Source organism: Haloferax gibbonsii ATCC 33959, assembly GCF_000336775.1.
In the GTDB taxonomy this organism is placed as follows: domain Archaea; phylum Halobacteriota; class Halobacteria; order Halobacteriales; family Haloferacaceae; genus Haloferax; species Haloferax gibbonsii.
Genome location: NZ_AOLJ01000011.1, coordinates 716,461 through 824,602, shown reverse-complemented (window position 1 = coordinate 824,602; position 108,142 = coordinate 716,461). Strand labels below are relative to the sequence as shown.

General features: G+C 67.5%; 120 protein-coding genes, 2 tRNA genes and 1 pseudogene (2 of these 123 running past the window's edge). 51 read left to right on the top strand and 72 right to left on the bottom strand.

Annotated features, from left to right (window positions below; genetic code table 11):
* The 22 genes and pseudogenes from C454_RS07125 to C454_RS07020 form a co-directional block, all read right to left on the bottom strand.
* Positions 1–825 carry the start of an ATP-dependent DNA helicase gene (locus C454_RS07125; protein WP_004974003.1) on the bottom strand. The gene continues 1,380 nt to the left of window position 1, outside the view, so the window shows 825 of its 2,205 coding nt (coding positions 1–825); its start codon is at positions 823–825; its stop codon lies off the left edge, out of view.
* Between the two features lie 110 nt (positions 826–935).
* Positions 936–1,835 (bottom strand): ornithine carbamoyltransferase, encoded by a 900-nt coding sequence (gene argF / locus C454_RS07120; RefSeq protein WP_004974002.1) that lies wholly within the window; start codon positions 1,833–1,835, stop codon positions 936–938.
* 69 nt (positions 1,836–1,904) lie between these two features.
* Positions 1,905–3,092 (bottom strand): [LysW]-lysine hydrolase, encoded by a 1,188-nt coding sequence (locus tag C454_RS07115; protein WP_004974001.1) that lies wholly within the window; start codon positions 3,090–3,092, stop codon positions 1,905–1,907.
* Complete coding sequence (locus C454_RS07110) at positions 3,089–4,225, bottom strand: aspartate aminotransferase family protein (protein ID WP_004974000.1); 1,137 nt, start codon at positions 4,223–4,225, stop codon at positions 3,089–3,091. Before C454_RS07110 ends, C454_RS07115 begins: the two co-directional genes overlap by 4 nt.
* Positions 4,225–5,208 (bottom strand): acetylglutamate/acetylaminoadipate kinase, encoded by a 984-nt coding sequence (locus tag C454_RS07105; RefSeq protein WP_004973999.1) that lies wholly within the window; start codon positions 5,206–5,208, stop codon positions 4,225–4,227. The genes C454_RS07110 and C454_RS07105 overlap by 1 nt, the downstream gene beginning before the upstream one ends.
* 54 nt (positions 5,209–5,262) lie before the next feature.
* Positions 5,263–6,306, bottom strand: coding sequence for an N-acetyl-gamma-glutamyl-phosphate reductase (argC, locus tag C454_RS07100; protein ID WP_004973998.1), 1,044 nt, complete (start codon positions 6,304–6,306; stop codon positions 5,263–5,265).
* Positions 6,303–7,178, bottom strand: coding sequence for a lysine biosynthesis protein LysX (gene lysX / locus C454_RS07095; RefSeq protein WP_004973995.1), 876 nt, complete (start codon positions 7,176–7,178; stop codon positions 6,303–6,305). Before lysX ends, argC begins: the two co-directional genes overlap by 4 nt.
* Before the next feature lies 1 nt (position 7,179).
* On the bottom strand, positions 7,180–7,359 hold the full coding sequence (gene lysW / locus C454_RS07090) for a lysine biosynthesis protein LysW (RefSeq protein WP_004045057.1): 180 nt from the start codon (positions 7,357–7,359) through the stop codon (positions 7,180–7,182).
* 317 nt (positions 7,360–7,676) lie between these two features.
* Positions 7,677–9,143 (bottom strand): argininosuccinate lyase, encoded by a 1,467-nt coding sequence (gene argH / locus C454_RS07085; RefSeq protein WP_004973994.1) that lies wholly within the window; start codon positions 9,141–9,143, stop codon positions 7,677–7,679.
* Position 9,144: 1 nt separating this feature from the next.
* A complete protein-coding gene (locus C454_RS07080) occupies positions 9,145–10,362 on the bottom strand; it encodes an argininosuccinate synthase (RefSeq protein WP_004973993.1) in 1,218 nt (405 codons plus the stop codon).
* Between the two features lie 484 nt (positions 10,363–10,846).
* A complete protein-coding gene (locus tag C454_RS07075) occupies positions 10,847–12,061 on the bottom strand; it encodes a cation:proton antiporter (RefSeq protein ID WP_004973992.1) in 1,215 nt (404 codons plus the stop codon).
* The gene (locus tag C454_RS07070) at positions 12,061–12,546 is read right to left on the bottom strand and encodes a cation:proton antiporter regulatory subunit (RefSeq protein ID WP_004973991.1); all 486 of its coding nucleotides are present in this window, start codon (positions 12,544–12,546) and stop codon (positions 12,061–12,063) included. Before C454_RS07070 ends, C454_RS07075 begins: the two co-directional genes overlap by 1 nt.
* Before the next feature lie 73 nt (positions 12,547–12,619).
* On the bottom strand, positions 12,620–13,222 hold the full coding sequence (locus tag C454_RS07065; RefSeq protein WP_004973990.1) for a diacylglycerol/polyprenol kinase family protein: 603 nt from the start codon (positions 13,220–13,222) through the stop codon (positions 12,620–12,622).
* Between the two features lie 6 nt (positions 13,223–13,228).
* Entirely contained in the window at positions 13,229–15,013 is a 1,785-nt protein-coding gene (glyS, locus tag C454_RS07060) for a glycine--tRNA ligase (protein WP_004973989.1), read from the bottom strand.
* The gene (locus C454_RS07055; protein ID WP_004973988.1) at positions 15,006–15,860 is read right to left on the bottom strand and encodes a CBS domain-containing protein; all 855 of its coding nucleotides are present in this window, start codon (positions 15,858–15,860) and stop codon (positions 15,006–15,008) included. The genes glyS and C454_RS07055 overlap by 8 nt, the downstream gene beginning before the upstream one ends.
* A gap of 123 nt (positions 15,861–15,983) precedes the next feature.
* On the bottom strand, positions 15,984–16,574 hold the full coding sequence (locus C454_RS07050; protein WP_004973987.1) for a DUF7529 family protein: 591 nt from the start codon (positions 16,572–16,574) through the stop codon (positions 15,984–15,986).
* A 59-nt stretch (positions 16,575–16,633) separates the two neighbouring features.
* Complete coding sequence (locus C454_RS07045; RefSeq protein WP_004973986.1) at positions 16,634–17,071, bottom strand: DUF7555 family protein; 438 nt, start codon at positions 17,069–17,071, stop codon at positions 16,634–16,636.
* 2 nt (positions 17,072–17,073) lie between these two features.
* Complete coding sequence (locus C454_RS07040) at positions 17,074–18,408, bottom strand: ABC transporter ATP-binding protein (protein ID WP_004973985.1); 1,335 nt, start codon at positions 18,406–18,408, stop codon at positions 17,074–17,076.
* Positions 18,405–19,484 carry an ABC transporter ATP-binding protein gene (locus C454_RS07035; RefSeq protein WP_004973984.1) on the bottom strand — a complete coding sequence of 360 codons (1,080 nt, stop codon included), beginning with the start codon at positions 19,482–19,484 and terminating at the stop codon, positions 18,405–18,407. The genes C454_RS07040 and C454_RS07035 overlap by 4 nt, the downstream gene beginning before the upstream one ends.
* Positions 19,481–20,920: an ABC transporter permease gene (locus C454_RS07030; RefSeq protein ID WP_049905027.1), complete on the bottom strand. Its 1,440-nt coding sequence runs from the start codon at positions 20,918–20,920 to the stop codon at positions 19,481–19,483. The genes C454_RS07035 and C454_RS07030 overlap by 4 nt, the downstream gene beginning before the upstream one ends.
* 9 nt (positions 20,921–20,929) lie before the next feature.
* Positions 20,930–21,976, bottom strand: a pseudogene (locus tag C454_RS07025) (ABC transporter permease); the annotation flags it as partial.
* A 212-nt stretch (positions 21,977–22,188) separates the two neighbouring features.
* Positions 22,189–24,027 carry an ABC transporter substrate-binding protein gene (locus C454_RS07020; RefSeq protein WP_004973982.1) on the bottom strand — a complete coding sequence of 613 codons (1,839 nt, stop codon included), beginning with the start codon at positions 24,025–24,027 and terminating at the stop codon, positions 22,189–22,191.
* A 236-nt stretch (positions 24,028–24,263) separates the two neighbouring features.
* Between C454_RS07020 and C454_RS20710 the strand changes: the two genes are divergently transcribed.
* The 3 genes from C454_RS20710 to C454_RS07010 all read left to right on the top strand — a co-directional run bounded on the left by C454_RS20710 (position 24,264) and on the right by C454_RS07010 (position 30,034).
* Positions 24,264–24,431, top strand: coding sequence for a DUF7556 family protein (locus C454_RS20710; protein ID WP_004973981.1), 168 nt, complete (start codon positions 24,264–24,266; stop codon positions 24,429–24,431).
* A gap of 84 nt (positions 24,432–24,515) precedes the next feature.
* Complete coding sequence (locus C454_RS07015; RefSeq protein WP_004973980.1) at positions 24,516–24,935, top strand: PPC domain-containing DNA-binding protein; 420 nt, start codon at positions 24,516–24,518, stop codon at positions 24,933–24,935.
* A 2-nt stretch (positions 24,936–24,937) separates the two neighbouring features.
* Positions 24,938–30,034 (top strand): DNA polymerase II large subunit, encoded by a 5,097-nt coding sequence (locus C454_RS07010; protein ID WP_004973979.1) that lies wholly within the window; start codon positions 24,938–24,940, stop codon positions 30,032–30,034.
* 222 nt (positions 30,035–30,256) lie between these two features.
* Here C454_RS07010 and C454_RS07005 read toward each other — a convergent pair whose 3' ends face one another.
* Positions 30,257–31,318 carry an outer membrane protein assembly factor BamB family protein gene (locus tag C454_RS07005; RefSeq protein WP_004973978.1) on the bottom strand — a complete coding sequence of 354 codons (1,062 nt, stop codon included), beginning with the start codon at positions 31,316–31,318 and terminating at the stop codon, positions 30,257–30,259.
* Between the two features lie 169 nt (positions 31,319–31,487).
* Between C454_RS07005 and C454_RS07000 the strand changes: the two genes are divergently transcribed.
* Complete coding sequence (locus C454_RS07000) at positions 31,488–31,775, top strand: DUF7130 family rubredoxin-like protein (protein ID WP_004973977.1); 288 nt, start codon at positions 31,488–31,490, stop codon at positions 31,773–31,775.
* Between the two features lie 72 nt (positions 31,776–31,847).
* On the top strand, positions 31,848–32,744 hold the full coding sequence (locus tag C454_RS06995) for a ketopantoate reductase family protein (RefSeq protein ID WP_004973976.1): 897 nt from the start codon (positions 31,848–31,850) through the stop codon (positions 32,742–32,744).
* A gap of 21 nt (positions 32,745–32,765) precedes the next feature.
* Here C454_RS06995 and C454_RS06990 read toward each other — a convergent pair whose 3' ends face one another.
* The 4 genes from C454_RS06990 to C454_RS06975 all read right to left on the bottom strand — a co-directional run bounded on the left by C454_RS06990 (position 32,766) and on the right by C454_RS06975 (position 35,503).
* A complete protein-coding gene (locus C454_RS06990; protein WP_004973975.1) occupies positions 32,766–34,307 on the bottom strand; it encodes a sulfatase in 1,542 nt (513 codons plus the stop codon).
* 78 nt (positions 34,308–34,385) lie between these two features.
* Complete coding sequence (locus C454_RS06985) at positions 34,386–34,763, bottom strand: NifU family protein (RefSeq protein WP_004973974.1); 378 nt, start codon at positions 34,761–34,763, stop codon at positions 34,386–34,388.
* Between the two features lie 44 nt (positions 34,764–34,807).
* Complete coding sequence (locus C454_RS06980; protein WP_004973973.1) at positions 34,808–35,125, bottom strand: DUF5783 family protein; 318 nt, start codon at positions 35,123–35,125, stop codon at positions 34,808–34,810.
* Positions 35,126–35,281: 156 nt separating this feature from the next.
* Positions 35,282–35,503, bottom strand: a complete 222-nt coding sequence (locus C454_RS06975; RefSeq protein WP_004973972.1) for a DUF7557 family protein — start codon at positions 35,501–35,503, stop codon at positions 35,282–35,284.
* Positions 35,504–35,917: 414 nt separating this feature from the next.
* On the opposite strand from C454_RS06975, the gene C454_RS06970 reads away from it, so the two are divergent.
* On the top strand, positions 35,918–36,676 hold the full coding sequence (locus C454_RS06970) for a potassium channel family protein (RefSeq protein WP_004973971.1): 759 nt from the start codon (positions 35,918–35,920) through the stop codon (positions 36,674–36,676).
* Positions 36,677–36,736: 60 nt separating this feature from the next.
* Positions 36,737–37,567: a polyphosphate kinase 2 gene (ppk2, locus tag C454_RS06965; protein WP_004973970.1), complete on the top strand. Its 831-nt coding sequence runs from the start codon at positions 36,737–36,739 to the stop codon at positions 37,565–37,567.
* A gap of 31 nt (positions 37,568–37,598) precedes the next feature.
* Here ppk2 and C454_RS06960 read toward each other — a convergent pair whose 3' ends face one another.
* From C454_RS06960 to hemC, 5 genes are all read right to left on the bottom strand, one after another.
* The gene (locus tag C454_RS06960; protein ID WP_004973969.1) at positions 37,599–39,047 is read right to left on the bottom strand and encodes a single-stranded-DNA-specific exonuclease RecJ; all 1,449 of its coding nucleotides are present in this window, start codon (positions 39,045–39,047) and stop codon (positions 37,599–37,601) included.
* Between the two features lie 162 nt (positions 39,048–39,209).
* The gene (locus tag C454_RS06955) at positions 39,210–40,403 is read right to left on the bottom strand and encodes an MFS transporter (protein WP_004973968.1); all 1,194 of its coding nucleotides are present in this window, start codon (positions 40,401–40,403) and stop codon (positions 39,210–39,212) included.
* 1 nt (position 40,404) lies between these two features.
* The gene (locus C454_RS06950) at positions 40,405–41,148 is read right to left on the bottom strand and encodes a uroporphyrinogen-III synthase (protein ID WP_004973967.1); all 744 of its coding nucleotides are present in this window, start codon (positions 41,146–41,148) and stop codon (positions 40,405–40,407) included.
* Positions 41,145–42,041, bottom strand: coding sequence for a uroporphyrinogen-III C-methyltransferase (cobA, locus tag C454_RS06945; RefSeq protein WP_004973966.1), 897 nt, complete (start codon positions 42,039–42,041; stop codon positions 41,145–41,147). The genes C454_RS06950 and cobA overlap by 4 nt, the downstream gene beginning before the upstream one ends.
* A 1-nt stretch (position 42,042) precedes the next feature.
* Complete coding sequence (gene hemC, locus C454_RS06940) at positions 42,043–43,116, bottom strand: hydroxymethylbilane synthase (RefSeq protein WP_004973965.1); 1,074 nt, start codon at positions 43,114–43,116, stop codon at positions 42,043–42,045.
* Positions 43,117–43,240: 124 nt separating this feature from the next.
* On the opposite strand from hemC, the gene C454_RS06935 reads away from it, so the two are divergent.
* The gene (locus tag C454_RS06935; protein WP_004973964.1) at positions 43,241–43,630 is read left to right on the top strand and encodes a hypothetical protein; all 390 of its coding nucleotides are present in this window, start codon (positions 43,241–43,243) and stop codon (positions 43,628–43,630) included.
* Positions 43,631–43,742: 112 nt separating this feature from the next.
* Positions 43,743–43,922 (top strand): hypothetical protein, encoded by a 180-nt coding sequence (locus C454_RS06930; RefSeq protein WP_231608290.1) that lies wholly within the window; start codon positions 43,743–43,745, stop codon positions 43,920–43,922.
* Positions 43,923–43,954: 32 nt separating this feature from the next.
* On the opposite strand, the gene hemL is transcribed toward C454_RS06930, so the two are convergent.
* From hemL to hemB, 7 genes are all read right to left on the bottom strand, one after another.
* Positions 43,955–45,292 carry a glutamate-1-semialdehyde 2,1-aminomutase gene (gene hemL / locus C454_RS06925; protein WP_004973962.1) on the bottom strand — a complete coding sequence of 446 codons (1,338 nt, stop codon included), beginning with the start codon at positions 45,290–45,292 and terminating at the stop codon, positions 43,955–43,957.
* 126 nt (positions 45,293–45,418) lie between these two features.
* Positions 45,419–46,126 carry a CPBP family glutamic-type intramembrane protease gene (locus C454_RS06920; protein ID WP_004973961.1) on the bottom strand — a complete coding sequence of 236 codons (708 nt, stop codon included), beginning with the start codon at positions 46,124–46,126 and terminating at the stop codon, positions 45,419–45,421.
* Positions 46,127–46,306: 180 nt separating this feature from the next.
* Positions 46,307–46,678, bottom strand: a complete 372-nt coding sequence (locus tag C454_RS06915) for a P-II family nitrogen regulator (RefSeq protein ID WP_004973960.1) — start codon at positions 46,676–46,678, stop codon at positions 46,307–46,309.
* A 3-nt stretch (positions 46,679–46,681) separates the two neighbouring features.
* On the bottom strand, positions 46,682–48,055 hold the full coding sequence (locus tag C454_RS06910) for an ammonium transporter (protein WP_004973959.1): 1,374 nt from the start codon (positions 48,053–48,055) through the stop codon (positions 46,682–46,684).
* A gap of 380 nt (positions 48,056–48,435) precedes the next feature.
* Positions 48,436–48,795: a P-II family nitrogen regulator gene (locus C454_RS06905; RefSeq protein WP_004973958.1), complete on the bottom strand. Its 360-nt coding sequence runs from the start codon at positions 48,793–48,795 to the stop codon at positions 48,436–48,438.
* Entirely contained in the window at positions 48,792–50,210 is a 1,419-nt protein-coding gene (locus tag C454_RS06900) for an ammonium transporter (protein WP_004973957.1), read from the bottom strand. Before C454_RS06900 ends, C454_RS06905 begins: the two co-directional genes overlap by 4 nt.
* 343 nt (positions 50,211–50,553) lie before the next feature.
* On the bottom strand, positions 50,554–51,537 hold the full coding sequence (hemB, locus tag C454_RS06895) for a porphobilinogen synthase (protein WP_004973956.1): 984 nt from the start codon (positions 51,535–51,537) through the stop codon (positions 50,554–50,556).
* A 105-nt stretch (positions 51,538–51,642) separates the two neighbouring features.
* Between hemB and C454_RS06890 the strand changes: the two genes are divergently transcribed.
* Positions 51,643–52,155 (top strand): DedA family protein, encoded by a 513-nt coding sequence (locus C454_RS06890; protein WP_004973955.1) that lies wholly within the window; start codon positions 51,643–51,645, stop codon positions 52,153–52,155.
* A gap of 77 nt (positions 52,156–52,232) precedes the next feature.
* On the opposite strand, the gene C454_RS20705 is transcribed toward C454_RS06890, so the two are convergent.
* Together C454_RS20705 and C454_RS06885 are read right to left on the bottom strand one after the other, a co-directional pair.
* Complete coding sequence (locus tag C454_RS20705) at positions 52,233–52,397, bottom strand: DUF6757 family protein (protein ID WP_004045157.1); 165 nt, start codon at positions 52,395–52,397, stop codon at positions 52,233–52,235.
* Between the two features lie 75 nt (positions 52,398–52,472).
* Positions 52,473–53,267, bottom strand: a complete 795-nt coding sequence (locus C454_RS06885) for a PHP domain-containing protein (RefSeq protein ID WP_004973954.1) — start codon at positions 53,265–53,267, stop codon at positions 52,473–52,475.
* Between the two features lie 132 nt (positions 53,268–53,399).
* On the opposite strand from C454_RS06885, the gene C454_RS06880 reads away from it, so the two are divergent.
* Positions 53,400–53,684: a DUF5789 family protein gene (locus C454_RS06880; RefSeq protein ID WP_004973953.1), complete on the top strand. Its 285-nt coding sequence runs from the start codon at positions 53,400–53,402 to the stop codon at positions 53,682–53,684.
* 137 nt (positions 53,685–53,821) lie between these two features.
* On the opposite strand, the gene C454_RS06875 is transcribed toward C454_RS06880, so the two are convergent.
* Entirely contained in the window at positions 53,822–54,829 is a 1,008-nt protein-coding gene (locus C454_RS06875; RefSeq protein WP_004973952.1) for a DUF5784 family protein, read from the bottom strand.
* A gap of 156 nt (positions 54,830–54,985) precedes the next feature.
* Between C454_RS06875 and C454_RS20700 the strand changes: the two genes are divergently transcribed.
* On the top strand, positions 54,986–55,162 hold the full coding sequence (locus C454_RS20700; protein WP_004968847.1) for a DUF5786 family protein: 177 nt from the start codon (positions 54,986–54,988) through the stop codon (positions 55,160–55,162).
* Between the two features lie 28 nt (positions 55,163–55,190).
* Here the strand turns inward: C454_RS20700 and C454_RS06870 are convergent, their stop codons facing one another.
* From C454_RS06870 to C454_RS06860, 3 genes are all read right to left on the bottom strand, one after another.
* A complete protein-coding gene (locus C454_RS06870) occupies positions 55,191–55,886 on the bottom strand; it encodes a DUF7530 family protein (RefSeq protein ID WP_004973951.1) in 696 nt (231 codons plus the stop codon).
* A gap of 76 nt (positions 55,887–55,962) precedes the next feature.
* Complete coding sequence (locus C454_RS06865; RefSeq protein WP_004973950.1) at positions 55,963–56,895, bottom strand: NAD(P)H-binding protein; 933 nt, start codon at positions 56,893–56,895, stop codon at positions 55,963–55,965.
* An 88-nt stretch (positions 56,896–56,983) separates the two neighbouring features.
* Complete coding sequence (locus C454_RS06860) at positions 56,984–57,868, bottom strand: YkgJ family cysteine cluster protein (RefSeq protein WP_004973949.1); 885 nt, start codon at positions 57,866–57,868, stop codon at positions 56,984–56,986.
* Positions 57,869–57,985: 117 nt separating this feature from the next.
* Here C454_RS06860 and C454_RS06855 point away from each other — a divergent pair, with 117 nt between their 5' ends.
* The 3 genes from C454_RS06855 to C454_RS06845 all read left to right on the top strand — a co-directional run bounded on the left by C454_RS06855 (position 57,986) and on the right by C454_RS06845 (position 60,780).
* The gene (locus C454_RS06855; RefSeq protein ID WP_004045177.1) at positions 57,986–58,189 is read left to right on the top strand and encodes a DUF7561 family protein; all 204 of its coding nucleotides are present in this window, start codon (positions 57,986–57,988) and stop codon (positions 58,187–58,189) included.
* An 81-nt stretch (positions 58,190–58,270) separates the two neighbouring features.
* Positions 58,271–60,181 (top strand): helicase C-terminal domain-containing protein, encoded by a 1,911-nt coding sequence (locus C454_RS06850; protein WP_004973948.1) that lies wholly within the window; start codon positions 58,271–58,273, stop codon positions 60,179–60,181.
* Positions 60,182–60,585: 404 nt separating this feature from the next.
* A complete protein-coding gene (locus C454_RS06845) occupies positions 60,586–60,780 on the top strand; it encodes a DUF7317 family protein (RefSeq protein WP_008091125.1) in 195 nt (64 codons plus the stop codon).
* A 132-nt stretch (positions 60,781–60,912) separates the two neighbouring features.
* Here the strand turns inward: C454_RS06845 and C454_RS06840 are convergent, their stop codons facing one another.
* Positions 60,913–62,043 (bottom strand): 60S ribosomal export protein NMD3, encoded by a 1,131-nt coding sequence (locus tag C454_RS06840; RefSeq protein WP_004973946.1) that lies wholly within the window; start codon positions 62,041–62,043, stop codon positions 60,913–60,915.
* Positions 62,044–62,142: 99 nt separating this feature from the next.
* Positions 62,143–62,781, bottom strand: coding sequence for a phosphoribosyltransferase (locus C454_RS06835; protein ID WP_004973945.1), 639 nt, complete (start codon positions 62,779–62,781; stop codon positions 62,143–62,145).
* A gap of 124 nt (positions 62,782–62,905) precedes the next feature.
* Here C454_RS06835 and htpX point away from each other — a divergent pair, with 124 nt between their 5' ends.
* From htpX to C454_RS06810, 5 genes are all read left to right on the top strand, one after another.
* Positions 62,906–63,787, top strand: coding sequence for a zinc metalloprotease HtpX (gene htpX, locus C454_RS06830; protein WP_004973944.1), 882 nt, complete (start codon positions 62,906–62,908; stop codon positions 63,785–63,787).
* Between the two features lie 6 nt (positions 63,788–63,793).
* Positions 63,794–64,399 carry a PspA-associated protein PspAB gene (gene pspAB / locus C454_RS06825; RefSeq protein WP_004973943.1) on the top strand — a complete coding sequence of 202 codons (606 nt, stop codon included), beginning with the start codon at positions 63,794–63,796 and terminating at the stop codon, positions 64,397–64,399.
* 246 nt (positions 64,400–64,645) lie between these two features.
* Positions 64,646–65,677, top strand: coding sequence for a DNA repair and recombination protein RadA (radA, locus tag C454_RS06820; protein ID WP_004973942.1), 1,032 nt, complete (start codon positions 64,646–64,648; stop codon positions 65,675–65,677).
* A 201-nt stretch (positions 65,678–65,878) separates the two neighbouring features.
* Positions 65,879–67,024, top strand: coding sequence for an NAD(P)/FAD-dependent oxidoreductase (locus C454_RS06815; protein WP_004973941.1), 1,146 nt, complete (start codon positions 65,879–65,881; stop codon positions 67,022–67,024).
* Between the two features lie 10 nt (positions 67,025–67,034).
* Positions 67,035–67,448 carry a DUF1641 domain-containing protein gene (locus tag C454_RS06810; RefSeq protein ID WP_004973940.1) on the top strand — a complete coding sequence of 138 codons (414 nt, stop codon included), beginning with the start codon at positions 67,035–67,037 and terminating at the stop codon, positions 67,446–67,448.
* Positions 67,449–67,502: 54 nt separating this feature from the next.
* Here the strand turns inward: C454_RS06810 and sufU are convergent, their stop codons facing one another.
* The 3 genes from sufU to sufS form a co-directional block, all read right to left on the bottom strand.
* Positions 67,503–67,931, bottom strand: a complete 429-nt coding sequence (gene sufU, locus C454_RS06805; protein ID WP_004973939.1) for a Fe-S cluster assembly sulfur transfer protein SufU — start codon at positions 67,929–67,931, stop codon at positions 67,503–67,505.
* Positions 67,932–68,003: 72 nt separating this feature from the next.
* The gene (locus C454_RS06800) at positions 68,004–68,591 is read right to left on the bottom strand and encodes a mechanosensitive ion channel domain-containing protein (protein ID WP_004973938.1); all 588 of its coding nucleotides are present in this window, start codon (positions 68,589–68,591) and stop codon (positions 68,004–68,006) included.
* Positions 68,592–68,867: 276 nt separating this feature from the next.
* On the bottom strand, positions 68,868–70,142 hold the full coding sequence (gene sufS / locus C454_RS06795) for a bifunctional cysteine desulfurase/selenocysteine lyase SufS (RefSeq protein ID WP_004973937.1): 1,275 nt from the start codon (positions 70,140–70,142) through the stop codon (positions 68,868–68,870).
* A gap of 185 nt (positions 70,143–70,327) precedes the next feature.
* Here sufS and C454_RS06790 point away from each other — a divergent pair, with 185 nt between their 5' ends.
* Complete coding sequence (locus C454_RS06790) at positions 70,328–71,377, top strand: PAS domain-containing sensor histidine kinase (RefSeq protein ID WP_004973936.1); 1,050 nt, start codon at positions 70,328–70,330, stop codon at positions 71,375–71,377.
* A 44-nt stretch (positions 71,378–71,421) separates the two neighbouring features.
* On the opposite strand, the gene C454_RS06785 is transcribed toward C454_RS06790, so the two are convergent.
* Together C454_RS06785 and C454_RS06780 are read right to left on the bottom strand one after the other, a co-directional pair.
* Complete coding sequence (locus tag C454_RS06785) at positions 71,422–71,724, bottom strand: DUF424 domain-containing protein (RefSeq protein ID WP_004968868.1); 303 nt, start codon at positions 71,722–71,724, stop codon at positions 71,422–71,424.
* A gap of 1 nt (position 71,725) precedes the next feature.
* Positions 71,726–72,466, bottom strand: coding sequence for a tetratricopeptide repeat protein (locus tag C454_RS06780; RefSeq protein ID WP_004973935.1), 741 nt, complete (start codon positions 72,464–72,466; stop codon positions 71,726–71,728).
* A gap of 91 nt (positions 72,467–72,557) precedes the next feature.
* Here C454_RS06780 and C454_RS06775 point away from each other — a divergent pair, with 91 nt between their 5' ends.
* Both C454_RS06775 and thpR read left to right on the top strand, forming a co-directional pair.
* Positions 72,558–73,175: a histidine phosphatase family protein gene (locus C454_RS06775; protein ID WP_004973934.1), complete on the top strand. Its 618-nt coding sequence runs from the start codon at positions 72,558–72,560 to the stop codon at positions 73,173–73,175.
* 26 nt (positions 73,176–73,201) lie between these two features.
* The gene (thpR, locus tag C454_RS06770; RefSeq protein WP_004973933.1) at positions 73,202–73,756 is read left to right on the top strand and encodes an RNA 2',3'-cyclic phosphodiesterase; all 555 of its coding nucleotides are present in this window, start codon (positions 73,202–73,204) and stop codon (positions 73,754–73,756) included.
* A 6-nt stretch (positions 73,757–73,762) separates the two neighbouring features.
* On the opposite strand, the gene C454_RS06765 is transcribed toward thpR, so the two are convergent.
* Complete coding sequence (locus C454_RS06765; RefSeq protein ID WP_004973932.1) at positions 73,763–74,704, bottom strand: DMT family transporter; 942 nt, start codon at positions 74,702–74,704, stop codon at positions 73,763–73,765.
* 172 nt (positions 74,705–74,876) lie between these two features.
* Here C454_RS06765 and C454_RS06760 point away from each other — a divergent pair, with 172 nt between their 5' ends.
* From C454_RS06760 to ftsY, 6 genes are all read left to right on the top strand, one after another.
* A complete protein-coding gene (locus C454_RS06760; protein WP_004045214.1) occupies positions 74,877–75,029 on the top strand; it encodes a 50S ribosomal protein L39e in 153 nt (50 codons plus the stop codon).
* A gap of 3 nt (positions 75,030–75,032) precedes the next feature.
* Positions 75,033–75,311, top strand: a complete 279-nt coding sequence (locus tag C454_RS06755; RefSeq protein ID WP_004973931.1) for a 50S ribosomal protein L31e — start codon at positions 75,033–75,035, stop codon at positions 75,309–75,311.
* Positions 75,312–75,314: 3 nt separating this feature from the next.
* A complete protein-coding gene (locus C454_RS06750) occupies positions 75,315–75,980 on the top strand; it encodes a translation initiation factor IF-6 (protein ID WP_004973930.1) in 666 nt (221 codons plus the stop codon).
* Between the two features lie 81 nt (positions 75,981–76,061).
* Entirely contained in the window at positions 76,062–76,238 is a 177-nt protein-coding gene (rpl18a, locus tag C454_RS06745; protein WP_004973929.1) for a 50S ribosomal protein L18Ae, read from the top strand.
* Positions 76,238–76,708: a prefoldin subunit alpha gene (gene pfdA, locus C454_RS06740; protein WP_008091152.1), complete on the top strand. Its 471-nt coding sequence runs from the start codon at positions 76,238–76,240 to the stop codon at positions 76,706–76,708. Before rpl18a ends, pfdA begins: the two co-directional genes overlap by 1 nt.
* Positions 76,709–76,734: 26 nt before the next feature.
* Entirely contained in the window at positions 76,735–78,090 is a 1,356-nt protein-coding gene (ftsY, locus tag C454_RS06735) for a signal recognition particle-docking protein FtsY (protein WP_004973926.1), read from the top strand.
* A gap of 21 nt (positions 78,091–78,111) precedes the next feature.
* Here the strand turns inward: ftsY and C454_RS06730 are convergent, their stop codons facing one another.
* Positions 78,112–78,729, bottom strand: coding sequence for a LysE family translocator (locus tag C454_RS06730; RefSeq protein WP_004973925.1), 618 nt, complete (start codon positions 78,727–78,729; stop codon positions 78,112–78,114).
* A gap of 33 nt (positions 78,730–78,762) precedes the next feature.
* Positions 78,763–79,779 carry a D-2-hydroxyacid dehydrogenase gene (locus C454_RS06725; protein ID WP_004973924.1) on the bottom strand — a complete coding sequence of 339 codons (1,017 nt, stop codon included), beginning with the start codon at positions 79,777–79,779 and terminating at the stop codon, positions 78,763–78,765.
* A 99-nt stretch (positions 79,780–79,878) separates the two neighbouring features.
* Here C454_RS06725 and C454_RS06720 point away from each other — a divergent pair, with 99 nt between their 5' ends.
* The 4 genes from C454_RS06720 (at position 79,879) to C454_RS06705 (ending at position 83,650) form a co-directional block, all read left to right on the top strand.
* Entirely contained in the window at positions 79,879–81,270 is a 1,392-nt protein-coding gene (locus tag C454_RS06720) for a signal recognition particle protein Srp54 (protein ID WP_004973923.1), read from the top strand.
* A 124-nt stretch (positions 81,271–81,394) separates the two neighbouring features.
* Complete coding sequence (locus C454_RS06715; RefSeq protein WP_004973922.1) at positions 81,395–81,976, top strand: magnesium transporter; 582 nt, start codon at positions 81,395–81,397, stop codon at positions 81,974–81,976.
* The gene (locus C454_RS06710) at positions 81,977–82,537 is read left to right on the top strand and encodes a magnesium transporter (RefSeq protein ID WP_004973921.1); all 561 of its coding nucleotides are present in this window, start codon (positions 81,977–81,979) and stop codon (positions 82,535–82,537) included. It abuts the gene before it with no gap.
* Positions 82,538–82,603: 66 nt separating this feature from the next.
* The gene (locus tag C454_RS06705) at positions 82,604–83,650 is read left to right on the top strand and encodes a hypothetical protein (RefSeq protein WP_004973920.1); all 1,047 of its coding nucleotides are present in this window, start codon (positions 82,604–82,606) and stop codon (positions 83,648–83,650) included.
* Between the two features lie 26 nt (positions 83,651–83,676).
* Here the strand turns inward: C454_RS06705 and C454_RS06700 are convergent, their stop codons facing one another.
* Together C454_RS06700 and C454_RS06695 are read right to left on the bottom strand one after the other, a co-directional pair.
* Positions 83,677–84,093: an RNA-binding domain-containing protein gene (locus tag C454_RS06700; RefSeq protein ID WP_004973919.1), complete on the bottom strand. Its 417-nt coding sequence runs from the start codon at positions 84,091–84,093 to the stop codon at positions 83,677–83,679.
* A gap of 2 nt (positions 84,094–84,095) precedes the next feature.
* Complete coding sequence (locus C454_RS06695) at positions 84,096–84,665, bottom strand: AAA family ATPase (protein ID WP_004973918.1); 570 nt, start codon at positions 84,663–84,665, stop codon at positions 84,096–84,098.
* Positions 84,666–84,802: 137 nt separating this feature from the next.
* Between C454_RS06695 and C454_RS06690 the strand changes: the two genes are divergently transcribed.
* The 5 genes from C454_RS06690 to C454_RS06670 all read left to right on the top strand — a co-directional run bounded on the left by C454_RS06690 (position 84,803) and on the right by C454_RS06670 (position 86,339).
* Positions 84,803–85,180, top strand: a complete 378-nt coding sequence (locus C454_RS06690) for a YccF domain-containing protein (RefSeq protein WP_004973917.1) — start codon at positions 84,803–84,805, stop codon at positions 85,178–85,180.
* Positions 85,181–85,237: 57 nt separating this feature from the next.
* A tRNA-Arg gene (locus C454_RS06685) sits at positions 85,238–85,310 on the top strand.
* A 17-nt stretch (positions 85,311–85,327) separates the two neighbouring features.
* Positions 85,328–85,401: transfer RNA gene (locus C454_RS06680), tRNA-Arg, on the top strand.
* Positions 85,402–85,808: 407 nt separating this feature from the next.
* Positions 85,809–86,084, top strand: coding sequence for a hypothetical protein (locus C454_RS06675; RefSeq protein WP_004973916.1), 276 nt, complete (start codon positions 85,809–85,811; stop codon positions 86,082–86,084).
* A gap of 51 nt (positions 86,085–86,135) precedes the next feature.
* A complete protein-coding gene (locus C454_RS06670) occupies positions 86,136–86,339 on the top strand; it encodes a hypothetical protein (protein ID WP_004973915.1) in 204 nt (67 codons plus the stop codon).
* 192 nt (positions 86,340–86,531) lie between these two features.
* Here C454_RS06670 and C454_RS06665 read toward each other — a convergent pair whose 3' ends face one another.
* From C454_RS06665 to eif1A, 5 genes are all read right to left on the bottom strand, one after another.
* Positions 86,532–86,945 (bottom strand): ABC transporter ATP-binding protein/permease, encoded by a 414-nt coding sequence (locus C454_RS06665; protein ID WP_004973914.1) that lies wholly within the window; start codon positions 86,943–86,945, stop codon positions 86,532–86,534.
* Positions 86,946–87,251: 306 nt separating this feature from the next.
* Complete coding sequence (gene thsA / locus C454_RS06660) at positions 87,252–88,904, bottom strand: thermosome subunit alpha (protein ID WP_004973912.1); 1,653 nt, start codon at positions 88,902–88,904, stop codon at positions 87,252–87,254.
* Between the two features lie 248 nt (positions 88,905–89,152).
* Entirely contained in the window at positions 89,153–89,695 is a 543-nt protein-coding gene (locus tag C454_RS06655) for a KH domain-containing protein (protein WP_004973911.1), read from the bottom strand.
* Positions 89,696–89,788: 93 nt separating this feature from the next.
* The gene (gene rio1, locus C454_RS06650; RefSeq protein ID WP_004973909.1) at positions 89,789–90,649 is read right to left on the bottom strand and encodes a serine/threonine-protein kinase Rio1; all 861 of its coding nucleotides are present in this window, start codon (positions 90,647–90,649) and stop codon (positions 89,789–89,791) included.
* A gap of 89 nt (positions 90,650–90,738) precedes the next feature.
* Positions 90,739–91,029: a translation initiation factor eIF-1A gene (gene eif1A, locus C454_RS06645; RefSeq protein WP_004045248.1), complete on the bottom strand. Its 291-nt coding sequence runs from the start codon at positions 91,027–91,029 to the stop codon at positions 90,739–90,741.
* Between the two features lie 105 nt (positions 91,030–91,134).
* Here eif1A and C454_RS06640 point away from each other — a divergent pair, with 105 nt between their 5' ends.
* On the top strand, positions 91,135–91,314 hold the full coding sequence (locus tag C454_RS06640) for a DUF7470 family protein (RefSeq protein ID WP_004973908.1): 180 nt from the start codon (positions 91,135–91,137) through the stop codon (positions 91,312–91,314).
* 22 nt (positions 91,315–91,336) lie between these two features.
* Here C454_RS06640 and C454_RS06635 read toward each other — a convergent pair whose 3' ends face one another.
* Positions 91,337–92,164, bottom strand: a complete 828-nt coding sequence (locus C454_RS06635; protein WP_004973907.1) for an alpha/beta hydrolase — start codon at positions 92,162–92,164, stop codon at positions 91,337–91,339.
* A gap of 87 nt (positions 92,165–92,251) precedes the next feature.
* Entirely contained in the window at positions 92,252–93,238 is a 987-nt protein-coding gene (locus C454_RS06630; protein WP_004973906.1) for a tyrosine--tRNA ligase, read from the bottom strand.
* 162 nt (positions 93,239–93,400) lie between these two features.
* On the opposite strand from C454_RS06630, the gene C454_RS06625 reads away from it, so the two are divergent.
* Together C454_RS06625 and C454_RS06620 are read left to right on the top strand one after the other, a co-directional pair.
* Positions 93,401–93,712 carry a hypothetical protein gene (locus C454_RS06625; RefSeq protein WP_004973905.1) on the top strand — a complete coding sequence of 104 codons (312 nt, stop codon included), beginning with the start codon at positions 93,401–93,403 and terminating at the stop codon, positions 93,710–93,712.
* Positions 93,713–93,793: 81 nt separating this feature from the next.
* Positions 93,794–93,982, top strand: coding sequence for a hypothetical protein (locus C454_RS06620; RefSeq protein ID WP_004973904.1), 189 nt, complete (start codon positions 93,794–93,796; stop codon positions 93,980–93,982).
* 54 nt (positions 93,983–94,036) lie between these two features.
* On the opposite strand, the gene C454_RS06615 is transcribed toward C454_RS06620, so the two are convergent.
* On the bottom strand, positions 94,037–96,037 hold the full coding sequence (locus tag C454_RS06615; protein ID WP_004973903.1) for a DUF460 domain-containing protein: 2,001 nt from the start codon (positions 96,035–96,037) through the stop codon (positions 94,037–94,039).
* Between the two features lie 193 nt (positions 96,038–96,230).
* Here C454_RS06615 and C454_RS06610 point away from each other — a divergent pair, with 193 nt between their 5' ends.
* Both C454_RS06610 and C454_RS06605 read left to right on the top strand, forming a co-directional pair.
* On the top strand, positions 96,231–97,220 hold the full coding sequence (locus C454_RS06610) for a prohibitin family protein (RefSeq protein WP_004973902.1): 990 nt from the start codon (positions 96,231–96,233) through the stop codon (positions 97,218–97,220).
* Positions 97,221–97,228: 8 nt separating this feature from the next.
* Entirely contained in the window at positions 97,229–97,573 is a 345-nt protein-coding gene (locus C454_RS06605; RefSeq protein WP_004973901.1) for a hypothetical protein, read from the top strand.
* A 41-nt stretch (positions 97,574–97,614) separates the two neighbouring features.
* On the opposite strand, the gene C454_RS06600 is transcribed toward C454_RS06605, so the two are convergent.
* Both C454_RS06600 and rnz read right to left on the bottom strand, forming a co-directional pair.
* Complete coding sequence (locus tag C454_RS06600; protein WP_004973900.1) at positions 97,615–98,493, bottom strand: PhzF family phenazine biosynthesis protein; 879 nt, start codon at positions 98,491–98,493, stop codon at positions 97,615–97,617.
* 48 nt (positions 98,494–98,541) lie between these two features.
* Complete coding sequence (rnz, locus tag C454_RS06595) at positions 98,542–99,489, bottom strand: ribonuclease Z (RefSeq protein WP_193363454.1); 948 nt, start codon at positions 99,487–99,489, stop codon at positions 98,542–98,544.
* A gap of 141 nt (positions 99,490–99,630) precedes the next feature.
* Here rnz and C454_RS06590 point away from each other — a divergent pair, with 141 nt between their 5' ends.
* From C454_RS06590 to C454_RS06580, 3 genes are all read left to right on the top strand, one after another.
* Positions 99,631–100,656, top strand: a complete 1,026-nt coding sequence (locus C454_RS06590) for an AAA family ATPase (protein WP_004973898.1) — start codon at positions 99,631–99,633, stop codon at positions 100,654–100,656.
* A complete protein-coding gene (locus tag C454_RS06585) occupies positions 100,656–101,258 on the top strand; it encodes a protein sorting system archaetidylserine decarboxylase (RefSeq protein WP_004973897.1) in 603 nt (200 codons plus the stop codon). Before C454_RS06590 ends, C454_RS06585 begins: the two co-directional genes overlap by 1 nt.
* A 66-nt stretch (positions 101,259–101,324) precedes the next feature.
* On the top strand, positions 101,325–101,777 hold the full coding sequence (locus C454_RS06580; protein ID WP_004973895.1) for a hypothetical protein: 453 nt from the start codon (positions 101,325–101,327) through the stop codon (positions 101,775–101,777).
* A gap of 18 nt (positions 101,778–101,795) precedes the next feature.
* Here C454_RS06580 and C454_RS06575 read toward each other — a convergent pair whose 3' ends face one another.
* Together C454_RS06575 and C454_RS06570 are read right to left on the bottom strand one after the other, a co-directional pair.
* Positions 101,796–102,002, bottom strand: a complete 207-nt coding sequence (locus C454_RS06575) for a hypothetical protein (RefSeq protein ID WP_004973894.1) — start codon at positions 102,000–102,002, stop codon at positions 101,796–101,798.
* A gap of 96 nt (positions 102,003–102,098) precedes the next feature.
* The gene (locus C454_RS06570; RefSeq protein WP_004973893.1) at positions 102,099–103,055 is read right to left on the bottom strand and encodes a methyltransferase domain-containing protein; all 957 of its coding nucleotides are present in this window, start codon (positions 103,053–103,055) and stop codon (positions 102,099–102,101) included.
* A gap of 158 nt (positions 103,056–103,213) precedes the next feature.
* Between C454_RS06570 and C454_RS06565 the strand changes: the two genes are divergently transcribed.
* The 4 genes from C454_RS06565 to C454_RS06550 all read left to right on the top strand — a co-directional run bounded on the left by C454_RS06565 (position 103,214) and on the right by C454_RS06550 (position 105,614).
* Positions 103,214–103,525, top strand: a complete 312-nt coding sequence (locus tag C454_RS06565) for a DUF5658 family protein (protein ID WP_004973892.1) — start codon at positions 103,214–103,216, stop codon at positions 103,523–103,525.
* Between the two features lie 58 nt (positions 103,526–103,583).
* Positions 103,584–104,153 (top strand): TATA-box-binding protein, encoded by a 570-nt coding sequence (locus C454_RS06560; protein WP_004973891.1) that lies wholly within the window; start codon positions 103,584–103,586, stop codon positions 104,151–104,153.
* Positions 104,154–104,234: 81 nt separating this feature from the next.
* Positions 104,235–104,612 (top strand): DUF7473 family protein, encoded by a 378-nt coding sequence (locus tag C454_RS06555; protein ID WP_004973890.1) that lies wholly within the window; start codon positions 104,235–104,237, stop codon positions 104,610–104,612.
* 33 nt (positions 104,613–104,645) lie between these two features.
* Positions 104,646–105,614: a CPBP family intramembrane glutamic endopeptidase gene (locus C454_RS06550; protein WP_049904994.1), complete on the top strand. Its 969-nt coding sequence runs from the start codon at positions 104,646–104,648 to the stop codon at positions 105,612–105,614.
* A 29-nt stretch (positions 105,615–105,643) separates the two neighbouring features.
* Here C454_RS06550 and hisG read toward each other — a convergent pair whose 3' ends face one another.
* The 3 genes from hisG to C454_RS06535 all read right to left on the bottom strand — a co-directional run bounded on the left by hisG (position 105,644) and on the right by C454_RS06535 (position 107,523).
* Positions 105,644–106,489: an ATP phosphoribosyltransferase gene (gene hisG / locus C454_RS06545; protein WP_004045274.1), complete on the bottom strand. Its 846-nt coding sequence runs from the start codon at positions 106,487–106,489 to the stop codon at positions 105,644–105,646.
* 180 nt (positions 106,490–106,669) lie between these two features.
* Complete coding sequence (locus tag C454_RS06540) at positions 106,670–107,182, bottom strand: winged helix-turn-helix transcriptional regulator (RefSeq protein WP_004045277.1); 513 nt, start codon at positions 107,180–107,182, stop codon at positions 106,670–106,672.
* Complete coding sequence (locus C454_RS06535) at positions 107,179–107,523, bottom strand: DUF7471 family protein (protein ID WP_004973888.1); 345 nt, start codon at positions 107,521–107,523, stop codon at positions 107,179–107,181. Before C454_RS06535 ends, C454_RS06540 begins: the two co-directional genes overlap by 4 nt.
* A gap of 163 nt (positions 107,524–107,686) precedes the next feature.
* Between C454_RS06535 and C454_RS06530 the strand changes: the two genes are divergently transcribed.
* Positions 107,687–108,142, top strand: partial view of an amidohydrolase gene (locus C454_RS06530; RefSeq protein ID WP_004973887.1) — the beginning only. It continues 837 nt past the right edge of the window; 456 of the gene's 1,293 nt are visible here — the first part of the coding sequence; the start codon lies at positions 107,687–107,689; its stop codon lies beyond the right edge, outside the window.

Here is a 108,142-nt window from a genome sequence, read left to right as displayed (position 1 = left end):
GTGCGCCTCGTCGAACACCGTAATCACGTCGTCGGGGTCGCGGTCCAACCACCGGAAGAACTGCTCGCGTATCATCGGGTCGAGCAGGTGGTGGTAGTTGCAGACGACGAGGTCGATGCCCTCCATGCCCTCCTTGAGTAGCTCGTAGCCGCAGAGGTTCTGCTTCCCGGCGTACTCGAAAATCTCGTCGGGCGTCCGCACGTCGTCGAACAGCCACTGGAAGAACTCGTCGGTGTTCCGCGCGAGGTTGTTGTAGTAGTGCTCGCAGTAGTTGCCCTCCTTCAACTCCTCCAGCTCGTCGTCGATGCTGTCGAGTTCGTCCGTGACGGCGCTCCGCGCGTCGGCCGCGCCGGACTCGCCCTCGCGCATCCCGTCGAGGAGCGACTGCGCCTGCTCGGAGAGTTCTGCCCTGTCGGACTCCTTTTCGACGATGCTCCGGGTCGTATCGCGGAGGGTCTGACACTCCTGAAAGCCCACGTCGATGTGGCACATCGAGGACTTCCCGCGGAACACCACCGCCCGGATGGCCTCCTCTCTGGTGATGGCGCGGGCGTCCTCGACGAACTGGCGCATCTGCTGGTGGACGTTCGTCGTGATGACGACCGTCTTGTCGTGCTCGCGGGCGTACGAGAGCGCGGGCACGAGCGCGGAGATGGTCTTCCCGGTCCCGGTCGCCCCTTCGAGGAGGACGTTCCGCTCGTCGTCGAGGGCGTCGGCGATGCCGGACATCGCCGCCTCCTGATTGGGGTACGGCTCGTCGTACGGGAAGAACCGCCACGCTCCGTCCGCGTCGCCGTCGTCGGGTGCGCCGTTGGCGTGGGCCACGGGAGAATCTCGGCCGCCATCCGATTAAAAGGCTCGGAGCCCCCGACACCGCTGTTCCCGCGCTCGACGGCGTCTTCTGAGAAGAGACCCGACCGCCGCGGAGCCGATTGCTATTCTTCGAGCAGTTCGACGATGAGTCCCTTCTGGGCGTGCAGGCGGTTCTCCGCCTGGTCCCAGACGAGCGAGCGCTCGCCTTCGAGCACGTCGCCGGTAATCTCCTCGCCGCGGTGGGCCGGCAGGCAGTGCATGACCTTCGCGTCGGTGCCCGAAAGCAGGTCCTCGTTGAGTTGGAATCCCTCGAACGCCTGCAGTTTCTCGTGGCGCTGGTCCTCCTGGCCCATCGAAATCCACACGTCGGTGTAGACCACGTCCGCGTCGGCGACGGCCTCCTCTGGGTCGGTCGTAATCGTCGGCGTCGAGCCGAGTTCGGCGGCCTTTTCGAGCACGTCGTCGTCGACGCCGTAGTCCGGTGGCGTCGCCACGGTGAGGTCGATGCCGGCCATCGCGCAGCCGAGGACGAACGACTGGCCGACGTTGTTGCCGTCGCCGACCCACGCCGCGGACACCTCGTCGAAGTCGCCGACGTGCTCGCGGATGGTGAGCAGGTCGGCGAGCGTCTGGCAGGGGTGGGCGTCGTCGGTCAGGCCGTTGATGACCGGCGCGTCGGAGTGCTCGGCGATTTCGAGCAGGTCCTCGTGGTCGAACAGGCGGACCATGATGGCGTCGCCGTAGCGACCCAGCACGCGCGCGGTGTCCGAAAGCGGCTCTCCGTGGCCGAGCTGGATGTCCTCGGGGCCGAGGAACAGCGCGTGGCCGCCCAGTTCGGTCATCCCCGTCTCGAAGGAGACACGCGTCCGGGTACTCGGCTTCTCGAAGAGCATCGCCAGCGTCGCTCGGGTGAGCTGCGTCTCGTCGTCGCCGGACTTGATGTCGGCGGCGCGGGTGAGGACGCGGTCTAACTCCGATGCGCTGATGTCGTCGATGTCGGTGAAGTGGGTGGTTTCGAGCATTGTGTCGTGTGTCGTGTCTCCGTGTCGGTTCGTCGTCTCGGCCAGTCGGCCGTCGCCGCTCGGTTCGCCTCAGTCGTCAGCGAGGCGCTCGCACACGTCGACGAGCACGTCGATGGCGCTGTCGAACTCGGCGAGGTCGAGGTGTTCGTTCGGGGCGTGGTCGAGGTCGGAGTCGCCGGGGCCGTAGGTCGCCATGGGGCAGTCCCACGTGCCGGCGAAGATGTTCATGTCGCTGGTCCCGGTCTTCCGGAGGAGCCGGGGCTTCACGCCGCCGACGTTGCGGATGGCCACGCGGAACGCCCGCGCCACGTCGGTCCGCGGGCTCATCATGACCGGCGGGATGGGCTTGTTCCAGTGGACGCCGCCGCGGGTGAGTTCGCCCTCCGCGACCTCGCGCACGTCGTCGATGGAGAGCCGCGGCGGGACGCGGAACTGCACGTCCACCGTCGCCTCGACCGCGAGACCGTCGTCGGTCGGGCCGCCGTCGAACGTCACGGGCTTGGTCGTCACCGTGTCGAAGACGCCGTCGCGCTCCTCGTCGAAGAAGTCGGCCACGCGGGACCACCACGCGACCGCGGACTGGATGGCGTTCTCCTCGGGGCGCGAGGAGTGGCCGAGTTCGCTCGTCGCGATGTACGTTCCCGAGAGGAACCCGCGGTAGCCGAGCGTGACGCCGTCCCAGCCCGAGGGCTCGCCGTTGACGACCGCGTCGGGCTCCTCGCGGTCCTCCACGAGGTGCCACGCGCCGCGCGAGGAGGTCTCCTCGCCGACGACGCCGACGAACGAGACGCCCGTCTCGACGGCCGCCGCGGCCATCGAACAGAGCGGCCCCGTCGCGTCGACGCTGCCGCGACCCCAGAGGACGCCGTCTTCTATCTTCACCGGCACGTCGCCGGGGACGGTGTCGATGTGGGAGGTGAGGAGCACCGCGTCGTCGGCCGGCGCGCGGACGTTGCCGACCTCGTCTATCCAGACCTCGCGGTCGTGCGCCTCGAAGAACGCCTTCAGGACCTCGGCGGCCGCCTCCTCGTCCCCCGAAACCGAGGGCGTCGAGACCATGTCGTAGAGGAGGTGGCGCGCGTCGACCCACTCGCCCTCGTCGAGGGCGTCGGTGTCGGCGTCCGCGTCGGGGGTCACGCCGGCATCGACCTCGGCGTCGGGCGTCGTCTCCGACTGCGACTGCGACTCAGCCGCTGACTCCGTCTCGGTCTCCGCTTCCGCCTCGCCGCCGTCCTCGCGGTCGATTTCGGCGTTCATGATAACACGTTCGTCATGGCGTCGACCGCGCGGTCGGCGTGTTCCTCTTCGATGACGAGCGGCGGCAGGAACCGGACGACCGTCCGGCCCGCGGGGAGCGCGAGCAACTGCTCGGACAGCGCGAGGTGCTTCAGCGTGCGGTTCGCGCCGCGCTTGACCTCGACGCCGACCATGAGGCCGTCGCCGCGGACCTCGCGGACCGGCAGGTCGTGTTCCTCGACGGCGGCTTCGAGCTCCGTCGTGAGGTAGTCGCCCACCGCGGCCGCGTGGCCGGGCAGGTCCTCTTCGACGATGGTGTCGAGGGTGGCGTTCGCCGCCGCGCAGACCACGGGACCGCCGGAGAACGTCGAGCCGTGGGAGGCCGCGCCGTCCGCGATCCAGTCGGCGCAGAGCGTCGCGCCGAGCGGCAGTCCGTTGGCGATGCCCTTCGCACTCGTCAGGATGTCGGGGACGACGCCGGCGTTCTCGCAGGCCCACAGCGACCCGGTGCGACCGATACCGGTCTGAATCTCGTCGAAGACGAGCGCCGCGCCGGCGTCGTCGGTCAGGTCGCGGGCGGTCTGGAGGTACTCCGCCGCGGCGGGGTTGATGCCGCCTTCACCCTGAATCGGCTCTAAGAAGACCGCGGCCGTCTCGTCGTCGATGGCCTCGGCGAGCTCCTCCTCGTCGCCGTAGCTGACGAATTCGACGCCGCCGGCGACCGGCTCGTAGGGCTTTTTGTACTTCTGCTTCCACGTGAGCGCGAGGCTCCCGAGGGTGCGGCCGTGGAACGCGCGCTTCGTGGCGATAATCTTCTGGCGGCCGGTCGCCGAGCGGGCGAACTTCATCGCCGCCTCGTTGGCCTCGGTGCCGGAGTTACAGAGCCAGACGTTCGAGATGTCGCCGGGCGCGAGCGTCGCCAGCTTCTCGTAGAGTTCGGTGCGGACCTCGACGGGGTACGACGCCTGCACGTAGGTCAGCTTCGCGGCCTGCTCTTGAATCGCCGAGGTGACCGCGGGGTGAGAGTGGCCGAGCGCCGCGACGGCGTAGCTCGCGCCGAAGTCGAGGTACTCGGTGCCGTCGTCCGAGTAGAGATACGGCCCCTCGCCGGACTCGATGGCGATGGGCTTCTCGTTGAAGACGAATCCAGACATTACTGCTCAGCCTCCTCGGTTTCGACCAGCGCACCGGGCGTCACGTGCGTGCCGCCGTCGTTGAGCGCGGTCACGATGGGGTCGTTCAGGTTCGCGTCGGAGACGATGACCTCGGCGGCCCCGCCGTCGAGCGCCTCCTTCGCGGCCATGACCTTCTTCGTCATGAACCCCTCGGCGGCCGATTCGAGCGCCGAGAACTCCTCGGGCGTGTCGGCCGTCTCGATGAGCGTGGACTCGTCGTCGGGGTCGGCGTAGACGCCCTTCACGTCGGTGAGGACGACGAGCTTCGCGCCGAGCGCGCCCGCGACCGCGGCGGCGGCGCGGTCGGCGTCGGCGTTGACCGGCACGCCGTCGTCGGCGAGCATCGGAACGGTCACGACGGGCGTGTAGCCGCCGTCGAGGAGCGTTTCGAGGAGCGTCGCGTTCACCGAGGTAATCTTCCCGGAGTGGTCGCCGCGCTTGATTTTCTTCTTGCCGTCTTCGATAACGCGGACGGCCGACTTGCGCGGGCCGGTCAGGAGGCCGCCGTCGACGCCCGAGAGGCCGAGCGCGTCGACGCCCGCCTCGCGGAACAGCGCCGTCAGGTCCGTGTTGAGCTTGCCGGGCATCACCATCGAGAAGACCTCCATGGTGCGCTCGTCGGTGAAGCGCCCGGAGACGCCCGAGGGCGACTCGACGTACGTCGGCTCCTCGCCGAGTTCTTCGAGCGTCTCGTCGACGGCGGTCGAGCCGCCGTGGACGACGACCACGTCGGTGCCGTTGGCGACGAGGTGGGCGACGTCGGAGACGGCTCCCTGCGGGTCGACGGCCTTCGCGCCGCCGATTTTGACGACGACCGGCGGCTCCTTGCCGCCGTCAGCACGGAGCGCTGACGAGGTACCGGAATCTCCGATTCCGATACCGCCGTCGGCGATGAGGTTGTCTTCGTTGTCGACGAGCTGTTCGTGTGCCGCGAGCAGTTCCTCGCGTGTGTATCCTGTCATAGTCGAAATGGTGCGTAAATCGTGGGTCGGGGCGAGCGTTCGGGGGCGGTGCGGTCAGGGCGAGCCGATGGGGTGGAAGCCGGTGAAGTCGAGTCCGGCGGTCTCCTCCAGCCCGAGCGCGATGTTGGCGGCGTGGACCGCCTGCCCCGCGGAGCCTTTCATCATGTTGTCGATGGCCGAGAAGACGACGAGTCGTCGGTTTCCGGGGTCGATTTCGAAGCCGACCTCGCCGAAGTTCGTCCCGGCGACCGACTTCGGTTCCGGGTAGCGGTAGACGCCGCCGCCGCCGGCGACGGTGCGCATGAAGGGTTCGTCGCCGTAGGAGCCGCGGAACGCTTTCCACATGTCGCCCTTCGAGACGGGGCCGTCGGGGAAGACGTGACAGGTCGCCGCCGCGCCGCGGACCATGTCGACCGCGTGGACGGTAAACGAGACCGAGAGGCCGAGGTACTCCTCGATTTCGGCCTCGTGGCGGTGGCCGGTCGGCGCGTAGGGGCGGACGATGCCCGAGCGCTCGGCGTGCGACGACGCCTTGCTCGCGCCCGCGCCGCCCTCCGACGAGCCGACTTTCACGTCCACGACGACCTGCTCGTCGCCGGAGAGGATGCCGGCGTCGAAAAGCGGCTTGAGGCCGAGAATCGTCGCGGTCGCGTTACAGCCGCCCGCGGCGATGAGGTCCGCGCCGGGGAGGTTCTCGCGGTTCAGTTCGGGGAGCGCGTACTCCGACTGTTCGAGGTATTCGGGGCAGACGTGGCCGTCGTACCACTCGTCGTACTGCGCCGCCTCGGAGAGACGGAAGTCCGCAGAGAGGTCGACGACGGTGTCCGCCGCGTCCTGAAAGGCGTCGATGTGCTCCATCGAGACGCCGTGGGGCGTCGCCGTGAACAGCACGTCGACTGATTCGAGGTCCTCCGGCGAGGTGAAACGGAGGTCGAGGTGACGAAGGTTCGGGTGGACGTGTCCGACGGTCTTGCGCTCGTAGGAGCGGCTCGTCGCCTGTTCGACGTCGAAGTTCGGGTGGCCGTCGAGCAGGCGGAGCAGTTCGCCGCCGGTGAAGCCGGAGCCGCCGACGACGCCCGCGGTGAGCTGTTCGCTCACGCCGAGACCTCCGCCAGCGACTGCTCGCCGTCGACCTTCGCTTCGAGCCAGTCGACGACCGTCGCGGGAACGTCCGTCTCGACGGCGTCGTTGAGCGCCTTGAACTCGACGGTGTGGTTGACTTCGTGGACGGTGTAGTCGTCTCCCGTCTCCATGAGGTCGACGCCGAGGAGGCCGCCGCCGACCGCGTCGGACGCCTGCTTGACGAGTTCCTTCGCGCGGTCGTCGAGTTCGAACTCGTCGACGCTCGCGCCCTTCGCGGCGTTCGTGAGCCAGTGGTCCGACGAGCGGACCATCGCGGCCACGGGTTCGCCGTCGGTGGCGAGCACGCGGATGTCGCGGCCCGGCTTCTCGACGAACTCCTGGATGTAGAACACCTTGTGCTCGTAGTTGCCGAGCGTCGACTTGTGTTCGAGGATGGCCTCGGCGGCCGACTCGGAGTCGATTTTCGCCATCAGGCGACCCCACGAGCCGACGACCGGCTTGAGGACGCAGGGGTAGCCGAACTCCTCGACGATTTCCATCGCCGAGTCGACCGTGAAGGCCACTTTCGTGTTCGGCGTGGGGACGCCCGCGTCCGCGAGCGCGAGGCTGTTTTTCGCCTTGTCGGCGCAGACGTCGGCGGTCTCGTGGGAGTTGACGACCGGGATTCCGTACGACTGCAGGAAGCGCGTGATGTAGATGCTCCTGCTCGTCGCCAGACAGCGGTCGACCACCACGTCGAGTCCGTCGAACGATTCCGGCGGCTCCGTGAGGTCGAACTGCTCTTTCCGAACGTCTATCTTCGTCACCTCGTGGCCGCGGTCGCGAAGCTCGTTGAGCAGGAGCTTCTCGTCGCGGCGAATCCGGGAATAGAGCAGTCCAACGTGCAATTTACTCTCCCCAGTCCTCTTCGAGTTCGGGCGCTTCTTCGAGTGTCACGGGGTCGAGGGAGACGACCTCAAGCTCTGCGCCCGTGGCGGGGCTGTCGATGATTTCGCCGACTTCGACGTCGGCAGGCAGCTCGATTTCCTCTCCACTCAGCGGGTCTTCCGCGGTGATGGTGTCGCTCATTACATCCGTGGCTGGTCGACGGACGGTATTAAAGCCGTCGAAAATTACACGACGAAAATAAACGCAAAGAAGTCTCTAACGGGTGTTATCTGTCGAATCGGCCGACAATACGGGTCGGCCGAACGACGCGTCGAGCTTGGGTGCCACGCTCACTCGACGCCGGAGACGGGACCGGTCGTCGGACCGGTCGACCCGTCCCCCGCGTCGGGCGTGGTCGTCGTCGGGGTTCCGGTCGGGGTCGTCGGAGCCCCGCCGGTCGTCGCGGCGCGGTCGCTCGCGGTCGTCGGAGCAGACCGGCGGGCGTCGCGTCCGTGAACTCAGACATAGCTCGAAACCTCCTCTTCGAGACCCTCGGCCGCCGCGGCGAGCGAGTCGCGCGCGTCGGCGACGGCGGCGGCGTCGTCCGAGAGCTCGTCGCGGGCCGTCGAGAGCGTCGCCTCCACGGCGGCGGGCGCGGGCCCGCCGACCGAATCGCGACTCGCCACGCTCTCGGTCGGGTCGAGCGCGGCTTCGACGGCCTCGGCTGTCACGTGCGTAAAGAGTGACTCACCTAATACGTCCGTAGCGACGGCGTCAAGTGTTGCCACGTCGGGCGTTCCCTCCGAGCGGGCGGCCGCCTCCGCGACGACCTCGTGGGCCGTGCGGAACGGCAGGCCGGCCATCGCCAGCAGGTCCGCCACGCCGGTCGCGGTCGAAAAGCCGTCGCCAGCGGCCGCGGCGAGTTCGTCTTCGGGCCACGTCGCGGACCCGACCGCGCCGGCGGCCACCGCGGCCGCCTCGGCCACGTCGTCGACGGTGCGGAACGCGTGTTTGTGGGCGCGCTGCAGGTCGCGGTTGTACGCGCGCGGCAGCCCCTTCAGCGTCGTCAGGAGGCCGGTGAGTTCCCCGACGGCGTCGCCCGCGACGGCGCGGACGAGTTCCATCGTGTCGGGGTTCTTCTTCTGCGGCATGATAGAGGAGGTCGACGAGTAGTCGTCCGACAGCTCGACGAGGCCCTTGTTCGAGAATATCACGAGGTCCTCGGCGAGGCCGGAGAGCGTGACCGCGTGGGTCGTGAGCGCCGACAGCGTCTCCGCGAGGAAGTCGCGGGTCGCCGAAGCGTCCATCGAGTTCTCCATCACGCGGTCGAAGCCGAGCAGGTCGGACACGAGTTCGCGGTTCACGTCGAAGGGCGTGCCCGCGAACGCCGCCGACCCGAGCGGCGACTGGTTGATGCGCTCGTACGCGCACATGAGGCGGGCGCAGTCGCGGGCGACCGCCCGTTCGTACGAGCACAGGAAGTGCGCGACCGTCGTCGGCTGCGCGGGTTGCAGGTGCGTGTAGCCGGGCATCACCGTCTCGGTGTGCTCGGCGGCCGTCTCGAGTAACGACTCGCGCAGGGCGAGCGCCGCGTCGAGGGCCGAAAGCACGTCCTCGCGCAGGCGGTAGCGGATGCAGGTCGCCACCTCGTCGTTTCGCGAGCGTGCGGTGTGCATCTTCCCGCCGTCGGGGCCGACGATGTCGATGACGGCGGCCTCGATGGCCTCGTGGACGTCTTCGCCGCCCGAAAGCGCGTCGTGGCCCGCGGCCTCGACCTCGTCCAGCGCGGCGAGAATCTCGCTCGCGACCTCGGACTCGATGATGTCCTGCGACGCGAGCATCACGACGTGCGCCCGGTCGACGGCGAGGTCGGCCTCGAAGATGCGTTCGTCGGCCGCGAGGCTCGACATGAACCCGCGGGCGGGGCCGCCGCTGAAGCGGTCCCGGCGGATGACGCCCTCGGAGTCGCCGTCCTCGCCTGCCATCTTACTCGTCGCTACCGCCGTCTGCGGCCAGTTCGGGCTTTTCCTTCTTCGCGTTCTGGTTGGCGAGGCGCGCCTGGAAGCCGTGGTACTTGGCGACGCCCGTCGCGTCGGCCTGTTCGATGCCGTCGACCGTCTCCGTGTTGAAGGAGGCGGCGGACTCGGAGTACGCGGCGTACTCGGATTTGCGACCGACCGGGCGGGCCTGCCCGCCCTCGAACTTGATGGTCACGGTGCCCGTGACGCGCTCTTGGGTCTTCTCGAGGAAGGCGTTCAGCGCGCCCACGAGCGGGGCGTCGATGAGGCCCTCGTAGGCCTTCTGGGACCACTCGTTGTCCACGGTGGCCTTGAAGTCGCGTTCCTCCTTCGTGAGGACGAGCCCTTCGAGCGCCTCGTGGGCGTTCAGGAGCGTCGTCGCGGCCGGGTGCTCGTAGTTCTCGCGCACCTTGAGGCCGAGCATGCGGTCTTCCATCATGTCGGTGCGGCCGACGCCGTGCTTGCCGGCCTTCTCGTTGAGGAACGAGATGAGTTCGAGGGGTTCCATCTCCTCGTCGTCGACGGCGACCGGGTAGCCGTCTTCGAACGCGATTTCGATGAGTTCCGTCTCGCCGGACGGCTGGTCGGTCCACTCGTAGATGTCCTCCGGCGGGACGTAGCCGGGGTCTTCGAGGTTGCCGCCCTCGATGGAACGGCTCCAGAGGTTCGTGTCGATGGACCAGACGCCCTCGTTGCCGCCCTGCACCGGGAGGTCCTTCTCGGCGGCGTACTCGATTTCCCACTCGCGGGTCATGCCCATCTCGCGGACGGGTGCGATGACTTCGAGGTCGGAGGCGCGCCAGACCGCTTCGAAGCGAAGCTGGTCGTTGCCCTTGCCCGTACAGCCGTGGGCGATACCGTCACAGTCCTTCTCTTCGGCGAGTCCGAGGATGGCCTTAGCGATGACCGGGCGCGCGAGCGCGGTGCCGAGCGGATAGCCCTGATAGTCCGCGTTGGCGCACACCGAGTCGAGACAGAGCTGTGCGAACTCCTGTTTCGCGTCGACGACGTAGTGTTCCAGTCCGAGGGCCTCGGCCGTCTCGTAGGCCTCCTCGAACTCCTCTTCCGGCTGGCCGACGTCGACGGTGACGCCGACGACTTCGTCGTATCCGTACTCCTCTTCGAGAATCGGGACGCAGACTGTTGTGTCGAGTCCGCCCGAGAACGCGAGTGCGACTTTCTTCATGTACTCGTCTGTGGCGGGGACATACAGATAAATTCTTTGCATTCAATTTCTGAAATTAAGTAGTAGAGATGCCTATAGGCACGAAAATAGGTGATTAGCGATTTCGACGTGTCCCGAAGGAGATGATGATTGTGGCCCTAAAGGGCCCGTCGTCGGGGTCGGACAGCCGCGGCTCGCAGCGGGGCAAAAGTGGCGAAGGTGCTGCGAGTCGCCATGGTTGCGAAACGCTACGACGTCTTCCCTATTAAACGCTTCCGGCGACGCAAACGTTTCCTCAGTCGAGCAACTCCCCGGCGAGTTCGACCAGTAGTTCGTTGTCGACGAGCGCGACCACGAGCGCGATAATCGCGAGCACGACGACTGCGATGATGAGCCACTCGATAAGGGTCATAGCACCCGCAACGTGACGACTCCTCGGATAAGTGTTCTGTGGCCGTTCGGATCGGTCGGCGTCGACGGGTCGAAAACGCCGCGCCGGGGCGAGTCAGGCGCTCTCGGTCGAGACATCTCCGTCCGCCGCGCCGCCGCGGAACACGAGTCGCTCCACGAGGTCCGACCGCTGCATCAGCACCGTTCCGAGCGCGCTCATGACGAAGACGTAGCCGACCGCGAACGCCGGGATGATTTCGCGCATCACCGGCGTCGTCCCCGCGGCGGCCAGCGCCGCGATGACGAGCGAGAACTCGCCGCGCGGCACCAACCCGACGCCGACCCGGAGCGACCGGTGCGCCGAGAGGTCGTACGCCCGACCGCCGAAATAGCCCGAGAGAATCTTCGACGGCGTCGACACGACGACCGCGATGGCGAGCGGGACGGCCGCCGCCGCCAACAGCGTCGGGTCGGTACCGAGGCCGATCCAGAAGAAGAACACCGCGGCGAACACGTCGCGGACCGAGACGAGCAGGTGTTCGAGTCGCTCCCGGTGGCCGCTCGTCGAAAAGCCCATCCCGACGAAGAACGCCGCGACGGCCTCGCTCACCCCGAGCGCGAGCGCCGCACCCGAGATGGGAACGACGACCGCGAGCGCCCGCAGGACGAACGCCTCCTCGTTCTCCACGTCGAGGACGCGGGCGAAAAGCGCCGTCCCGTACTGGACGGCCACGAACAGGAGGCCGAGGAAGCCGAAGGCGATGGCGAGCGAGCGACCGATGGCCGCGACGCCGCCGTCGCCGCCGAGCACGAGCGAGGTGACGACCGCGAGGTAGACCGCGATGGCGAGGTCCTCGAAGACGAGCGTGCCCAGAATCGGCTCCGACTCGGGGTCCGCGATCCATCCGAGGTCGATGAGCGTCTTCGTCACGATGGCCGACGACGAGATGTAGACGATGCCGCCGAGCAGCAGCGCCTCCACCGGCGACCACCCGAGGACGAGACCGATGGCGATGCCGATTGGCAGGTTCACCGCGAGGTCGATGACGCCCGCGCGGCCGATTTTCGCCCCCGACGACCGGAGTCGGTCGAGGCTGAACTCCAACCCGAGGAAAAACAGGAGGAGGACGATACCGAGCTCCGCCAGAATCGCCACCACCTCGTCGTTCGGGACGTACGGGAGGCCGAACCGCCCGGCGACGTACGGCCCGGCGACGACGCCGCCGACGACGTAGAGGGGAATCACCGACAGGCCGAGGCGGAGCGCGACCGCTCCGACGACCGCGAGGACGGCGAACAGGTAGCCGAATTCGAGCAGCGCCGCCGCCATCAGGTCCCTTTGACGAGCGCTGTGAAGTCGCGGCAGGCCGCCTTCGGACCGATGACGACCAGCGTGTCGCCGGCTTCGACCATCGCGTCGCCGCCGGGCGACGTGATGACCTCGTCGCCGCGCTCGATGGCGATGACGGACGCGCCGGTCGCCTGCCGGAGGTCGGACTCGCCGAGGGTCTTGCCCGCTACCTCGGAACCGGCACCGACTTCCACCCACTCGATGAGCGTGTCCCCGCCGAGAAGCGTCTCGATGTTCTCCGTCTGGACCGGCTGGAAGTACGCGCCTTCGAGGAGCGTCCCCACCTGCCGGGCGAGTTTGTCGGTGAGCTCGAACAGCTTCTCGGAGTCGCTGTCGGCGTTCGGACGCCGGAACACCTCCCGTTTGCCGGTGTTGTGCGTCACGATGACGAGTCGGGAGCCGTCGCCGAGTTCTACCTCGTGTTTCTTCCCGACGCCCGGAAGGTCGCTCTCGTAGACAGTCATGACTGTCCGGTTCGTCGCCGACCGAAATAAAATCGCATCACGGACCGACGCCCGAACGCCGACCGCGTTCCGCTCAGGCGAGCAGCCAGAGCGTCACCGCGATGGCGGTACAGGCGACCGGCGGAATCGAGAGGTTGTCGTCGATGACGTAGCCGGCGACGACCGGCTTCGCGCCGTCGGCCAGCGTCGCCCCGGCGGCTCCGACGGCCGCGGCGAGGCCGCCCGCGACGACTCCCGAGACGGGAATCACGAACGGCGCGGCGAGGACGAAACAGACCGCGAACATCGCCGCGAGCGTCCGCGCCGACTTCAGTTCGCCGACCGGGGCGGAGCCGAGGAGGCCGCTTATCGGGTCACCGATGGTGAGCATGAGCATCCCCGGAATGGCGACGTGGGGGCCGAACACCAGCGCGACGGCGGTCTGGCTGTAGACGTACAGCGCGTAGCCGGCGACGTTGTCCTGTTCGTACTCGCGGGTGAGGTCGTCGTAGATGGCCCAGTCGAGGCCGCCGAACAGCCGGAGCAGTTCGAGGACGCTGACGACCGCCGCGAGGAAGACGAACAGATACCCGAGGGTACGCCACTCGACCAGCCCGAGGAGGTACAAAAGCGGCATCCCCGAGCCGCTCGCGTGGACCAGTCGCCGTTTCACCTCGGCGGTGTTCGGTCGCCCCACGGCGGGTTACGCCTCGACGACCTCGTTCTCGTCGAGCACGTCGTCGAACGAGGCGGTGCCGGCGCGCAGGCCGACGAGCGTTCCGACGAGGTCGTCGACGGGCAGTCGGACTTGCTTTCCGCTGTCGCGCTCGCGGATGGTGACGGTGTTCGCGCCGTCGCCTTCGAGCCCGTCGCGGTCGATGGTGATGCAGAACGGCGTGCCCACCTCGTCCTGTCGGCGGTAGCGCCGACCGATGCTCCCCGAGTCGTCGTAGACGACCGCGAAGCCGGCCGCGCGGAGTTCGGCGGCCACGTCGTCGGCGAGGTCGACCAGTTCGTCGACGTTGCTCACGAGCGGGAAGACGCCGACGTTCGTCGGCGCGACCGAGGGCGAAAGCGAGAGGTAGCTCCGCGCCTCGCCGTCGACCTCGTCGGTCTCGTACGCGTGCGCGAGGAGCGTGTACACCGTGCGGTCGATACCGAACGAGGGTTCGACCACGTGCGGGGTGATGTGCTCGCCCGCCTCGGTCTGCGTCTCGACCGAGAAGTTCGCCACGTCGGTGTCGACGGTGATGTCCTCGCCGTCGATGTCGAGGGTCACCTCGTCGGCGTCGAAGGCGTCGGGGTCGCGCTCGGCGAGCGTCTCCAGCGCCTCGGCCACGTCGGCGGCCTGCGCGCCGAACTCGGGGCCGAGCGTCGCCATGTCGGGGTCGACGACGGCGCGCTCGACCGTCTTCGGCTCGTCGTACTGCTGGAAGACGGTGAAGTCGTCGTCGCCGTACTCGCCGTGCTTCGAGAGGTCGTAGTCGCTGCGGTACGAGAAGCCCGCGATTTCTATCCAGTCGCCGTCGACTTCGCTCTCGGCGTCCCAGCAGTCCGAGGAGTAGTGGGCGCGCTCGCCCGCGAGGTGCTGGCGGAAGCGGAAGCGGTCCATGTCGACGCCGACCGTCTCGTACCACTCCTGGGCGATGCCGAGGAAGTAGCCGAGCCACGCGTTGCCGATGACGCCGTCCTCGACGGCCTCGCCGATGGTCGTCTCGACGTAGTCGCCGTCGTCGGCCTCCTGCTCGGTCGCGGGGTACAGGAGCACCTCCACGTCCTCGACCGCGGAGAGGTCGGCCTCGTCGCGCTCGGGGTCGATGAAGTGCTCCAGTTCGGCCTGCGTGAACTCGCGGGTGCGGACGATGCTCTTCCGCGGCGAAATCTCGTTGCGGTAGGCGCGGCCGACCTGCGTCACGCCGAACGGGAGGCTGTTGCGCGCGTACTCCTTGATGCGCGGGAACTCCACGAAGATGCCCTGCGCCGTCTCGGGGCGGAGGTAGCCCGGCGTCGAGGAGCCGGGGCCGATGTTCGTCTCGAACATGAGGTTGAAGTCCTCGACCGACTGGCCGGCGAGGTCCGCGCCGCAGGTCGGACAGACGAGGCCGAGGTCGGCGATTTTCTCCGCCGCCTCCTCGGGCGACAGCGTCTCCGCGTCCTCCAGTTCGGAGTTGTCCTCGATGAGGTGGTCCGCGCGGTGGGACTCGCCGCACTCGGCGCACTCGACGAGCATGTCGTCGAAGCCGTCGAGGTGGCCCGACGCCTCGAAGACGGGTTCGGGCATGATGGTCGGCGCTTCGATTTCGAGGTTACCCTCCTGGACGGCGAAGCGCTCGCGCCACGCCTCTTCGACGTTGGACTTCAGGGCCGCGCCCTGCGGGCCGTAGGTGTAGAACCCGCCGACGCCGCCGTAGGCCTCCGAGGAGCCGAAGAAAAAGCCTCGGCGCTTCGCGAGTTCGGTGAGCGCGGCGGACTCGTCGCCCTCACTCATACAGCGCCTCCAGCAGGTTGATGTCGCGGACGATGCCGATGAGTTCGTCGCCGGAGACGAGCGGAATCTGCTCGATGTCCTCGCGAATCATCGTCTGGGCGGCGTCCTTGGCGGTGGCGCGCGTCGGGACGCTCACGAGGTCGTCGGTCATGAACTTCGAGACCGGCTCGGCCGGAATCTCGACGTTCCGGGTCGGGATGTAACGGTTGCCGACCGCCTTGATTCCCTCCCACATCCACTCGTCGTCTTGGTTGGCGACCGAGTCGCCGGTGCCGGCCTCGCCTTCGACGACGCGGGCGACCTCGATGATGTCGACTTCGGTCACGATGCCGGCCAGCGAGGCCTCGTCGTCGAGGACGACCGCGTAGGGAACGTTCGCGTAGAATATCTCGCGCTCGACGATGTGCAGGGGGACGTCGACGTACGTCGTGTTCACGTCGCGGGCGGCGAGGTCGCCGACCTCGGTCTCGCCGTCGATGTCGCCGCGGGCGATGGCCCGGACCACGTCGGTGACGGTGAGGATGCCCTCGATGGCGTCGCCGTCGACGACGGGGATTCGGCGCGCGCCCTCCGAGACCATCGTCGCGGCCGCCGCTTCGAGGTCGTCGTCGGCGCTCGCGGTCGGCACCTCGCGGACGAGCACCGCCAGCTGGTCCTCGTCGGGGTGTTCGATGAGGTCCTCCCGAGAGATGAGCCCTCGGTACTTCGTCCCCTCGTCGGTCTCTTTCACCACAGGAACAGAAGAGAACCCACGCTCTTGGAGGTATTCCAGAACGTCGTCGCGGGTGCCCGGCAGGGACACCGTCACGACCTCCTCACCGCGGGTCATCGCGTCGGCTACTTTCATACACCCGCTTTCTTCCCCCCGCCTAATGTACTCTGCGAACGCTTTCGGTTCGTTGACAGGCGTCCGCCGCCGCTCGCGGGAGCGTCGCGAGTCCTCCGAAAACGAAAGCGGGACGCCCCCGACTCAGTTGTCGTCGCTGGCGTCGCCTTCGGCCTCGTCGTCGCCGCTGTTCGGCGCGTATCGCCGAATCGCGTCGAGGTTGGGGAAGAACTTCTCGGGGTCGTCGTGCTCGACGACGCCGACGACGGTGCCGTCGAGCTTCTGCAGGTAGGTGTACATCCGCCCTTCCTCGACGGCGACGGTCGCACACTCGAGCGCCTCGCGGAGGTCCCACGCGCCCGCGAGGAAGATAGCGGTCTCGGCGTCCGGCGAGAACAGCGCCGTCACCATGTAGACGCGGCCGTCGTTCTCCGCGCGGTACACCTCGTACTCGGGGAACGACGTCGCTTCGAACAGGTCGGCGACCGTCTCGGCCTTGTCGCCGGGAATGACGTACGCGAGGCCGAACGCCCCCTCGTCGCCCTTGCCGCTGGAGGGACCGAACGGACCGCTGTCGCCCGCCGGGATGCGGACCGTCTCCCACCCGTCGGCTTCGAACTCGTCGGCCATCGCTGTCATGTCGTCGAGCGTCGCGCCCCACGCCTCGCGGCGGCGGTCCGCCTCGCTGGCGATTCGTTCGACATCGGGCGTCTCGTCGTCTCCGAGTTCGGCCATACCCGTTCTGGACGACGTATATGGTAAAAGGCATCGAAGGCCACGGGGGTCCGAGGCGGTCAGTAGTTGATGCCGAAGACGACCTCCATCGCGTACGAGGCCGCGAGGATACAGACCGACGCGAGGAGGAGTTTCACCCCGCTCGACGGCCGCTCGTCGCTGTTCGCGGGTCGCAGTCGCGGCGGCAGTACCGCGTCGAGCGCGTTCCCGACGAGTTTCTCGACGCCGACGGGCTCGTCGCTCCCCGAGAACAGGCCGCCGTCGGTGCCACCGTTTTCGTCGCCGCCCTTCCAGGCCGCCTTCGGGCGGACCTTCAGCGACGCGTAGCCGAACATGGCGAACCCGAGAAAGAACATGAGCCACTTCGCGCCGGGCAGTCCGTTGCCGGCGAGCGTGCTCACGAGGGCGGTCACGACGAACACCACGCCGGTGAGGGAGACGGCGTAGACCACGGCGTCGATGGTCTTGACGCCGAAGCGGCGTGGGTCGAACTCCATGGCTATTGAACGAGCGTCTCGAAGACGGCCGCCGGCTCTTCGTACTCGGGTTCGTGACGGTGACAGAGGCTCAAGCGCCCCCGGTTGCCGACCGTGAGCTGGTCGGGTCGCTCGTGGTCACAGACGCTCCCGAACTCCTCGTGGAGGTAGGTCTGTGCGGCGTCCTCGTCGTCGTTTTCGGCGTAATCGGCGGCCTCGCGGATGTGGGTCATCACGCCCGAGGGCACGTCCAGTTCGCCGAACAGTTCGGGGATGATTTCGTCCATCCCGGCGCGGTGGCTCTCGCGGCCGAGCAGTTTCCGGACGCGGTCGCTCAACGAGGGGTCGGCGCGCGAGCGCTCCCGCAGCACCTCGCGGAAGACCTCGATGCGCTCCCAGAGCTCTGGGTCCATGTCTCTGTACGCCTCCGGGCGAATCTTCACCGGACAGCGCGTCGAGAACGGACAGCCCGCCGGCGGGTCCCGCGGGCTCGGCGGCGTTCCGCGGAGGGTGATTCGGTCGCGCTCGATAGTCGGGTCCGGCTCCGGAATCGACGACAACAGCGCGTGCGTGTACGGGTTCGCCGGTTGGTCGAACATCTCGTCCGCCGGTCCGATTTCCATCATGTTGCCGAGGTACATCACGGCGACGCGGTCGCAGATGTGGCGGACGACCGCGAGGTCGTGGGCGATAAACAGGTACGTCAGCCCGAACTCGTTTTGCAGGTCTTCGAGCAGGTTCAGAATCTTCGCCTGCACGGACACGTCGAGCGCCGACACCGGCTCGTCGAGGATGATGAACTCCGGTTCGAGCGCGAGCGCGCGGGCGATGCCGATGCGCTGGCGCTGGCCGCCGGAGAACTGGTGCGGGTAGCGGTAGTAGTGCTGTTCCTGCAGGCCGACGGTTTCGAGCAGTTCGCGGACGCGCTCGCGGCGCTCCGACGGCGTCTTCCAGTCGTGGACGTCGAGCGGCTCGCGGACGATTTCGCCCACGGTCATCCGCTCGTTGAGGCTCGAATCGGGGTCCTGGAACACCATCTGTACGTCCTTGCGGAACTGCTTGAGGTCCGAGCCGGACAGCGTGGTGATATCCGTGCCGTTGAGTTTGACCTCGCCCGCGGTGGCCTCTTCGAGGCGCATCAGCGTGCGACCGAGCGTGGACTTCCCGCAGCCGGACTCACCGACGAGTCCGAGCGTCTCGCCGCGCTGGATGTCGAACGAGACGCCGTCGACCGCTTTCACGGGGTTGCTGCCGAGGAAGCCGCCGTCCTCGTAGTAGGTCTTGAGGTCGTTGACCTCGAGGATGGTGTCTCCGCGCGCCTCGGTGCTCCGCTCTTCTTCGGTGGATGTCGTACTCATCGCGTGTCACCTCCGCGCTGTCCGCCCTCGCGGTGGACGGCGACCGCCTCCTCGGACGGGAGGTCCTCGGGGTACAGCAGACACGACGCTCGGTGGTCGTCCGCGCTGTCGCCCACGTCGACGGGGACCGGATGTACCGTGTCGCACTCGGCGAACGCCTTCGGACACCGGGGGGCGAACCGACAGTACGTCGGGTCCTCGTTGGGTGTCGGCACGTCGCCCTCGATGGTCGCGAGGCGCTCGTCCTCGTCGAGCCCCTGTCCGGGGATGGAGTTGAGAAGCCCCTGCGTGTAGGGGTGTTTCGGCGACTCGAACAGTTCGACGACGGGTGCGCTCTCGACGATTTCGCCCGCGTACATCACGTTGACGCGGTCGGCGATTTCGGCGATGACGCCCATGTCGTGGGTGATGAACATGATGCCGAGGTCGCGTTCCTCCTGAAGCTCTTCGAGGAGTTCCAGAATCTGCGCCTGGATGGTCACGTCGAGCGCCGTCGTCGGCTCGTCGCAGATGAGCAGTTCGGGGTCGCACGCGAGCGCCATCGCGATGACGGCGCGCTGGCGCATCCCGCCGGAGAACTGGTGGGGGTACTCGCGGACGCGGCGGTGCGCGTCCGGAATCCCGACCGCTTCGAGCAGTTCGATGGCCTCTTTCGTCGCCTTCGACCCGCTCAGTCCGCGGTGGAGGCGAAGCGCCTCCTTGATCTGGTTGCCGACGGTGTAGACGGGGTTCAGGCTCGTCAGCGGGTCCTGGAACACCATCGCGATGCTGCCGCCGCGGATGGAGCGCATCTGCTTCGGCGACTTGTCGAGGAGGTCCTCGCCGTCGTACATGATGCGGCCGTTCTCGATGCGGCCGGGCTTTTCCACCAGCCGCATGATAGAGCGGGCCGTGACCGACTTGCCCGAACCGGACTCGCCGACGATACCCACGGTCTCGCCGCGGAAGATGTCGAACGAGATGCCGTCGACCGCGCGGATGACCTCCTTGTCGGTGTAGAACGACGTTCGGAGGTTCTCGATGGAGAGCAGGGGCTCGCCCTCGGTGCGGGCCGAACTCGCCTGTTCGGTGCTCATGCGCCACCTCCCGTGGCCGCGGCCTCGTCACCGGTGTCCGCCTGCGGGTCGATGGCGTCGCGGATGCCGTCGCCGAAGGCGTTCAGGCCGGTCACGACGAGCGTGATGAGGAGGCCGGGAACCAGCGAGATGTGCCACGAGGGACTCGCGACGTACTGCTGTCCGTTCGCGATGAGCCGGCCCCACTCGGGGGTCGGCGCGGTGATGCCGAGCCCGAGGTACGAGAGCCCGGCGACGCTGATGATGATACCACCGAGACTGAGCGAGGCGTAGATGAGCATGTAGCTGAACACGTAGGGGGCCATGTGCTTGCGCATGACCTGCGTCGGCGTCTGGCCGAACGATTTCGCGGCGTCGATCCAGTCCTGCTCGGAGACCTGGAGCGCTGGCCCACGTATCGACCGCCAGATGAACGGCCAGTAGACGATACTGAAGATGAGGATGATGAGCACCGCGCCGTCGTACAACTCCCTCACCCAGGTGTTCTGGAAGATGACGAGCATCAAGATGAGGACCATGATGACCGGCAACGCCTGTATCGAGTCGGAGACTAACACCGTTGCCAAGTCTGCCAGTCCCTTGTAGTACGCCGTTATCATGGCCAAGGCGAGTCCGATGAGGCCGGCGATGCCCATGGCGACGACGGCGATGGTCAGGGATATCCTGGCCCCGAACACCACCTGTGTGAACAAGTCCTTCCCGTTTGTCGCCGTGCCGAACGGGTGGAATCTGCCGAAGTCGTCGTACGTCAGCGGCGCGACGTTCTCGTCACCCGCTCCCTGCGACCCGGAGCCGAGATTGGCCTCGCCGACGAGGACGGTCTCGACGCTCTGGGTGTCTTCGCTCCAGTAGCTGACCTCGTAGTCGTACGGCTGGAGGATGTTCTGTTCCATCGTGGTCGGCCCGAGCGTGGGCGCGAATACCGCCATGACCACAAACGTGATGACGATAATGAGCCCGAACTTGCCCCAGGAGTGGCCCCGGAAGCGGTTGACCACGTCGTCCCGCGGCGTCCAGTCGACGCGGCGGTAGTGGCGGCGGAACCGCTTGTAGCCGTTCCACGCCCACGCCAGCACCGCGAAGGCGTACGCGTAGACGACCGCGACGCGGATGGCCCACGCGACCGCGGGCGAGAGCCCGAGGAACGTGTTCTCGTAGCCGGTCCCGTTCCAGTAGCCCTGGTTCGGAATCACGTCGCGGGAGATGAGCGTCGGAATCGCGTCGAACGCCGCCTGCAGCGACTGGACGGCGGACGCGCCGGGGTCACCGGGGATGAGGTTGACGACCACGCCGGCGATGGCACCGACGACTTGGAGGATAGCGCCCAGCTCGACGCCGATGAGGACGGCACCGACGGCGGCCCAAATCAGCGCGGGCTGGGGGTTCTCAGCGACTCGTTGTCGGAGCGGAATTTCGGTTTCGGTTGTCGTGCTCACTGTGATTCCCCCGTCGTACCCGACGCGCGGGTCGATAATCGTGTACAGGAAGTCCTGTAGGATGTTCGTGCCGACCAGGATGAGGATGAAGATGAACATCAGCGTCCCGATGAGCGGCAGGTCCCCGTTGATGGCTGCGTTGAAGAACAGCCAGCCGAGGCCGTTGATGGCGAAGACTGTCTCGACGAACACGGACCCGCCGAGAAGCAGGAACGCCTCGCCCGTGATGATGGGCACGAGCGGGATGAGCGCGTTCCGGAAGATGTGCTTCCAGACGAGCGAGCGCCCGGAGACGCCCTTCGCACGGGCGGTCTCGACGTAGTTCGAGTTGATGGTCTCGAGGACGGCGGTGCGGCCGATGCGCATCTCGTTACCCATCGACGCCGACCCGAGGACCAGCGCGGCCGGGGCGATTTGCTTCGTCGCCCGGATGAACGACTCGGTCCACCCGCCGGGGTCTTCGAGGAACTGTTCGACCGGCGATTGGAAGAAGCCGAGCGCCGGCGGCGTCACGACGTTCGTCCTGACGATCCACGTCTGCCACGTGAACAGGCCATTGGTCCACGTCCCGAGCTGCGAGAGGGCCGTGACGAGCATGATGGCCAGCCAGAAGTTCGGCATCGCGCGCCAGACGATTCCGCCGAAGGAGGCGACGTAGTCGGAGGGCGTGTTCGGGTTCAGTCCGGCGTAGAAGCCGAGCGGAATCCCGACGAACAGCGCGATGACGACCGACCAGAAGCCGAGCCAAATCGTCCGGGGCGCGTAGATTTCGATGAGTTCGTACGCGGTCGTCCCGGGTGCGATGACCCACGACTGGCCGAGTTGGAAGGTGAACAGTCGATACATGAAGTCGAGGTACTGACTCCAGAGCGGCTGGTTCAACCCGAGGTTCGTCCGAATCTGTTCTGCCGCCTGTGGGTTGTATTGCGTCCCCAGAATCGCCGAAACGGGGTCGAGTGGCCCCAGGCGGATGAGGGCAAACGTAATCGTCGTCCCGAAGATGACGACAGGAATCGACATCAGTACCCTGCGGAGGAAGTACTGCCATCGACTCATGGCATCACCTCGCAGACCGTTCGAGCGGACATTATTGTACTGGTTTAATGAGTGGTATGGATATGTCTTGCGCTTCGAAGCCCTAATGTCGTAGTTTCAGCAACTCTACTGCAGGATTATAGTATATAGTGGTGACTAACTGTACGCTTGTCAAAAATAACCGGGAGTTTCAACTGAGACGGGACGCGAAGATGCGCCCGCGCTACCCAGTCTTACCGGTTGAGCGTGACGTTGTTGAGCTTCTGGCGGCTCGGACCCATCCCACCGAACGGTTCGATGTTGACGGTGTCGTACCAGAACGTCTCGTCCTTGCGGTTGTAGATGGGCAGCATCGCGACGTCTTCCCAGTTGGCCGTCTCGATGTCGACGTAGGCCTCGTCGCGGATCTGCTGGGCCTCGTCGGTCGGGGCCGGGTTGTTGACGACCTGCTGGTAGGCGTCGGTCGCCTGCTGGTAGGCGTCGCCGTTTTCGGCCGTCCAGTTGACGTACGAGATGGGGCCCTGCTTGGACGTGTCAGTCTGCGGCGGGTTCAGGAGCTGCAGGAAGTTGTCCGGGGCCGGCCAGTCGGCGATCCAGCCGAGGGTGTACGCCTCGAGCTGACCGTTGCGGCCGCGCTCGAGGAGCGTCGAGAAGTCGGCCTTCTGAATCTGCATGTTGATGTGGGCGGACGCGAGCTGGTCGCGGAGGATGCTCGCCATCTCCTCCCACGTGTTGGAGTTGTACTGGGTCCACTGGACCTCGAACTGGTTGTCCTCACCGTAGCCGGCCTCCTCCATGACTTCGCGGGCGGCCTGGATGTCCGTCTCGTCCGCGTTGTAGGGGTACTCCGAGTCGATGAGGTCGTTTGCGGCCTGCGCGCCACCGGGGAAGATAGTCGGCGGCGTGAAGAGCTGTGCGGGGGAACCGCGGCCCTTGAAGACCTCCGAGACCATCTGGCCCTGATTCAGGACGTAGGCGAACGCCTGACGGACCGGCTTCGGGACCTTCTCCATGTTGAAGCCGACGTAGAAGATCGACAGCGTCGGGACGCCGACGTAGTTGAGCGTCTTCCCGTTGCGGACGGGACCGTACTTACCGATTTCACGACCGTACTCGTCGGTCGACTCCACCTGAACGAGTCCGGGGTCGTACTGCGCGGTGGGCAGTCCGAAGTAGTCCGCGTTCTCGTTCATCGCGTAGTTGTAGCGGGCCGTGTCGTCCTCGATGACCTGCCAGCGGACGTTGTCGACCTGCGCGACCTGTCCGTAGTAGTCGTCGTACTTGGAGACGGCCGCGGCGGTACCCTGCTCCCAGAAGGCGAACTCGAACGGACCCGCACCGATGGGGTTGTTCGAGGCGAACTCGGTGTACTCCATCTCGCCGTCGTAGCCCTCGATGTCGCCGAGGACGCCCTCGGGGAGGGCGGCGAACGAGGTGTAGGCGAACATCTCGAGGGTGTCGTGGAACGGCTCGGAGAGGTTGACGACGAGTTCGGTCTCCGTCTCGCCGACTTCGACGCCGAGCGAACCGGGCACGTAGTTGCCCTCGTCGTCCGTCTCGTGTTCCACGCCGATGGAATCGAGGATGAAGTAGGCGCGGCGGCTGTTCGAGGAGGCCGCGAGGCGCTCCCACGCGTAGATGAAGTCGGACGCGGTGACCGTCTCACCGTTGTGGTAGGTCGCGTCGGCGAGCTGGAACGTGTAGGTCGTGAAGTCGTCCGAGACCGTGTAGTCCGCGGCGAGCTCGTTTTCGACCGTCGGCAGGGCGTTCGGGTACGACATCAAGCAGTCGAAGACCTGCTGGATGAGGATGCCCGACGACGTGTCGGTCGCGGCGACGGGGTCCATCGTCGTGATGGTGCCCGAGAGGATGCGGTTGAACACCGAGCCGGACAGCTCCGTGCCCGTGTCCTCTTCGGTCGTCGTCGCGGTGGTGGTCTCGTCGCCACCGGATTCGGTCGTCGTCGTCTCGTCACCGTCACCGCCGGTACAACCGGCGAGAGCGGCGGCCGTAGCGGCCCCACCCGTTGCCTTCAGGAAGCGGCGACGCGAGAGTTTGTTAGTGTCTGGCATTCGAACCAATCTTTCCGGGCCGCGTGGATAAACTTACCGTATTCGATTTGTTTGATATAGTGTAGCGTGGAAGGGATGTAGTACCATACATAACCGGCGAAAACTGCCACGAGAATCCCTACAGAACTCGTTTTACATTTTAAACCCTTTTTCGAGACGACAGAATCGGGTAACGGGGGCTCCCCTCGGCCCGCCATTTCGGTCCACTTATATATGGGTGTCACTATGTATCATACATGACGCCGGATGCGACGGCTTCCGTCGACGACTCGGGCGCCGAGGTCATGGCCTCGGTGGATCGCTCTCAGACGGGCCAGCGTCTTATTATCGCGGACATCTCCCGCGATGACGCGTGGCTCGCTGCTGACGTAGCCGACGCGCTCGCACTCGACGAGTGGCGATAATCGCTCCGGCCCCGTAAGCCCGCCGCCGGACGCCCGGCGGCCAGACCATTCACATTTTAGTCCGACTCGCTCGTGGTACGCTGCATGAACGCTCGAGCGGTGACGGTGAGCGAGGAGTACCTCGCCCGCCTCGAACACGGTGCGGACTGGCGCGAGGAGATCGAGGAGTTCTGCGCGCGCAAGGACATCGAGTCCGCGTGGTTCAACGCCATGGGTGCCGTTCAGGACGCCGAACTCTGGTTCTACGACCAGACGGACCAGGAGTACCAGTCCGTGACGTTCGACGAGCCGCTCGAAGTCGCCGCCTGCGTGGGTAACGTCGCGCTCCTCGACGGCGAGCCCTTCGCACACACGCACGCGATTCTCTCCCGACGCAGCGGGCAGTCGCTCGCCGGCCACCTCGACTCGGCGACCGTCTTCGCCGGCGAAGTGAACCTCCGCGCCTTCGAGGAACCGCTCGAACGCGACCACGACGCGGTGACCGACCTCGACCTCTGGTTGTAACCGTGCGCGAGGAGGACTCCCGGTACTTCCGTCGCATCGAATCCCGCCTCGACGAGGCGTTCGACCTCGCGGAGGCCGCGAAGGCGACGGGGTACGACCCGAAGACCGAAGTCGAGATTCCGGTCGCCAAGGACATGGCCGACCGCGTGGAGAACATCCTCGGTATCGACGGCGTCGCAGAGCGCGTCCGCGAACTCGAAGGCGAGATGTCCCGCGAGGAAGCCGCGCTCGAACTCGTGACCGACTTCGTCGACGGCAACGTCGGCGACTACGACTCCCGTGAAGGCAAAGTCGAGGGCGCGGTCCGCACCGCCGTCGCCCTCCTCACCGAGGGGGTCGTCGCCGCCCCCATCGAGGGCATCGACCGCGTCGAAATCCTCGAAAACGACGACGGCACGGAGTTCGTCAACGTCTACTACGCCGGCCCGATTCGCTCGGCGGGCGGCACCGCGCAGGCCCTCTCCGTGCTCGTCGCCGACTACGCCCGGTCGCTTCTCGACATCGACGAGTACAAGGCTCGAACCGACGAGGTCGAGCGCTACGTCGAGGAGATAAACCTCTACGACAAGGAGACCGGTCTCCAGTACTCGCCGAAGGACAAGGAGTCGCGCTTCATCGCTCAGAACATGCCCATCATGCTCGACGGCGAGGCCACCGGCGACGAGGAGGTCTCGGGCTACCGCGACCTCGAACGCGTCGACACCAACTCCGCCCGCGGCGGGATGTGTCTCGTCGCGGCCGAGGGCATCGCGCTCAAGGCCCCGAAGATTCAGCGCTACACCCGCCAACTCGACGAGGTCGACTGGCCGTGGCTTCAGGACCTCATCGACGGTACCATCGGAAAGGACGACGAAGACGCCGCAAAGGCAGACGACGCCGGAGAGGACAGCGACGAGACCGACGACGCGGACGCCGGCGCGGACGCTGACGCCGAGGACGCCGAGAGCGGCGCCCCCGACGGACCGACCCGCGTCGAACCCGCGACCAAGTTCCTCCGCGACCTCATCGCGGGCCGCCCGGTGTTCGGCCACCCCTCCGCGCCCGGCGGCTTCCGCCTCCGGTACGGTCGCGCCCGCAACCACGGCTTCGCGACCGCGGGCGTCCACCCCGCGACGATGCACATCGTGGACGACTTCATCGCCACCGGCACCCAAATCAAGACCGAGCGCCCCGGCAAGGCCGGCGGCGTCGTCCCCGTCGACTCCATCGAGGGGCCGACGGTCAGGCTCGCCAACGGCGACGTGCGCCGCATCGACGACCCCGAGGAGGCGGAGGAACTCCAGAACGGCGTCGAGAAGATTCTCGACCTCGGCGAGTACCTCGTCAACTTCGGCGAGTTCGTCGAGAACAACCACCCGCTCGCGCCCGCCTCGTACGTCTTCGAGTGGTGGATTCAGGACTTCGAGACGACCGAGGCCAACGTGCAGGCGCTCCGCGACGACCCCGCCGTCGACCTCGAAGAGCCGTCGGTCGAACAGGCCCTCTCGTGGGCGACCGAGTTCGACGCCCCGCTGCACCCGACGTACACCTACCTCTGGCACGATATCTCCGTCGAGCGGTTCGACGCGCTCGCCGACGCCGTCGCGGCCGGCGATGTCGTCGCCGCCGAAGCCGACGGTGGCACGGCCGGCGCGCTCGAACACGAGAACGAACCCGAGCGCGGGCTTGAGGGCACGCTCGTCCTCGACAACACGCCCGAGATTCGGGAGGCGCTCGAACACCTGCTCGTCGCCCACCGCCAGACCGACGAGACGCTTCGGGTCCCCGTGTGGCGACCGCTCGCCCGGAGCCTCGGCCTCACCGACGACCGCGAGCGGACGTGGGAACTCGCAGACCTCTCCGAGCGCGCCCGCGAGTGGGACGACGGCGACAACGCCGTCGAGGCCGTCAACGAGGTCGCGCCGTTCACCCTCCGAGAGCGCGCGCCCACCCGCATCGGCAACCGGATGGGGCGCCCGGAGAAGTCCGAGCGCCGCGACCTCTCGCCGGCCGTCCACACGCTGTTTCCCATCGGCGAGGCCGGTGGGAGCCAACGCGACGTGGGCGACGCCGCCAGACACCGCGGCGAGTCCGGCGGGCGCGGGCAGATTTCGGTCCGACTCGGCCGGCGCAAGTGCCCCGACTGCGGCGCGTTCGGCTTCAAGTCGAAGTGTCCCGACTGCGGCGGCCACACCGAACCCCACTACGAGTGCGACGACTGCGGGTCCGTCATCGAACCCGACGAGTCGGGACGCGTCTACTGCGAGCGCTGCGAGTGGGACGTCGAGAGCGCCGAGTGGCAGGACATCGACCTCAACACCGAGTACCGAAACGCCCTCGAACGCGTCGGCGAGCGCGAGTCGTCGTTCCAGATTCTCAAGGGCGTGAAGGGGCTCACCTCGGCGAACAAGACGCCCGAACCCATCGAGAAGGGGGTCCTGCGCGCGAAACACGACGTGTCGTCGTTCAAAGACGGGACCGTCCGCTACGACATGACCGACCTGCCCGTCACCGCGGTCCGTCCCGAGGAACTCGACGTGACGGCCGACCACTTCCGCGAACTCGGCTACGAGACCGACATCGACGGCGAACCCCTCCGGTTCGACGACCAACTGGTCGAACTCAAAGTTCAGGACATCGTCCTCTCGAACGGCGCGGCGCAGCACATGATGCAGACCGCCGACTTCGTCGACGACCTCCTCGAACAGTTCTACGGCCTCGACCGGTTCTACGAAATCGAAGAGCGCGACGACCTCATCGGCGAACTCGTCTTCGGGATGGCTCCCCACACCTCCGCCGCGGTCGTCGGCAGAGTTGTCGGATTCACGACAGCAGCGGTCGGATATGCTCATCCGTACTTTCACGCCGCGAAACGCCGGAATTGCTTCCATCCGGAGACGAAGGTCTGGTACCGAGACGAGACCGACCGGTGGCGATACGACGAGATTCGAACGCTTGTCGAGGAACGGCTCGATGACCCGGATACCGACGACTTCGGGACCCTCGTTCAGGAACTGGACGGGGACGTGTACGTCCCGTCGTTGGCCAGAGACGGACGAGAGACGATGAAACCGGTCGAAGCCGTCTCTAAGCACGTCGCACAGGACCACCTCGTACGAATCGAGACCCGCAGTGGGAGAGAACTAACGGTCACTCCAGACCACACGCTGATTCGAGCCGGCGACGGCGGATTCACGCGGATTCCCGCGCACGAACTCGACGAAGGCGACGCGCTTCCGTCGCCCAAGTGCGTCGACATCGACGCGGACCCGGCTCAGTTCGACTTGCTCGCGGAGTTCCTGAACGGCGGGACGATACCGGCCGAAGACCTGATGATTCGGGGACTCGGTGCGGACCGAATCCGGTCGCTCTTCGACGAGCATACCGAAGCGAGCGGCTATCTGAAACCGGTCGCCGAGCGACTCGGACGGAGCGATTCGACGGTTTACAACTGGGTCTCTCGCGATAGCGTTCCGGCCTCGGTATTCGTGGAGGTTCTCGGAGACGTCGAAACGGTCGTCGACGTGCTTCCGCGTGAGCTATCTCTTGGCGTTCGCCGCGATACCGCGACCGTTTCGAGAGTGCTCGATATCGACGAAGCGTTCGGAACTGTACTGGGATACTACGCCGCGGAAGGATTCACGAGAGCGTCGCCTGGGAACTTCTACCAGACAACGGTCTGTATTCCGGACGAAATCGCCCGAGAACGCATCCTCGATACCGTTCGCGAAGCACTCGGCGTCGACGCGTTCGAGGAGAACGAGTGGAAGGTCACGATTTCGAGCAGACTCGTTCAATCGCTGTTTGCGGACGTCATCGGATGCGGGTCGCGTGCCGAGGACAAACGCGTCCCGGACTCGATACTCACCGGCCCCAAGCCGGTTCTTCGGTCCTTCCTGTCGGCGTACTTCTCCGGAGACGGAAGCGCGTCTTCGGACCGTGTGGAGATCCGCGCGCACACCGTGAGCGACGACCTCAAACGCGACCTCGTTGCCGCCCTCAAACGATTCGGCATCGCCGCGAAGACCTACTCTGAGCGCCGAACACCACAGACCGGTGCGGTGGCGGAGTTCTACGATGGAGACGAGGTCCCGACGTTCGACTCGTGGGTCCTCAAAGTCACGTCGGAGAACGCGGTTCGATTCGCCGAGGAAGTTGGCTTCCACCTCCCCCGAAAGAGCGAGGCGCTGGCGAGCGCTCTCGACGACACGGACATCCGAAGCCAGCGTCTCTTCTCGGACGGCGGGGATACGTGGCTTGACGAAGTCGTCTCGGTCGAATATCTCGAAAGCGATATCGACCACACCTACTCGTTGACCGTCGAAGATACCAACTCGCTGGTCGCCAACGACCTCCACGTCGCGCAGTGCGACGGTGACGAGGACTGCGTCATGCTTCTCATGGACGGTCTTCTCAACTTCTCGAAAGAATATCTCCCCGACAAGCGCGGCGGGCAGATGGACGCGCCGCTCGTCATGTCCTCGCGCATCGACCCCTCGGAAATCGACGACGAGGCGCACAACATGGACATCGTGCGGCAGTACCCCCGCGAGTTCTACGAGGCGACCCTGCGGATGGAAGACCCCGACGACTGGGAGGACGACGTCACCATCGCCGAGGAGTTCCTCGGAACCGACCGCGAGTACACCGGGTTCGACCACACCCACGACACGACGAACATCGCTGCCGGCCCCGACCTCTCGGCGTACAAGACGCTCGGGTCGATGATGGACAAGATGGACGCCCAACTGTTCCTCGCGCGGAAGCTTCGGGCGGTCGACGAGACGGACGTGGCAGAGCGCGTCATCGAGTACCACTTCCTGCCGGACCTCATCGGGAACCTCCGCGCCTTCTCGCGACAGGAGACGCGGTGTCTCGACTGCGGCGAGAAGTACCGGCGGATGCCGCTTTCGGGCGACTGCCGGGAGTGCGGCGGCCGGGTGAACCTCACGGTCCACCAGGGCTCCGTGAACAAGTACATGGACACCGCGATTCAGGTGGCCGAGGAGTTCGACTGCCGCGACTACACGAAACAGCGACTCGAAGTGCTCGAAAAGAGCCTCGAATCAGTCTTCGAGAACGACAAGAACAAGCAGTCGGGTATCGCGGACTTCATGTAGTCTAGAGTCGTTTTTCCTCCAGGTTTTGCGAGTCGAGCGGAGTGAGACTCGGAAAAAGTGGAGAACNGTAGTCTAGAGTCGTTTTTCCTCCAGGTTTTGCGAGTCGAGCGGAGTGAGACTCGGAAAAAGTGGAGAACGAGCAGTCGGGTATCGCGGATTTCATGTAGTCTAGAGTCGTTTTTCCTCCAGGTTTTGCGAGTCGAGCGGCGCAGTCACCCGGCCTTAGTCCCGCGCCGGTCCCAATCCGTGGAAGCCGTCGGCGGCGACGACGTACACCGCCCCGTCGAGCGGAACCGCCGTGCCGACGCCCTGCGATATCACGTCAGCCACCTGCACTTCTGGTGTGTGATGTATCCATAGCCGACGTTCTTCTACAGAATCGTACGCAAATAGCTGTCCGTGTTCATCGGAGACCAATATTGTTTCTCGTGCGCGCGCGTGAGGACCGCCGTGGAAGCGCGCCGCCACTTCCTTCCCGTCGTCGCGCGACAGCGTCGCGGTCTCTCCGTCGACGGCGTGGACGGCGTCGTCGGTGACGACGAACACCGCGCCATCGGCGACGGCCGGCGCGCCCTTCGCGTCGCTTCCGAGGTCGTAGTGCCAGCGTTCGGTCCCGTCGCCGAGTTCGAACGCCCGTAGGTGGGTTGGAACGCCGTCGAACCCGCCGCCAGAGACGACGGCGACGCCGTCTCCCACCGCGGGCGGGCCGTGGATGCCGTCCATCTCCGGCCCGCGCCACAGTACCTCGTCGCGGTCGGCGGCGAGGCAGAAGGCCTCGATGAACGTCGTGACGACGACCCGGTCGCCTGCGACGACGGGCGGCGAGTTTATCCCGTAGCGGACTAGGGTGGTCGCGCTCCGCTCGGCCATCGTCGAGGGGTCGCGTCGAACGAGCGCGCTCTTATCGCGCCCGCGGCCGTGAAGGTTGTAGAGACGCTCGCCGTCGAGGACGGGCGAGCCGCCGGCGTTCAGCCGCCAGTACTCCTCGGCGACGGGGGGAACCGAGACGTCGGGATTGTAGCCGGTGTTACCCGCGTCGAACTGGTACTGCGGCCACGTCCCCGATGGCGAGAGCGCGGGGTCGCCCGGCGGCGTGGCCGTCACGCGTTCGTCCGGCCCGGAGGTCGGACCGTAGGTCGTGGTTGGCTCAGCCGTGGTGGTCGTCGTCTCCGTGGCCGTCGTCGTACTCGGCGACCCGCCGTCGCGGCCGAGACAGCCGGCGGCGCCGAGAGATGCACCCCCGAGCAGTTGGAGGAACCGGCGACGGCTCCGAAATCGGGACATGTTACGAGCGTGACACCGATTCGATAAGTGTCTTGTCGCGTTCTCGAATTCTATATCGCGATATTCGGTTTATTATTTATACTTGGTTCGCAGCCCTCCGAGCCTCCTGCGGTTCTTGAGGTCGAATCGGCCGTTCCTTTTTATTCGCTCGCGCGACGAATAGTCGGGTATGGCTGACGAGACACAGCCGACGGTGGGAATGACGGTGTATGCGGAGGACGGAACCGAACTCGGGAGCATCCGCGGCTTCGACGACGACGGCTTCTTCGTGACGACCCGCGACGGACTCGCCGGGATGTCCGTCGAACACGAGCGCGCCGGCCACGAGTTCGGCGAGGCCGAGTTGATGTGGCGGTGCAGCGACTGCGGCGAGATGGGTGATATCGACGGACTGCCCGACGCCTGTCCGAACTGCGGCGCCGAGCGCGAGAAACTCTACTACTGGACCGAGGACTGAGAGGTCGCCCTCGATTCGACCGCCGCGCCCGCGAAACTCGCCATTTTTGTCGTCCGCTGAGTACGGGTAGCCATGCGAATTCTCGTCTTCGGCGCGGGCAGTCTGGGCACGCTCGTCGGCGGCCTCCTCGCGCCGGTCCACGACGTGACGCTCGTCGCCCGCGACCCGCACGCAGCGCGGGTGTCGACGGCCGGTCTCGACATCGTCGGTGCCGAGTCGACGCACGTCTCGCCCGCGGCAACGACGACCGAGACGGGCCACAGCGCGGACCTCGCGCTCGTCACCGTCAAATCGTTCGACACCGCGGCGGCGGCCGACGCGCTCGCCGACTGCGACGTGGGTGCGGTGCTATCGATCCAAAACGGGCTCACCGAGGAGATGCTCGCCTCTCGTCTCGACGCGCCCGTCCTCGCGGGAACGGCGACCTACGGTGCTCGGCTCGTCGAACCGGGTCGCGTCGAGTGTACCGGGGTCGGCCGGGTCGTCCTGGGCGCGCTCGACGGCGGTCCCGACCCGCTCGCCGAGCGCGTCGGCAAGGCGTTCCGGGTCGCGGGGCTCAACACGCTCGTCGCCGCAGACATGCCGAGGCGGCGCTGGGAGAAACTCGCGGTCAACGCCGGCATCAACGCGGTCACCGCGCTCTCGCGGGTCGAAAACGGCGCGCTCGCGGGGGACGACGCCCACGACCTCGCACACCGGGCCGCCCGCGAGACGGCTCGAGTCGCCCGATTGGAGCGCGTGTCGCTCCCGAATCGCGTCGCCCGCGAGGCGGTCGACCGGGTGGTCGAAAAGACCGCCGCGAACCGCTCGTCGATGCTGCAGGACGTCGAGGCCGGAAAGCGGACCGAGGTCGACGCCATCAACGGTGCGGTCGTCGATATCGCCGCCGAACACGGCTTCGAGGTGCCGACGAACCGAACGCTCGCGGCGTTGCTCCGGGCGTGGGAGCGCGGAGAAGGGATACGCTAAGAGTAGACTCGGGGTCGGTCGCTATTCGAGGTAGCCGAGGTCGCGCAGGCGGTCCTGCGTCTCGTCGTCCATCTGGTCCACTGAATCGTCCGACACGTCGGTGTCGAGCGCGTCGGTCCACGCGCCGCCGATGGCGTCTTCGAACGCCGCGAGGGCGGCCTCCGTCTCGGCGACCGCCTCGTCGTCCGAATCGACGACGTTCTCGGTCTCTTCGGGGTCGACGTCGATTCGGTAGGCCTCGTCGGGGACGCGGTCGATTCGGACGTACTTGGCGTCGGCCCGCCGCGCCGCCCGCATCCGCGAGTAGAACCGCGAGTCCTCGGGGAGTTCGATGCCGGCGCTCGCGGCCTTCTCCTCTAACTGCTTGAGTTCGACCACGGGACGGGAGTACTCGACGAACGCGTACTCGCCGTCTCGGCGCTGGCCGGGGTCGTCGTTCGCCGCCCGCGCGAACTCCCGGTAGTCGGCCGACAGGAGCGAGCGCGTGCGGTCGAGGCCGACCGCGTCGTCGCCGGGGCTCGCGGGTTCGCCGCCCTCGACGCCGAGCGAGTCGAGGACCGTGTGATAGAGGTCGACCAGTTCGACCTGGTCGTCGCGGCGGTCCGCGCCGAGGTCAGGGTGTTTGACCATGAGCGGGACGTTGATGAGCGGGTCGTACAGGCAGAACTCGTGGCCGTAGAGGCCGTGTTCGCCGTGGAGTTCGCCGTGGTCGGCGCAGACGACGACCATGGTGTCGTCCCAGCGGCCGGTCTCTTTCAGGTGGTCGAACAGCCGGGTGAGTTGGTCGTCGATGTGGGCGATTTCGGCGTCGTAGAGCCCGCGGATGTCCTCCCACTCGTCGTCGTCGATCTCGTAGGCTCCGGCGTTGTACTCCTTGGAGTTCTGGCAGACGTCGGTCGAATCGACGCCGGGCGCGAAGCGCTCTTTGTACTCCTCGGGCGGGTGGTACGGCAGGTGCGCGTCCATGAGGTTGACGAACGCGAAGAACTCCTCGGAGTCGTCGATGAAGTCGATGGTCTGGTCGACGACTGCGGGCGTCTTCGAGTCCGCGCCCTCGCCGCCGGCGAGGTACTCGTGGGCGGTGTTGCCGAGGCTGACGAGCTTATCGGCGAGCGTCCGGAGCGCGTCGCTGTCGTTCATCGTCTTCCACGCCTTCGCCAGCGGGCCCGACAGGAACTCGCCGGGCATGACCTCGAAGAAGTTGTCCTGGTCGGCGAAGCCGTCGGTCAGATGCGTGTACGGCGTTATCCACGCGTTCGAGGAGTAACAGGCGGTGTCGTAGCCGGCCGCCGAGAGCGTCTCGGCGAGGGTCGTCGCGCCTTCGAGGTAGGGGTTCTCCTGGTCGGCCCCGTGTTGGCTCGGGTACATCCCGGTGAAAAGCGAGGCGTGGACCGGGAGCGTCCACGGCGCGGGCGCGACGGCCTGCTCGAAGACGGTCGCCTCGTCGGCGAATCGGTCGAGCCCCGGCGTCGTCGGGCGGTCGTAGCCGTACGGCGTGAGGTGGTCCTTCCGGACCGTGTCCATGACGACGAAGAGGACGTTCTCGGGCGACTCGGCAGTCATACCCGAGGGTGGGGAGTAGTCGCCGATAAAACTCCTGTTCTCGGCCGACGACGGGACGAAAACGTCCGAAACGCCGACTTAGAACGGGGCCTGCGGGCCCTGGTCGTCTTCGATGTCGGTCGTGTCGTCGCTGGTGTCGCCGGGGAACGACGGGCTACCGCCGCGGCTGTCGCCGCCCATACCGCCGTCGTCGCCCATGCCGGTGTCGGCGTGGACTTCGTTGATCTCGGGAATCTCCTTGACCATGCGGGTCTTGATGGCCTGGATGGTCATCGGGGAGATACCGCACCCGGAGCAAGCGCCACCGAGGAGAACGGTGACCTCGCCGGTCTCGCGGTCGAGGTCGCGGATGGCCGCGCTGCCGCCGTGCATCTGGATCTGCGGGAAGTTCCGACGGAGGAAGTTCACGACACGCTCTTTGAGGTCGTCCTCGCCGTCCTGCGTCTCCGTACTCATGCACGCGGCTTCGAGGTGAACGTGCTTAGGCCTTTGGTTCGGGGTTACGCCTCGACGCCGAAGACCCGCCGAAGCTCGCCTTCGATCTCGTCGACGTAGCGGTCGAGGACGGCGTCGAGCTCGTCGTCGTCGATTTCGACCGCCGTCAATCGCTCGGCGGGGTTCTCGGGGAGCCGCACGGAGAAGTCGCCGTCCTCGTAGAACGGCTCGGACTCGTTGAGAATCTGCTGGTCGACCCCGTGGATGAGCGACGAGTCGAACTCGTCGTTCATCGTCTCGAAGGCGTTCTTGTACGCGCGCTGGAGTTCGGGGAAGTAGTTGGCGTACTTGTCCTCGAACTTCTCGGGGTCGAAGTCGGTCATACCCGGAGCTTTCGCGCTCCCGGCAAAAAATCGGACGGTTGTTGGCTGGTGTTTCAGATTCTGTATAGCAGAGTGTGATTTATTACGGGTCGTCTCCCGAACAGCGATTCCGCTCTCAGTGCGTCTCAAATGCGAAAAATCGAGCGACGCGAGGCGTCACTCGATGAGCGGGCTGTCCACGCGCGCGGCGGAGAGTTCGCTCGCCGCGAAGATGGACACGAGCTCGGTTATCAGTTCGTCGTACGACTCGTCGTCCTCGCGCAGCGCGTCGAGTCGCTCGACGGTTCGACGGTCCAGTTCGACCGTCTCTGTCTGTACCTCCGGTTCGTAGCCGACCGGGTAGTCGTATTCGGCCTCGTTCGAGTTGGCAGTCGCCATCGTTCACCCCACTCCGGCATGCGTGCCGGTGCCATGTCATACACAACCATCCGATATGAGGATTTCGCGGATTTTCGCGGATTTCGCGCCCAAAACCGAACGCGAATCTGGTTCGGCGTCGGTTCGTCACTCCTCCGATTCCGAAACATAAATCATATTCTGCTATATTGAATAGTGTTCGAGAGCGACTCAGGGAGTCATAGCCAGTGTATTGGGTTGTTTAAGGACAAACGATTTTATACTCGAACGGTTGTCGAACACTGACTACATGACCGAATATACACTCAAACGCGAGTCAAGAATCTCTAATCGTGGTCAATCTAGCAATTCCCAATCGTTGTGCCGCCCGGTTCGCCGCGGTTGCGGGCCGCACGAGCCAGATCGGTCGCGCTCCCACGAGGTGTCCGCGCCCCCGTGACGTACGACCGCCGCATTCTCATCGACGCGCTGGCGCACAGGCCGTTGCTCCGGCGGATGGTCCGGCCGCTCGTCGCAGTCGCGGCGTTCGTCGTCGCCGGCGTCGGCGGGTTCAGCGCCCTCGCCGGCACGTCCCTCGTCGACGCGGCGTTCTGGCTTTTCGACCCGACCAGCATCGAACTCCACTACCAGACGCACGAGGGGCCGGCGACGCTCGTCAAGGCGTACGCCATCGTGATTCTCACCGGCCTCATCGGTACCGGGCTGTGGGCCGGCGAGACGTTCGTCTCCGCGGCCTTCGGCGGGCAGATACGCGAGGAACTCGACCAGATGAAACTCCAACGAGAGATAGCGGAACTCGAATCGCACGTGGTCGTCTGCGGCTACGGAACCTTCGGGAAGACGGTGGCGGCGCGGCTCCGCGAGATGGGCCGCGACGTGGTCGTCGTCGAGAGCAAGGAGGCGCAGTACCAGCGCGCGCTCGACGCGGACCTGCTCGCGGTCGAAGGCGACGCCCGCCGCGAGGACAGGCTCATCGACGCGGGCGTCGAACGCGCCGCGACGGTCGTCGGCGCGATAGACGACTCCAAGGAGAACATCCAAATCGCTATCGCGGCGAGCCGGTTGTCTCCCGACGCCAAACTCGTCGTCCGCGCGGGCGACCAGATGGACGAGGCGCTCGCGCGCCGCGCCGGTGCCGACGAAGTCGTCGTCCCGGAAATCGTGAGCGGCGAGCAGGTCTGTTCGGACCTCTGAGCCGCCGCGCCGACTCCGCCTCCCCGCCTGCTATTTGTTCACAGCGCACGCAGCTATCGTATGTCGACCGACGAGCCCCGCTACGACGACGAGGGCGTCCTGAAGAAGAAAGACTACAAACGCGAGTTGAATCGGCTACAGGAGGAACTGGTGAAACTCCAGTACTGGATAAAGGAACACGACCTCAGGGTTTGTGTCGTCTTCGAGGGGCGAGACGCCGCGGGGAAAGGCGGCGTCATCAAGCGCATCACCCGCCGGCTCAACCCTCGTGTCGCGCGGGTCGTCGCGCTCGGCAAACCCACGGAGCGCGAACGGGGGCAGTGGTACTTCCAGCGGTACGTCGAACAGCTCCCGACCGAGGGCGAGATGGTGCTTTTCGACCGGAGTTGGTACAACCGCGCGGGGGTCGAGCGGGTGATGGGCTTCTGTACCGACGAGGAGTACGAGGAGTTCCTGCGGACCTGCCCCGAGTTCGAGCGGATGCTCGTCCGCTCGGGCATCGTCCTCGTCAAGTACTGGTTCTCCATCAGCGACGAGGAGCAGGAACGGCGCTTCCAGCGGCGAAACGAGGACCCGAAGCGCCGCTGGAAGCTCAGTCCGATGGACCTCGAGGCGCGCTCGCGGTGGGCCGACTACTCGGAGGCCAAAGACCGGATGTTCGAACACACCGATACCGACGACGCTCCGTGGCACGTCGTCAACGCGGACGTGAAGCGCCACGCGCGACTCAACTGCATCTCGCATCTGCTGGAGCAAATCGACTACGAGGACCTGACGCCCGACCCCATCGAACTCCCGTCCCGACAGGACGACACCGGACACGAGCGCCCGCCAATCGACAGTCAAAACTGGGTTCCGGCGAGGTTCGGTGAGAATCCGGTTGACGACTGAGCGCCGCCCTCGTCGCCGGCGGAGTGGCGTTTCAGTCGTCGCCGCCGTCGCCGTCGTCGGCGTCTCCCAACTGCTCGCCGACGATGCGGTCGGCCTCGGCGATGAACGCCTCGACTTCGCCCTTCGGAATCGTCGCGCCCGCGGCCACGTCGTGGCCGCCGCCGTCGCCGCCGACCGACCGCGACGCCTCGCGCATGACCGCCGAGAGGTCCAAGCCGTCTCGGACCATCACGTACGACCCGCGCGAGGAGACTTTCACCTCGCCCTCCTCGGTGTCGGCGAACGCGAGGACCGGAATCCCGTTCCGGGTCGCGTTGGTGCCGACGGCCATTCCGGCGACGATGCCGACGATGGTCTCGCGTATCTCGTCGCCCGCGTCGAGCCACTGGAGGTTGTCCTCGACGCGGACGCCGTGTTCTTTCACCCACTGGAGGCCGTTCGAGAGGTTCTTGCGGTGGTTCCGAAGGAGCCTGCGCGCCCGGTCGAGCGCCGCGTCGCGTTCGCCGAGACAGACCGCGAGGCCCACGTCGGCGCGGTCGTAGCGCGCGGTCGCGTTCAGGAGCGTCGAGAACTCGCTCACGTCGCGGAGTTCGGTTCCCTCCTGCTCCCGAGAGAGCACGTAGGTCGTCCCCACGAGGTCGTCGATGCGGGAGGCGGGCACGCCGCTGGCGATGGCGCGGCGAATCAGGGCGCTGGCGAGCGTCTGGCGCTCGTCGCCGGTGAGGTCGACCCACCGCTTCCACTCCCCGTCGTCGTCGCGGCAGGGAACGTCGAGTTCGGTCAGGAACTCGATGGCTCCGGCCTCGTTGTTCGAGATGCCGGGGATGCGAACGTCGGTCGCGTACTGGAGCAGTTTCGGGAGCGCGCGGGTCTGGCGGCCGTAGATGCGGAGGTCGGTGCCCTCCTCGACGACGCCGGCTTCGACGCCCTCGTCGACGATGCCCGCGTTGGCCCCGCGGAGTTCGCCGTTCGTGTCCTGCATGTCGCCGACCGCGCCGACGACGGCGAGGGCGGCGAGGTCGCGGTTGTCTCGACCCTCGGGTTCGAGCGCCCGCGCGAGGACGTAGCTCGCGCCCGCGCCGGAGAGTTCGCTCGCGCCGTTGAGGCCGAACCGAAGCGGGTTGAGGTGGTGTTCGGTCTCGACGCCCTCGGCGGGCTGGTGGTGGTCGGCGATGACGGGGTGGAAGTCGCCCGCCGCCTCGTACTCGGCGACGACGTCGAGTTGGCCGCTGCCGAAGTCCGTGAACAGCACGGTGTCGTAGTCGGTCGCCGCGATGTCGGCGACGGCGGCCTCGTCGAGTTGGCGGCAGAACACCGTCTCGAAGGGGATTTCGGCACGTTCGAGCGCGGTCGAGGCGATGCCGGCGCTCGTCAACCCGTCGGCGTCGATGTGCGAGGCGAGGAGCACCCGGTCGGCGTCGCGGAGGCGGTCCGCGCAGGCCGCCGCGTGCTCGGCGAGTTCGGGGACGGGTCCGTCCATTGGTGTGGTACTCACGCCCTCTCCGGCATAAACGCTGGCAGTTCGGGCGCGGAACCCCTTCGTTTCCACTCCAGTTCGACGGCGAACATGTGTCGTGGTCGCCGCGGTTCGGTATAAGAAGGCTCGCCCGCGGAGCGCGGGACCGGTCGACCGCGACGCCGGTCAGATTCGCCGTCTGACGACGAACAGGAGGACGGTCGCGAGCACCGTCGAACCGGCGACGAGCGCCCAGCCGGCCCCGTAGCCCGTCGACTCCACGACGAAGCCGAAAAGCGGCGGGGCGACGAGGCCGCCGACGTTGAGCGCGGTCTGGCCGCCGGCGGTCGCCGCGCCGATGTCGCCGTCGTCGACGACGCCGCTCAGACAGGAGTAGAAGACGCCGGTCGAGCCGTGGATGGTGAGGCCGAGCGCGACGAAGACGGCGATGGTGAGCGCGAACGAGCCGCCGGTTCCGACGAGGAGCGAAAAGAGCGCGACCGCGCCGGCCAGTTGGACGAGCGCGACGGTGGCCGCGCCGCGGGCCCCACCGAGCCGGTCCGCGAGGCTCCCCGCGCCGATGCGACCGACGCTTCCGGTCACCTGCGTCGCCGCGAGGACGCCGCCGGCGAGGGCGGGGCCGGTCCCGACCACGTCCTGCACGTACAGGACGGTGTAGCCGAGCATCGAGAAGATGGACGCGCCGATGAACAGTCCGGCGGCGACGAGCGCGACGTAGGCGCGGTTGTCGCCGAGGCCGGCGAGCCGGGGTCGTTCGAGCCGGCCGGTTCCCGGGTTCCCGCGGTAGCGCGTCGCGAAGACGAGCGCGTAGCCGGCGGCGAAGACGCCGATTGCCCAGAACCCCACCTGCCACGCCGCGACGACGGCGACGCCGGTGACGACGAGCGACGACGCCCCGCTACCGAGGGTGACGCCGACCTGTTTCAGCCCCATGGCGAGGTTCTTGCTCCCGGCGGGCGCGGCCGCGACGATGCCGCGGTTCGACGCCGGCATCGCGGTCGAGTACGCCGCCCCGAGGAGCGCCACCGTCACCAACAACAGGAGGTACGACGGCGGCGCGAACGTGACGCCGACGAGCGCGACCGCGAGCGCCAACAGCCCGACGACCATGACGGGCTTTTCGCCGTAGCCGTCGACGGCCGCACCGCTGGGGAACAGAAACACCGTGTAGCCGAGCAGGCCGGCGGTCAGAAAGAGACCGACCAGCGACTCGGAGACCGAAAACGCGTCGCGGACGAATCCGGTCGCCGCGAAGATGGCGTAGTAACAGAGGCTCGCGGCGGTCTGCCAGCCGGCGACCGAGCCGACGGCGCGCCACGAGCCGTCTCTCGTCTCGGCTCCCGCCTCGGTTCCCGTCACGTCACTCGTGGTACGTCGGCGCGGCCGTCTCGACCGCGGCCACCGCGAGCGCCTCGAACGTCGCCTCGTCGGGGACGACGGTCACGTCGATGCCGTGGGACGCCGCGGTGTCGCGGGTCGGCGGCCCGATTGCGCCGACCACGGCGTCGTTCAGGCCGGCGATGGCCTCCTCTCGGATACCCCGCTCCGCGGCGGCGTCGAGGAAGTGTTCGACCGTGAGCGACGAGGTGAAGAGGGCGGCTTCGAGGTCGCCGGCGGCGGCCAGTTCGGCCGATTTTCCGGCTCCCTCGGGGCGGACGAGTCGGTAGAGCACCGTCTCGTGGACGTCCGCGCCCGCGTCGCGCAGGCCGTCGGTGAGGACGGGACTGCCGTGGTCGCTCCGGGCGACTTCGACCGTCGCGCCGTCCACGTCGGGGGCGAGGTGTTCGACCAGTCCGGCCGAGGTGTACTCGTCGGGGACGCGGTCGACCGTCCAACCCGCGTCGCGGGCGGCGTCGGCGGTCGCGGGGCCGATGCAGCACAGCACCGCGTCGCCGGGTTCCCAGCCGTCGGCGGCGAGGAGTTCGACGCCGGTCTTGCTCGTCAGGACGACGAACTCGCCGGCCTCGGGCGTCGCGCCCGTCGGCTCGATTGCGAGCATCGGGTCGGGGACCGGGGTCGCGCCGAGCGAGTCGAGGAGTTCGACGGCGCGCTCGATGCGGTCGTCGTCGGGGCGGAAGACGGCCGCGCGGACCTGCTGGCTCATTCGTCTCCTCCCGAACCTCCCGCGGTCGCGTCAGTCTCGGCGATGGCGTCCGCGCCGCCGCCCTGCAGGAACTGCTTCACGCGGTCGCGGGTCGCGGCGACCTCGCCGATGACGGTAATCGCGGGCGGTTCGATGTCGGCCTCGTCGCGCACGTCGACGACGGTGTCGAGCGTGCCGGTGGCGACGCGCATGTCGGGCCACGTGGCCCGCTCGATGAGGGCGACGGGCGTGTCGCCGTCCATCCCCGCCTCGCGGAGTTCGGCGGTGTACAGCGGGAGTTTGCCGACGCCCATGAGCACGACGAGCGTCCCGCCGGTCGCGGCGAGCGCGTCCCAGTCGACCGCGGACTCGTCTTTCGTCGGGTCCTCGTGGCCGGTGACGAACGACACCGACGAGACGTGGTCGCGGTGCGTGACGGGGATGCCCGCCGCGCCGGCCCCGGCGACCGCCGAGGTGATGCCCGGCACGACTTCGAAGGGAATCCCGTTGTCGGCGAGGTGTTCCATCTCCTCGCCGCCGCGGCCGAAGACGAACGGGTCGCCGCCCTTCAGGCGCACCACCTCCTTTCCCTCGCGGGCGAGTTCGACGAGTCGGTTGTTCGTGTACTCCTGTGGAGTCCACTCGCCGCCGGCGCGCTTGCCCACGTCCTCGCGCTTCTCGGCCGGAATCATCCCGAGAATCTCCGGTCCGGGGAGCTTGTCGTGGAGGACCACGTCCGCCTCGTCGATGAGGCGGGCGGCCTTCATCGTCAGCAGTTCCGGGTCGCCCGGGCCGCTGCCGACGAGGTGGACCGTGCCGACGCCGTCGCCGTCGCCGTCGGTCGCGTCGCCGTTCGACTGCGCTCCGGCCGACCGTTCCTCCGCCGTCCCGGGTTCCGCGTCGTCGGCCGTCATCTCACTCCTCGGCCTCCTCGCGGGCGGCGTCGACTAACTGGCCGGCACCGCGGTCGCGCAGGGCCGCCGCGAACTCGCGGGCGGCGTTAGCGTGGTTGCCGACGGGGAGGTCCCGGGAGGTCTTGATGGACTCCGAGCCGTCGGTCGCGAGCACCTGCACGTCGACGTGGACGTGCTCGCCCTGCAGGAGGGCGTGGACCCCGACCGGGGCGATACAGCCGCCGCCGAGTTCGGCGAGGATGGTCCGCTCGACGGTCGTCTCGACGCGGGTCCGCGGGTGGTCGAGCTTGTCGTGGATGAGGTCGATGACCTCCGAGTCCGCGGCGGTCACGGCGATGGCTCCCTGTCCGGGCGCGGGGACGAACGTCGTCCGCGGCAGGCGCTCGTAGTTCACCTTCTCCGAGAGCCCGCTGCGCTTGAGTCCCGCTTCCGCGAGGACGATGGCGTCGTACTCGGTTTCGACCTTCCGACCGAGCGCCTGCCGTTCGAGCTCGGTGAGCCCCTCGAACCACTCGTCTGCGGTCTCGTCGAACGCCTCCTCGTGGTCGGTCTTGCCCTTCTTGGCCTGTCGCTCTTCGTCGTTTTCGACGCGGGCCTCGTGTTCGCGCTGGAGGTGCGTCGCCAGCAGTTTCTCGATGCGGGTGTCGACGTTGCCCCGGAGCGGTTCGACTTCGAGGTCGTCGCGGTAGTTCAGCAGTTGGGCCTGCCGGCGGAGCGACGACGTGCCGACGACGGCTCCCTCCGGGAGGTCGTCGATGTCGTGGCCCTCGGCCGTGACGAGCACGTCGCCGGCGGGCGCGCGCTCGGGAACGCCCGCGACGACGAGGTCGGCGGGCTTCTCGGTCGGCATGTCCTTCATCGAGTGGACCGCGGCGTCGACCTCGCCGTCGAGGACGCGCTCGTCGAGCGCGCGGACGAACGCGCCGGTCTTGCCCAGTCGGTGGATGAGTTCGTCCTGAATCCGGTCGCCCGTGGTCTCGACTTCGACGAGTTCGACGTCGAGTCGGCGGCCCGCGAGCGCCCCCTGCACGCCCGCGGCCTGCGCGCGAGCGAGCGCCGACCCTCGCGTCGCCAAGCGAAGTGTTGTAGTCATACGCGTCAGTCCGGTCCCCGCGTTGAAAAGCCCACCAGTTCGCTCCCGCGCGCCGGGTCGAATCCGAACGGAAGACCGATACAGTCCCCGCGCGACGACCCGGACGATGCCCGCCCTCGATTCGGCCGTCCGGCAGGTCGGCGACTTCGTCGTCGTCGCGCTCCTCCTGTTCGGCCTGACCTCGGTCGTCGCGCCCCTCGACCTGCTCCTCTCGGCGCTCGGCGTCGAAGCTCCGCGGTTCGCCGGCCTCGCCGCGGCCGCGCTCGTCGCACTCGCGCTCCTCCTCGCGCGCCCGCTTCGCCTCCGCCTCGTCGCCCGCGTCTGGGGTATCGGCCTCGTCGTGACCGCGCTCTGGATTCCGCTGTTGGTCCTCCTCGAACTCCAGGGGAACCCGGTCGGCATCCTCGTCTCGTGGGCGGTCTGTCTCGGCGTCGGCGTCGCCCTGACCTACCCGCCGCTGTGGCGGGCGGCCGAGGCGCGACTGCGGGCCGAGTGAGTCGCGCTCGCGCCGGGTCGCAGTCGCGGCGAGCGACCCTCGTTCGCACGGCCGACTCGCGTTCGTGTCGAAGTGCCGAACAGTTATCCGCCTTCGCGGCGACGCCTCCGACGTGAACAGGCCCCTCCGTCTCGCGCTCACCTTCGGCGTCGCGTTCGTCGTCGCGCTCCCGCTCGGATTCATCTTCGCGCCGGACCCGACGGGGGTCGTCCCGCTTTTCCTCACCGTCGGACTGGCCGCCGTCTTCGGACTCCCGGCGTACCTCGGGCTCTCTCGGGCGATAGCGTCGTAAAAAATTCGTCGAGGTCGCAGGTCGGGACGCGCCTACAGCGCTCGCTTGTACGCTTCCAGCGTCTCCTCGATGTCCTCGTCGGTGTGGGCGTAGGAGACGAACTGCGATTCGAACTGGTTCGCCGTGAGGAACACGCCCTGGTCTTTCATCTCCTGCCAGAAGACGCGCTCCCAGCGGTCGGTCTCCGCCTTCGACACGTCCGCGCCGGTCTTCGGGCAGACGTCGTAGTTGGGACACGACTCGACCTGCGCGCAGCCGTCGGCGCAGGCGTCGGCGCGCTCGGCCGTCCCGTGGCGCGTGAACACCGTCTTGAACATCGAGTCCGTGCCGACGACGGTGTACTCGGGGGCCTGGTCTTCGAGGATGTCCGTGATGCCCGACCGAAGCTTCTCGCCGAGGCGGTCGACGTGTCCGTACACGTCGTTTTCCGCGGCGTACTTCAGGTACTCGTGGCCCGCGGCCATCGTGACCGGATGGCCCGAGAAGGTTCCCGACTGGAACACGTCGCCGCCGGGGGTGAACTGCTCGACGAGTTCGGCCTTCCCGCCGACCGCGCCGACGGGGAAGCCGCCGCCGATAATCTTTCCGAACGTCGTGAGGTCGGGCGTGACGCCGAACTTGCCCTGCGCGCACTGGAGGCCGCCGACGCGGAAGCCGGTGATGACCTCGTCGAAGATGAGGAGCGCGCCGTGTTCTTCGGTCACGTCGCGGAGGGCTTCGAGGTAGCCGTCGACGGGGTGGACGATGCCCGTGTTCGCCAGAATCGGTTCTGTCAGCACCGCCGCGATGTCCTCGCCGTGTTCCTCGAACACCTCGCGGACCGTCTCCTCGTCGTTGAACGGGACGGGGATGGTGTGCTCGGCGAACGAGGAGGGGATGCCGGGGGTCGAGGGTTTCGCGTTCCCGGGGCCGCCCTCGACGAGCGTGGACTCCTGTGCGCCGTGGTAGCCGCCCTGCATGACGACGATTTTGTCGCGGCCGGTGACGCCGCGGGCGAGGCGGACCGCCGAGACGGTCGCCTCCGTGCCGGAGTTGACGAACCGCAGCATCTCGACGGAGGGGACGTGTCGCGCGACGAACTCGGCGTGTTCGACCTCGATTTCGGTCGGCGCGCCGTACATCGGCCCGGCCGCGGCGTGCTTCTGGACCGCCGACTGGACGGGTTCGGGGGCGTCGTGGCCGTAGAGGAGCGGCCCGTAGCCAAGCACGTAGTCGACGTAGCGGTTCCCGTCGGCGTCGATGACGTGCGCGCCGTCGCCGCGCTCGACGAAGAACGGGTACGGTTGCGTCGCCCGGACCGAGGAGTTCACGCCGCCCGCGAGCACGGACAGCGCGCGGTCGTACAGCGCCCTTGACTCGTCGTGGTTCATGCGCGCCGGTTCGACCGCTCGCGGGAAAGACCTTACTGGGTCGGCCGCACCTGCCACCGACGAACCAGTAGACGACACGGCCGGCATGAACTGTCCGGCGTCGGGACTGCGGCGACCTACCGAGACCTACCGCGCCGTCCCGTCGGCGGCGGCGTCAGCGCCGTCGGCGTCGCCGGCGTCCTCGACCGACCCGGCCAAGAGGAGTCCGACCGCGTCGTTGAGCGCGTGGATGCAGGCGAGCGCGACCACGTCGCGCACGAGGAGGTACATAATCGTCGTCAGGAGCGCGGGGACGGCGATTCTGGCGACCGCGCCGCGCTCCCAGCCGACGGCGTGGCTCGCGGTGAACGCGGCGAACGAGACGCCGCCCGCGAGAAGCGGGCTCCCGGTGAGTTCGAGGAGTCGCTCGACGGCGTAGCCGTGGAACAGCACCTGCTCCGTGACGCCGGCGGTCCCGGCCACGAAGAGTCGGTGTCTGACCGACAGCGAGGCCAGTCCGGTCATCCCCTCGTCGAGGCCGCCCACGCCGAGTCGGTCGAAGACGGGCGTCGTCACCGCGTTCGCGGCGAACAGGAGGAAGACGCCGCCGCCGACCACCGCGACGAACGCGAGGGGGTCCAGCGAGCGGCCGGTCATCGAGGACAGCGGTCGCCCCTCGACGACGAGGACGTAGCCGCACAGGAGGGCGAAGACGGCCCACTTGTTCGCGTCGCTGACGAGGAGGTCGGCGCGGAGGTCGTCGGGTTCGGAGAGGTACCGGTCGGAGAGCAGTCCGGCGACTGCCATTCCGAACAGCGCGACGGCGAGTCCGCCGAGGTCCGCGACAGTCACCACGTGGAGCCACCGCTCATCGTCACGACGCTCGGTGCGGAGCGGAAAAACGGTTTCGCGTGGGTTCGGCTCTCGCCCCGCGAGGGGCCACCGGTACGTTCGACCGAACCGATATAACCCCGTCGCCGGTCGGAGCGACGGGCGAGGGGACGGTACGAGAACCGCCGACAGAGAACGAGCGGCTCAGACCGCGTCGCGTCCGGTCTTGCCGGTGCGGACTTGGACGGCGCTCTCGACGGGGAAGGTGAACACCTTTCCGTCGCCTTTCTCGCCCGTGTGGGCGGCGTCGGCGATGGCGTCGACCACGTCGTCGGCCGGGATGTCGGCGACGACGCACTCGACTTTGACCTTCTGGTGGAGGTCGACGGTGTACTCCTCGCCGCGCCACTGGCTCTTTTTCGCGGGCTGAGAGCCGCGGCCGGAGACGTTGGTGACGGTCAGCGACGGCGCGCCGATTTCGGCGAGCGCGGTCTTCACGTCGGAGAGCTTGTCGGGGCGGATGACGGCCATGACGAGCTTGATGTCGCCGTCGTTCGGAAGGTCGGAATCACTCATGACTCAGTCCTCCCGGCCCGTCGTCATGAATCCATCCCCGCTCGGGACGCCGGAGCCGTCGGTGCGGATGCCGGTGTCGGCGTCGGGCGACCCGAACTCGGGGTAGGTGTCGACGCCGTGTTCGGCCGTGTCGAGTCCCTCGCGCTCGTGGTCCGAGGAGACGCGGACCTGTCCGACGGCGCGGAAGCCGCCGAAGACGAGCGCGGTCGCAGCGAACGTCCAGACGGCGATGACGCCGACGCCGACGACCTGCGGGACGGCGAGCGAGACGAAGGACGCGCCGTCGTGCCACAGCGGGACGGCGAATACGGGGTAGAGGAGCGCACCGAGGATGCCCGCGGAACCGTGAACGGGGAAGACCGCGCACACGTCGTCGATGCGGAGGCGCTTTTCGACGAACTCGAAGACGACCGGGAGCTGTGCGCCGGCGAGGAGGCCGACGACAAGCGCGCCCGGCCAGACGATGTCGTCCGCGATGGCGGTGACGCCGACGAGTCCGGCGAGGAGGCCGTTTGCGACGTAGAGCGTGTCGACCTTACCGGTCTTGTACATGGCGACGCCGCCAGCGCCGATTGCGCCGGCGGCCATGCCGAGGGTCGTCACGAGGGCGACGCGGCCAACGAAGGCGAACGAGCCGAGCGTGACCGCGCCGTCGGCGTACGCGAGGGGCGCGGCGGCGGTGCCGACGTTGAAGCCGTACCAGCCGAACGCGAGGATGAGCGTGCCGAGGACGGCGAACGTGATGGAGTGACCGGGGATGACGTTCGCCGTGCCGTCGGGCTTGAAGCGGTTCATGCGCGGGCCGATAATCCACGCCGCGGTGAGGCCGGCGATGCCGCCCATGCCGTGGACGATCATGCCGCCCGCGAAGTCGTGGAAGCCGAGGGCGTCGAGGAAGCCGCCGCCCCAGGTGAAGCCGACGACGACGGGGTAGATGACGCCCGCGATGAGGATGGTGTACGTGAGGTACGCCCGGAGCCGGGCGCGGCCCGCCACGGCACCGGAGACGATGGTGGCGGCGGTCATGGCGAAGACGGCTCCGAACAGCCAGTCGACCCACGCCGTCGTCGCCGAGGCGTCGGGCGCGTAGAGGCTCATGAACGCCCCGGAAATCGACGATATCTCGGGGCCGCCGGTGAAGGCGGCGACGATGGACGACACGGCCGCACCGAGCAGGAAGAACACGATGACGCCGATACTCCACGTCAGCAGGTTCTTGGTCAGTTGGTTGGCGACGTTCTTCGCGCGGACCTGCCCGGCTTCGAGCATGGCGAAGCCGGCGTGCATGAAGAAGATGAGGAACGTGACCGTGAGGACCCACACGAGGTTCACGCCCTCGACGACCGAAGCGAGGTCGGCCTGCAGGGGTGTCAACATACGATTCCTCCGGCGAACAGTTCGAGCTGTGAAGTTGGACAGTCGTTCATATTGGTGCTCGATTCGCGACCGAATGTCTCGCGAACCATGAGAGATGCTATCTACAGACGTTCATATAACGGTTCGCGTTGACAAATGACCACAAAAAGGCGTTCTGAGAGACGTATGTCCGATATAGGATGAAGTATGTGTTGTATAAGGACGTAAGGCTAGCACTCAGTAAACAAATGTTGCCACGTAATCCGACGAACGTAGTGTAGAATTAGTAATAGGAATAGTTCGGGGGCGTTCATCGAACCCCAGTCGGGTGCGCACTCACGCGGGCCGCGGCGGGAGTGGCAAACAGAGACGTCGAGCCGGTTTCGGTCGCAGGTGCGCGCTCAGACTGCCGGGTTGCCCTCCTTGCCGGTGCGGACTTGGACGGCGCTCTCGACGGGGAGGACGAACACCTTTCCGTCGCCTTTCTCGCCCGTGTGGGCGGACTCAGCGATGGCCTCGACCACGTCGTCGACGGGAATATCGGCGACGACGCACTCGACTTTGACCTTCTGGTGGAGGTCGACGGTGTACTCCTCGCCGCGCCACTGGCCCTTCTTCGCGGGCTGAGAGCCGCGGCCGGAGACGTTGGTGACGGTCAGCGACGGCGCGCCCGCCTCGGCGAGCGCGGTCTTCACGTCGGAGAGCTTGTCGGGGCGGATGATGGCCATCACCATCTTGATTCCCTGTTCTTCGTCGCTCATTGGCTGTCACCTCCGTTGGCTTCGACAGCTTCGTCTTCCTCGACGCCGCCGTCGGTGCGCACGTTGCTGCCGCCGTCGGTCGCCGTGGGCGAGCCGAGCGCGCCGTCGGGACCGGCGTCGCCGACGAATTCGGGGTAGACCGAGACGCCGTGTTCGCCGACGTCGAGGCCTTCGACTTCCTCTTCTTCCGAGACGCGGAGGCCGAAGGCGGCGTCCGCGATGGCGAAGACGACCGCCGAGGCGAGGATGGTCCACGCGGCGATGACGACCACGCCGATGACCTGCATCACGAGCTGCGTGCCGGAGAAGCCGCTCACCGCGAAGACGGGAATGAGTGCCGTGCCGACCGCGCCCGCGACGCCGTGGACGGCGAAGACGCCACACACGTCGTCGATTTTGAGCGAGTCGACGGTCCAGCGGTACGCCGGCAGGACGATTGCGCCGCCGAGCGCGCCGAGGATGAGGCCGCCCCACCACGTGACGTGGGGGACGGCGCCGGTGACTGCGACGAGACCGGCGAGCAGGCCGTTGGCCATCCAGAGGGGGTCGGGCTTGCCCTGGTAGCTCGTCGAGACGATCATCGCGGCGACCGCGCCGGCGCCCATGCCGAGGGTCGTCACGAGGGCGACGCGACCGAGCGCGGCACCCATGAACTCCAGACCGCCGCTTTCGGTGGTCGCGAGGACCGTCGCCTGCGTGCCGACGTTGAAGCCGTACCAGCCGAACGCGAGGATGAGCGTGCCGAGGACGGCGAGCAGCATCGAGTGGCCCGGGATGGGCTGGCTGTCGCCGTTGGCGTCGAAGCGGCCCTTACGCGGGCCGACCATCTTCGCGCCGACGAGGCCGGCGATGCCGCCGCACATGTGGACGACGGTCGCACCGGCGAAGTCGAGGTAGCCGACGCCGAGGGCGGCACCGATGTAACCGCTCCCCGAGAGGAGGCCACCGGACCACGTCATGCCCTGCACGACGGGGTAGATGAACCCGGTGATGGTGGCCGCGAAGACGATGTACGCGCGGAAGTCCATGCGTTCTGCGACCGCGCCGGAGACGATGGTGGCGGCGGTCATGGCGAAGACGGCCCCGAAGAGCCAGTCAATCCACGCGCCGGAGTCGCCGATGTACGAGAACGCGGCGGCGACGTCGAAGCCGCCGGGCGACGTGAGGCCGCCGACGATTGTCGCGACCCCCGCGCCGACGAGGAAGTAGACGAGCACGCCGAGCGCCCAGTCGGTCATGTTCTTCATCAGTACGTTGCCCACGTTCTTCGCGCGTACCTGCCCTGCCTCTAAGAGCGCGAAGCCCGGCTGCATGAAGAAGATGAGGAACGAGACGACGAGGATCCAGACGTAGTTGACCCCCTGTGCGATAACGCTCGGGTCGACCTGCAGTGGAATCACGACTGCCCACCCCATGCGGCCACGAGTGACCGTTCAGCTACTTTTGCTCCGTATCCGTGTGGATTCTGGTGCTTCATCACGGTTCGGCTTCATGGTGAGTTAGTACATAAAGTGTGGGGTTGATTTTGTCAAATTTAGTGGGGTGTAATACCACAACTGCACAAAATAGGCTAGAATATTACGCATATAAGGTTGTATATCGTCCAAGGATTTTGAGATTCTCGGAACTTCTGTGGACGAACGTTCAGGAAAATGTTGCCTGACAAGTGTGTTTTGGCCGTGCGCACCGCGGTATCGTGTCACGTAGTTCGGAGTTCGAATTGGCGGGTTCGGGGCGCTCGACTCGGTCGCCGACGCCTCAGTCGAGCTGCCGCGCCACGCGCTCTGCGAAGTACGTGATGATGAGGTCCGCGCCCGCCCGCTTCATCGACAGGAGCGACTCGTGAGCGACCCCGTCGAGGTCCAACCAGCCCTTCTCGGCGGCGGCGTGGAGCATCGCGTACTCGCCGGAGACGTTGTAGGCGGCGACCGGGTGGTCGTAGCCCTCGCGGATGGCGCGGACGATGTCGAGATACGGCAGGCCCGGTTTGACCATCAGCACGTCAGCGCCCTGTTCCACGTCGAGCGCGACCTCGCGCAGCGCCTCGCGGGCGTTCGCGGGGTCCATCTGGTAGTGCCGGCGGTCGCCGAAGGCCGGCGCGCCGTCGGCCGCGTCGCGGAAGGGTCCGTAGAAGGCGCTCTCGTACTTGGCGGCGTAGGACATGATGGGCACCTCGTCGCGGCCGGCGTCGTCGAGGGCGGCGCGAATCGCGCCGACCATCCCGTCCATCGAGGCCGAGGGGGCGACCATGTCAGCGCCCGCTTCGGCGTGGGAGACGGCCGTCTCCGCGAGCAGGTCGAGTGTCGGCCCGTTTTCGACCGTCAGCGTCGGGTCGTCCTCGGCGTGGTCCTCCAGCACTCCGCAGTGGCCGTGGTCGGTGTACTCGCAGAGACACACGTCGGTGATGACGTAGGCGTCGGTCTCGGCGGTGATGGCTCGGACTGCCTCCTGTACGACTCCGTCTCTCGCGTACGCGCGCGACCCGTCGGCGTCTTTCGACTCGGGGATGCCGAAGACGATGACGGCCTCGACGCCCGCCTCGCGGACCTCGGCGACGCGGTCGGCGGCCTCGTCGACCGGTACGCGCTCGTGTCCCGGCATGGACTCGATGGGGACGCGCTCGTCGGTCGTCGCGTCCACGAAGACTGGCGCGACGAGGTCCGTCGCGTCGAGGGTCGTCTCCGAGACGAGCGGGCGAATCCCGTCGGTTCGAAGCCTGCGGGGACGGTCGGTGAACTCCATACGCCGAGTTCGGCTGGCGGCGGCAAAATGCCGTCGCTCCCGTCGCTTCGCGCCGGGTTATCCAACCCATAATGAACACGGTATCGCTCGAACCGCGCACACGACATGAGCGCCTTCACCGCCCAACTCCCGGACGTCCTTCGGGAGCTCCTCGCTTCCGACCTCGCTCTCGTCGCCCTCTTTTTCGTGTTCGTGCTGGAGGGTGCGATGCTCCTCTACGTCGCGCCGAGCGAACTCCTCGTGCCCGGGGCGCTGGTGCTGGTCGGGGAACGACTGCTACTTCCGATTCTCGCTGTCGCCGTTCTCGGCGCGACGGTCGGTCAGGTCGCGCTGTTCTCGGTCGCCAAGCGGGGCGGCCGCGAGTACCTCCTCTCGCGGTCGTGGTTCCGCGTCGGCGAGGACTCGCTCGACCGGTTCGACGGCTGGTTCGACCGCTGGGGGTCGGTCGTCGTCCCGCTGAGCAACGCGATGCTGTTCACGCGCGGGATGCTCACCGTTCCGGCCGGTCTCTCGGGTATGTCGACGAAGCGGTTCGTCGTCCTCTCGGCAACCGGAACCGTCGCGTTCGAGAGCGCGCTCGCGGCGCTGTACGTGTTCGGCGGACAGGTCCTCGCGTGACGGTCTCTCCGGCGCGGGCAACGCCCGGCGTCGCGGGGTAGGAAGGCGTTAGTGGAGGGACACCTGCTGACCGGCCGCTACTTTGTTCGATTAATGTCGAGTTTTTCCTTTAGGGCGGCGAGTTCCTCGGATTCGGCGAGTTCCTCGACCCGCTTGCGGAAGTGTCGCTCGCAGAGACCGACCTTAATGTGGTCCTTCTCCGCGGCGTATGCGGCCTCACGGTCGCAGTAGTGACACTGCATATCCCCCCTTCAGTTCCGATAGGATTTAACTCTACGCCCCACGGCACGTTCGGCGTTATTCACGGACTAACACGGTTAGAGGCCGTCTACCGCGGCGGCGAATCGGGCGAAGTCCGCCTCCGGGGGCCCGGCGCGGCCGAGGGTTTCGTCGTGGGCGTCGCTCCCGCCCGTGGCGAGCAGGTCGTAGCGTTCGATGGCCTCGTCAACGAGGGCGCGGTCGACCGCGAAGCCGTAGGAGTAGTAGCGTTCGACGGCGTCGAGGTCGGCACAGAGTTCGAGCGCGCCCGCCGGGTCGCGGTAGCGGAACGGGTGCGCGAGGCCGACCACGTCGCAGGCGTCTCGGAGGGCCGCCACGCCGTCGTCGAACGTCGGGAGTTCGCGCGGGACGTAACAGGGACCGTCCGCGCCGATGAGTTCGTCGAACGCACCTTGGTAGTCGTAGGGCGCGTCGCTGGCGTCGATAGCGCGGGCGACGTGCGGCCGACCGACTCCATCGTGGATGTCGATGTCGAGGCGGACTCCGGTCTCGGCTTCGACCGCCGCGACGATTTCGCGGGCGCGCTCCACGCGGTTCCGCTGGAGGCGCTCGACCGTCTCGACGAGGGCGGGTCGCTCCCTGAGCCCGTAGCCGAGGAGGTCGACCCGACGGTCACCCGCGTCGACGCGCAGCTCGATGCCCCGAACGATAGTCACGCCGTCGCGTTCGGTAACCGGGGCGTCGAGGTCCGGGTGGTAGCGGTCGTGGTCCGTCACGGCCACCACCTCGACCCCGCCCGCGCGGGCCGCGTCGGGGAGCGCGTCGATAGTGAGCCGGCCGTCCGAGGCGGTCGTGTGGAGATGGAGGTCCGCGACCGGCGGGCTGTCGTCCATGCCACGTGGTCGGGGCGAGGGAGAGACAAACGTTGCGCCCAGTGTATCATTAAGGACGATTAAGGACTGCAAGGGCACTAATCAAATACATGGAAAATCATTAAGAATGATGACGACACAGCTGTGGGTGTAATGCGCCTGAACGGACTCGGCGACGCCATCGATCGCCACGAATACCCGATTAGCTCGACCGACTTCGCCCAACGCCACGGCGACGAAGTAATCGAGCTCCAGAACGGTCAGGAGACCGTCGCACAGATCCTGGCCCGTCTCGGCGACGAGACGTACACGTGCCCGCAGGACGTGCGGGACGCCCTCTTCACCGGCGTCGGCCACGAGGCAATCGGTCGTCGATACTACAGCGACCGCGACCCGTCCCCGCTCGGTGAGAACGGGCCCGAGATGGTCTCGTTCTGAGGCCGGCTCTCGTCCCGTCTCGATTTTTTCCTTTCTGACTGCGACCCGCGAGCCGTCGGCTCGGGGTCGGATTCGGATTCGGCGTACTCGACCGCGCGCCCGCGATGGGCTCGGTCCACGACCGGTCAGAACGAACGTCAGTCAGCGAGCCACGGCAGGTCCACCGGGACCGACCCCTTCGAGTAGCCTTCGACCTGTCCCGACGGGCGGAGCCGGAAGACCACCGCGGGTCGGTGCCGCACGTCGGGCTTCTCGCCCATGATGGCGGACCAGTCGTCGTCGGGGAACGACGAGCAGTCGACGAACAGCGTCACGCCGCCGCCGTGTTCGGCGAGTTGGCCCTCGCCGTTGGTCTTGGTCTGTGCCGTGTCGCGAATCGCGGCGATTGGGTTGCTCACGGAGCGCCGGTTCGGCGGGAGCGGCCGCGTCACCTCGATGAGCGCGCCGCCCGCGGGGGTGTTCTCCGCGCGGAAGTCGATGGAGTGACCGGTCGTCACGGCGATTTCGGGCGTGATGTCGTACCCCGCGTCGTCGAGGAGGTACGCCACGTCGAACTCGCCCATCGCCGCGGCCATCCGTATCGGGTCGAAGTACTCCGAGGTGCCGAGCTTTCCGGCCATGACCTCGCGGTACTCGTCGAGGACGCCCGTGGCGAAGAACGACTCGTAGAACTCCAGGGCCTCCTCGCGGGTCGCGTCCGGGAAGCCCGCCGCGTGGTCGTAGAAGAACTCGCGGGTCGTCTCGCGGCCGTCCTTCGAGAGGAACACCGGGAGGAAGAACCACGAGAGGTGCGGATAGGGCTTCAGCCACGGCGACTGGTCGAACAGCTCGGCGATGAGTTCGCGCTGGGCCCACCGAGAGACCTCGAAGGGAGCCTCGTCGAAGCCCTCTTTGTCGGTCCGCCACAGCGAACTCGGCGTCTCGGTGTTGCCTATCCAGTAGGCGTGGTCGTCGGTCCACGCGAAGAGGGCGGTGTCGCCGTTGTCCATGTCGAACCGACGGGCCTCGTACCCCTCGGGCGGTGCGTACCACGGTGCACCCATCTCTGCGCCGAGGTTGGCGTCGAGCGGCTGGAAGATGTCGCGGGTGATGCGCGAGTCGTCCCAGCGTCCGGGGGCGTAACGAAAGCGAAGCGGGCGTGCCACACACGGTGTAGTTCGGCGATTGTTTTTACCCTTTCCTGCCGCGGGGCCCGTTTTCACCGGTGCCCTCCCCCTTCTGTCCCCGGTTCCGCCGAGTATCACGATTGTGAATCTCTCCGATAGCTATATGTGGCACACACTCACATGGTAAGTCGAACCATGTCAATGGGGGCATACGACGAAGCCGAACACGAACGCCGCGAGCGGATGACGAGCCAGGTCGAACCCGGGACCGACGACGACCGGAAGACCTACCGCGGGAGCGTCGAGTACGACTCCGGCGACTCGACCGATGCGCTGCTCGAACAGTTCAAGCGGATGAAGTCCGACGACTGACCCGTCACCTCTCCTGTTCCTGCGTACCTCACGTCCTCGTCAGCGCCGCGGCCGTCACCGACACGACGGTCACGGCGACGACGTGCCCGCCGACCGCGAAGAGGAGCACCGGCTGGTCGGCGATGAACGGGAGCAACAGCATCTGCGCGACCGCGAAGCCGACGTTCAGGAGGTTCACCCGCCTGACCGTCCCGGCGGTCGGGCCGTCGAACCGGTAGCGGACCGCACCCCAGAGACCCACGACGGCCGCCCACCACGACGTGCCGATTCGGTAACAGAGGTCCCAGAGGACGAGCAGCGTCAGGTAGACGACCACGACCGGCGGTTCGGGGCCGAACAGCGTCGTCATGAGCGGCGTCCCCGGCTGTTGCGGGTCGAAGACGAACAGGTGCGTCACGAGCGCGACGAACGCGAGCACGCCGAGGACGACCTCGATGCTCGACCCGAAAAGCAGGCGTCGATAGGGCGCGGGCACCCTCGCGGCGCGGGTCCACTCGCCCATGCGGAGCATCACGACGCTCCCCGCGGCCGCGACGACGATGGCCGCGGTGCCCGCGACCGCCGCGGCCCACAGGTCGTACACCCACGCGAAGACGAGCACGGCGACCTCGAAGACGGCGATTTGGAGGGCGATAGCGCCCGCCTCGCCGATTCTCACGCCCGGGAGCGCGCCGACGATGCTCTCGTACACCCACGTCTCGCCGTACTCCGGGGCGTCGTTCATATCCCGGCCCTACGGCCCCGCGGTATATCAATCGCCGCCGCGCTCGGGGCGCGCGGGCGGGCGGTTCGAGTCCCGCTCACGTCGGGCTTGTCGACGTCGGTTCGACGGCTCGCTCCCGAATCTCGCGCTCCTCGCGGAGCGCCCGCTCGACCGCGGCGTCGAACGGCGTCTCGTCCACCTCGACGATGTCGCGGATGCGGTCGTCGCCGACGACGACGGGGTTTTTCAGCCCCTCGATGAGCGGTCGGGCGACGCCCGTGTCCACGTCGGTCACGAGGCCGATCCAGTACGACGAGAGCCGCGGCGTCAACACGGGCACGGCGACGATTCGGGGCGCGTGGCCCAACTGCGCGCCGACGCGCTGGAGCATCTCCCGGTAGGTGAGCACGTCCGGGCCGCCGATTTCGTAGGTCTCGCCCGCCGTCTCGGGGTGGTCGAGGACGCCCGCGAGGTAGGCGACAACGTCGGTGATGGCGATGGGTTGACACCGCGTTTCGACCCACTGCGGCGTCACCATGACCGGGAGGCGCTTGGCGAGTTGGCGCACCATCTCGAAGCTCGCGCTCCCCGCGCCGACGATGATGGCCGCCCGGAGGGTCGTCAGTTCGGGCGACCCCGACGCGAGGATGTGTTCGACCTCACGGCGCGACCGAAGGTGCGGCGAGAGCTGGTCGCGGTCCTCGCCGAGACCGCCGAGGTAGACGATTCGTCCGACTCCGGCGGACTCGGCGGCGTCGACGAAGTTGCGGGCGGCGAGGCGGTCGCGCGCCTCGAAGTCGCCGCCGGAGTGCATCGAGTGGATGAGGTAGTACGCCGCGTCGACGCCCGCCATCGCGGGGGCGACCGTCGCCGGTTCGAAGATGTCGCCTTCGACCACGTCCACGCCCGGCGGACCGTCGTAGCGCGCCGCGTCGCGGACGAAGACGACCACGTCGTGGCCGGCGTCGAGGAGGAGGGGAACGAGGTGCCGGCCGACGAACCCGGTCGCACCGGTCACGAGCACTTTCATGCTGTTCGATAACGCCGCGCATGATGTTAACGTATCGCCCGTCGACCCGACCGCGGTCCGTCCGCCCCCGTCGCTCGCCACCCGCGGTTCAGTCGTCGCGGCGAACCGCGTCCCAGCCGGGGGTTTCCGGCGCGCCGCGAGCGACTTCGACCTCGTCGGGGTCGGGTGCCTCGTCGGCCGCGCTCCCGAGACGACCGGCGACCGCGTCCCACGCCGCGACGGCTTCGCCCGCCCACGACTCGCTTTCGAGCGTCTTCGCACGCGCTCGCGAGGCGCGGTCGTCGTCGACCTCGGTCGACCCGGGGTGCGACCCGACCGCGACGCCGACGAACTCCGCGCGGTCCTCCGGGGTCAGGTCGCGGGTTTTGAGGTGCTCGATGGTCCCCGCCAACCGCTCGGGCTCCGGGTGGACGAACACCTTCGCGCCGAGGGCGTGTGGGCCGAGGAGCAGGCCGTGGAGGTCGTCCGGGGGCGCGTCGTCGAGCAGACGCTCGCCGCCGTGGTGTCGCTCGACGCGCTCGCACTCGGTCTCCTGTCCGAGGACGAGGTTGTGGCCCGGATACTCGGCGCACTCGTCGGGATAGAACTCGGTGTCGTGGATGCGGCACTGGAGGCTCTCGGGGTCGAGAAACGCGCAGGCGCGGAGCCACGTCCGCTCCAGTCCGAACGGCGCGACGGGCTTCGGCGGCTTGCGCATGCCGACGAAGAACGCCGGCTTCCCGGCGATTGCGGCGACTTCGACGCCGTCGATTTCGACGCCCTCGCCCGGCGACGCCTCCCACAGCCGCGGGGTGAGGACGTCGCCCAGTCCGGCCTCGACGAAGTCCCGGATCTCGTCGCGAGTCAGCGGAACGAGGTTGTAGGTGTCGTCGAGCGGCGCGCGCGGCCCGCGGCGCTCGTGGTCGAGCGGGACCGGCGCGACCGGTCGCCAGTCGATACAGCAGCCCGCACAGCCTTCGCAGTCGACGCGCATGCCACGAAAGTTATACGCCAGCCGACAAGAAGCTCCCGGCGGGTCGGTCGTGTCGGCCGATTACGCGCCCGGCGTCGCGGCGCGTCGCTTTTGCCGCCTCGGGCCCTCGGTTCTCCCATGACCTCCGAACCGTGCGACGCCTGCGGGAAGGGCGTCCGCATCGCCGGCGGCATCGGCGACCTCTGGAACTTCCCCACCTCCTCGTCCGGTGGAATGACGCTGGAACTCGTCGACGGCTCCGAGCACTTCCTCTGTTTCGACTGCATGGAGCGACTGCCGGGCGACCGCGAACCGACCGCTGAGGACGTGGCGGCGCTTTAGACCCGCGTTTCGTCGAGCCGCCACCGCCGCGACCGCACCCCGGAGCGGTGGATTTAGGCCCGTCCGAGGACTCCATCGACCGTGGACCCGTCGCGCATCATCGACTCGTTTCCGGCCCCCAGTTTCCGCGGCGCGCAGGAACAGGCCCTGCGCGATATCCGCGACGCCTTCGCCGACGGCAACGACGTGGTCTTGGTCCGCGCGCCGACCGGGAGCGGCAAGTCGCTGCTCGCCCGCGCCATCGCGGGGTCGGCGGCGACCGTGGACGAGACGTCGCCCGCGCAGGCGACCGACGCCTACTACACGACCCCGCAGGTGTCGCAACTTGACGACGTGGCCGAGGACGACCTGCTTTCGGACCTCAAGATAATCCGCGGCAAGTCCAACTACAACTGCATCATCCGCGGCGAGGAAGACACCCCGGTCGACCGCGCTCCCTGCGCCCGCAAGCGCGGCTTCGACTGCTCGGTCCGGCACCGCTGTCCGTACTTCTCCGACCGCGCCATCGCCTCGAACCGCCAAATCGCGGCGATGACGCTCGCGTACTTCATGCAGACCGCCGGCTCCGACGTGTTCAGAAAGCGCGACGTGGTCGTCGTCGACGAGGCCCACGGGCTGGCCGAGTGGGCCGAGATGTACGCGACCATCGACCTGAAGCCCCGGACCGTGCCGGTGTGGGACGACATCGGCGTGCCGGACGTCGCGGCCGCGGGCGACCCCGTCGAGCGCGCCTCGCGCTTCGCGGAGACGCTCGTCGGCGTCTGCAAGCGCGAGAAAGACGAGTTGCTCACGCAGTCCGAACTGACGCCCGAGGAGGCCGCCCGCCGCGACCGCCTGCAGGAACTCATCGGCGAACTGAAGTGGTTCGTCGAGGACTACCGCGACCCCCAGAGCCCGACGACGTGGGTGGTCGACCAGCACGACGGCGAGGGTTCGCCCATCGCCATCAAGCCGCTCGACCCCGCGAAGTACCTCCAACACACCGTCTGGGACCGCGGGAACAAGTTCGCGCTCCTGTCGGCGACCATCCTCAACAAGGCGGCGTTCTGCCGGTCGGTCGGTCTCGACCCCTCGAAGGTCGCGCTCGTGGACGTCGAACACACCTTCCCCGTCGAGAACCGGCCGCTGTACGACGTGACGCAGGGGAAGATGACCTACGAGCACCGCGACGAGACGCTGCCGAAAATCGCTCGCCTCGCCGTCCGCCTGATGGCGAAACACCCCGACGAGAAGGGCCTGATTCACTGTCACTCCTACGCGATTCAGGCGGAGCTTCGCCGCCGCCTCGCCGAGATGGGCCTCGGCAACCGCGTCCGCGGCCACGACCGCGACGACCGAAACGTGGAACTGGAGACGTGGAAGGCGACCGACCGACCGGAGGTGTTCCTCTCCGTGAAGATGGAGGAGGCGCTGGACCTGAAAGGCGACCTCTGTCGCTGGCAGGTGCTCTGCAAAGCGCCCTACCTCAACACGAACGACTCCAGGGTCGCCCGTCGCCTCGAAGACGGCCAGTGGGCGTGGTACCGCCGCGCAGCCCTCCGGACCGTGATTCAGGCGTGCGGCCGGGTCGTGCGCGCGCCAGACGACTACGGCGACACCTACGTCGCCGACAGCAGTCTGCTCCAACTGTTCGACAAGACGCGAACCGACATGCCCGACTGGTTCGCGGCGCAGGTCGACCGCATGACGAAACCCGACCTCCCCGAGTTCGACCCCGTCGCGGCGGGCGGTCGCGGGGGAAACGCGGACAACGCGCTTGGTGGGACCGCGAACCTCGGCGGCTCGACGAGTCGGTCGTCCGGAGCGTCGGGTGGTAGCTCTGGCTCGCGGGGCGGTTCGACTCGCGGTTCGGGTTCTTCGGGAAGTCGCGCGGGCGGCTCCGGTGGCGCGTCGGCCGGCGGTTCCGGCGGTCGCAAGAGCGGCGGCTCGTCCGGCGGTTCGGACGACGGCGGCCGGAGCAATCACCCGCTTTCGGACGTGTGGGGCGAGTGATTACAGGAGGAGGCTGGCCCCAGAGAACAGCGCCGACCCAATCATGAGCGCGACGAGCGTCAGCGCGATAACCTGCTGTCGGTCCATGGCTGTGGGTTGGACGGCCGGTAATTAACGCTTCTGCACCGGTTCGCACGAGTGATAACATCGTCCCCGAGACCGCGCCGTCCCGGCGGTGTCATGTCATCTCGTCCCGTTCGAGCGGCAAAAATCGCCATAGTGTCCAAGAGAGTCGCCGCCTCCGACACATTTCCTCAATGATTGTTAATGTGTTTGGCCGTTTGGCGAACGAGATGCGGAAATAGGGCAGAGTTTGTAAAGCTATAGTTCTCCTAACTTTGTCTTTGACACGCTTTCTCACGAAATAGTTAACACCAATGCCACTGAATGATGGAGTATCGGCCATGCACACCAACGCACTCGCCACGGCGATGACACTGTATCGTAGTGGGACACTCACACTCTCGCAGGCGGCCGCCCGCTCCGGCTACTCCGAGGACGACCTGCTCCTCGCCCTCCAGCGCCACGGTGTGCCCGTGCACGAAGACGACGCTCCGGCCGCGTCCCTCTCGACGGACCGGCCGGCCAGCGCCGACTGATTCTGCTCCGTCGTTCGATTATCTCCCGTTCCTGAGCGACCGCTTTTCCTGTTCAGTTGTCGGTCGACCCATGATTCGTAAAAGCACAAACGCCGTCGTCGCCGCGTTCCGTCTCTCTTCGCTGCGGTCTGCTTACTCTTCGTCCTCGTCTTCGACGACCTCGTTCGGGAGGATGTGCAGTCCCGACTGGCTCTTGAGGACCGGCACCATCGCGGCGTCGGCGTCGAAGTAGTCCGGCCGGGGGATGGTCTTCGCCTCGTACGTCTCGGGGTCGAGCACCTGCACGGCGTGTTCGTCCTCGACGGTGACGACGGTGGTCTCCGCCGCGTCCTCGACGGAGCCGAGGTCCTCGGCCTCGGGCCGCTCGCCCTCCTCGAACTCCGACTCGTAGGGGTCGCCCGAGGTGAGACGCGTCCCCTTGAGCCGGCCGCGGTTGCTCCGCACGAGAACCGGCCCGTCGCCGTCTTCGGGGTCGATGACGTCGCCGGCGGTGAACCGCGGCAGGCGGGCGACGAACGTGACGCGGTAGACCTCGTTGCCGTCGCCGTCTTCCGTGACGAGCGTCGGGTGCTCCTCGATGGTGCCGCCGAAGCGCTCGCGAATCTGCTTCGCGACGCCGCTTCCCATCTTGTTGGTCGAAATCTTGATGTTCGGGCCGTTTGGCGTCCGCTTGATACTCGAGATGAACGCGTCTCGGTCGCCTTTCTCCTCGCGTTCGGCGATGTAGGACTCGGCGATTTCGATGGCCGTCTCGGCCTCGTCCGTCGTCGGCGTCCGGTCGTCGGCGCGGACCTGCACGAGGCTGGCGAAGTAGCCGCCTGCGATGCGGCCGCAGCGCTGGCAGGTCTCGCGGGCGATGCTCACCGGGACGACGACGGACTCCTCCAGCGGCGTGCCGCGGACGACGCCCGAGAAGTGGCAGTGCATCCGGATGTTGTTCTCGTCGATCTGCTCGGGTTCGACGCCCCAGCGGACCTCCTCGGCGTTGAGGTGGACGCCGAGGGAGTTCGACACCTCCTCGATGGCGATGTCGGTGTAGTCGCGCGCGCCGACGTCGACCCACCGGTTGCCCCGGTGAATCGCGCCGCACTGCGCGCAGACGCGGACCTGCACCTTGTCGGGTGCATCCACGAGGTCGAAGTCCTCGAAGTAACACGAGTCGCAGAGCACGTCGTCGCGCTCGCGCGGCATCCCGGGGAGCGGTTCCGGTCGCTCCGGAACCGGGTCGCCGCACCGAGGGCAGAAGTCGCGGGATTCGCTCATTGACGGCTCTAGTCCGTTCGACCGCTTAAGTTCGGCGTCACGGCCGCGCCGGTGAGTCCCGACTGTCGTCGACGCGTGCCTCAGTAGCCGTGCGTCGGCTCAGTACTCGCCCGCCTCGTCGCGCAGGTACGACGCGGCCTCCTCGTCGGAGACCTGCGCGAAATCACGGTAGAACACGCCGACGGCTCCGAACGCCTCCGGCGACTCGACCGCGACGACGGCGTCGCACTCGGCTTCGAGGTCCGAGAGGGTGTGCGGCGGCCCGACCGGGACCGCGAGGACGACGCGCTCCGCGCCGCCCGCGACGACCTGCCGCAGGCACGCCCGGGCGGTCGCGCCGGTTGCGACGCCGTCGTCGACGACGACGACGCGCTTTCCGTCCACGTCGGGAAGCGGGTCGCCGCCGCGGTACAGCGACACCTTCTCTCTGGCCGCTCCGGCCTCGCGCTCGCGCTCGCGGTCGAGGTAGTCGTCGCCCACGTCGAGGTACGAGAGCAGGTCGTCGTTCCACCACGCGCTCCCGTCGCCCGCGACCGCACCCACGGCGAGTTCGGGGTTGTCGGGTGCGCCGACCTTGGACGCGACCACCACGTCGAGCGGCGCTCTGAGGCGGTCTGCGACCTCCCTGCCGACCGGGAGCCCGCCCCGCGGGATGGCCAACACGAGGTCGGCCGCCTCTTCTCGCTCGTCGAGCAGGTCCGCCAGTCGGCGGCCCGCGTCTTCCCTATCGGCGAACATGTCACCCGGAACTACGCGCTCCCGCGGCAAAACGATATGTCCCGATTCTTCACGGCTCGGGCGCTCCCGTGCGACACCTTCGCACTCCAACAGCGTTTATTAGCCGGATTACTAATCACGTGGTATGAACTGGAAACCGGACTGGGGACTTCGCGGGCGGATGGCGCTCACGATGTTCCTCCTGTTCGCCCTCTACATCGTCTTCGCGGGGGTGTTGTTCGCCTACTTCCAGAGCCTCGCCGTCATGGCCGGGTTCATGGGCGTCTTCCTCTTCGCGCAGTTCTTCTTCAGCGACAAAATCGCGCTGTACAGCATGGGCGCGAGCGTCGTCGACGAGGACGACGGCCCGCAGGCGCGGAAGCTCCACGCGATGGTCGGTCGCCTCTCTCAGCAGGCTGACCTCCCGAAGCCGAAGGTCGCCATCGCAGACACGCGCGTCCCGAACGCCTTCGCGACGGGGCGCTCCCAGAAGAGCTCGGCCGTCTGCGTGACGACCGGCCTGATGGACACCCTCGACGACGACGAGTTAGAGGGCGTCATCGCCCACGAGCTCGCGCACGTGAAGAACCGCGACGTGATGGTCATGACCATCGCGTCGTTCCTCTCCAGCATCGCCTTCCTCATCGTCCGCTGGGGCTGGTTCTTCGGCGGCGACGACAACCGACAGAACGCCCCGGTCATCGTCGCCATCCTCGCGTCGCTCGCCGTCTGGATAATCTCGTACCTCCTGATTCGGGCGCTCTCGCGGTACCGCGAGTACGCCGCCGACCGCGGGGCCGCCGTCATCACCGGCCGCCCCTCGGCGCTGGCGTCCGCGCTGCTCAAGATTTCGGGCCGGATGGACAACGTCCCGAAGCGCGACATGCGCGACACCTCGGAGATGAACGCGTTCTTTATCATCCCCATCAAGTCGGACTTCATCGGTCGCCTGTTCAGCACCCACCCCTCCACCGAGAACCGCGTCGAGCGCCTCCGCGACCTGGAGCGCGAGATGGAGACCGCTTGAGTTCCGATGGGACTGTTCGATTCATTCCGCGCCATGCTCGGCATCAGCGCCGAGTCCGACGCGACCACCAAGGCGGACCCCGAGGACCTCTTCGGGATGAGCACCGCCTACCTGACGATGGAGGCCGACCTCCGGTTCGACTCGGCCGACGAGGCGGCGCTGTGTTTCTCCTCCGTCGACAGCACCGACTTCGCGGACACCGTCGACGCCGTGGAGGACATCCTCACCGCCGGGAGCGAGGAGACCGGCACCGAGTTCCGCCGGCACACTGACGGCCACGGCTACAACTGGGTCGTCCTCGCCGACGACGACCCCGAGGACCTCGTGACGAGCGTCCACTTCGCCGCCGACGAGTTCATCGAGCGCGGCTACGGCTCGCGCCTGCTCGCCGCCCTGTTCGGCTTCGAGCGCGACGGCGACCGCGCCTACTGGATTTACTCGTTCCGCCGCGGGGCGTACTACCCCTTCGCCCCGCAGGGCTCCTCGACGCGGAATCAGAGTCTGGAGTTCAAGCTCGAATCGGTCCTCGACGGCGAACTGTCGATAGAGGACGACGAGAGCTACTGGTACCCGCTGTGGCCGTCGACGCCGAACGGCCACCCGTGGGACTGACCGCGCGCTTTCGACGTTCCTGACTCGCTCGCGGCCGCCACTTCCCCCCGATTTCACTTTCGCGCTAGCTAACGCTCCCGGCCGCTTCGGACTCCGTCCCAGTTCTCCCACCTGTCCGTCCTAACTCCGCGACATCGCCCTTGAACCTCCGTGGTGACCCGACAGCCGACCCCGGCACGTCTTCCGATTTCACTTTCACCTTGCTGTTAACGAGGGTTTATGAGGGTATAGGCGGAACGACTGGGTATGGCAGAAGACGACCTCGAAAGTCTCCCCGGCGTCGGCCCGGCGACGGCCGACAAACTCGTCGAGAGCGGTTACGACAGCTATCAGTCCATCGCGGTCGCCAGCCCCGGCGAACTGTCGAACAAGGCTGACATCGGCTCCAGCACGGCCTCCGACATCATCAACGCGGCCCGCGACGCGGCCGACGTGGGAGGCTTCGAGACCGGTTCCATGGTCCTCGAACGACGCCAGCAGATCGGCAAGCTGAGCTGGCAGATAGACGAGGTGGACGAACTCCTCGGCGGCGGTCTCGAAACACAGTCCATCACCGAAGTCTACGGTGAGTTCGGTGCCGGTAAGTCCCAGATCACGCACCAACTGGCCGTCAACGTCCAGCTTCCGCCCGAACAGGGCGGCCTCGGCGGCGGGTGTATCTTCATCGACTCCGAAGACACGTTCCGCCCGGAGCGTATCGACGACATGGTTCGCGGCCTCGAAGACGACGTGCTCGAAGCCACGCTCGCCGACCGCGAAATCGAAGGCTCCGTCGACGACGAAGAGACGATGCAGGCACTCGTCGACGACGTCCTCGACAAGATTCACGTCGCGAAGGCGTTCAACTCCAACCACCAGATTCTCCTCGCCGAGAAGGCCAAGGAACTCGCCGGCGAGCACGAGGACACCGAGTGGCCGGTCCGCCTCCTCTGTGTCGACTCGCTTACCGCCCACTTCCGCGCCGAGTACGTCGGCCGCGGCGAACTCGCGGAGCGCCAGCAGAAGCTCAACAAGCACCTCCACGACCTGATGCGCATCGGCGACCTGTTCAACACGGGCATCCTCGTCACCAACCAGGTCGCGTCGAACCCCGACTCCTACTTCGGCGACCCGACCCAGCCCATCGGTGGCAACATCCTCGGCCACACCTCGACGTTCCGTATCTACCTCCGCAAGTCCAAGGGCGACAAGCGTATCGTCCGCCTCGTGGACGCGCCGAACCTCGCCGACGGCGAGGCCATCATGCGCGTGCAGGACGCGGGTCTCAAGCCCGAGTAAGCCGACGTTAGCCCGCGAAGTCAGCCGGGCGACGTTACGCGACTCCCCGAACCCCGTTCCCCACCCGCCCTCCGTTTTCACCACATTCTCCCTTCCTCCTCACCGCCCCGAGCGGCCGCGCCGTCCCTCGGTTCCCACAATGTTGGAAACAGCTCGCAATACTATCCCGTCGGCGGCCCACCGTTTAGGTAGGTGAACTCCATGACGAACCGAATCGTAGTCGTTGGCGGTGGCACGGGTGGGACGGTGGTTTCGAACCGTCTCGCCGAGGAACTCGCGTCGGAGATAGACGACGGCGACGTGGAGGTGTCGCTGGTCTCCGACGACACGAAACACGTCTACAAGCCGGTGTTCTTGTACGTCCCGTTCGGAGTCGCGGAACCGGAGGACGGTGTCCGCGACCTGCGGGACCTCGTCGACGAGCGGGTGAACATCGTCACCAACCGCGTCCGCCGGGTCGACACCGACGAAAAGCGCCTCTACTGTCAAGACGGCGACGAGGTGCTCGACTACGACACGCTCGTCCTCGCGACCGGCGCGAAGCTCGACCCCGACGCGGTGCCCGGCTTCCGGGAGGGCGCGCACCACTTCTACAGCGCCGAGGGGGCCGAACGGCTCCGCGACGCCCTCGCCGAGTTCGACGGCGGCCGCCTCGTGTTGAGCGTCGTCGGGACGCCCCACATGTGTCCGGCCGCGCCGCTCGAATTCACGTTCATCGTAGACGACTGGCTCCGAAGCCGGGGACTGCGCGAGGACACCGACCTCGTCTACACGTACCCGATGGCGCGGAGCCACGGGAAGCCCGAGGTCGCCGAGTGGGCCGACCCCATTCTGGCCGAGCGGGGCGTCCGCGTCGAGACCGACTTCGTCGTCGACGCCGTCGACCCGGACGAACGGGTCGTCTCGGCGAAGAACGGCGCGGAGGTGGACTACGACCTGCTCGTCGGTATCCCGCCGCACCGCGGCGATGAGCTAATCATCGACTCCGGCCTCGGCGACGCCGGCTGGGTCGACGTCGACCAGCGGACTCTCCGCGCGACCGCCGCCGAGGACGTGTACGCCATCGGCGACACGGCGGCGCTCCCCATCCCGAAAGCCGGGAGTGCGGCGCACTTCCAGGCGTTCACGGTCGCGGAGCGAATCGCCGCGGAAGTCCGGGGGCGCACCCCGACGAAGCGGTACGACGGCAAGACCGTCTGCTTCGTCGAGACCGGCCTCGACGAGGCGTCGTTCGTCTCGTTCGACTACGAGACGCCCGCGACGATGCGCCAGCCGTCGAAGCCCATCCACTGGGCGAAACACGCGTACAACGAATCGTACTGGCTGACCGCCAGAGGGATGCTCTGAGGTGAGACCAATGCAGGACCACGAATCAACCACAGCGACCGAACAGACGGTGCCCGACGAACTCGTGCGGGCCATCGAGAACAACCCCGAGGAGGTCGCCCTCCTCGTCGAGCGACTCGGCCTCGTCAACGACCTCATCGACGTGCTCGAACTCGGCGTCGGCGCGCTCGACGACGAGATGGTGCGCTCGCTCGCGCGGACCGGGACCTCACTCGCCGAGGTCGCCGACGACGCCTCCGACCCCGACACCGTCGCGGGGATGAAGCGCCTGCTTCGCGCCGTCGGCGACGCGGAGGAGGCGGAGGCGACGCCCGTGGGAGCGGTCGGCCTCCTGCGGGCCACCCGCGACCCCGAGGTCAAAGCGGGGCTCGGCTACCTCGTCGCGCTGGCGGCGGCGCTCGGCGCGGGGACGGAAGAAGAATAGCCTGACTCGCGCTCGGTTCGGGGAGTCGCCGATTCGCCGCCGAGGGGAGGCGGCTCAGTCGTCGTCGCCTTCGGTCTTCGTCTGCTCGATTTCTATCTCGCCGTCGTGAATCTTCGCGCCGTCCTGTGCGACCTGTCGCGCGAGGACGGCGCACTTGATGCGCATCGGCGAGATGTCGACGCCGAGCATCTCGGTGATGTCGTCGGTGTCCATCTCCGCCAGCTCCGAGAGCGTCGTGCCCGGCAGTCGCTGGGTGAGCATACTCGCGGACGCCTGACTGATGGCGCAGCCATCGCCGGAGAACGCGACGCGCTCTATGGTCTCGCCGTCGTCGGCGAGCTGCACGTCCATCGTAATCGTATCGCCGCAGGAGGGGTTCTCCCCGGTGTGGGTGAACGTCGGCGACTCCAGCCGGCCGTGGTTCCGGGGGTTCTTGTAGTGGTCCATTATCTGCTGACGATACATGTCTGAGCCAATGCCCATTGGTGTTCGTCGGGGCTACGCCCGAGCGCCGTAAAAGGATTCCGGGGCCGGCGAATCGGCCGAATTCGTCGCTTACGTCGGACCCGCCGCCGACGCGTCCGCGGCCGCCTCCGCGTCGTACTTCGTCCACTTCTTTTCGACGTCGCGGTTCGCCACGACGACGGTGTCGCCCTCGTCGTTCTCGAAGCGCGTCTTGCGGAGTTCGATGGAGCTGACCGTCCCCGTCACCGGGTCCGACTTCACCCGGTCGCCGGGGTTGAAATCGGGGTCTCGAAGCAGGTAGACGCCCGCCACCGTGTCGGCTATCATGTTCGACAGCGCGTAGGAGACGCCCAGCGCGATGAAGCCGGTCGCGGTGCCGAGGCTCGCCGCGATTTCCGTCATCCCGACGATGTTCAACAGCGCGAGCGCCGCGCCGAACCAGAGGAACACGCCCGCGACGGCGACCCCGAGTTCGACCACGAGGTCCTGCTCTTCGGGGTACAGCCCGTCGAGCACGCCCCGGACGACGAACAGTATCGCCTTGATGCCGACGTAGGCGAGCGCGAGGAAGACGACCGCGGTGAGCACCTTCGGCGCGGCGTCCTGCACCGCGGTCCCGAACTCCGCGACGGTTTCGCGGAGCGTCTCGACGAGGAAGCCGGTCAGCGATTGGAGCATACGCTCCGACGACGTGTCAGCGGGACAAATGTATTGGGGCGGTCGCGCCCCGACACCACGAAAAACCGGGTACTCAGGCGAACAGTTCGCGAGCGGTGTCGATGGCGTCGACCAGTTTGTCGACTTCCTCGCGCGTGTCGTGAGACCACCTTTTGCGCTGCGCTCGTTTCACTCGCTCGGCAAAAGCTGGACCAAAAACGCTCCTCGCTCGGTTCGGCACCCCGTGCCTCCCCTCGCTCGTCGGTCCGCTCAGTACGTTCGCGGAACGGGTCTGCGTTAGGCGAACAGTTCGCGAGCGGTGTCGATGGCGTCGACCAGTTTGTCGACTTCCTCGCGCGTGTTGTAGATGTAGAACGACGCCCGCGTCGAGGCCGCCACCCCGAGCTTGTCGTGCAGCGGCTGGGTACAGTGGTCGCCGGCGCGGATGGCGACGCCCTGCTCGTTGAGGATGCTCGAGAGGTCGTGGGCGTGGACGCTGTCGAGGTTGAACGCGACGAGGCCGCCGCGGTCGTCGCCCGGCGGGCCGTACATCTCGATGTCGTCGAACTCTCCGAGGCGGTCGTAGGCGTACTCCGCGAGCAGTTCCTCGTGGGCCTGGACGTTCTCCATGCCGATGTCGTCGAGATAGTCGACGGCCGCGGCGAAGCCGACGCCCTGCGCGATGGGCGGCGTGCCCGCCTCGAACTTCCACGGGAGGTCCTCCCACGTGGAGTCCTCGTAGGTGACGCTCCGAATCATCTCGCCGCCGTAGAGATACGGCTGCATCTCCTCGAGGATGTCGCGCTTGCCGTAGAGCGCGCCGATGCCCGTCGGGCCGCACATCTTGTGACCCGAGAAGGCGAAGAAGTCGGCGTCGATGTCCTCCACGTCGACCGGGCGGGTCGGGACCGACTGCGCGCCGTCGACGAAGGCGTACGCCCCGACTTCGTGGGCCATGTCGGCGAGTTCGGAGACCGGGTTGACGGTCCCGAGGGTGTTCGAGACGTGGACGACCGAGACCATCTTCGTGGAGTCGTCGATGAGTTCCTTCGCGTGCTCCATGTCGAGGCGGCCGTCGTCGTCGACGCGGATGTAGCGAACTTCGGCACCGGTCTTCTTGGCAATCTGTTGCCACGTGACCAGCGAGGCGTGGTGTTCCATCTCGGTCATGACGACCGAGTCGCCCGGTCCGAGTTCGTCGAGGCCCCACGCGTAGGCGACGAGGTTCATCGACTCGGTGGTGTTCTTCGTGAAGACGACCTCCTCGCGGCCGCCGGACGCGCCGATGAACTCCGCGACGCGGTCGTGGGCGTTCTCGTAGGCGACGGAGGCCTCCTGGCTCAGGTGGTGGATGCCGCGGTGGACGTTCGAGTTGTAGCCGTGGTAGTAGTCGACGATGGCGTCGACGACCTGCTCCGGCGTGTGGCTCGTCGCGGCGTTGTCGAGGTAGACGAGCGGCGTGTCGTCGTCGTCGTGCTCACCCGGCGTCGAGATGTCGCCGCCGACCTTCCGCTGGAGGATGGGGAAATCCGCTCGGATGGCGTCGACGTCGACGGGGTACGACTCCTGCACTCTCATTGAGTGTGAGTTGCCCCCGTAGGCACAACACGTCTTCGGTCCGCACGCGGCTCTGCAACCGATTTCGGTTTCGTCAGCCGGCAACTGTGGCCGGTGGCGGTGACGCAATCGCGATGCGGTGGCGACGTGTCGCTCACTCACCCAAACGAATCAAGTAGCTCACGCCCGTCCGTTCACCAATGTCAAACGTCACCTCGTCCTCGCTCGCGTTTTCGAGCCTCGACGCGCTCCCGACGCAGCTCGCGATTCTGGACGAGGACGGCGTCATCCTCTACACCAACCGCGCGTGGCGGGAGTTCGGAACCGAACACGACTATCAGGGCGACAGCAGTTCGGTCGGCACGAACTACCTCGGGGTCTGCGACCTCAGCACCACCGACGACGCGACGACGGCCAGCCAGGGCATCCGCGCCGTCATCGACGGCGAGAGAGACGAGTTCTCCTTCGAATATCCCTGCGAAACGCCCGACGAGCGCCTCTGGTTCACGATGCGAGCGACCCGATTCGTCGACGACGGCGACACCTACGTCCAGATTGCGCACCTCGACATCACCGACCGAAAGCGCGCGGAACTGGAGGCCGAAGAGAAGGCCGAACGCCTCCAGAACCTCGCCCGGATGCTCTCGCACGACCTCAGAAACCCGCTTTCGGTCGCGGCGGGCTACGTCGAATCGCTCCTCGACGAAGCGGTCGCCGCCGACCGACTCGAACCGGTCGCGGGCGCGCTCGACCGGATGGACGACATCATCACCGACGCGCTGGTGTTGGCCCGCCACGACGCGGTCGAGGAACTGTCGACCGTCGACCTCGAAACGCGCGCGTCGGCCGCGTGGGAGCACGTCGAGACCGGCTCGGCCGAACTCGTCGTCGCCGACTCGTTCGAGTTCCGGGCGGACCCGAACCTGCTGGGACACGTGTTCGAGAACCTGTTTCGGAACGGGGTCGAGCACGGCGGGACCGACCATCTGACCGTGACGGTCGGCGTCCTCGATGGCGATAGCGACGGCGACGCTACGGGCTTCTACGTCGAGGACGACGGCGTCGGCATCCCCGCGGAGACGCGCGACGAGGTGTTCGAGGCGGGTTACTCCACGGGCGAGGAGGGGACCGGCCTCGGCCTGTCCATCGTCGCGCAGGCGGCTCACGCGCACGGCTGGGACATCGGCGTCACCGAGGCCGACCGCGGCGGCGCTCGTTTCGAGATTACGGGTGTCGAGCGGCCGGCGTAGCGTTGTAGCGGCCGGAGGCCGGAAAACTAGTTTTCGACGGCGGCTCAGCGGAGCCAGAGCAGTTGCGCGTGGAGCGTGCCGCCGACTTCGAGGACGGTCTCCTCGTCCACGAGGCCGGCGTCGATGGCGACCGAGACGGACTCCTCGCCGACGATGTTGGCGACGGTCGCGCGGGTGAGGCTGTCCACGACGGCGTCTTCGTCGGCGGTCTCGGCCTCGTCGCCGCCGTAGAAGTCCTCCGTCACGTCGAGCGAGACGCCGTCGTCGGTGTAGGTCTCGCCGATGCAGTCGGGGTCGCAGACCGAGACGAGGAGCCCCTCGGGGGTCTCCCGCTCGCGGAGGAGCATCCTAGTACTCCTCGACGAGCTCCGCTTCGGCCTGCTCGCGGAGGTCGTCGGCCTGCTGCTGAGCCTGTTCTGCTTCCTCGTCGCGGCCGAGCTCTTCGAGCGCGCGCGCCTTCTCCTCGTGGACGCCCGGAGTGCGCATCCCGAGGCGGATGGCGTTGTCGAAGGCGTTGACGGCGTCCTCGTTGAGGCCGCGCTCGTGGAGGAAGAAGCCGCGGTTGTACCACGCCTGCGGGAAGCGCGGGTCGAGTTCGACGGCGCGCTCCGCGTGGTCGAGCGCGTCGGCCGTCTGGCCGGCCTCCCAGAGCGCGTACGCGAGGTTGGTGTGAGCCGTCGCGGCGTGCTCGCTGTCGTCGTCGAGTTTGAGCGCCTCTCGGTAGGAGCCGATTGCCTCGTCCCACTCTTCGAGTTGGCCGTGCGCCGCGCCCTTGTTGACCCACGCCTCCTGGGCGATGTTGTCGTCGTCGCCGGCGAACCGGGCGACGCGCTCGAACGCCTCCGTGGCCTCCTCGAAGCGGTTTATCTGCATGTACGAGAGCGCCACGTCGAGCAGTTTCTCGATGTCGACGTCCTCGGGGTCGATGTTCCGCTGGTCGAGGATGTCGGTCAGGACGCGCGAGTCGACCGGGTCGACCTTCGTCGGGTCCACCGAGAGTTCGGGCGGGTCGAGCGAGAAGTCGGAGTAGTCCTCGTCGAACCCCTGCCCTTCCGAGAAGCGGTGGGGTCGCTTGCCGTCGTCGGTCATATAGCCGCGCTTGGGCGTCACGGCGGTTAAACGCTGCGTCAGCGGGACGACACCGACCGCTTTTTAGCCTCCCGCGGGCGAGCGTCTCCGAATGTCCGCGCCCCCGACGACGGTCGTGTCGTTCGTCCGGCACGCCCACGCACCGTACGTCCCCGACGCCGAGCGCACCCGCGGCCTCTCGCGTCGCGGCCGCCGCGACGCCGCCCGCGTCACGGCCCGCCTCGCCGACCTCGCGGACGTGGTCGCGACCAGCCCGTACGAGCGCGCCCGCGCCACGGTCGAGGGCGTCGCCGACGCGGCGGACGCCCCGCTCATCGTCGACGAGGACCTCAGAGAGCGCGAACTCGCGGGGTCGCACGTCGACGACTTCGAACAGGCGGTCGAACACCTCTGGGCGAACCCGAACGCGTCGCACCCCGGCGGCGAGTCCCACGCCGAGGCGCAGGCGCGGGGCGTCGCCGCCGTGGACCGACTCGTCGAGGCCTACCCCGACCGCCACGTCGTCGTCGGCACCCACGGGACGCTCATGGCGCTCGTGTTCAACGCCTACGACCCGCGCTACGGGCGCGAGTTCTGGTCGGGCCTGACGATGCCCGACGTGTACGAGGTGACGTTCGTCGACGGCGAGGCGTTCAGCATCGCCCGGACGTGGACGCCCGAGGAGGACGACCGCGCGGGCGACGCCGACCGCGACCCGGCGGAACGTTAACGTCCGACTCGGGTCAACTATCTGCCATGCGTTGTTTTCTCGCGGTCGACCTCCCGGACTCGCTCGCGGCGGGCGTCGCCGCGGTGCAGGACCGGCTTTCGGACGCGGACGGGCTTCGGTTCACCGACCCCGCGGGGGCGCACGTCACCCTGAAGTTCCTCGGAGAGCTGCCGCCGGACCGCGTCGACGAGGTGGGAGACGCGGTCGAATCGGCCGTCGACGCCGCCGGGGTCGCCCCCTTCGACGCCTCGGTCGGTGGACTCGGCGTCTTTCCCTCGCTGGACTACATTCGGGTCGTCTGGGTCGGCGTCGACGACGGCGCGGCCGAGCTGACGCGACTGCACGAGGCTATCGAGCGCGAGACGACGGCAATCGGCTTCGACCCCGAAGGCCACGACTTCACGCCGCACGTCACGCTCGCCCGCATGGACGACGCCCGCGGGAAGGACCTCGTCCGGCGCGTCGTCGAGGACGAGTCGCCGACGGTCGGAACGTTTCGGGTGCGCGAGGTGCGACTGAAGAAGAGCGAACGCGGCCCCGACGGTCCCGAGTACGAGACGGTGACGCGGTTCTCGCTGTGAGGCGCGTCAGTCGTCGGTCGACCGCCGCCCGCGACGGCGGTCCACGATACGCCGGAGTTCGCCCCGAATCACCTCGCGTTTGAACAGCAGGAAGCCGGCGAAGATGAGCGCGAAGCCGGCGACGGTGGCGCGCGTCGGCACGCGCCCGAGGACGGTCCAGTCGGCGAGGGCGGCGAAAATCGGGATGACGTATTCGAGGAGGCTCACCTCGATTGGGCCGACCCGGTCGAGGAGCCAGAAGTACAGCAGGAAGCCGCCCGCGCCGGCGACGACCGCGAGGTAGCCGGTGGCGACGAGCGTCGTCTGGGTCCACGCCGCGTCGGCGGCGGACTCCCACGGGAGGGCGACGCTCGTGACGTGCAGCGTGACCGCGCCGACGAGCATCATCCACGCCTGCACGGAGAGCAGCGACATCTCCGTCTCGCTGTCGTGGGTCAGCACCGCGCCGAGGGCGAAGGCGACGGCCGACCCGAACACGAGCGCCGCGCCGACGAGATTCGACGACAGCAGGTTCTCCGGGTCCGGGTTGGCGATGACGACGAGTCCCAGAAAGCCGAGGACGAGCCCGACGATTCGGTGCGCCGAGAGCCGCTCGCGGGCGGCCGTCAGGCGGGTGAGCGTCGGCGTCGCGAGCGGGATGATGCCGAGGAGGACCGACGCGACCGACCCGGGGACGTACACCTGCCCCGAAAACAGGAGGGCGTGGTGCGCGCCGATGCTGAACGCGCCGCCGGCGAGAATCGGCCGCCACTCGTCGCGGGCGGCGGGGAGGACCCGGTCGCCGCGGGCGATGGCGACGGCGAACAACAGGAGCGCGGCCACGTCGAAGCGGACCGCGCCGAGGAACGCCGGCGGGACCGTCCGGAGGGCGATGTCGGTGGCGAGGAAGGCGCTCCCCCAGACGGCGGAGAGCGCGAGGAAGGCGACGGCGGTTCTGGCCCGACTCATTCGATTCGGATTTCGCGCCGCCGGTACTGAATGAGTCGGTTCGGTCGCCCGCCCGCGTCGTCGCCCCGGGAGAACGCCGGGTTATCGCCGATTCGGGCGTGCGGACGCCCCTCACACGCCTGAAACGCGAAGGAACAAGATTTTATGCGGAGGATGGAAAGTGTAGCCCACTATGGGTAAGAAGTCGAAGTCTAAGAAGAAGCGTCTGGCGAAGCTCGAACGCCAGAACAGTCGCGTCCCCGCGTGGGTCATGCTCAAGACGGACATGGAAGTCACGCGAAACCCCAAGCGTCGCAACTGGCGGCGAAGCAACACGGACGAGTAAGCAATGAGCGCAAACGACTTCGAGGAGCGCGTCGTCACCGTCCCGCTCCGAGACGTGAAGGCGGTCCCGGCACACGAACGCGCGGGCCGCTCGATGACGCTCATCCGCGAGCACCTCGCGAAGCACTTCAAGGTCGACGCCGAGAACGTGCGTCTCGACACGCAGATCAACGAGGACATCTGGGCGCACGGTCGGCAGAGCCCGCCGAGCAAGTTCCGCGTCCGCGCCGCGCGTTTCGACGAGGACGGCGAGTCAGTCGTCGAAGCCGAACCGGCCGAGTAAACGGTGCTTCGCGCCTCCTTCGCCGGTTCGTCCTACATCGGCGTCTTCGCTCGCGCGACCGACGACGCGCTGTTGGTCCGCCCGGACGCCGACGACTCGCTCGCCGAGCAGATGGCCGAAGAACTCGACGTGCCGCTGGTCAAGACGACCGTCGGCGGGTCGGGCACGGTCGGTGCGTTAGCGACGGGTAACGAGAACGGACTTCTCGTGTCGAGCCGCGCGACGTCCCGCGAGAAGGAGGCCCTCACCGACGCCGTGGACCTCCCGGTCTACGAGCTTCCCGGTCGTATCAACGCCGCCGGCAACGTCGTTCTCGCGAACGACTACGGCGCGTACGTCCACGCGGACCTCTCCGACGAGGCCGTCTCGGCTGTCGAGGAGGCCCTCGAGGTCCCCGTCGAACGCGGCGACCTCGCGGACGTTCGAACCGTCGGCATGGCGGCCGTCGCCAACAACCGCGGCGTCCTCTGCCACCCGAAGTCGCGCGAACCCGAACTCGAAGCGCTCGAAGCGCTCCTCGACGTTCGCGCCGACATCGGGACGATAAACTACGGTGGACCGCTCGTCGGCTCCGGTCTCGTCGCCAACGAGGAAGGATACATCGTCGGCGAGGACACGACCGGCCCCGAACTGGGTCGCATCGAAGACGCCCTCGACTACATCGACTGAGGGCCTCGCGTCCCCCCGTTTCTCGCTTCAGTTTCGCTCCGAGTAGGAAGACCTTTCCCGCTCGCCACCCGACCGACGTGCATGAGCCAGTTCATTATCGCGGGCAGCTTCACGAGCCGTGGCGTCGTCCACGAGTTCACGAAGACTGTGGAAGCACCGAACGAGAACGTCGCACAGGAACGCGCCTTTTCGCTCATCGGGAGCGAGCACGGAATCAAGCGTACGAAGGTCGAACTCAACGAGGTGTCCGCGGCATGATGGGTGGCGGTCAGCAGCAACTTCAGCAGCTCTCCCAGGAACTGCAGGCCCTCGACGAGGAAATCGAATCCCTCGAAGGCGAGGTCTCGGACCTGAACGACGAGAAGGACGAGATCGACGAGGCCGTCGAGGCCATCGAGACGCTCGAGACGGGTTCGACGGTGCAGGTCCCCCTCGGCGGCGACGCGTATCTCCGCGCCGAAGTCCAGGACATCGACGAAATCGTCGTCTCCCTCGGCGCGAGCTACGCCGCCGAACAGGAACAGGGCACGGCCATCGAGACCCTGCGACGCAAGCAGGACGCGCTCGACGAGGAAATCGCGAGCATCCGCGGCCAGATCGAGGAGCTCGAAGAGGAGAGCGACGAGATCGAAGAGCAGGCGATGCAGGCCCAACAGCAGATGCAGCAACAGCAGATGCAGCAGATGCAGCAGATGCAGGGCGAGGGCGGCGACGGCGACGACGAGTAAGGTAACCCCCACCTCCTACTATTCAGATGTTCGACGGACTGAAGAAGAAACTCAACCGCTTCCGTAACGACGTTGAAGAGACCGCCGAAGAGAAGGCCGAAGCGGCGGCCGACGAGGCCGAGACCGAGGCCGACGCGGAAGCGGAATCAGCACCAGCAGACGCGGCGGTCGAACCCGAGGCGTCCGAACCCGCTGACACCGACTCCGTCGGCGACGCGGACGTCGATTCCGAAGCCGACGCGGTCGACGACGCCCCCGCGGACGCCGAGTCGGTGACCGACGCGGACTCCGCGCCCGAACAGGCCGCGGCGACCGCGGAGGGAGAACCCGAGCCCGAACCGGCGACGGCGGCGGCCGACGAGCAGATGGTCGACGAACCTGCGGCCGACGTGGACGAACCCGCGCCCGACGAGGCCGAGCCGCGCGAGTCGCTCGCCTCCGACGCCGCGAAAGCCGCGCTGGCGGAGGAAGACGAAGACGGGTCGTCCGGTCCGGGTCGGCTCCGCCGCGCCGCCGCGTTCGCCACGGGGAAGGTCGTCATCGAGGAAGAAGACCTCGAAGACCCCCTCTGGGAACTCGAGATGGCGCTCCTCCAGAGCGACGTCGAGATGCAGGTCGCAGAGGAGATTCTCGAAACTATCCGCGAGAAGCTCATCGGCGAGACGCGAAAGCAGGTCCAGAGCACGGGGCAACTCGTCTCCGAGGCGCTCCACGACGCGCTCTACGAGGTCATCAGCGTCGGGCAGTTCGACTTCGACCAGCGCATCGCCGAGGCGGACAAGCCGGTCACGCTCATCTTCACCGGCATCAACGGCGTCGGGAAGACGACGACCATCGCCAAACTCGCCCGCTACTTCGAAAAGCAGGGCTACTCGACGGTGCTCGCTAACGGCGACACCTACCGCGCCGGCGCGAACGAGCAAATCCGCGAGCACGCGGAGGCGCTCGGCAAGAAGCTCATCGCCCACGAGCAGGGCGGCGACCCGGCGGCGGTCATCTACGACGGCGTCGAGTACGCCGAGGCTCACGACATCGACATCGTCCTCGGCGACACGGCGGGTCGGCTCCACACCTCGAACGACCTGATGGCGCAGTTGGAGAAGATAGACCGCGTCGTCGGCCCCGACCTCACCCTCTTCGTGGACGAGGCCGTCGCCGGGCAGGACGCGGTCGAACGCGCCCGGCAGTTCAACGACGCGGCCGCCATCGACGGCGCGATTCTGACGAAGGCCGACGCCGACTCCAACGGCGGCGCGGCCATCTCCATCGCGTACGTGACGGGCAAGCCCATCCTGTTCCTCGGTGTGGGACAGGGCTACGACCACATCGAGAAGTTCGACCCCGAACGGATGGTCGAGCGCCTGCTCGGCGAAGACGAGTAATCGGTCCGTCGTTCTTTTCCGTCACTCCAGTACGAGGACGACCCCGAGCAGCAGCATCGTCCCCGCGCCGACGTAGTTCAGCGCGCTCGCGACCCGCGTCTCCGCGAGCCTCGACCCGAGTCGGTTCGCGCCGAGCGCGACGACCGAGAGGTACAGCGCCGTGAGGACGGCGTAGGTCGCGCCCAGACTCGCCATCCGTATCCCGGTTCCCGCGCCGCGTCCGGCGAAGCCGGGGAGGAACGCGAGGAAGAACAGCGCGACTTTCGGATTGAGCGCGTTGACGAGGACGCCCCGCCGAAAGCTCGCCCCGGCGTCGGTCTCGACCGAGGGATCGAACTCGTCGTTCCGGAGGGCGGTGACGCCGAGGTACACGAGGTACGCCGCGCCGACGTACTTGAGCGCCGCGGCGGCCTCGGGGACGGTTCGAAAGAGCGCCGCCGCGCCGACCGTCGCGAGGAGCGTGTGAAAGAGGACGCCCGTGGCGATGCCGAACGCCGACCGGACGCCCGGCCCGCGCCCGTCGAGGCCGCGAGCGAGGACGTACATCGTGTCGGGTCCGGGCGCGAGGATGAGCGCGACCGCCGCGCCGCAGAAGGCGAGATAGGTCGCGGCGTCGAGGCCGAACGCGAGCGTCGTCATCGCCCGGGCCTACGGTTCGTCGCGGGAAGTAGCTCAGGGGTTCGCGTCGGGGTTCGACGGCGAGTCCGGTCCGGGGCCCGATTCCGGACTCGGAAGCACCTGATTGCGGAGCGTTGGCGTTTCGCCTTCCGACGCCGACGCCAGTCGCTCGACGTTCTCGGCGAGGATGTCGGCGACCCGCGTCCAGTAGTGCGGCGTGTGGCCGGAGACGTGCGGGGTGATGTAGACGTTCTCGAAGCTCCAAAGCGGGTGGTCTTCGGGCAACGGCTCCGGGTCGGTCACGTCGAGGGCGGCGGCGCGGAGCCGGTTGCTTCGGAGGTGCGAGACGAGGGCGTCGGTGTCGACGATACCGCCGCGCGCGACGTTGACGAGGACGGCGTGTTCGGGGAGCGCGCTCAGCGCCCGTCGGTCGATGAGGTCGCGCGTCTCGTCGGTCAGCGGGCACGCGACCACGAGGAAGTCGGTGCGGACGAGCGCCGATTCGAGGTCGTCGAACCCGAGTACCTCGTCGGCCGGGCCGCCCTTCTCCGGCGTGTAGCGGACGCCGACGGTCTCGACGCCGAACGCGTCGAGTCGCTCGACGACCGCCTGTCCGATGGCACCGAGGCCGACCACGGTGGCCGTCGAGCCGCGCAACTCGCCGTGCGACTGGAAATGCCGCCACTCACGGCGTCGCTGGCGGCGGAGCCCCTCGTCGAGTCGGCGGGTAATCATGAGCAGGGAGCCGAGGACGTGTTCGGCGATGTTGGGGCCGTGGACGCCGGAGGCGTTGGTGACGAGGACGCCGCGCTCGCGGAGTGTCTCCAGCGGGAGGTGGTCGTAGCCGGCGGCCGCGCCGGCGAACAGTCGGAGTTCGTCGGCGGCGGCGAGCACGTCGTCGGGGAGCGACGTGCTGGTGATAACGGTCGCGTCGCGCGCGGCGTCGAGCGTCTCCGCGGTCGTCTTCGGATGGCGGACGGTCGCGTCGGGCAGGCGCTCGCGGAGGGCCGCGGCGTACTCCGACGCCGGGATTCCGTGCGTGGGGCGGTCGAGGACGAGAATCGTGGTCATCGAGTGCGTTGTCGGTGCCTCGCGCGAAAGGTCTTCGGCCCGCTCGCGCTCAACGCGACGGATAAAGCCTTTACCGACGCGACGGCGTAGGAAGGGACAATGGTACTCGACAATCTCGGGAGTTCCCTCCGCGGCAGTCTCGATAAACTGCGAGGGAAGTCCCGCCTCGACGAGGACGACGTTCAGGAGATCGTCAAGGAGATACAGCGCTCCTTGCTCTCCGCCGACGTCGACGTCAGCCTCGTCATGGACCTCTCGGACTCTATCAAGACCCGCGCGCTGGAAGAAGAGCCGCCGGGCGGCACGAGCGCGCGCGACCACGTCCTGAAAATCGTCTACGAGGAGCTCGTCGGCCTCATCGGCGAATCGACGGAGATTCCGCTCGAATCGCAGACCATCATGCTCGCCGGTCTCCAGGGGTCGGGGAAGACGACCACCTCAGCCAAGATGGCGTGGTGGTTCTCGAAGAAGGGGCTTCGCCCCGCGGTCATCCAGACCGACACCTTCCGCCCCGGCGCGTACGACCAGGCCAAGCAGATGTGCGAGCGCGCCGAGGTCGACTTCTACGGCGACCCCGACTGCGACGACCCGGTCCAAATCGCCCGCGACGGTCTCGAAGCGACCGAGGACGCCGACGTGCACATCGTCGACACGGCCGGTCGCCACGCGCTCGAAGACGACCTCATCGCCGAAATCGAGGAGATTGAGGGCGTCGTTCAGCCCGACCTGAACCTGCTCGTCCTCGACGCGGCAATCGGGCAGGGCGCGAAAGAACAGGCCCAGCAGTTCGACGAGTCCATCGGCATCGGTGGCGTCGTCATCACCAAACTCGACGGGACGGCGAAGGGCGGCGGCGCGCTGACCGCCGTCAACGAGACCGACTCGTCTATCGCCTTCCTCGGCATGGGCGAGACGGTTCAGGACATCGAGCGCTTCGAGCCGAACGGCTTCATCTCCCGCCTGCTCGGCATGGGCGACCTGAAACAGCTCTCCGAGCGCGTCGAACGCGCCATGTCCGAGACCCAGGCCGAAGACGAGGACTGGGACCCCGAGGAGATGATGAAGGGGAACTTCACCCTCAAGGACATGCAAAAGCAGATGGAGGCGATGAACAAGATGGGGCCGCTCGACCAGGTGCTCGACATGATTCCGGGCTTCGGCGGCGGCATCAAAGACCAGCTACCGGACGACGCGATGGACGTGACGAAAGACCGGATGCGCGCGTTCGAGGTCGTCATGGACTCGATGACCGAAGAGGAACTGGAGAACCCGCGTAAGGTCGGTGCCTCCCGCGTCAAGCGCATCGCGCAGGGGTCGGGACAGGACGAGGAGACGATTCAGGAGCTCCTCGAACAGCACCGCATGATGGAACAGACCATCAAGCAGTTCCAGAACATGGGCGACGGCGACATGCAGCGCATGATGAAGAAGCTCCAGAATCAGGACGGCGGCGGCGGCATGGGCGGCCTCGGCGGCATGGGTCCGTTCTAACTTCGCAGTTCCCGTTCTGTTTCTCGTTTTCTGCGCTTCTACTTCCACGACGCCACAGCCCGCAGTTTTCGCGGCTCGCCGGGATACCGCCGACTTTTAACGCTCGGGGCCGTCGCACCCCACAATGACCGTGCGAGACGTGGCGGTCGAGGCCTACAAGGAAGCCTTGCCCGCGCTCGCGGCCAGCCTCGTCGGCGGCCTCATCGCCGGTGTCGTCCTCGGCGGGATGCGGGCCGAACTCCGGGCCGTGCCGGGGCTTCTCGTGCTCGTCCCCGCGCTCTTGGCGACCCGCGGGAACGTCTACGGCTCGCTCGGCGCTCGCATCGCCACCGCGCTCCACCAGGGGCTCATCGAACCCCGCGTCACCGGCGGCGACGAGCGCCTCCGGGCGGCCGCGACGGCCGCGCTCGCCAACGGCGTGCTCACGAGCACGTTCGCCGCCGTCGTGGCGTACTTCCTCCTCACGTTTCTCGGCAGTCGGGTCGCGCCCCTCCCGATTCTCGTCGGCGTCGCCATCGTCGCCGGGTTGCTCTCCGGCATCGTCCTGACCGTCGTCGTCGTCAGCGTCGTCTTCGCGGGTTATCGCCGCGGGCGCAACCCCGACACCATCGTCGGCCCGGTCGTGACGACCACCGGCGACGTGTTCGGCATCCTCTTTTTGCTCATCGCCGTCAGAACCGTCCTCGCCGTCGCGGGGGTGTTCTGAGTGCCGACGGAGTGGACCGTTCGCGCCATCACGCGGGCGATGCTCCCGGTGCTCCTCGTGCTCACGCTCGTCGAACTCGGCAGCGGTCTCGTCCTCGGGAGCTTCGAGGCGCAGCTACTCCGATACCCGTCGCTTCTCGTGCTCGTCCCCGTCACCATCGGGACCGCGGGCAACCTCGGGAGCGTTCTCGCGGCGCGACTCTCCACGTCGTTCCACCTCGGGACGCTCTCGTTTTCGCCCCGCGACGACGAACTCGCGGGGAACGCCGTCGCCACGCTCGCCCTCGCGGTGACGGTCTTCCCCGTCATCGGCGCGGGCGCGTGGGTCGCCACGTTCCTCGTCTCCGGCGACACGTCGCTGGCCCTGCGGACGGTCGTCATCGTCGCCCTGTCGAGCGGGATTTCGCTCGCGGTCCTCGCGGTTCTGGTGACGTTCTCGGCGACCTACGTCGCCTACCGGTTCGGCCTCGACCCCGACGACGTGGTCATCCCCGTCGTCACCAACGTCTGCGACGTGCTGGGCGTCGTCGTCCTGTTCGGGGTGGCGCAGGTGCTCGTCTGACCCCGACGCTCGAACCGCCTCCCGCCGACCGACGCCGATTAGTTCGCTCGGAACCGACCCTCGCTCGTGCAGTCGTCGGCCGTCCTCCCGGTGCTGTTCGAGGTGCTCCCGCGAGTCGCGCGCATCGCCGCCTACATCGCCGTGGGCGTCTTCGCCGCGAACCTCGTCGTCGCCTTCGGCCTCGTCGAGCGCATCGCCGGGCTCTCGCGGTATCTGACGAGCCCCGCGAACCTCCCGGACGAGGTCGGGACGGCCATCGTCACCACCGCCGCCTCGACGACGGCGGGCTACGGCATGCTCGCGGAGTTCCGCGAGTCGGGCGTCCTCGACGACCGGGCGACCCTCGTCGCCGTCACCATCAACACGTTCTTCGGCTTCGTCCAGCACATCTTCACCTTCTACTGGCCGGTGCTCATCCCCATCCTCGGCCGCGAGGTCGGCTTCATGTACGTCGGCGCGCGGGCGGCCATCGCGCTCGCCATCACCGCGACCGGCGTCGTCGCCGGCGCGGTGCTCCTCTCGGACCGTAACACGACTCCGGTCGCCGTCGCCGAGACCGATGGCTCGGGCGGCGCGGTCGACGCGGTTGACGCGGCGGCCACTTCGGACGGCGAGACGACCGACTCAGTCGACGCGGACGCCGCAGACGCGGACGCCACCGACGACTCCCTCCGAGAGATGCTCGAAGACGCCGCTCGGAGCACGTGGAAGAAACTGCGGCGCATCGTCCCGCGACTCGCGGTCGTCTACGTGGCCGTCACGCTCCTCCTGCGGACGACCGACCTCGAATCGTTCGCGGCGCTCGCCAGCCCGCTGACGAACCTCGTCGGCCTGCCGGGCGCGGCGGTTCCCGTCGTCGTCGCCTTCGCGTTCGACACGACGACGGGCGCGGCGACCATCGCGCCGGCCATCGGCGAGACGTTCACGCCGAAGCAGGCCGTGGCGACGATGCTCATCGGCGGCATCATCTCCTTCGCCGTCTCGACGTTCAAGCGGTCGATTCCCTTCCAGTACGGCATCTGGGGCCCCGAGTTCGGGTCGAAGGTCATCGCCGTCAACACGGGGCTGAAAATCGTCTTCATCGCCGTCGCGGTGGCGCTGCTGGTCGCCTGAGCGGCCGAGAAGACGTCGTCTGCGACTCAGCGGTCGTTCGGGTCGACCGGTCGCCCGTCTTCGGTCGGCGGCGCGATGTAGTCGATGACCTCGTCGACGGAGGGGTCGCGGACGGTCACGTGGACCTCGATGTCGCCGAGTTCGTCGGGGTTGCCGACGGAGAAGTTGACGACGCCCTTGAACGCGGCCTGCTTTTTCAGCGCGAACGAAAAGCCGTCGTCGTCGCGGCGCTTCGCGAACTCGCGGCGGGCGGTGTCGAGGATGGCCTGCTCGTGGAGGCGCTCCGAGAAGCGCTCCAGTTCGTGGGTCTCTCCGACGAGCGTTCCGGGTTCGTGTTCGAGTTCGACGCCGGGGAAGATGTTCTCGACGGCGTCGCCGACGCGGTCGGTGACCTCGGTGTCGCGGACGGGCACCTCGATGCGAACGTCGACGCTGTAAATCATGCTCACGCGTCGGCCTCCGCGACCGCCTCGGGCCCCTCTTCGAACAGTTTCGCGATGGTCTCGCGGTATTCCGCCAGCGTGCCGGTGTTCTGAATGACCACGTCGGCGCGGTCCATCGCGTCGCCCATGCCGAAGTCGAGTTCGCGGCGCTCGCGCTGTTTCAGCGCCTCCACGTCGGTGTCGCTGTCGTCGCGGTCGCGGTCGAGCAGGCGCGCGGCGCGCGTCTCGAACGGCGCTTCGACGCTCACGAGGACGAACTCGTCGCCGAACGCCTCCCGGAAGCGGTCGAGTTCGACGCCCGACCGGAGCCCGTCGACGAGCACCGCGTCGTTCGATTCGAGGTGCTCTTCGACCATCGGCAGGGACCGCGCGGCGATGGCGTCGTCGCCCTCTTCCTCGCGGAGCGCGGTCGCTATCTTCCCGTGGTCCGTCGCGGGGTCGAGCCCGCGGCGGCGACACTCCTCGCGGATGACGTCGCCCATCGTCACCACGGGCACGCCCGCTTCGCGGGCCACCTCGGCGAGTTCGCCCTTGCCGCTTCCCGGCAGGCCGACCGTCCCGATGACTCTCATAGCCGGTGTTACCGCGTTGGCGCTGTTAAAGCCTCCCTTCACGTCGCTCCGGGTGGCGGGTTTCGCCGCTCTCTCGTCGCCGGCCCGGCGGACTCCGCCACCCCGTCGCTTTTCGCCTCGGCCCGCGTACTACGCGTATGTCTCAGCGCTCGTTCGTCGTCCGCGCCATCTGGTTCGTCTTCGTCGGCTGGTGGGCGACGCCCGCCGTCGTCAACGTCGCGTGGTTCCTGAACGCGACCGTCATCGGTATCCCGCTCGGCGTCGCGCTCATCAACCTCGTGCCGACGGTGCTGTCGTTGAAAGAGCCGAAAACCCGACTCGACCCCGACTCGGGCCGCGGCCAGCGGTCGGTCGTCGTTCGAGCCGTCTACTTCGTCTTCGTCGGCTGGTGGCTGAGTTGGGTCTGGGCGAACGTGGCGGTGCTGTTCACGCTCACCATCATCGGCCTCCCGGTCGGCATCTGGATGCTCAACCGGCTCCCTGCGGTCACGTCGCTGTACCGGTTCGACGGGTAGGTCGGGACGGGTAGAACCCGATTCGTTTTTCTTGCAGGGCCGGTTTGTGGGCATCGAGGGCGCGTAGCTCAGTCGGACAGAGCGTCGGACTTCTAATCCGATGGTCGCGGGTTCGAATCCCGTCGCGCTCNGGTTTGTGGGCATCGAGGGCGCGTAGCTCAGTCGGACAGAGCGTCGGACTTCTAATCCGATGGTCGCGGGTTCGAATCCCGTCGCGCTCGCTCGTCGCCTTCGGCTCCTCGCTCGCGCGACGGACATCGCAAACGCTTCGCGTTTGCTCAATCCCGTCGCGCTCTTTTCGTTGGTCGTCGCGCTCTTTTGATGTCTGCTCCGTCGCGCTCTTTTGATGTCTGCTCCGTCGCGCTCTGTTGCTGTGACTNAATCCCGTCGCGCTCTTTTCGTTGGTCGTCGCGCTCTTTTGATGTCTGCTCCGTCGCGCTCTTTTGATGTCTGCTCCGTCGCGCTCTGTTGCTGTGACTGTCCGCCGAGCGACAGCGTCGGCGGGTTCGCCCTCAACAGCACTGAACTACCTCTGCCCCGACGACTATCGGCGCACGCTCGGATACGTGTGGGCCAATTTAGTTATAAATCCAACATTTTCTTGGTCGGGAGGTACGATACACTTCCCATGGACGTTCTCGGCATCGTCGCCGCGGCGGTCGTCTTCGGCGTCGCCGCCTACAATTTCGCGACGAGCCTCGGCGGCCGATTCGCGAGACCCCTGTTCGGTAGTCTGGGACTCGTCGCCGCGACGCTCTACGTCATCGACAGATTCGGCATCGCGGCGTCGCTCGGACTGGACGTCTCCCGCGGCCTCCAACTCGTCGCGGCCCTGCTCGTGGTGTCGGCGCTAGTCGATTTCCTCGCTCGTCGCGCGGGTGCAGACGCTTCCGAATCGTCGTGAACGCCGGGATTCGCCGTTATTCTCAATACGTGACGGCGAGTTGTCTCTTGTATGGTTTTCGCGTCCGACTCCCCGTTCGGAGGTCGGTTCGAACAGACGATAGACGACGCGGTCGTCTACGGCGACGCCGAGATGGAGTCCGTGCTGCACGAGGGGCCGGTTCGCGTGCTCGTCAACGGCTGGGTCGAGGTCCCGGGCGGCCGGTATCTCTCTCCGCACGCGGTCCACCACATCGACGCGCGAGTGTCCGAGTGACGCCGCCGCCGTCTCTCAGACGAGCGCCAGTTCCCGCCCGCACTCGGGACACTCGTCGTCGACGATAGTCACCGGCGCGTCGCAGTCCGGACAGAACTCGCGGTAACACGCCCTGTCTCCCATACGTACCGCTACCACGGGAACGGTGGTGAACGTTGGGGCGAACCGGAGGAACGAGCGTCGGCCCGACGGTCACTCGTCGTCGACGTCTTTTCCCGGGCCGGCGAAGTTCGCGCCGAGTTCGGTACCGTAGCGCCGGGCGTAGACGCCGGGGACCGCGAGGAGGTCGTCCGGCGCGCCAGACTCCACGACGACGCCGCCGTCGGCGACGTGGACGCGGTCGGCGTCGCGGACGGCGGCCGCGCTGTCTGTCGCCACGACGAGCGGGGCGTCGGCCCGCCGCATCGCGGCGAGGGTAGCGCGGAGGTTCGACGGGGAGGCACTACGGGGCGCGCGGACTACGAGGCCGACACCGGGCAGGAGCGTCGTCGCGAGCGCCGTCGCCTCGGAGATGCGGGGCGCGACGACGGCCAGAAACGGCGGTCGACTCGCGGGCGTGGTCGCGTCCGAGGCGGCGGCGTCCGCCGAGGGCTCGGGAGGGGACATACATCCTGACAGATGCTGCCACGGGAGATAAGTATAGAGACGAACACCGACGGTTCACGAACCGTACCGGACGTTTTATAGAGATTTGTCAACTTCCGCAACGGATCAGTTGCCGATACACCGACCGTTTCGTGGTGTCGGATGACGATGCGATGCGGGCGCTCGATTAACGGCGTCCCAACCGACGCGCGAGCGAACAAAGCAGACGCTAACGGGCGTGAATCCGCAAAAAACGGGATGAATTCGGCCGACGATTCGAGTCGATGCGAGGTCAGGGGGTGGGTGTGTGGTGGCCTACTGGGGCGCTCACATTGCGCCGCCCATGCCGCCCATGCCGCCCATGCCACCCATGCCGCCGCCCATACCGCCGGGCGCGCCGCCCTCGTCGTCGTCGCCGCCCGTCTGGCCACCGGAGAGGTCGCCAGCGGCGATGACGTCGTCGATGCGGAGAATCATGACGGCGGCTTCGGTCGCGGACTCGATAGCCTGGGTCTTGACGCGGAGGGGCTCCACGACGCCCTCTTCTTCCATGTCGATGACCTCGCCCGTGTAGGCGTCGAGGCCGGCTGCGAACTCGCCGCCGTCGTGGCGCGAGCGCAGGTCGACGAGGGAGTCGATGGGGTCGAGACCGGCGTTCTCGGCGAGGGTGCGCGGGATGATGTCCAGCGCCTCGGCGAACGCCTCGACGGCGAGCTGCTCGCGGCCGCCGACGGAGTCGGCGAACTCGCGGAGCTGCAGGGAGAGCTCCGTCTCGGGAGCGCCGCCGCCGGGGAGGACCTTGCCGTCTTCGAGCGTCGTGCGGACGACGCCGAGGGAGTCCTCGATGGCGCGCTCGAGCTCGTCGACGACGTGTTCCGTGCCGCCGCGGAGGATGAGCGTGACGGACTTCGCGTCCTCGACGTCCTCGACGAAGATGCGCTCGTCGCCGCCGACGTCCTTCTGTCCGACGGAGCCGGCGAAGCCGAGGTCGTCGGCCTCGATGTCGTCGAGGCTGCTGACGACGCGGCCGCCCGTCGCGCGGGCGAGACGCTTGAGGTCGGAGGACTTCGTGCGGCGGACCGCGAGGATGCCCTCCTTCGCGAGGTAGTGCTGCGCCATGTCGTCGATGCCGTCACCGACGAAGACGGCGTCGGCGCCGACCTCGACGAGCTGGTCGACCATCTCTTTCAGCTGCTTTTCTTCCTGGTCGAGGAACTGCTGAAGCTGGTCGGGGTCAGTGACGTTGACTTCCGCGTCGATTTCGGTCTCGCGGACTTCCAGCGCGTCGTCGAGGATGGCGATGTTCGCGTCCTCGACGGCGTAGGGCATGTTCTCGTCGACGCGCTCCTTGTCGACGATGACGCCCTCGACGAGTTCGGAGTTGTCGATGGTGCCGCCGACGACCTTCTCGATGGAGACGTTGTTCGTGTCGATGCCGTCGTCGTCCTTGACGGCCAGCACGGCGTCGACGACGAGTTCGGAGAGCAGGTCCTTCGCGGACTCCGCGCCCTTACCGGTCATCGCCGTCGCGGCGATCTTCGTGAGGGTCTCGCGGTCGTCCTCGGTGACCTCGATGGCGTTGTCCTCGAGGACTTCCTTGGCCTTCTCGGCGGCCTGGCGGTAACCCTGCGCGATGGTCGTCGCGTGGACGTCCGATTCGAGGAGTTCCTCGGCCTGGTCGAGGAGTTCGCCGGCGATGATGACGGCCGTCGTCGTGCCGTCTCCGACCTCGTCCTCCTGGGTCTCGGAGACTTCGACGATCATGTTGGCCGCGGGGTGGTCGATGTCCATCTCCTTGAGGATGGTGACGCCGTCGTTCGTGACGACGACCTGCCCGCCGGAGTCGACGAGCATCTTGTCCATCCCTTTGGGGCCGAGCGTGGTGCGTACGGCCTCTGCGACGGCCTTCCCGGCCGTGATGTTCATCGACTGCGCATCCTGACCGGATGTGCGCTGCGAGTCTTCGCCCAGAATGATCATGGGCTGACCCTGCTGCATTCGCTGGCTCATAGTCATCGCCTGATTGTTTGTGATTCTATAAAAAAGCTTCGTTTATTGGTATGCCAAAACGCAACACGGTGGGGTGGTCGAGACCCGGTGACGGCGGTCGATTACGCGGGTTTATCCGTGGTTCTCGGCGGGCGGTCTCGCCACTCTCGGAGCGAGTGCGGTGAAAAGACGATGCGGGCGAGTGCCGTGTCGGCGGTGGACTCGTCGGCGGTGGCGTCTCAGTTGTTCTGCCGGACGTTGAAGCCCTGGGTCAGGTCGTTGTGCTTCCGTTCGAGGAAGGAGTACACCGCGCCGTGGGGCGCGCCGTCGAGAATCATCTCGACGGCCCGGCGGACGACTTCGACCTCCTCGGGTTGGCCGATGATGCCGAGCGTCGAGCCGTAGATGACCACGTCCGCGCCGGTCAGCTCTTCCATGAGTTCGCGGGTGCGGCCGTTCTCGCCGATGAGGCGGCCCTTCTGCCGCCGCATGTCGTTTTTGTTTCGGGTGTGCCGGTCTATCTCGATGAGTTCGAACATCATCATGTCGTCGTCGAGGAGCGCCATCGCGTCCTCCGGGGCGAAGCCGCGGCCGACCGCTCGAACCACGTCGGGGGCGACCATGCCGAGTACGGGGTCGCCGACGCTGTCGATGGCGACGCTGCCGTTCTCCGAGTCAACGTCGAGTCGGACTTCCGCGCGACTCTCTATCTCTCGGAGCGTCGAGCCACCTTCGCCGATGAGAACACCGATACGGTCCTGCGGCACCTTGACGTGCTGCATATCTCCCGATACCCGTCGGAGTGGTTTAAGCGTTCGCTCGGCGGGTCGCCGCGTGTGTGGGTCTCACACCCGCCTCGTGGCGGGTCTACGTTTCTACTCGTCTTCGCTCTCGTCGGCCGTGACGAACTCGAACAGCGAGTCGCCGTCGGCGTCGGCACCCTGTCGGCGGAAGAAGTTGGCCACGTTGCGGCAGTCCCGCCGGAGGAACTCCTCGGCGTTGGGGTGGTGGACCGTGACGGCCTGCCCGAGGTCGATGACGACGAGTTCGCCCTCGTGGATGATGAGGTTGTACTCCGAGAGGTCGCCGTGGACGAGGCCGGCGCGGTGGAGTCGGCGCATGTACTCGCGGACGACCTCGTAGGCGGTCTGGGGGTTCTCGACGCGAACCTCCGAGAGCCGCCGCGCCCGGTCGTCGACGACGCCGACGAGTTCCATGACGAGGACGTTCCGCTGGACCGCGATGGGCTTCGGCACCCGGACGCCGGCGCGCTGGGCGCGTTCGAGGTTGGCGAACTCCTTTCTGACCCACGCGCGGACGACCTGCCCCTTGTCGTGGCCGATGTTCTCGAAGCGCGGGTCGCCTTCGAGGTAGTCGCGCATGTGCCGGAAGTCGGAGGCGTTGATGCGGTATATCTTGACCGCCACGTCCGAGTCGTCGCCGCCGAGCGCCTCGAAGACGTTGGCCTCCTTCCCGGTCGAAATCGGCCCGCCGAACGCGTCGATGTACCCGTCTTGGACGAGTTTGTAGATGGCGGCGAAGGTCGCGTCGTCGAACACCGACTGCTCGACTTTGAACTGGTCGGCGTCCTTCAACCGCATCCGGAACTCGTCGAAGTCGCGGTCCTTGCGGCGCGCGATGCGGTCCGCCTCGTCGTCGGAGACGTCTATCTCCTCCCACTCGTCGCCGAACGCCTCGCCCTCCTGGGGTTCGACCATGCCGAACTCGTCAGTCATTGGACTAGGGCTACGAGAGGCGAGATGAAAAGGGCACAGGCTCCGGCTTCGGTGTCGCTCGGCGAACAGTCGGCGCTGTCTCGAACGCGTTACTGGATGTGGCCTTCGCGGCGGAGTTGGTCGGCTTCGGACTTCTCGTAGCGCCAGCTCACGTCGGCCTTCTCGTCCTGCCAGTCCCACGGTTCGACGAGCACCACGTCGTCCTCTCGAATCCAGATTCGCTTCTGCATCCGTCCGGGAATGCGAGCGGTCCGCTCGACGCCGTCGGCACAGCGGACGCGAATACGATTGGCCCCGAGCATGTTCGTCACGACGGCGAACACTTCGTCGTCGTTCGGCATTCGAAGGTCTCGGCGGCTCTCGTTCTCGTCGTCGCTCATGCGCGAGCGTTCGACGTGGGCATGGTTAAATCCGCCGACGTTCGGCCGGTAGGAAGCGTCGGACGGAACGACGCGTTTAGGGCGGTCCCGAAACGCCGTCGTGGTATGCTCGACAAACTCGGCACGAAGGGTATCGCCGGCGTCGTCTCCTTGCTCTTGGGTATCGGTATCGTCGCCTATCAGGCTCCCGTCGTCGCGGCGGGGCTCGCGTTCGTCGTCGCCGGCCTCGGCCTCGTCGCCAGCGGCCTCGCCGAGGGCGTCATGAAGATGTTCGGCATGGCCTGAGAACCGCCGGTACCGCGCCGTCTCACAGGCGCTCGTGGAGGAACGAGAACACCCGCTTTCGGACCGCAGGATAGTGGTACGACGAGTGCAAGAAGACGTGGTCGGCCGCGCCGACGGCGTCGTACTCGACTTCGTTTCCGGCCGCGTCGAGGGCGTCCGCCAACCGGGCGCTCTGGTCCGGCGCGACGACCGAGTCATCGCTCCCGTGGAGCAACAGCGTCGGCGGCGCGTCGGCGTCGGGGCCGTTTTCCGAGTTGGCGTCAGCGTCGCCGCCGACGCGGGTAATCGGCGAACACCGACGCAACTCGGCGGCCGACGGCCGGCTATCGAACAGCGGCAGCGACTCCCCGGCGCGCTCGTGGTCGTCGGCTCGCAGGTCGTAGACGCCGGAGACGCCGACCGCGGCGTCGATTCCGGTCCGCCGCCCGAACTCGTCGTCCGAAAGCGCCGCCAGTAACGCGAGATGCGCTCCCGCGGAGTGACCGACGACGGCGACGGCCTCGGAGTCGATGCCGAACTCGTCGGCGCGGTCGACGACCCAGTCGATACCCTCGCACACGTCCTCGATTTGCGCGGGGAACGGCGCTTCGTGACCCAGTCGGTACGACACCTCGGCCGCGACGAACCCCTCGTCGGCGGCGTCGAGCGCCCAGCGGGCGAACTGGCCGGTCGAGCCGGTCTCCCACGCGCCGCCGTAGACGAAGACGACGAGCGGCCGGGGTGAGTCGGCTGTTTCGGTTTCCGTGGTCGCCGGCGCGTCGGGGCGGTACACGTCCGCGGTCAGCGTGCGCTCCTCGCGGTCTGCGACGGTTCGGTTTCGATGAACGGGAACGTCGGAAGAGCGGGGCATACCGACCCGTCGGGTCGGCGGCTTCTATCGGTTTGGGAGACGGCGAGTAGCGGGTCGTCGAGAAGGTGAACTACGGGGGCGCGGCGATTACTCGGCTATCTTCGCGCGACCCGGCTCGATGAGTTCGTCGAGGTAGTTCGCGAGCGCGCCCTTCGCGTCGGCGGGGTGGAGTTCGCCGGATTCGAGGTCGGCCTCCAGCGTCTCGTAGTCGTCGTATTCGAGGTTCCCGCCGTACTGCTCGGGGCGCTCGACGACGACCCGCTGGAAGCGCGGGAAGACGTGGTACTCGAAGATTTGGAGGACGGGGTTCTCGCGCTCGTCGCCCTCGTCGGTCGGGTCGGGGTCGGCCGTCGGCGGGCAGAACGCGCCGTTGACCTTGTCTTCGATGTCCTCGGTGGTGTCCTCCATCGAGATGGTGACGCCCTCGGAGGAGGACATCTTGCCGATGCCCGTCCCGAGGTCCGCGATGAGCGGCGTGTGCATGCAGGTCGGCGATTCCTCGCCGATGCTCGGGAGCGTGTCGCGGGCGAGCATGTGGACCTTGCGCTGTTCCATCCCGCCGATGGCGAGGTCCACGTCGAGGTAGACGATGTCGAGCGCCTGCATGATGGGGTAGACCGCCTGCGCGACGGTGACGCCCTCGCCGCTCTTGATTTCGGCCATGGCGCGCTCGGCGCGCGAGAGGGTCGTCTCCAGTTCGAGCGCGTGCAGGTCGAGGACGTAGCTCTCGTCGAGCTGGTACTCCGAGCCGAGGACGAACTCCGTCTGGCTCTCGTCGAGGCCGTAGGCGATGAACTGCGCTTTCATCCGCTCGGCCGTCTCGCGAATCTCCTCGAAGGTGCCCTTGCCGTTGAGGTAGGCGTGTACGTCGGCCAGAAGCACGACTACCTCGAAGCCCGCCTCTTGGAGGTCGATGAGCTTGTTGGCGGTGAGCATGTGACCGATGTGGAGGACGCCGGAGGGCTCGTAGCCCACGTACGCTCGCTTGCCCTCGGGGTCGTCGGCCAGCGCGCGCACTTCGTCCTCCGTGACCACTTCGGAGGCGTTCCGAGTGATCAGGTCGTATGCGTCCATACCTGTTCGGTGTCGGGGACGTGGCATATGACTTCTGATAGGGATTATCGTGAACCGCCTCGGGGTCAAGCCCCGAGACACTCGCCTTGCCCATCTGTAGACGCTTGTGTCCCACCGCGCGCGGGCGAAACGGACAACACGCACCGGTCCTAACTCCGGGTGATGTCCGACTCAGGAAACACGACGCGTGCGCCCGTCATCATCTTCGCCGCGCTCATCCTCGTCGTCTTCGGTCTGCTCGCGGCCATGTGGGCGTCGGTCCGCGGCGGCGACCTCCTCCCGTACATCCTCGGCTTCGCGGTCTACTTCCTCGCGTTCCACATCTACCTCCCCTATCGGGTCCACAAGGACGCGACGTTCAAGGGGCGAAACGCGACGTTCTGGGCCGCCTTGGCCTTCTTCGTGCCGCTCGTCGGCGCGGCGCTGTACTTCGTGGTCGCCGTCGTCGTCGGCCACGACGCGACTGTGGAGTGACGACCCTCGGCGGCCGCGACTCTCGTCATCGTCTTCAGTGGTGCCAGAACCGATTTATGAACAGCCACGCACCCCGTCAGTATGCCCTCCGACGACGCGAACCCAATCCGTCGATGGCTCATGGTCATCTCGCTGTTTCTCGCTCTCCTCACCTACCTCGTCTCGTCGAGTGGGACCGGCGTCTACCTCGACAATGTCATCCACCTCGTCTCGGGCGGTGCTGCGTTGGCTATCGGTCTCTTGTTAGCCGCCTCAGTCGTTCGAGTGTGACCGCGGGAGCAAAACCGCGAATGAGGTCCGTCCGCGCGTCTCACTTTCGGCCGGTCACCGCCGGTTCTCGGCGCGATGCTCGGAGATAATCTGGTCCACCATCTCCTCGCGCTGTTCCTTCTGTCGCTCCTCGGCGCGTTCCTCCCAGTCCTCGATGGCGGCGGCCACCTCGGACTCCTTCGCCACGGCGAGTTCGTCTATCTCCTGAATCGTCACGCCGTCGGCCGGTGCGACCGGAATATCGGCCTCGAACAGCACCTCGTCCGCGACCTCCGAGAGATTGCCCGACCGGAGGACGACCTTGGGGTCGAACTCGGCGAGTCGCTCGGCGGTTGTCCGCCCGGCCCCGCTGGCGTCGCGGAGGTAGACCACGTCGCCCGCGGCGATGCCGTACTCCTCGACGGTGTGGTCGAGCGCGCCGTTGGTGAACTGCTCGACGATTTTGACGGGCACGAGACTCCCGTCGGTGTTCACGTCCGCGAAGTTCGAGTGGTCGAGCTTCCACAGCGACTTCAGCTGGTCGAGCTTGTCTGCGAGCTCCGCCTTGTCGGATTCGAGCGATTCGACCTTCCGCTCTAACCGGCCGTTCTCGCGTTCGAGCCGGGTGACTTCGCGGCGCTCGCGGGCCTCGCGGCGCTCCTCGCGGCGGGCGTCGGAGAGTTCCTGCTTGTACTCCTCGATGGTCTCGTCTTTCTCCTCGATGGTCGACTTCAGGTCCTCGACGTGCGATTCGAGGCGCTCGACCCGCGACCGCAACTCCCGAATCTCGCGTTCTTCGGGCGTGAGTTCGGGCTCCTCGTGAGCCTCCTCGTCGGCGTCGTCGGGGTCGCCCCCGTCGCCGTCGTCGGCCATCTCGCGGAGAACGGCCTCGACCGACTCCTCGCTGGCGAGGACGCGGGCGATGACCTCTTCTCTGTCCACGTCGGCGGGCACCTTCCGGGAGATGCGCTCGAACTGGTCTTCGTGGGCGTCGAAGGCGAACAGCGCCGCCGCGAGGGCGTCGCGCTCGTGGTCGTTGTCGTAGTCGATGTCGCGGGTCCGGTGGAGCTTTTCGTCGACGGGGATGTCGCTCGCGGGGGCCCAGCCGGCGGCGTCGAAGCTCCGCCGGAACTTCTCGACCGTCTCGGGCATCGGCTGGACGTCGGCGGCGACGAGACTGGGTCGCCCGCGCTCGATGAGCCACTCGATGACGGCGGCGGTGTCTGCGGTCCGCGTCGAGTGCACGTCGAGGACGCGCCCGTCGAGGCCGACGACGGCGACGGCCGTGGTCGTGCCGGGGTCGATGCCGACGATGACGCGGTCGCGGCGCTTCACGAGCGGTTCGAACTCGATGCCGTCGCGGCGCTCGCGCTCGATTTCGACGCGGGTGTCGCCCGAGCGGTGGGTCGATACGGGGATGTCCTCGGGGCGCGCTTCGACGGTGAAAAGCGCCTGCGAGTAGCCGCCGTACTTCTCGGTCACGTCCCGCTCGTAGTCGAGATTGGCCTCCTTCAGCGAGGACTCGACCTCGCGGGACTGCTGTTTGACCGACCCGTGGATGCGGCGCGTGTAGCGGTCCTGACTCCACCCGCCCTTGCCGGTCGAGCGGCCGCGAGAGACCTTCACGGTCGTCGTGTTCTCGAAGGCGGCGACCTCGTAGCCGACGTTGGCGAGGGCGAGCCGGGCCGCGGCCTCGGCCTCCTTCATCGGGTCTTTGCCGTAGGGGACGCCGTGACGCGAGGCGACCCGCGAGAGCGGTTCCGGTCGCTCCGCGCCGGTCACTTGCACCAACTGCGTCCCGTGGGGGAGCCACCGCAGGAAGCGGACCAAATCGTCCTTGTCGGTCGCCAACTCGTACATGTTGTCCGTGGCGACGACGCGCGGTTCGTCGCGCTCGATGAGGCGGCGTAACTTGCGGAAAGAGACCACGTCTCGTTCGATTCGGACCTCGTCTGACTCGGTGTCTCGGGTGTCCAACACGACCAGCGCGTACGACGGCGAGTCGCCGCGGATATCGCCGCTCTGGATGTCGACGCCGAAGACGACCGAGTCGAGCGCACTCGTCCGGTCGTTCACGACGGCGACTAGGGTCGCGCCGGATATATACTCCACGCCGGTTTCGAGCGTCGACTCGCCTCGGGTGTCGCGGTTGCGCGACTCGGCCGACGAGGCCGCTGGCACCGACAACGCCGGTGCCGCCGCGGATATCGCCGCCGCGACCCGCGATTGACACGAAACAAACAAGTCTCGGCTATTTGAAAGTAGAGTGATGAGTTCTGATATCCCCGACCCGCCGTCGGTGACCTCCCGGTCGCTGACGCGCATCGCCCTCATCGGTGTCGTCGCCCTCCTCCTTATCGCCGCCCCCATCGCCGGGCTCCTCGCGTGGGAACCCGTCGAGGAGGGGAACGTCAAGGTCGTCAAGAAGTGGGGCGCGACCACCGGCACCGTCTTCGAACCCGGTGCGCACTTCATCAACCCCGTCTCGCAGTCGACCTCGTCGCTGTCGGTGCGACCGCAGTCGTACACGATGTCGTCGTCGACGAGCGAAGGCGACAGGCGCGGCGACGACGCCATCACCGTCCTGACCGAGGACGGCCTCCGGACGGACATCGACGTGACCGTCCGCTACCGCATCGACGCCGGCCAGGCGGTCGAGTTCTACCGCAACTACCGGACGCTCGCCACCGCCGAAGAGCGCCTGATTCGCCCGTCGATTCGGTCGGTGCTCCGGACCGAAGCGGGTCGACTGCCCGTCACCGTCATCTACACCGGCGAGGGCCAGACCCAGTTGAAGGCCGCCGCCGAGCGGGAACTCGCAGAGGAGTTCGCCGACGACGGCCTCATCCTCGAAGCGGTGCAGGTCCGCAACGTCGAACTCCCCGCCGAGTACGCGCAGGCGGTCGAACAGAAGGAAATCACCGAACAGCGCCGCCAGCAGAAGCAGGACGAACTCGCCGTCGAGGAGTTGGAGGCCGAGCGCAAGCGCATCGAGGCGCAGGGACAGGCCGACGCCAACCGCATCCTCGCGGAGTCGCTGTCCGACGAGGTGCTGGCCCAGAAGTACATCGAGAAACTCGACGAGACGGACACCGTCTACATCCCGGTCGGCGACGGCGGCTACCCGCAGTTCGTCCGGTCGCTCGATAGCGACGGGTCGTCCTCGTCGGGTTCGTCCGCCGGTTCGTCGTCGGGTGATACCTCGGCGTCGTCGAGGTCGTCGACCTCGTCCGGCTCCGAAAACGAGACGAGCAACTGACGCCGTCGATGCGTCTCCTCCGTGAACTGGCCGTCGCGGTCATGTTGCTCGTCATCGTCGGCGTGCTCGCGCGCTCCGGTGCCGGCCGGTTCGTCCTGCCGGTCGTCGCTCTCGCGGTCGCCGCGGCGCTCGTCGCGCTCCTGTCCAAGCGCCCGGCGTATCCACGGACGGCCGTCGGCCCGCGGACGAGAATCATCGAGTCGGCCGCCGAGTCCGCGGACGTCGCCTGCGTCGAGTGCGGGTCACCCGCGACGACGCGCCGGCGCTACGTCCGCGAGTGGGTCGTCCTCGGGGTCCCCGTCGTCCTCCTCGACGACGGCGAGAACCCGGTCTGCGACGCCCACCGGGACTGAATCGGTCCCTTTTTCGACTCTGTTCCCCGCTCAGCGGCCGCTCAGACGAGTCTCCCCTTCGAGACGAACTCGACGCGCCCGCCGACGCGGACCGCCACCTCGCCGCCTCGGTCCTCGGCTTCGAGGTAGAGCTGCGACGGACGGCCCATCTCGTAGCCCTGCTCGACCGTGACCTCGATTTCGTCGTCGTCGAAGTAGCGATGACGGGCGAGATAGCCCGCCAAACAGCCGTTCGCGCTACCAGTCGCGGGGTCCTCGGCGACGCCGTGGCCGGGGGCGTACATCCGCGCCGCGAAGTCGTTCGCGTCGTCGCGGGGGTCCGGACAGAACAGAAAGAGGTTCTCGACGCCCACGTCGTCGAAGAACGAGCGGTACGCCGGAACGAACACCTCGCTCCGGGCGAGGGCGTCGCGGTCGCAGAGCGGAATCATCACCGCTGGCAGGCCGGTCGAGACGACCTGTATCGGCCAGTCCGCGTCGAAGTCGGCCGCATCGAGCGACAGCACCTCCGCGAGCGTCTCGCGGTCGAGTTCCGCGCCGAACTCCGGGGCGTTTTGCGTCATCCAGTACTGCTCGTCGTCGCTGCCGTCGGACCGAACTTCGACCGAGATGGGACCGACGCCGAGGTTCAGCGTCACCTCGTCGCCCGCCCCGAAGTGCTCGCGGAGGACGGCGGCCGTCCCGAGCGTCGGGTGTCCGGCGAACGGAATCTCGCCGTCCGGCGTGAAGATGCGAACGTCGTAGCCGTCGTCGGGCGACCCTCCCTCGATGAACGTCGTCTCCGAGTAGTTCATCTCGTTGGCGAGCGCGGCCATCTGCTCGGAACTGAGCGCGTCCGCTCCCTCGAAGACGGCGAGCTGGTTCCCGGCGTACCTCGCCGTGGCGAACACGTCGACGGTGTGGAAGGCGTTCTGCGGCACACCGACGGATGCGCCCGGCCGGGAGAAAAGCGTACCGCGGTCCGCGGGCTACTCGCCGGTCTCGGCTCCGCCGCCGTCGCTGTCGGCGTACGGAACCTCCAGTTTCTGGCCGTCTTCGGCGACGAACGCCTCGCCGTCGTAGACCTCGCGGGCCTGTTCGAGAAGCGGGCTCGGGTCGGCGGCGTACCGGGCGGAGATGTGCGTCAGCGCGAACCGGCGAACGTCGGCGTCGCGGGCGATTCGGGCGGCCTCGCGGGCGGTCGAGTGCGCGGTCTGTTTCGCCCGCTCCGCCTCCTCGTCGGTGAACGTCGCGTCGTGGACGAGCAGGTCGGCGTCGCGGGCGACTTCGACGGTCGAATCGAGCGGGCGGGTGTCGCCGGTGTAGACGACAGTTCGCCCGGGTCGGGGGTCGCCGACGACCTGCTCGGAGCGCACGACTGTGCCGTCTTCGAGTTCCACGTCCTCGCCGGCGTGGAGGCGACCGAACGCCGGGCCGACGGGAACGCCGAGTTCCTCGGCCTTCTCGCGGTCGAACCGACCGGGGCGGTCGTCTTCGACGAGTGCGTAGCCGACCGAGGCGGTCCGGTGTTCGGTGTCGAACGCGCGGACCTCGTAGTCGTCGGCGCGGTAGGCGACGTTGCCGGGGCGGACCTCGTGGACGGAGACGTGGAAGCCGGGTTGATAGCCGCCCGCGTGGACGAGCTTTTCGAGGTGGCGCTTGCTCCCCGGCGGGCCGTGGATGGCCAGCGAGGCGTCGCGGTCGTTGAAGTCGAGCGTCTGAATCAGGCCGGGGATGCCGAGGATGTGGTCGCCGTGGAGGTGGGTGACGAACAGGTGGCTGACGCCGAACCCGGTCCCGTAGCGCATCATCTGGCGTTGGGTGCCCTCCCCGCAATCGAACAACAGGCGCTCGCCGTCGCGGTTCACGAGGAACGCGCTCGGCGCACGCGCCGTGGTGGGGACGGCCCCGCCGGTCCCGAGGAAGGTCGCGCGCATGGACATGCACCACAATGATAGCGGCGGGACTAAACGTGCGTCGAATCGGTCGCGGCTTCGGGGCTCGCCCGCAGGAAGCCCGAGTCCGTCCGACGGTCCGGACCGACCGATTCTTACCCGACCGTCTGCTACCGGAGTCCAATGGACGCGCCGCTGTGGACCGAGACGCACGCGCCGGGGCTCGAAGACCTCCCACAGCCGGAGGTCCGCGAACGCCTCCGACGCGCCGTGGACGAACCGATGAACCTCGTCGTGCAGGGCCCGCCGGGCGTCGGCAAGACCGCCGCCGTTCGCGCGCTGGCTCGCGAGGCGCATTCGGACCCCGAAAACGACCTCATCGAACTCAACGTCGCGGACTTCTTCAACCGGACGAAAAAGCAGATTCGCGCCGACCCGCGGTTCGAGCAGTTCCTCGACGGCCGCAGTCGCATGGCGAAACGCGACATGATAAACCGCGTGCTGAAGGAGTCCGCCAGCTACGCCCCGATGTCCGGCGAGTACAAGACCATCGTCCTCGACAACGCCGAATCCATCCGCGAGGACTTCCAGCAGGCGCTCCGCCGCGTGATGGAACAGCACCACCGGACCACGCAGTTCGTCATCACCACCCGCCAGCCCTCGAAGCTCATCCCGCCGATTCGCTCGCGGTGTTTCCCGGTTCCCATGCCCGCGCCGGACGACGACACCCTCGAAACCCTCCTCGCCGACATCCTCGACGCCGAGGGCGTCGACTACGACGACGGCGGCCTCCAGTTCCTCACCGACGCCTCCAACGGGAACGTCCGCAAGGCCATCCTCTCGGCCCAGCGGACGGCCACCGAAGCCGACGAGGTCACGATGTCCACGGTTCACGCCGCCCTCGGCGACGTGGGCTTCGACGACGAACTGAAGACGCTCCTCATCAACGCCCGCGAGGGCGACATCAAGGACGCCCGCAAGACCCTCACGACGCTCCTCGACGACGAGGGCTACGAGGGACAGGAGCTCCTCCGCGACATCCTCCGCGTCGCCGACTCGACCCCCGAGCGCTTCGCAGACGGCGAACTCGCCCGCCTGCACGTCCTCGCCGGGCAGGTCGACCTCGACATCTCGACGGGTATCGACGACCGCCTGCACATCACCCACCTCCTCACGAGTTGGGGCGCGGACGTCCGCGGCGAGGCATAATGAAGTTCGCACCCGGCTACCGACGGTTCGCGCTCCCCGCCTTCGTCGGCGCGGCAGTCGCAGCATTCGTCTTCCCGCCGCTCGGAGCCGTTCTCCTCGCTGTGGGCGCGTTCGTCCTCTGGTTCTTCCGCGACCCCGAGCGCTCGCCGCCCGACGACTCGGGCGTCGTCGCCCCCGCCGACGGGCACGTCTCCGTGATTCGCGCCGAGGACAGCCGCGTCCGCGTGGGCGTGTTCATGAACGTCACCGACGTGCACGTCAACCGCGCGCCCGTCTCCGGCGCGGTCCGAACCGTCACCCACCGCCCCGGCGCGCACAAACCGGCGTTCTCGAAGGACTCCGACCGCAACGAGCGCGTCGATATCGAACTCGACACCGACGAGGGCGACCACGAAGTGTCGCTCATCGCCGGGGCGTTCGCCCGCCGGATTCATTCGTACGTCGCACCCGGCGACGAACTCGTCCGCGGGCAGAGACTCGGCCACATCGACTTCGGCTCGCGGGCCGACGTGCTGTTGCCGCCGGAGTACGGCTCCGACGACGTGGTCGTCGAGAAGGGCGAGTCGGTGCGGGCGGGCGAGACGGTGTTGGCGCGGCGATAGCCGGACACGCGGCCCGGGCCGTCCCGCCGACACAAGACATTTGCTCTGACATCGAAACTACATCTCATGCAGCGCAGACGGGTCCTCGCGTCGCTCGGTTCGCTCGCTCTCCTCTCCGGGTGTCTCGGTAGTCCCTCCATATCCTCGTCTGAGACGACGACCGAAACGACGACCACAACCGCCCCCGACCCAGAGACGACCGAATCCGGGCAGACCGCGACCACCACGGACGAGTGCGGATGGCCGCAGTTCTGCGAGGGTTCGGAACTCGTTCGAGTGCGGGTCAGCGGCGACTTCTCCGGCGAAGTCGTGCTGAAGCCCGCGTGCCGCGAGGGTGACATCGGACTCTCGCCGGGCGAGACGAAGACGCTCACCCGGGAGGTCGACGCCGAGACCTGCGACGTGACGCTCCTCGTCGACGGCGAGGTGGCGTACGACGAACGGATTCAGGACTACGAGTACGTGATGTTGCGCGTTGGCTCGGACGGCGACCTCACGCTCCAGAAGGAAGAGCTGTAGCGGCCTCGTCCACCACGACTACCGGAGCGCCTCGCCGGCGAGCATCGCCACCGAGACGACGAGCGAGAGGACCGCCGCCGTGAGAGCGAACAGGTAGTACGGGCTCGAACCGTCCGGGTACGACAGGAGCGACAGCAGCAGGAACGACGACCCCATCGCGACGACGACCATCGCTCGCGGGTCGGGGTCGTACGCCTCGACGAGGATTTCTCGAACTGTCCTCACATGCGTTCGCTTCGACGTACTCGCTGATAATCCTGTCGAGCGATTGACCGGAGAACCGCCGGCCGCGACCGAACCCATCGACGCCGCCGATTCCGACTACCGGTGCAGCAGATGCACGTACCGCACCAGCGACCGGTGGACTCGGCGCTCGAACACGCGTTCGACCTCCCAGCCGGCGTCTTCCGCTTCCTCGGTCCACGACCGGTCGGCGACCATCACGCACTCGGGGGCGACTCGGCGGACCTCCGCCAGCGCGCCGCCGACGAGGTCCGAAAGCGAGTGGCGGGCGATTTTCGACTGCCGGCCGTAAGGAGCGTCGAACACCGCGCCGTCCATCGAGTCGTCGCGGAGGGGGAGCGCGGTGGCGTCGCCGCGGATTACGTCGCCGTCGCCGACGTAGTGACGCAGGTTCTCGCGCGCGCCGCCGACCATCTTCGCCTGGGCGTCGACGCCGACCACGTCGGCGCCGACGAGGCCCGCTTCGAGGAGGACGCCGCCGGTGCCGCACATCGGGTCCAGAATCCGGGCGCCGGGCTCCGCGCCGGCCATGTTGACGAAGGCGCGGGCGTCCACGGGGGCCATGCTCCCCGGCTGGAAGAACGGTCGGTCGGTCGGCTTTCGGTCGGCGAAGTCGCGGACGGCCTCGACGGCGGTCCAGCCAACGAGACAGGTGTCCTCGGAGAAGTAGACCCGAAGCTCGTGGTCGGGGTCGTCCAAATCGACGCCGAAGCCGCGGTCGACGAGCGCCGAGCCGAGTTCGCGCTCGGCGTCGGTCGTGCTGATATCCGTGAGACCCCGCACGTCTCGGGCGCGGACGGCGACGGTCCCCTCGCGGTCGACGTTCGCGGCCGCGACGACGGCGCGCGCGGCGTCGATATCGGGTTCGCAGCGACCGACCAGTTCGACGACGCGCCGGGTGTAGGCGAGTCGCCTCGCGCGCTCCGGTTCGACGCCGCGGGCGGTGGCGAGGCCGGGGGCGACGACCGTCACGCCCGTCGCGGCCGACTCGGCCTCGCGGGCGGCGAAGTCGTCTTCCTCGCCGGCGAGTTCCAATCCGTACACGCTCGGACCTGACGGGCCGCGGAAATGAGGGTATCGGTCGTCGTCGCTCCCGCGAGCGCGGTGACGCGCACCCCGACCGATGGCGACGCCGCCGAACGTGACAATCCGGCGACGGCGAGACTTATAGTGGCCGCTCCGAATCCACCCGCATGGCCTCTCTCGACGCCATCCTCTGGGGCGCGGCGGCGCTCGCCTACGGCCTCGGCGACTACGTCACGACCGTCCTCGGTGTCAGGATGGCCGGCGTGCAGGAAGGGAATCCAGTCGTGCGACTCATCTCGGGTGGCGACCCCGGACCCGGCTCGTTCGCGGTGTTAAAACTGGTCTCGGTTGCCCTGTTCTTCGCCACCTACTGGGTGCTCAGACCGGCGGTCGCACGACTCGCGGTTCCCATCTCCTTGACACTTCTCGGTGCGGTCGTCACCGTTCGGAACGTCCGGATTATTCGTCGCCGCGCGTAAGCTGTCAATTCCTTGCACCAATCTTTTTAAACCTTAAATACGTGCCTTAAATCGTTGCATGACCGACCCCAAGGACACAATCAACATCGAAAACGTCGTCGCCTCCACGGGAATCGGCCAAGAGCTCGACCTCCAGAGCGTGGCGATGGACCTCGAGGGCGCCGACTACGACCCCGAGCAGTTCCCGGGACTCGTCTACCGCACCCAAGAGCCGAAGTCCGCGGCGCTCATCTTCCGGTCCGGAAAAATCGTCTGTACCGGCGCGAAGTCGACGGATGACGTGCACGAGAGCCTCGAAATCGTCTTCGACAAGCTCCGCGAGCTTCAGATACCGGTCGACGACGACCCCGAAATCACCGTCCAGAACATCGTCACGAGCGCGGACCTCGGCGAGAACCTGAACCTCAACGCCATCGCCATCGGCCTCGGTCTCGAGAACATCGAGTACGAGCCCGAACAGTTCCCTGGACTCGTCTATCGCCTCGACGAACCGAGCGTCGTCGCGCTTCTCTTCGGGTCGGGCAAGCTCGTCATCACGGGCGGGAAGAAGCCGGAAGACGCCGAAGCGGCGGTCGACGTCATCATCTCGCGCCTCTCCGAACTCGGTCTCCTGAACGGGTCGTTCTAACCTCTCCGAGTCCCGCGACCGCGCCGCGTAACCGGGACCCGAATCGACCGAACCTAAGTCAGTCGCGTCCCTCGGACCGGTATGGACGCGCTCACCTTGCAGACGGCCGCCGGTGCGCCGGTCACGGCCGTCGCCGGAACGTTCGCGCTGTTCGCGCTGTTCCTTTCTCTCACCGCCCACATCGCCGCGCGGAACGTCCTCGGCGACGTGGAACTCAAGAAGGCGTTCGCCGTCGGGCCGGTTCCCGCGGCCATCGCCGTCGTCTTCACCACCTTCGGCTGGAACTCCTTCGTCGCGCTCGCGCTCGCAATCGGGCTCGACTTCGGCTTCGTCAAGTACCTCTACGGTCGGTCGAACCGCCTGTCGGCGTACGTGGTGACCATCCACTTCGTCGTCTCGGTGCTCCTCGGCCTCGTCCTGTTCGGTCTCACCGTCATCCTGACGAGCGCGCCCATCTGAGGCTGCGCTCGCGTCCCTTCTCGCCGTACTTTCTTGCCCGCGGCCGCTGAATCACCCGTCGTGTCTCCCCGTCGCCTCCTCTGGAACGACATGGAACGCCGGCCGCGAGCCCCGTTTCGACTGCTCGCGACGCCCGTCGTCTTCGTCCTCGTCTCGCTCGTGGTCGCCGTCTCGCTCTCGGCCGCCCTCGGCGGTCTCGCCGAATCAAGTCGACTCGTCGCGCTCGTCGTCTCGCTCGTCTCTGTCGGGGCGAGCGGTCTCGCCGCCCTCGTCGTCGCGCGGTACGTCGACCGGCGGACCGTCGCGGACCTCGGTCTCCGGTTCGACCGCGAGTGGGCGGTCGACCTCGCGTTCGGCCTCGCGCTCGGAACGGGGTTGATGACCGCCGTCTTCGTCGTCGGCGTCGCGGCCGACTGGATTGCGGTCTCCTCCGTCCCGCTCGGCGTCGACCGACTGCTCGGCGTCGGCTCGCTCCTCGCGTTCTTCGTCGTCGTCGGCATCGCCGAGGAACTCCTGCTCCGGGGCGTCGTCCTCACCGACGTCGCCGAGGGCCTCCGCTGGCGATTCGGCCCGGACGCGGCGGTCGCCGGCGGCCTCGCGGTCTCGTCGGCCGTGTTCGGCGTCGCCCACTACACGAACCCGAACGCGGGGTTCGCCAGCACGACCAGCATCACCCTCGCGGGCGTCATGCTCGGCCTCGGCTACGCGCTCACCGGCGACCTCGCCATCCCGACGGGAATCCACATCTCGTGGAACTTCGTGCAGGGCGGCGTCTTCGGCTTCGCGGTCAGCGGTCTCGACTTCGGCACGTCGCTCGTCGAGACGACGGAACGGGGCCCCGACGTGATTACCGGCGGTGCGTTCGGCCCCGAGGCCGGCCTGCTCGGCATCGGCGCGATAGTGCTCGGCGCGGTCTGTATCGCGGCCTACGTCCGGGTGCGCCGCGGCGAACTCGGGTTCGAGCCGTCGGTCACGGTGCCGGACCTGCGCTGGAAGAAATAACACGCACGACGGGCACGCGGCCGCGTCGCTTACTCGACTAACCGCTCGATTTCGGTGACGAGGATGCCGCTCGCGCCGACGTTCTTCAGGTCGCTGACGACCTCGAACACGTCGCGTTCGTTCACGACGGCGTGGACGGCGACCGTCGAGTCGCCGGCGACGTCCATCACGGTCGGACCGCCGAGGCCGGGGATGACCTCCTTCACCTCGTCGAGTTTCTCGCGCGGCGCGTTCATCATCAGGTAGCGCTTGCCCTCCGCGGAGCGGACCGATTCGAGCGCCATGAGCAACTGCTGGACCTTCGGGTCGTCGACCACGTCGGGGCGGGCGAACAGCCGGACCGACGACGACAGCACCTCGTCGATGACCGCGAGGCGGTTCACCCGCAGGGTCGTCCCGGTCGAGGTGATGTCGATGATGGCGTCGGCCATCTCGACGTGTGGCGTCAGTTCGGTCGCGCCCGTGACCTCCACGACCTCGGCGTCGATGCCCTCTTCCTCGAAGTAGGTCCGCGCGATGTGCGGGAACTCGGTGGCGACGACTTTGCCCGACACGTCGGCGACGGTCTCGATGTCGCCGTCCTCGGGCGCGGCGAGGACGAGCCGACACTTGCCGTACTCCAAATCGAGCAGGTCTTCGAGTTCGTGGCCCGACTCGCGGACCTGGTCGAGGCCCGTGATGCCGACCTCGGCGGCCCCGTCGCGGACGTACTCGGGGATGTCGGCGGCGCGGGCGAACAGCACGGTCACGTCGGGGTCGACGGTCCCGGCGTAGAGTTTGCGCTCGGCACCGTTGTCGAGGTGCAGCCCCGCACGCTCCAGGAGTTCAATCGTCGGTTCGTGCAGGCGGCCCTTGTTGGGCACGGCGATTCGCATACCTCTCCGTCTCGTCCCGGAGGTAATTGACTTTCGCAAGCCGGAACGGTTTTTGACACGTCGACGAACTGTCAGCTATGGCTCCCGTCACGTTCGCCGGCGCGGACGAGGTGTAGAACCGTCGGTCTGGTGACTGGGGATAAAACTAACCGACGAAGAGTGTCGGCAGACGACCCGCGGCTATCCTTCGACGAGGTGGTCGAGCAGGCGGTCGAACCGGTCGACGAACCGCTCGGGGAGCGACGGGGACACGTCGTCTAACAGTCGGGTCGTCCGCTCGGGGTGGGTGAGGACGAGCGTCACGCGGTTGTGCAGGTCGCGTTCCTTCCGGACCACGTCGCGTTCGACGAGGTGGTCGAGGTGCCACTCCAGCGTGCTTCGGGCGACGCCGATGTCGTCGGCCACGTCGTCGGGGCGGGCGTCGCCGTGTTCGAGGAGGTGGCCGAGGATGTCGCGGGCGGTCTCCCGGCGGACGAGCGCGAGCGCGCCGCGCTCCCACGCGTCGAACTCAGGGGGGAAGTAGTGCGTCCGCCCGTAGAACTCGGAGCGGCGGACCGTCTCGTCGGAGAGCAGTCTGCGGACGTGGTGTTGTACCTGGCCGGGAGCGAGGTCGAGCGCGCGAACGAGCTCGTTGAAGTGGACTCCCGGGTTGTGCTTGATGTGGTCGGCGACGCGGGTTCGTGTCTCACTCATGGGTCGTTGACCCCCGCCTCGCGCTCGATGCTCCGGGCGTAGTAGATGGCCGCGAGGACGAGCCCGGCCATCACGAGGTCCAAGAGGTGTTCGACCACGTGGTGGTCGAAGTCCGAGAGGACGCCGCCGAGCGTCAACGCGGCGACGGCCGCCCGCGACGCGAACGCCAAGAGCGCCAGCGCGACGAGCAGGTGCGACCGCGTCCGCCGCCGGAGGAAGACGGCGACGCCGAGCGCGGCCAGCGTCACCGACGAGACTCCCGCCAGGACGACGACCGCGGTCATCCACGGACTGCCTTGGACGTGCCCCGGAACGAGCGCGAGGTTCCACGGGGGCTCCATATCCCCCCATACTGGGGGTCCGAACCTAAGGGGGCGTGCTCGTTCTCGATTTTCGGGAATCGGACTACCGCCGGTATTCGGCCCGCTCACCGGCGAAACCGACGGTCGGCTCTCGCGGCCGCGAGACGGTGGATTCACCACCCCGCCGACCCGAACGAGCGACATGAACACGCTCCGAATCGCGGGCGGACAGGTGCTCCGCCCCGACGCGACGGTCGAGGACGCGGACGTACTCGTGGACCGAGACGAGGGGACCATCCTCGACATCGGCGCGGACCTCGACGCCGACGCCGACGAGACGCTCGACGCCGAGGGCTGTCTCGTCACGCCCGGTCTGGTGAACGCCCACTGCCACGTGGCGATGACGCTCCTGCGCGGCTACGCCGACGACAAGCCGCTCGACGCGTGGCTCCGCGAGGACATCTGGCCCGCCGAGGCCGCGCTCACGCCCGAGGACGTGCGCGTCGGCGCGGAACTCGGCCTCGTGGAGATGATTAAGTCGGGGACCACCGCGTTCGCGGACATGTACTTCCACGTCCCCGAGGTCGCCGCCGCGGTCGACGAGGCCGGCCTCCGCGCCCGCCTCGGCCACGGCGTCGTCACGCTCGGGAAAGACGAC

What these genes read in the sequence shown, in the direction of transcription:
- C454_RS06790 (WP_004973936.1), top strand. Translation starts at nt 70,328, where the DNA reads ATGTCAAACGTCACCTCGTCCTCGCTCGCGTTTTCGAGCCTCGACGCG.
- C454_RS07115 (WP_004974001.1), bottom strand. Translation starts at nt 3,092, where the DNA reads ATGAACGCCGAAATCGACCGCGAGGACGGCGGCGAGGCGGAAGCGGAG.
- rpl18a (WP_004973929.1), top strand. Translation starts at nt 76,062, where the DNA reads ATGAGCCAGTTCATTATCGCGGGCAGCTTCACGAGCCGTGGCGTCGTC.
- C454_RS06720 (WP_004973923.1), top strand. Translation starts at nt 79,879, where the DNA reads ATGGTACTCGACAATCTCGGGAGTTCCCTCCGCGGCAGTCTCGATAAA.
- C454_RS06630 (WP_004973906.1), bottom strand. Translation starts at nt 93,238, where the DNA reads ATGGACGCATACGACCTGATCACTCGGAACGCCTCCGAAGTGGTCACG.
- C454_RS06950 (WP_004973967.1), bottom strand. Translation starts at nt 41,148, where the DNA reads ATGAGCCAGCAGGTCCGCGCGGCCGTCTTCCGCCCCGACGACGACCGC.
- C454_RS06655 (WP_004973911.1), bottom strand. Translation starts at nt 89,695, where the DNA reads ATGCAGCACGTCAAGGTGCCGCAGGACCGTATCGGTGTTCTCATCGGC.
- C454_RS06715 (WP_004973922.1), top strand. Translation starts at nt 81,395, where the DNA reads ATGACCGTGCGAGACGTGGCGGTCGAGGCCTACAAGGAAGCCTTGCCC.
- C454_RS20705 (WP_004045157.1), bottom strand. Translation starts at nt 52,397, where the DNA reads ATGCAGTGTCACTACTGCGACCGTGAGGCCGCATACGCCGCGGAGAAG.
- C454_RS06540 (WP_004045277.1), bottom strand. Translation starts at nt 107,182, where the DNA reads ATGAGTGAGACACGAACCCGCGTCGCCGACCACATCAAGCACAACCCG.
- C454_RS06985 (WP_004973974.1), bottom strand. Translation starts at nt 34,763, where the DNA reads ATGAGTACGGAGACGCAGGACGGCGAGGACGACCTCAAAGAGCGTGTC.
- C454_RS07080 (WP_004973993.1), bottom strand. Translation starts at nt 10,362, where the DNA reads ATGAAGAAAGTCGCACTCGCGTTCTCGGGCGGACTCGACACAACAGTC.
- C454_RS06835 (WP_004973945.1), bottom strand. Translation starts at nt 62,781, where the DNA reads ATGTTCGCCGATAGGGAAGACGCGGGCCGCCGACTGGCGGACCTGCTC.
- C454_RS20710 (WP_004973981.1), top strand. Translation starts at nt 24,264, where the DNA reads ATGACGCCGGATGCGACGGCTTCCGTCGACGACTCGGGCGCCGAGGTC.
- C454_RS06800 (WP_004973938.1), bottom strand. Translation starts at nt 68,591, where the DNA reads ATGCTCCAATCGCTGACCGGCTTCCTCGTCGAGACGCTCCGCGAAACC.
- C454_RS06960 (WP_004973969.1), bottom strand. Translation starts at nt 39,047, where the DNA reads ATGGACGGACCCGTCCCCGAACTCGCCGAGCACGCGGCGGCCTGCGCG.
- C454_RS06670 (WP_004973915.1), top strand. Translation starts at nt 86,136, where the DNA reads ATGGTTTTCGCGTCCGACTCCCCGTTCGGAGGTCGGTTCGAACAGACG.
- thpR (WP_004973933.1), top strand. Translation starts at nt 73,202, where the DNA reads ATGCGTTGTTTTCTCGCGGTCGACCTCCCGGACTCGCTCGCGGCGGGC.
- lysW (WP_004045057.1), bottom strand. Translation starts at nt 7,359, where the DNA reads ATGAGCGACACCATCACCGCGGAAGACCCGCTGAGTGGAGAGGAAATC.
- C454_RS06900 (WP_004973957.1), bottom strand. Translation starts at nt 50,210, where the DNA reads ATGGGGTGGGCAGTCGTGATTCCACTGCAGGTCGACCCGAGCGTTATC.
- C454_RS07015 (WP_004973980.1), top strand. Translation starts at nt 24,516, where the DNA reads ATGAACGCTCGAGCGGTGACGGTGAGCGAGGAGTACCTCGCCCGCCTC.
- argF (WP_004974002.1), bottom strand. Translation starts at nt 1,835, where the DNA reads ATGCTCGAAACCACCCACTTCACCGACATCGACGACATCAGCGCATCG.
- C454_RS06605 (WP_004973901.1), top strand. Translation starts at nt 97,229, where the DNA reads ATGCGTCTCCTCCGTGAACTGGCCGTCGCGGTCATGTTGCTCGTCATC.
- C454_RS06915 (WP_004973960.1), bottom strand. Translation starts at nt 46,678, where the DNA reads ATGAGTGATTCCGACCTTCCGAACGACGGCGACATCAAGCTCGTCATG.
- C454_RS06775 (WP_004973934.1), top strand. Translation starts at nt 72,558, where the DNA reads ATGTCCGCGCCCCCGACGACGGTCGTGTCGTTCGTCCGGCACGCCCAC.
- C454_RS06700 (WP_004973919.1), bottom strand. Translation starts at nt 84,093, where the DNA reads ATGATTTACAGCGTCGACGTTCGCATCGAGGTGCCCGTCCGCGACACC.
- C454_RS06785 (WP_004968868.1), bottom strand. Translation starts at nt 71,724, where the DNA reads ATGCTCCTCCGCGAGCGGGAGACCCCCGAGGGGCTCCTCGTCTCGGTC.
- htpX (WP_004973944.1), top strand. Translation starts at nt 62,906, where the DNA reads ATGAACTGGAAACCGGACTGGGGACTTCGCGGGCGGATGGCGCTCACG.
- cobA (WP_004973966.1), bottom strand. Translation starts at nt 42,041, where the DNA reads ATGACGGCCGACGACGCGGAACCCGGGACGGCGGAGGAACGGTCGGCC.
- C454_RS06910 (WP_004973959.1), bottom strand. Translation starts at nt 48,055, where the DNA reads ATGTTGACACCCCTGCAGGCCGACCTCGCTTCGGTCGTCGAGGGCGTG.
- C454_RS06560 (WP_004973891.1), top strand. Translation starts at nt 103,584, where the DNA reads ATGACCGACCCCAAGGACACAATCAACATCGAAAACGTCGTCGCCTCC.
- C454_RS06810 (WP_004973940.1), top strand. Translation starts at nt 67,035, where the DNA reads ATGCAGGACCACGAATCAACCACAGCGACCGAACAGACGGTGCCCGAC.
- hemL (WP_004973962.1), bottom strand. Translation starts at nt 45,292, where the DNA reads ATGAACCACGACGAGTCAAGGGCGCTGTACGACCGCGCGCTGTCCGTG.
- pspAB (WP_004973943.1), top strand. Translation starts at nt 63,794, where the DNA reads ATGGGACTGTTCGATTCATTCCGCGCCATGCTCGGCATCAGCGCCGAG.
- C454_RS06890 (WP_004973955.1), top strand. Translation starts at nt 51,643, where the DNA reads ATGAGCGCCTTCACCGCCCAACTCCCGGACGTCCTTCGGGAGCTCCTC.
- C454_RS06590 (WP_004973898.1), top strand. Translation starts at nt 99,631, where the DNA reads ATGGACGCGCCGCTGTGGACCGAGACGCACGCGCCGGGGCTCGAAGAC.
- C454_RS06975 (WP_004973972.1), bottom strand. Translation starts at nt 35,503, where the DNA reads ATGGCGACTGCCAACTCGAACGAGGCCGAATACGACTACCCGGTCGGC.
- C454_RS07050 (WP_004973987.1), bottom strand. Translation starts at nt 16,574, where the DNA reads ATGGCCGAACTCGGAGACGACGAGACGCCCGATGTCGAACGAATCGCC.
- C454_RS06880 (WP_004973953.1), top strand. Translation starts at nt 53,400, where the DNA reads ATGCGCCTGAACGGACTCGGCGACGCCATCGATCGCCACGAATACCCG.
- C454_RS07110 (WP_004974000.1), bottom strand. Translation starts at nt 4,225, where the DNA reads ATGTCTGGATTCGTCTTCAACGAGAAGCCCATCGCCATCGAGTCCGGC.
- radA (WP_004973942.1), top strand. Translation starts at nt 64,646, where the DNA reads ATGGCAGAAGACGACCTCGAAAGTCTCCCCGGCGTCGGCCCGGCGACG.
- rnz (WP_193363454.1), bottom strand. Translation starts at nt 99,489, where the DNA reads ATGCGCGCGACCTTCCTCGGGACCGGCGGGGCCGTCCCCACCACGGCG.
- C454_RS06535 (WP_004973888.1), bottom strand. Translation starts at nt 107,523, where the DNA reads ATGGAGCCCCCGTGGAACCTCGCGCTCGTTCCGGGGCACGTCCAAGGC.
- eif1A (WP_004045248.1), bottom strand. Translation starts at nt 91,029, where the DNA reads ATGAGCGACGACGAGAACGAGAGCCGCCGAGACCTTCGAATGCCGAAC.
- C454_RS06725 (WP_004973924.1), bottom strand. Translation starts at nt 79,779, where the DNA reads ATGACCACGATTCTCGTCCTCGACCGCCCCACGCACGGAATCCCGGCG.
- C454_RS06815 (WP_004973941.1), top strand. Translation starts at nt 65,879, where the DNA reads ATGACGAACCGAATCGTAGTCGTTGGCGGTGGCACGGGTGGGACGGTG.
- C454_RS07070 (WP_004973991.1), bottom strand. Translation starts at nt 12,546, where the DNA reads ATGACTGTCTACGAGAGCGACCTTCCGGGCGTCGGGAAGAAACACGAG.
- C454_RS06580 (WP_004973895.1), top strand. Translation starts at nt 101,325, where the DNA reads ATGCAGCGCAGACGGGTCCTCGCGTCGCTCGGTTCGCTCGCTCTCCTC.
- C454_RS07020 (WP_004973982.1), bottom strand. Translation starts at nt 24,027, where the DNA reads ATGCCAGACACTAACAAACTCTCGCGTCGCCGCTTCCTGAAGGCAACG.
- ftsY (WP_004973926.1), top strand. Translation starts at nt 76,735, where the DNA reads ATGTTCGACGGACTGAAGAAGAAACTCAACCGCTTCCGTAACGACGTT.
- C454_RS06585 (WP_004973897.1), top strand. Translation starts at nt 100,656, where the DNA reads ATGAAGTTCGCACCCGGCTACCGACGGTTCGCGCTCCCCGCCTTCGTC.
- C454_RS06980 (WP_004973973.1), bottom strand. Translation starts at nt 35,125, where the DNA reads ATGACCGACTTCGACCCCGAGAAGTTCGAGGACAAGTACGCCAACTAC.
- pfdA (WP_008091152.1), top strand. Translation starts at nt 76,238, where the DNA reads ATGGGTGGCGGTCAGCAGCAACTTCAGCAGCTCTCCCAGGAACTGCAG.
- ppk2 (WP_004973970.1), top strand. Translation starts at nt 36,737, where the DNA reads ATGTCGACCGACGAGCCCCGCTACGACGACGAGGGCGTCCTGAAGAAG.
- C454_RS06620 (WP_004973904.1), top strand. Translation starts at nt 93,794, where the DNA reads ATGCCCTCCGACGACGCGAACCCAATCCGTCGATGGCTCATGGTCATC.
- C454_RS06675 (WP_004973916.1), top strand. Translation starts at nt 85,809, where the DNA reads ATGGACGTTCTCGGCATCGTCGCCGCGGCGGTCGTCTTCGGCGTCGCC.
- hisG (WP_004045274.1), bottom strand. Translation starts at nt 106,489, where the DNA reads ATGCGAATCGCCGTGCCCAACAAGGGCCGCCTGCACGAACCGACGATT.
- C454_RS06845 (WP_008091125.1), top strand. Translation starts at nt 60,586, where the DNA reads ATGCACACCAACGCACTCGCCACGGCGATGACACTGTATCGTAGTGGG.
- C454_RS06995 (WP_004973976.1), top strand. Translation starts at nt 31,848, where the DNA reads ATGCGAATTCTCGTCTTCGGCGCGGGCAGTCTGGGCACGCTCGTCGGC.
- C454_RS06760 (WP_004045214.1), top strand. Translation starts at nt 74,877, where the DNA reads ATGGGTAAGAAGTCGAAGTCTAAGAAGAAGCGTCTGGCGAAGCTCGAA.
- sufU (WP_004973939.1), bottom strand. Translation starts at nt 67,931, where the DNA reads ATGGGCATTGGCTCAGACATGTATCGTCAGCAGATAATGGACCACTAC.
- C454_RS06695 (WP_004973918.1), bottom strand. Translation starts at nt 84,665, where the DNA reads ATGAGAGTCATCGGGACGGTCGGCCTGCCGGGAAGCGGCAAGGGCGAA.
- C454_RS06865 (WP_004973950.1), bottom strand. Translation starts at nt 56,895, where the DNA reads ATGAAAGTGCTCGTGACCGGTGCGACCGGGTTCGTCGGCCGGCACCTC.
- C454_RS07005 (WP_004973978.1), bottom strand. Translation starts at nt 31,318, where the DNA reads ATGTCCCGATTTCGGAGCCGTCGCCGGTTCCTCCAACTGCTCGGGGGT.
- C454_RS06905 (WP_004973958.1), bottom strand. Translation starts at nt 48,795, where the DNA reads ATGAGCGACGAAGAACAGGGAATCAAGATGGTGATGGCCATCATCCGC.
- C454_RS07000 (WP_004973977.1), top strand. Translation starts at nt 31,488, where the DNA reads ATGGCTGACGAGACACAGCCGACGGTGGGAATGACGGTGTATGCGGAG.
- C454_RS07075 (WP_004973992.1), bottom strand. Translation starts at nt 12,061, where the DNA reads ATGGCGGCGGCGCTGCTCGAATTCGGCTACCTGTTCGCCGTCCTCGCG.
- C454_RS06755 (WP_004973931.1), top strand. Translation starts at nt 75,033, where the DNA reads ATGAGCGCAAACGACTTCGAGGAGCGCGTCGTCACCGTCCCGCTCCGA.
- C454_RS07040 (WP_004973985.1), bottom strand. Translation starts at nt 18,408, where the DNA reads ATGAGTACGACATCCACCGAAGAAGAGCGGAGCACCGAGGCGCGCGGA.
- C454_RS06780 (WP_004973935.1), bottom strand. Translation starts at nt 72,466, where the DNA reads ATGACCGACGACGGCAAGCGACCCCACCGCTTCTCGGAAGGGCAGGGG.
- rio1 (WP_004973909.1), bottom strand. Translation starts at nt 90,649, where the DNA reads ATGACTGACGAGTTCGGCATGGTCGAACCCCAGGAGGGCGAGGCGTTC.
- glyS (WP_004973989.1), bottom strand. Translation starts at nt 15,013, where the DNA reads ATGAGTGAGGGCGACGAGTCCGCCGCGCTCACCGAACTCGCGAAGCGC.
- C454_RS07105 (WP_004973999.1), bottom strand. Translation starts at nt 5,208, where the DNA reads ATGACAGGATACACACGCGAGGAACTGCTCGCGGCACACGAACAGCTC.
- C454_RS07045 (WP_004973986.1), bottom strand. Translation starts at nt 17,071, where the DNA reads ATGGAGTTCGACCCACGCCGCTTCGGCGTCAAGACCATCGACGCCGTG.
- C454_RS06870 (WP_004973951.1), bottom strand. Translation starts at nt 55,886, where the DNA reads ATGAACGACGCCCCGGAGTACGGCGAGACGTGGGTGTACGAGAGCATC.
- C454_RS07055 (WP_004973988.1), bottom strand. Translation starts at nt 15,860, where the DNA reads ATGAAAGTAGCCGACGCGATGACCCGCGGTGAGGAGGTCGTGACGGTG.
- C454_RS06635 (WP_004973907.1), bottom strand. Translation starts at nt 92,164, where the DNA reads ATGCCCCGCTCTTCCGACGTTCCCGTTCATCGAAACCGAACCGTCGCA.
- C454_RS06640 (WP_004973908.1), top strand. Translation starts at nt 91,135, where the DNA reads ATGCTCGACAAACTCGGCACGAAGGGTATCGCCGGCGTCGTCTCCTTG.
- C454_RS06935 (WP_004973964.1), top strand. Translation starts at nt 43,241, where the DNA reads ATGCCCGCCCTCGATTCGGCCGTCCGGCAGGTCGGCGACTTCGTCGTC.
- C454_RS06730 (WP_004973925.1), bottom strand. Translation starts at nt 78,729, where the DNA reads ATGACGACGCTCGCGTTCGGCCTCGACGCCGCGACCTATCTCGCCTTC.
- C454_RS06610 (WP_004973902.1), top strand. Translation starts at nt 96,231, where the DNA reads ATGAGTTCTGATATCCCCGACCCGCCGTCGGTGACCTCCCGGTCGCTG.
- C454_RS06565 (WP_004973892.1), top strand. Translation starts at nt 103,214, where the DNA reads ATGGCCTCTCTCGACGCCATCCTCTGGGGCGCGGCGGCGCTCGCCTAC.
- thsA (WP_004973912.1), bottom strand. Translation starts at nt 88,904, where the DNA reads ATGATCATTCTGGGCGAAGACTCGCAGCGCACATCCGGTCAGGATGCG.
- C454_RS06765 (WP_004973932.1), bottom strand. Translation starts at nt 74,704, where the DNA reads ATGAGTCGGGCCAGAACCGCCGTCGCCTTCCTCGCGCTCTCCGCCGTC.
- C454_RS06690 (WP_004973917.1), top strand. Translation starts at nt 84,803, where the DNA reads ATGTCTCAGCGCTCGTTCGTCGTCCGCGCCATCTGGTTCGTCTTCGTC.
- C454_RS06840 (WP_004973946.1), bottom strand. Translation starts at nt 62,043, where the DNA reads ATGAGCGAATCCCGCGACTTCTGCCCTCGGTGCGGCGACCCGGTTCCG.
- C454_RS06885 (WP_004973954.1), bottom strand. Translation starts at nt 53,267, where the DNA reads ATGGACGACAGCCCGCCGGTCGCGGACCTCCATCTCCACACGACCGCC.
- argH (WP_004973994.1), bottom strand. Translation starts at nt 9,143, where the DNA reads ATGGCAGGCGAGGACGGCGACTCCGAGGGCGTCATCCGCCGGGACCGC.
- C454_RS06555 (WP_004973890.1), top strand. Translation starts at nt 104,235, where the DNA reads ATGGACGCGCTCACCTTGCAGACGGCCGCCGGTGCGCCGGTCACGGCC.
- hemB (WP_004973956.1), bottom strand. Translation starts at nt 51,537, where the DNA reads ATGGAGTTCACCGACCGTCCCCGCAGGCTTCGAACCGACGGGATTCGC.
- C454_RS06860 (WP_004973949.1), bottom strand. Translation starts at nt 57,868, where the DNA reads ATGCGCGTCGACTGCGAAGGCTGTGCGGGCTGCTGTATCGACTGGCGA.
- C454_RS06990 (WP_004973975.1), bottom strand. Translation starts at nt 34,307, where the DNA reads ATGACTGCCGAGTCGCCCGAGAACGTCCTCTTCGTCGTCATGGACACG.
- C454_RS06665 (WP_004973914.1), bottom strand. Translation starts at nt 86,945, where the DNA reads ATGTCCCCTCCCGAGCCCTCGGCGGACGCCGCCGCCTCGGACGCGACC.
- C454_RS20700 (WP_004968847.1), top strand. Translation starts at nt 54,986, where the DNA reads ATGTCAATGGGGGCATACGACGAAGCCGAACACGAACGCCGCGAGCGG.
- C454_RS07035 (WP_004973984.1), bottom strand. Translation starts at nt 19,484, where the DNA reads ATGAGCACCGAACAGGCGAGTTCGGCCCGCACCGAGGGCGAGCCCCTG.
- C454_RS06855 (WP_004045177.1), top strand. Translation starts at nt 57,986, where the DNA reads ATGACCTCCGAACCGTGCGACGCCTGCGGGAAGGGCGTCCGCATCGCC.
- C454_RS06625 (WP_004973905.1), top strand. Translation starts at nt 93,401, where the DNA reads ATGTCCGACTCAGGAAACACGACGCGTGCGCCCGTCATCATCTTCGCC.